The sequence below is a fragment of the Mycobacterium sp. NGS27 genome, assembly GCF_059813005.1.
In genome coordinates, this window is sequence record NZ_JCALDT010000007.1 from 169,139 (window position 1) to 281,786 (window position 112,648).

General features: G+C 68.5%; 105 protein-coding genes, 2 pseudogenes and 1 riboswitch (2 of these 108 cut by a window edge). Of the genes and pseudogenes, 46 read left to right on the forward strand and 61 right to left on the reverse strand.

The annotated features are described in order from the left end of the window. Positions 1-23, forward strand: partial view of an alpha/beta fold hydrolase gene (locus AC5Y30_RS19855; protein ID WP_499920454.1) — the end only. The gene continues 1,801 nt to the left of window position 1, outside the view; only the last 23 of its 1,824 coding nucleotides appear in the window; the start codon falls outside the window, past its left edge; the stop codon is at positions 21-23. A 61-nt stretch (positions 24-84) separates the two neighbouring features. After that, complete coding sequence (locus tag AC5Y30_RS19860; RefSeq protein ID WP_499920456.1) at positions 85-615, forward strand: hypothetical protein; 531 nt, start codon at positions 85-87, stop codon at positions 613-615. 10 nt (positions 616-625) lie between these two features. On the opposite strand, the gene AC5Y30_RS19865 is transcribed toward AC5Y30_RS19860, so the two are convergent. Genes AC5Y30_RS19865 through AC5Y30_RS19880 form a run of 4 tightly spaced genes read right to left on the reverse strand, consistent with a single transcriptional unit; the run spans position 626 to position 4,593 of the window. Beyond that, positions 626-1,714 (reverse strand): adenosine deaminase, encoded by a 1,089-nt coding sequence (locus AC5Y30_RS19865; protein ID WP_499920458.1) that lies wholly within the window; start codon positions 1,712-1,714, stop codon positions 626-628. Beyond that, positions 1,711-3,018, reverse strand: coding sequence for a thymidine phosphorylase (locus AC5Y30_RS19870; RefSeq protein ID WP_499920752.1), 1,308 nt, complete (start codon positions 3,016-3,018; stop codon positions 1,711-1,713). Before AC5Y30_RS19870 ends, AC5Y30_RS19865 begins: the two co-directional genes overlap by 4 nt. After that, positions 3,015-4,142 (reverse strand): alpha/beta hydrolase family protein, encoded by a 1,128-nt coding sequence (locus tag AC5Y30_RS19875; protein WP_499920460.1) that lies wholly within the window; start codon positions 4,140-4,142, stop codon positions 3,015-3,017. Before AC5Y30_RS19875 ends, AC5Y30_RS19870 begins: the two co-directional genes overlap by 4 nt. Positions 4,143-4,191: 49 nt before the next feature. After that, entirely contained in the window at positions 4,192-4,593 is a 402-nt protein-coding gene (locus AC5Y30_RS19880; protein WP_499920462.1) for a cytidine deaminase, read from the reverse strand. A gap of 252 nt (positions 4,594-4,845) precedes the next feature. Between AC5Y30_RS19880 and sdhC the strand changes: the two genes are divergently transcribed. The 7 genes and pseudogenes from sdhC to AC5Y30_RS19915 all read left to right on the forward strand — a co-directional run bounded on the left by sdhC (position 4,846) and on the right by AC5Y30_RS19915 (position 10,939). Beyond that, a complete protein-coding gene (sdhC, locus tag AC5Y30_RS19885; protein WP_499920754.1) occupies positions 4,846-5,184 on the forward strand; it encodes a succinate dehydrogenase, cytochrome b556 subunit in 339 nt (112 codons plus the stop codon). Further along, positions 5,181-5,660 carry a succinate dehydrogenase hydrophobic membrane anchor subunit gene (locus AC5Y30_RS19890; protein ID WP_499920464.1) on the forward strand — a complete coding sequence of 160 codons (480 nt, stop codon included), beginning with the start codon at positions 5,181-5,183 and terminating at the stop codon, positions 5,658-5,660. Before sdhC ends, AC5Y30_RS19890 begins: the two co-directional genes overlap by 4 nt. Before the next feature lie 3 nt (positions 5,661-5,663). Next, a complete protein-coding gene (gene sdhA / locus AC5Y30_RS19895) occupies positions 5,664-7,418 on the forward strand; it encodes a succinate dehydrogenase flavoprotein subunit (protein WP_499920466.1) in 1,755 nt (584 codons plus the stop codon). After that, entirely contained in the window at positions 7,418-8,212 is a 795-nt protein-coding gene (locus tag AC5Y30_RS19900; protein ID WP_499920468.1) for a succinate dehydrogenase iron-sulfur subunit, read from the forward strand. Before sdhA ends, AC5Y30_RS19900 begins: the two co-directional genes overlap by 1 nt. Positions 8,213-8,316: 104 nt before the next feature. Further along, positions 8,317-8,937, forward strand: a pseudogene (locus AC5Y30_RS19905) (carboxymuconolactone decarboxylase family protein); the annotation flags it as partial. An 8-nt stretch (positions 8,938-8,945) separates the two neighbouring features. Then, entirely contained in the window at positions 8,946-9,686 is a 741-nt protein-coding gene (locus tag AC5Y30_RS19910; RefSeq protein WP_499920470.1) for a helix-turn-helix transcriptional regulator, read from the forward strand. A 152-nt stretch (positions 9,687-9,838) separates the two neighbouring features. After that, on the forward strand, positions 9,839-10,939 hold the full coding sequence (locus AC5Y30_RS19915; protein WP_499920472.1) for an alpha/beta hydrolase: 1,101 nt from the start codon (positions 9,839-9,841) through the stop codon (positions 10,937-10,939). Here AC5Y30_RS19915 and AC5Y30_RS19920 read toward each other — a convergent pair. Beyond that, positions 10,886-11,785 (reverse strand): sigma-70 family RNA polymerase sigma factor, encoded by a 900-nt coding sequence (locus AC5Y30_RS19920; RefSeq protein WP_499920474.1) that lies wholly within the window; start codon positions 11,783-11,785, stop codon positions 10,886-10,888. The two genes, AC5Y30_RS19915 and AC5Y30_RS19920, sit on opposite strands and share 54 nt — an antisense overlap. Positions 11,786-11,811: 26 nt before the next feature. Between AC5Y30_RS19920 and AC5Y30_RS19925 the strand changes: the two genes are divergently transcribed. Further along, positions 11,812-13,155, forward strand: coding sequence for an aspartate aminotransferase family protein (locus AC5Y30_RS19925; protein WP_499920476.1), 1,344 nt, complete (start codon positions 11,812-11,814; stop codon positions 13,153-13,155). A 53-nt stretch (positions 13,156-13,208) separates the two neighbouring features. On the opposite strand, the gene AC5Y30_RS19930 is transcribed toward AC5Y30_RS19925, so the two are convergent. After that, a complete protein-coding gene (locus AC5Y30_RS19930) occupies positions 13,209-13,502 on the reverse strand; it encodes a hypothetical protein (RefSeq protein ID WP_499920756.1) in 294 nt (97 codons plus the stop codon). 256 nt (positions 13,503-13,758) lie between these two features. Between AC5Y30_RS19930 and dacB1 the strand changes: the two genes are divergently transcribed. Genes dacB1 through AC5Y30_RS19950 form a run of 4 tightly spaced genes read left to right on the forward strand, consistent with a single transcriptional unit; the run spans position 13,759 to position 17,712 of the window. Then, on the forward strand, positions 13,759-14,928 hold the full coding sequence (gene dacB1, locus AC5Y30_RS19935; protein WP_499920758.1) for a D-alanyl-D-alanine carboxypeptidase DacB1: 1,170 nt from the start codon (positions 13,759-13,761) through the stop codon (positions 14,926-14,928). 2 nt (positions 14,929-14,930) lie between these two features. After that, positions 14,931-16,283: a sugar porter family MFS transporter gene (locus tag AC5Y30_RS19940; RefSeq protein WP_499920477.1), complete on the forward strand. Its 1,353-nt coding sequence runs from the start codon at positions 14,931-14,933 to the stop codon at positions 16,281-16,283. After that, on the forward strand, positions 16,274-17,398 hold the full coding sequence (gene nagA, locus AC5Y30_RS19945) for an N-acetylglucosamine-6-phosphate deacetylase (RefSeq protein WP_499920479.1): 1,125 nt from the start codon (positions 16,274-16,276) through the stop codon (positions 17,396-17,398). The genes AC5Y30_RS19940 and nagA overlap by 10 nt, the downstream gene beginning before the upstream one ends. After that, a complete protein-coding gene (locus AC5Y30_RS19950; protein WP_499920481.1) occupies positions 17,398-17,712 on the forward strand; it encodes a DMT family transporter in 315 nt (104 codons plus the stop codon). Before nagA ends, AC5Y30_RS19950 begins: the two co-directional genes overlap by 1 nt. On the opposite strand, the gene yhjD is transcribed toward AC5Y30_RS19950, so the two are convergent. Further along, the gene (gene yhjD / locus AC5Y30_RS19955; protein WP_499920483.1) at positions 17,709-18,746 is read right to left on the reverse strand and encodes an inner membrane protein YhjD; all 1,038 of its coding nucleotides are present in this window, start codon (positions 18,744-18,746) and stop codon (positions 17,709-17,711) included. The genes AC5Y30_RS19950 and yhjD overlap by 4 nt on opposite strands. Positions 18,747-18,770: 24 nt before the next feature. Then, positions 18,771-19,790 carry a tryptophan--tRNA ligase gene (gene trpS, locus AC5Y30_RS19960; protein WP_499920485.1) on the reverse strand — a complete coding sequence of 340 codons (1,020 nt, stop codon included), beginning with the start codon at positions 19,788-19,790 and terminating at the stop codon, positions 18,771-18,773. 196 nt (positions 19,791-19,986) lie between these two features. Between trpS and ephH the strand changes: the two genes are divergently transcribed. Next, the gene (gene ephH, locus AC5Y30_RS19965) at positions 19,987-20,784 is read left to right on the forward strand and encodes an epoxide hydrolase EphH (RefSeq protein ID WP_499920760.1); all 798 of its coding nucleotides are present in this window, start codon (positions 19,987-19,989) and stop codon (positions 20,782-20,784) included. Here the strand turns inward: ephH and AC5Y30_RS19970 are convergent. Together AC5Y30_RS19970 and AC5Y30_RS19975 are read right to left on the reverse strand one after the other, a co-directional pair. Beyond that, positions 20,777-22,006, reverse strand: coding sequence for an NADP-dependent isocitrate dehydrogenase (locus AC5Y30_RS19970; RefSeq protein WP_499920487.1), 1,230 nt, complete (start codon positions 22,004-22,006; stop codon positions 20,777-20,779). The two genes, ephH and AC5Y30_RS19970, sit on opposite strands and share 8 nt — an antisense overlap. Before the next feature lie 27 nt (positions 22,007-22,033). Beyond that, positions 22,034-24,268, reverse strand: coding sequence for an NADP-dependent isocitrate dehydrogenase (locus AC5Y30_RS19975; RefSeq protein WP_499920488.1), 2,235 nt, complete (start codon positions 24,266-24,268; stop codon positions 22,034-22,036). Between the two features lie 151 nt (positions 24,269-24,419). Next, positions 24,420-24,541: riboswitch (SAM riboswitch) on the forward strand. 163 nt (positions 24,542-24,704) lie between these two features. On the opposite strand from AC5Y30_RS19975, the gene AC5Y30_RS19980 reads away from it, so the two are divergent. The 3 genes from AC5Y30_RS19980 to AC5Y30_RS19990 are packed head-to-tail and all read left to right on the forward strand — an operon-like array spanning position 24,705 to position 27,957. After that, positions 24,705-26,075 carry a bifunctional o-acetylhomoserine/o-acetylserine sulfhydrylase gene (locus AC5Y30_RS19980; RefSeq protein WP_499920490.1) on the forward strand — a complete coding sequence of 457 codons (1,371 nt, stop codon included), beginning with the start codon at positions 24,705-24,707 and terminating at the stop codon, positions 26,073-26,075. An 11-nt stretch (positions 26,076-26,086) separates the two neighbouring features. Continuing rightward, on the forward strand, positions 26,087-27,217 hold the full coding sequence (gene metX, locus AC5Y30_RS19985) for a homoserine O-acetyltransferase MetX (protein ID WP_499920491.1): 1,131 nt from the start codon (positions 26,087-26,089) through the stop codon (positions 27,215-27,217). 5 nt (positions 27,218-27,222) lie between these two features. Then, complete coding sequence (locus tag AC5Y30_RS19990; protein WP_499920762.1) at positions 27,223-27,957, forward strand: class I SAM-dependent methyltransferase; 735 nt, start codon at positions 27,223-27,225, stop codon at positions 27,955-27,957. 6 nt (positions 27,958-27,963) lie between these two features. On the opposite strand, the gene AC5Y30_RS19995 is transcribed toward AC5Y30_RS19990, so the two are convergent. Beyond that, positions 27,964-29,328 (reverse strand): HNH endonuclease signature motif containing protein, encoded by a 1,365-nt coding sequence (locus AC5Y30_RS19995; RefSeq protein ID WP_499920493.1) that lies wholly within the window; start codon positions 29,326-29,328, stop codon positions 27,964-27,966. A 326-nt stretch (positions 29,329-29,654) separates the two neighbouring features. Here AC5Y30_RS19995 and AC5Y30_RS20000 point away from each other — a divergent pair, with 326 nt between their 5' ends. Then, positions 29,655-30,224 carry a DUF732 domain-containing protein gene (locus tag AC5Y30_RS20000; protein WP_499920494.1) on the forward strand — a complete coding sequence of 190 codons (570 nt, stop codon included), beginning with the start codon at positions 29,655-29,657 and terminating at the stop codon, positions 30,222-30,224. On the opposite strand, the gene AC5Y30_RS20005 is transcribed toward AC5Y30_RS20000, so the two are convergent. Next, entirely contained in the window at positions 30,221-30,502 is a 282-nt protein-coding gene (locus AC5Y30_RS20005) for a DUF3017 domain-containing protein (RefSeq protein WP_499920496.1), read from the reverse strand. The two genes, AC5Y30_RS20000 and AC5Y30_RS20005, sit on opposite strands and share 4 nt — an antisense overlap. Continuing rightward, entirely contained in the window at positions 30,499-31,344 is an 846-nt protein-coding gene (locus tag AC5Y30_RS20010; protein WP_499920498.1) for a bifunctional methylenetetrahydrofolate dehydrogenase/methenyltetrahydrofolate cyclohydrolase, read from the reverse strand. Before AC5Y30_RS20010 ends, AC5Y30_RS20005 begins: the two co-directional genes overlap by 4 nt. An 82-nt stretch (positions 31,345-31,426) precedes the next feature. Between AC5Y30_RS20010 and AC5Y30_RS20015 the strand changes: the two genes are divergently transcribed. The 3 genes from AC5Y30_RS20015 to AC5Y30_RS20025 are packed head-to-tail and all read left to right on the forward strand — an operon-like array spanning position 31,427 to position 37,918. Further along, positions 31,427-32,632 carry an NADH:flavin oxidoreductase gene (locus tag AC5Y30_RS20015; protein WP_499920500.1) on the forward strand — a complete coding sequence of 402 codons (1,206 nt, stop codon included), beginning with the start codon at positions 31,427-31,429 and terminating at the stop codon, positions 32,630-32,632. A gap of 30 nt (positions 32,633-32,662) precedes the next feature. Then, entirely contained in the window at positions 32,663-35,308 is a 2,646-nt protein-coding gene (locus AC5Y30_RS20020; RefSeq protein ID WP_499920501.1) for an ATP-binding cassette domain-containing protein, read from the forward strand. 36 nt (positions 35,309-35,344) lie between these two features. After that, the gene (locus AC5Y30_RS20025) at positions 35,345-37,918 is read left to right on the forward strand and encodes an ATP-binding cassette domain-containing protein (RefSeq protein ID WP_499920503.1); all 2,574 of its coding nucleotides are present in this window, start codon (positions 35,345-35,347) and stop codon (positions 37,916-37,918) included. Positions 37,919-37,948: 30 nt separating this feature from the next. Here the strand turns inward: AC5Y30_RS20025 and AC5Y30_RS20030 are convergent, their stop codons facing one another. From AC5Y30_RS20030 to AC5Y30_RS20050, 5 genes are all read right to left on the reverse strand, one after another. Further along, a complete protein-coding gene (locus tag AC5Y30_RS20030; RefSeq protein ID WP_499920505.1) occupies positions 37,949-38,536 on the reverse strand; it encodes a GTP-binding protein in 588 nt (195 codons plus the stop codon). After that, the gene (locus AC5Y30_RS20035) at positions 38,517-38,891 is read right to left on the reverse strand and encodes a DUF742 domain-containing protein (protein ID WP_499920507.1); all 375 of its coding nucleotides are present in this window, start codon (positions 38,889-38,891) and stop codon (positions 38,517-38,519) included. The genes AC5Y30_RS20030 and AC5Y30_RS20035 overlap by 20 nt, the downstream gene beginning before the upstream one ends. 6 nt (positions 38,892-38,897) lie before the next feature. After that, the gene (locus AC5Y30_RS20040) at positions 38,898-39,305 is read right to left on the reverse strand and encodes a serine protease inhibitor (protein WP_065057133.1); all 408 of its coding nucleotides are present in this window, start codon (positions 39,303-39,305) and stop codon (positions 38,898-38,900) included. Continuing rightward, positions 39,302-42,115, reverse strand: a complete 2,814-nt coding sequence (locus tag AC5Y30_RS20045) for a sensor histidine kinase (protein ID WP_499920509.1) — start codon at positions 42,113-42,115, stop codon at positions 39,302-39,304. Before AC5Y30_RS20045 ends, AC5Y30_RS20040 begins: the two co-directional genes overlap by 4 nt. 248 nt (positions 42,116-42,363) lie before the next feature. Continuing rightward, positions 42,364-42,969, reverse strand: a complete 606-nt coding sequence (locus AC5Y30_RS20050) for a class I SAM-dependent methyltransferase (protein WP_499920511.1) — start codon at positions 42,967-42,969, stop codon at positions 42,364-42,366. A 17-nt stretch (positions 42,970-42,986) separates the two neighbouring features. Between AC5Y30_RS20050 and AC5Y30_RS20055 the strand changes: the two genes are divergently transcribed. Then, positions 42,987-43,451, forward strand: a complete 465-nt coding sequence (locus tag AC5Y30_RS20055; RefSeq protein ID WP_499920513.1) for a tRNA (cytidine(34)-2'-O)-methyltransferase — start codon at positions 42,987-42,989, stop codon at positions 43,449-43,451. Here the strand turns inward: AC5Y30_RS20055 and AC5Y30_RS20060 are convergent, their stop codons facing one another. Both AC5Y30_RS20060 and AC5Y30_RS20065 read right to left on the reverse strand, forming a co-directional pair. Continuing rightward, on the reverse strand, positions 43,452-44,096 hold the full coding sequence (locus tag AC5Y30_RS20060) for a nitroreductase family protein (RefSeq protein WP_499920764.1): 645 nt from the start codon (positions 44,094-44,096) through the stop codon (positions 43,452-43,454). Between the two features lie 98 nt (positions 44,097-44,194). Then, complete coding sequence (locus AC5Y30_RS20065) at positions 44,195-47,488, reverse strand: error-prone DNA polymerase (protein WP_499920515.1); 3,294 nt, start codon at positions 47,486-47,488, stop codon at positions 44,195-44,197. A 54-nt stretch (positions 47,489-47,542) separates the two neighbouring features. Between AC5Y30_RS20065 and otsB the strand changes: the two genes are divergently transcribed. Further along, positions 47,543-48,679 carry a trehalose-phosphatase gene (gene otsB, locus AC5Y30_RS20070; RefSeq protein WP_499920516.1) on the forward strand — a complete coding sequence of 379 codons (1,137 nt, stop codon included), beginning with the start codon at positions 47,543-47,545 and terminating at the stop codon, positions 48,677-48,679. Here otsB and AC5Y30_RS20075 read toward each other — a convergent pair. Then, positions 48,676-49,542: a MaoC family dehydratase gene (locus tag AC5Y30_RS20075; RefSeq protein ID WP_499920518.1), complete on the reverse strand. Its 867-nt coding sequence runs from the start codon at positions 49,540-49,542 to the stop codon at positions 48,676-48,678. The two genes, otsB and AC5Y30_RS20075, sit on opposite strands and share 4 nt — an antisense overlap. 138 nt (positions 49,543-49,680) lie before the next feature. On the opposite strand from AC5Y30_RS20075, the gene AC5Y30_RS20080 reads away from it, so the two are divergent. After that, on the forward strand, positions 49,681-50,394 hold the full coding sequence (locus tag AC5Y30_RS20080) for a histidine phosphatase family protein (RefSeq protein ID WP_499920520.1): 714 nt from the start codon (positions 49,681-49,683) through the stop codon (positions 50,392-50,394). Positions 50,395-50,451: 57 nt separating this feature from the next. Continuing rightward, entirely contained in the window at positions 50,452-52,464 is a 2,013-nt protein-coding gene (locus tag AC5Y30_RS20085; RefSeq protein WP_499920522.1) for an SDR family oxidoreductase, read from the forward strand. Here the strand turns inward: AC5Y30_RS20085 and cmaA1 are convergent, their stop codons facing one another. Next, positions 52,465-53,352: a cyclopropane mycolic acid synthase CmaA1 gene (cmaA1, locus tag AC5Y30_RS20090; RefSeq protein ID WP_499920524.1), complete on the reverse strand. Its 888-nt coding sequence runs from the start codon at positions 53,350-53,352 to the stop codon at positions 52,465-52,467. It abuts the gene before it with no gap. 32 nt (positions 53,353-53,384) lie between these two features. On the opposite strand from cmaA1, the gene AC5Y30_RS20095 reads away from it, so the two are divergent. From AC5Y30_RS20095 to AC5Y30_RS20110, 4 genes are all read left to right on the forward strand, one after another. Then, a complete protein-coding gene (locus tag AC5Y30_RS20095; protein WP_499920526.1) occupies positions 53,385-54,416 on the forward strand; it encodes a nucleoside hydrolase in 1,032 nt (343 codons plus the stop codon). After that, the gene (locus AC5Y30_RS20100; protein WP_499920528.1) at positions 54,417-54,869 is read left to right on the forward strand and encodes a hypothetical protein; all 453 of its coding nucleotides are present in this window, start codon (positions 54,417-54,419) and stop codon (positions 54,867-54,869) included. It abuts the gene before it with no gap. 152 nt (positions 54,870-55,021) lie between these two features. Then, positions 55,022-56,275 (forward strand): 3-oxoacyl-ACP synthase KasB, encoded by a 1,254-nt coding sequence (gene kasB / locus AC5Y30_RS20105; RefSeq protein WP_499920530.1) that lies wholly within the window; start codon positions 55,022-55,024, stop codon positions 56,273-56,275. A 72-nt stretch (positions 56,276-56,347) separates the two neighbouring features. Then, positions 56,348-57,505 (forward strand): alpha-hydroxy-acid oxidizing protein, encoded by a 1,158-nt coding sequence (locus AC5Y30_RS20110; RefSeq protein WP_499920532.1) that lies wholly within the window; start codon positions 56,348-56,350, stop codon positions 57,503-57,505. On the opposite strand, the gene AC5Y30_RS20115 is transcribed toward AC5Y30_RS20110, so the two are convergent. The 4 genes from AC5Y30_RS20115 to AC5Y30_RS20130 form a co-directional block, all read right to left on the reverse strand. Next, a complete protein-coding gene (locus AC5Y30_RS20115) occupies positions 57,496-59,079 on the reverse strand; it encodes a DNA polymerase Y family protein (RefSeq protein WP_499920534.1) in 1,584 nt (527 codons plus the stop codon). The genes AC5Y30_RS20110 and AC5Y30_RS20115 overlap by 10 nt on opposite strands. 3 nt (positions 59,080-59,082) lie before the next feature. Next, positions 59,083-59,766, reverse strand: coding sequence for a DnaE2-dependent mutagenesis accessory factor ImuA' (gene imuA', locus AC5Y30_RS20120; RefSeq protein ID WP_499920537.1), 684 nt, complete (start codon positions 59,764-59,766; stop codon positions 59,083-59,085). 159 nt (positions 59,767-59,925) lie between these two features. Next, positions 59,926-60,492, reverse strand: a complete 567-nt coding sequence (locus AC5Y30_RS20125) for a TetR/AcrR family transcriptional regulator (RefSeq protein WP_499920539.1) — start codon at positions 60,490-60,492, stop codon at positions 59,926-59,928. 14 nt (positions 60,493-60,506) lie between these two features. Continuing rightward, complete coding sequence (locus tag AC5Y30_RS20130) at positions 60,507-61,511, reverse strand: NAD-dependent epimerase/dehydratase family protein (RefSeq protein ID WP_499920542.1); 1,005 nt, start codon at positions 61,509-61,511, stop codon at positions 60,507-60,509. Positions 61,512-61,590: 79 nt separating this feature from the next. Here AC5Y30_RS20130 and AC5Y30_RS20135 point away from each other — a divergent pair, with 79 nt between their 5' ends. After that, on the forward strand, positions 61,591-62,397 hold the full coding sequence (locus tag AC5Y30_RS20135) for an SDR family NAD(P)-dependent oxidoreductase (RefSeq protein WP_499920543.1): 807 nt from the start codon (positions 61,591-61,593) through the stop codon (positions 62,395-62,397). Between the two features lie 20 nt (positions 62,398-62,417). After that, complete coding sequence (locus AC5Y30_RS20140) at positions 62,418-62,981, forward strand: carboxymuconolactone decarboxylase family protein (RefSeq protein WP_499920545.1); 564 nt, start codon at positions 62,418-62,420, stop codon at positions 62,979-62,981. A 6-nt stretch (positions 62,982-62,987) separates the two neighbouring features. On the opposite strand, the gene guaA is transcribed toward AC5Y30_RS20140, so the two are convergent. Together guaA and AC5Y30_RS20150 are read right to left on the reverse strand one after the other, a co-directional pair. Then, a complete protein-coding gene (gene guaA, locus AC5Y30_RS20145; protein WP_499920546.1) occupies positions 62,988-64,589 on the reverse strand; it encodes a glutamine-hydrolyzing GMP synthase in 1,602 nt (533 codons plus the stop codon). A 45-nt stretch (positions 64,590-64,634) separates the two neighbouring features. Continuing rightward, complete coding sequence (locus AC5Y30_RS20150) at positions 64,635-65,276, reverse strand: winged helix-turn-helix transcriptional regulator (protein ID WP_499920548.1); 642 nt, start codon at positions 65,274-65,276, stop codon at positions 64,635-64,637. Between the two features lie 80 nt (positions 65,277-65,356). Here AC5Y30_RS20150 and AC5Y30_RS20155 point away from each other — a divergent pair, with 80 nt between their 5' ends. The 5 genes from AC5Y30_RS20155 (at position 65,357) to AC5Y30_RS20175 (ending at position 71,713) form a co-directional block, all read left to right on the forward strand. Beyond that, complete coding sequence (locus AC5Y30_RS20155) at positions 65,357-66,889, forward strand: MFS transporter (RefSeq protein WP_499920550.1); 1,533 nt, start codon at positions 65,357-65,359, stop codon at positions 66,887-66,889. Next, positions 66,886-67,710, forward strand: coding sequence for a methyltransferase domain-containing protein (locus AC5Y30_RS20160; protein ID WP_499920552.1), 825 nt, complete (start codon positions 66,886-66,888; stop codon positions 67,708-67,710). The genes AC5Y30_RS20155 and AC5Y30_RS20160 overlap by 4 nt, the downstream gene beginning before the upstream one ends. Beyond that, positions 67,707-68,450: a class I SAM-dependent methyltransferase gene (locus AC5Y30_RS20165; RefSeq protein ID WP_499920554.1), complete on the forward strand. Its 744-nt coding sequence runs from the start codon at positions 67,707-67,709 to the stop codon at positions 68,448-68,450. Before AC5Y30_RS20160 ends, AC5Y30_RS20165 begins: the two co-directional genes overlap by 4 nt. A 93-nt stretch (positions 68,451-68,543) precedes the next feature. Further along, a complete protein-coding gene (locus AC5Y30_RS20170) occupies positions 68,544-69,350 on the forward strand; it encodes a beta-phosphoglucomutase family hydrolase (protein WP_499920556.1) in 807 nt (268 codons plus the stop codon). Beyond that, positions 69,347-71,713 carry a glycoside hydrolase family 65 protein gene (locus AC5Y30_RS20175; protein ID WP_499920558.1) on the forward strand — a complete coding sequence of 789 codons (2,367 nt, stop codon included), beginning with the start codon at positions 69,347-69,349 and terminating at the stop codon, positions 71,711-71,713. The genes AC5Y30_RS20170 and AC5Y30_RS20175 overlap by 4 nt, the downstream gene beginning before the upstream one ends. Here the strand turns inward: AC5Y30_RS20175 and AC5Y30_RS20180 are convergent. After that, positions 71,707-72,282: a TetR/AcrR family transcriptional regulator gene (locus AC5Y30_RS20180; RefSeq protein ID WP_499920560.1), complete on the reverse strand. Its 576-nt coding sequence runs from the start codon at positions 72,280-72,282 to the stop codon at positions 71,707-71,709. The genes AC5Y30_RS20175 and AC5Y30_RS20180 overlap by 7 nt on opposite strands. A gap of 62 nt (positions 72,283-72,344) precedes the next feature. On the opposite strand from AC5Y30_RS20180, the gene AC5Y30_RS20185 reads away from it, so the two are divergent. Next, the gene (locus AC5Y30_RS20185) at positions 72,345-73,247 is read left to right on the forward strand and encodes a TauD/TfdA dioxygenase family protein (protein WP_499920562.1); all 903 of its coding nucleotides are present in this window, start codon (positions 72,345-72,347) and stop codon (positions 73,245-73,247) included. 51 nt (positions 73,248-73,298) lie between these two features. Here the strand turns inward: AC5Y30_RS20185 and AC5Y30_RS20190 are convergent, their stop codons facing one another. Genes AC5Y30_RS20190 through guaB form a run of 3 tightly spaced genes read right to left on the reverse strand, consistent with a single transcriptional unit; the run spans position 73,299 to position 77,821 of the window. Beyond that, positions 73,299-75,044: a GMC family oxidoreductase N-terminal domain-containing protein gene (locus AC5Y30_RS20190; protein WP_499920564.1), complete on the reverse strand. Its 1,746-nt coding sequence runs from the start codon at positions 75,042-75,044 to the stop codon at positions 73,299-73,301. A 46-nt stretch (positions 75,045-75,090) separates the two neighbouring features. Continuing rightward, positions 75,091-76,218: a GuaB3 family IMP dehydrogenase-related protein gene (locus tag AC5Y30_RS20195; protein ID WP_499920566.1), complete on the reverse strand. Its 1,128-nt coding sequence runs from the start codon at positions 76,216-76,218 to the stop codon at positions 75,091-75,093. A 7-nt stretch (positions 76,219-76,225) separates the two neighbouring features. Further along, positions 76,226-77,821 (reverse strand): IMP dehydrogenase, encoded by a 1,596-nt coding sequence (guaB, locus tag AC5Y30_RS20200; RefSeq protein WP_499920568.1) that lies wholly within the window; start codon positions 77,819-77,821, stop codon positions 76,226-76,228. Between the two features lie 160 nt (positions 77,822-77,981). Here guaB and AC5Y30_RS20205 point away from each other — a divergent pair, with 160 nt between their 5' ends. Continuing rightward, positions 77,982-78,395, forward strand: coding sequence for a DUF5319 domain-containing protein (locus AC5Y30_RS20205; RefSeq protein WP_007773416.1), 414 nt, complete (start codon positions 77,982-77,984; stop codon positions 78,393-78,395). Positions 78,396-78,399: 4 nt separating this feature from the next. Here the strand turns inward: AC5Y30_RS20205 and AC5Y30_RS20210 are convergent, their stop codons facing one another. The 3 genes from AC5Y30_RS20210 to AC5Y30_RS20220 all read right to left on the reverse strand — a co-directional run bounded on the left by AC5Y30_RS20210 (position 78,400) and on the right by AC5Y30_RS20220 (position 80,653). Beyond that, positions 78,400-79,173 (reverse strand): anti-sigma-D factor RsdA, encoded by a 774-nt coding sequence (locus AC5Y30_RS20210; RefSeq protein ID WP_499920570.1) that lies wholly within the window; start codon positions 79,171-79,173, stop codon positions 78,400-78,402. After that, positions 79,160-79,738, reverse strand: coding sequence for a sigma-70 family RNA polymerase sigma factor (locus AC5Y30_RS20215; protein ID WP_499920572.1), 579 nt, complete (start codon positions 79,736-79,738; stop codon positions 79,160-79,162). Before AC5Y30_RS20215 ends, AC5Y30_RS20210 begins: the two co-directional genes overlap by 14 nt. Before the next feature lie 90 nt (positions 79,739-79,828). Further along, entirely contained in the window at positions 79,829-80,653 is an 825-nt protein-coding gene (locus AC5Y30_RS20220) for a hypothetical protein (protein WP_499920574.1), read from the reverse strand. 358 nt (positions 80,654-81,011) lie between these two features. Between AC5Y30_RS20220 and AC5Y30_RS20225 the strand changes: the two genes are divergently transcribed. Together AC5Y30_RS20225 and AC5Y30_RS20230 are read left to right on the forward strand one after the other, a co-directional pair. After that, the gene (locus tag AC5Y30_RS20225; protein WP_499920576.1) at positions 81,012-81,320 is read left to right on the forward strand and encodes a WhiB family transcriptional regulator; all 309 of its coding nucleotides are present in this window, start codon (positions 81,012-81,014) and stop codon (positions 81,318-81,320) included. 77 nt (positions 81,321-81,397) lie between these two features. After that, positions 81,398-82,171 (forward strand): superoxide dismutase family protein, encoded by a 774-nt coding sequence (locus AC5Y30_RS20230; RefSeq protein ID WP_499920578.1) that lies wholly within the window; start codon positions 81,398-81,400, stop codon positions 82,169-82,171. A 93-nt stretch (positions 82,172-82,264) separates the two neighbouring features. Here AC5Y30_RS20230 and AC5Y30_RS20235 read toward each other — a convergent pair whose 3' ends face one another. From AC5Y30_RS20235 to AC5Y30_RS20245, 3 genes and pseudogenes are all read right to left on the reverse strand, one after another. Next, the gene (locus AC5Y30_RS20235) at positions 82,265-82,744 is read right to left on the reverse strand and encodes a Rid family hydrolase (protein WP_499920580.1); all 480 of its coding nucleotides are present in this window, start codon (positions 82,742-82,744) and stop codon (positions 82,265-82,267) included. Between the two features lie 13 nt (positions 82,745-82,757). Further along, entirely contained in the window at positions 82,758-83,966 is a 1,209-nt protein-coding gene (locus AC5Y30_RS20240) for an FAD-dependent oxidoreductase (protein WP_499920581.1), read from the reverse strand. 42 nt (positions 83,967-84,008) lie between these two features. Beyond that, positions 84,009-84,245: pseudogene (locus AC5Y30_RS20245) on the reverse strand (nucleotidyl cyclase domain-containing protein); the annotation flags it as partial. Positions 84,246-84,435: 190 nt separating this feature from the next. Here AC5Y30_RS20245 and AC5Y30_RS20250 point away from each other — a divergent pair. Then, positions 84,436-85,269, forward strand: coding sequence for a mycofactocin-coupled SDR family oxidoreductase (locus tag AC5Y30_RS20250; protein ID WP_499920583.1), 834 nt, complete (start codon positions 84,436-84,438; stop codon positions 85,267-85,269). 1 nt (position 85,270) lies between these two features. Here the strand turns inward: AC5Y30_RS20250 and AC5Y30_RS20255 are convergent, their stop codons facing one another. The 3 genes from AC5Y30_RS20255 to groES all read right to left on the reverse strand — a co-directional run bounded on the left by AC5Y30_RS20255 (position 85,271) and on the right by groES (position 88,943). Next, positions 85,271-86,791 (reverse strand): adenylate/guanylate cyclase domain-containing protein, encoded by a 1,521-nt coding sequence (locus tag AC5Y30_RS20255; RefSeq protein ID WP_499920585.1) that lies wholly within the window; start codon positions 86,789-86,791, stop codon positions 85,271-85,273. Between the two features lie 96 nt (positions 86,792-86,887). Further along, on the reverse strand, positions 86,888-88,504 hold the full coding sequence (gene groL, locus AC5Y30_RS20260; RefSeq protein ID WP_499920586.1) for a chaperonin GroEL: 1,617 nt from the start codon (positions 88,502-88,504) through the stop codon (positions 86,888-86,890). 136 nt (positions 88,505-88,640) lie between these two features. Next, positions 88,641-88,943 carry a co-chaperone GroES gene (gene groES / locus AC5Y30_RS20265; protein WP_067129444.1) on the reverse strand — a complete coding sequence of 101 codons (303 nt, stop codon included), beginning with the start codon at positions 88,941-88,943 and terminating at the stop codon, positions 88,641-88,643. 273 nt (positions 88,944-89,216) lie between these two features. Between groES and AC5Y30_RS20270 the strand changes: the two genes are divergently transcribed. Continuing rightward, positions 89,217-89,855, forward strand: coding sequence for a C39 family peptidase (locus AC5Y30_RS20270; protein WP_499920588.1), 639 nt, complete (start codon positions 89,217-89,219; stop codon positions 89,853-89,855). On the opposite strand, the gene tsaD is transcribed toward AC5Y30_RS20270, so the two are convergent. The 11 genes from tsaD to glmS all read right to left on the reverse strand — a co-directional run bounded on the left by tsaD (position 89,852) and on the right by glmS (position 101,464). Then, the gene (tsaD, locus tag AC5Y30_RS20275) at positions 89,852-90,877 is read right to left on the reverse strand and encodes a tRNA (adenosine(37)-N6)-threonylcarbamoyltransferase complex transferase subunit TsaD (protein ID WP_499920590.1); all 1,026 of its coding nucleotides are present in this window, start codon (positions 90,875-90,877) and stop codon (positions 89,852-89,854) included. The two genes, AC5Y30_RS20270 and tsaD, sit on opposite strands and share 4 nt — an antisense overlap. Further along, positions 90,874-91,341 (reverse strand): ribosomal protein S18-alanine N-acetyltransferase, encoded by a 468-nt coding sequence (gene rimI, locus AC5Y30_RS20280; protein WP_499920592.1) that lies wholly within the window; start codon positions 91,339-91,341, stop codon positions 90,874-90,876. Before rimI ends, tsaD begins: the two co-directional genes overlap by 4 nt. Next, positions 91,338-91,961: a tRNA (adenosine(37)-N6)-threonylcarbamoyltransferase complex dimerization subunit type 1 TsaB gene (tsaB, locus tag AC5Y30_RS20285; protein ID WP_499920594.1), complete on the reverse strand. Its 624-nt coding sequence runs from the start codon at positions 91,959-91,961 to the stop codon at positions 91,338-91,340. Before tsaB ends, rimI begins: the two co-directional genes overlap by 4 nt. Then, positions 91,958-92,404 carry a tRNA (adenosine(37)-N6)-threonylcarbamoyltransferase complex ATPase subunit type 1 TsaE gene (gene tsaE / locus AC5Y30_RS20290; protein ID WP_499920766.1) on the reverse strand — a complete coding sequence of 149 codons (447 nt, stop codon included), beginning with the start codon at positions 92,402-92,404 and terminating at the stop codon, positions 91,958-91,960. Before tsaE ends, tsaB begins: the two co-directional genes overlap by 4 nt. A 46-nt stretch (positions 92,405-92,450) precedes the next feature. After that, entirely contained in the window at positions 92,451-93,500 is a 1,050-nt protein-coding gene (locus AC5Y30_RS20295) for an alpha/beta fold hydrolase (RefSeq protein WP_499920596.1), read from the reverse strand. A gap of 52 nt (positions 93,501-93,552) precedes the next feature. Then, the gene (alr, locus tag AC5Y30_RS20300) at positions 93,553-94,728 is read right to left on the reverse strand and encodes an alanine racemase (RefSeq protein WP_499920597.1); all 1,176 of its coding nucleotides are present in this window, start codon (positions 94,726-94,728) and stop codon (positions 93,553-93,555) included. A 50-nt stretch (positions 94,729-94,778) separates the two neighbouring features. Further along, positions 94,779-96,143 (reverse strand): glutamate decarboxylase, encoded by a 1,365-nt coding sequence (gad, locus tag AC5Y30_RS20305; RefSeq protein WP_499920768.1) that lies wholly within the window; start codon positions 96,141-96,143, stop codon positions 94,779-94,781. 44 nt (positions 96,144-96,187) lie between these two features. After that, positions 96,188-97,627 (reverse strand): NAD(P)H-hydrate dehydratase, encoded by a 1,440-nt coding sequence (locus tag AC5Y30_RS20310; RefSeq protein WP_499920599.1) that lies wholly within the window; start codon positions 97,625-97,627, stop codon positions 96,188-96,190. 127 nt (positions 97,628-97,754) lie between these two features. Next, positions 97,755-98,435 carry a rhomboid-like protein gene (locus AC5Y30_RS20315; RefSeq protein WP_499920770.1) on the reverse strand — a complete coding sequence of 227 codons (681 nt, stop codon included), beginning with the start codon at positions 98,433-98,435 and terminating at the stop codon, positions 97,755-97,757. Between the two features lie 104 nt (positions 98,436-98,539). Beyond that, positions 98,540-99,454 carry a DUF4436 domain-containing protein gene (locus AC5Y30_RS20320; RefSeq protein ID WP_499920600.1) on the reverse strand — a complete coding sequence of 305 codons (915 nt, stop codon included), beginning with the start codon at positions 99,452-99,454 and terminating at the stop codon, positions 98,540-98,542. Positions 99,455-99,577: 123 nt separating this feature from the next. Continuing rightward, the gene (gene glmS, locus AC5Y30_RS20325; protein WP_499920602.1) at positions 99,578-101,464 is read right to left on the reverse strand and encodes a glutamine--fructose-6-phosphate transaminase (isomerizing); all 1,887 of its coding nucleotides are present in this window, start codon (positions 101,462-101,464) and stop codon (positions 99,578-99,580) included. A 511-nt stretch (positions 101,465-101,975) separates the two neighbouring features. Between glmS and AC5Y30_RS20330 the strand changes: the two genes are divergently transcribed. From AC5Y30_RS20330 to AC5Y30_RS20340, 3 genes are all read left to right on the forward strand, one after another. Next, a complete protein-coding gene (locus AC5Y30_RS20330; RefSeq protein WP_499920604.1) occupies positions 101,976-102,173 on the forward strand; it encodes an Rv1535 family protein in 198 nt (65 codons plus the stop codon). Between the two features lie 82 nt (positions 102,174-102,255). Next, entirely contained in the window at positions 102,256-103,095 is an 840-nt protein-coding gene (locus AC5Y30_RS20335) for a dienelactone hydrolase family protein (protein WP_499920605.1), read from the forward strand. 167 nt (positions 103,096-103,262) lie between these two features. Then, on the forward strand, positions 103,263-104,303 hold the full coding sequence (locus AC5Y30_RS20340) for an LLM class F420-dependent oxidoreductase (protein ID WP_499920607.1): 1,041 nt from the start codon (positions 103,263-103,265) through the stop codon (positions 104,301-104,303). Positions 104,304-104,307: 4 nt separating this feature from the next. Here AC5Y30_RS20340 and AC5Y30_RS20345 read toward each other — a convergent pair whose 3' ends face one another. The 9 genes from AC5Y30_RS20345 to eccCb form a co-directional block, all read right to left on the reverse strand. Continuing rightward, entirely contained in the window at positions 104,308-105,669 is a 1,362-nt protein-coding gene (locus tag AC5Y30_RS20345; protein WP_499920608.1) for a hypothetical protein, read from the reverse strand. 3 nt (positions 105,670-105,672) lie between these two features. After that, positions 105,673-106,002 carry a hypothetical protein gene (locus AC5Y30_RS20350; protein WP_499920610.1) on the reverse strand — a complete coding sequence of 110 codons (330 nt, stop codon included), beginning with the start codon at positions 106,000-106,002 and terminating at the stop codon, positions 105,673-105,675. Positions 106,003-106,045: 43 nt separating this feature from the next. After that, positions 106,046-107,383: a phosphoglucosamine mutase gene (glmM, locus tag AC5Y30_RS20355; RefSeq protein ID WP_499920612.1), complete on the reverse strand. Its 1,338-nt coding sequence runs from the start codon at positions 107,381-107,383 to the stop codon at positions 106,046-106,048. 149 nt (positions 107,384-107,532) lie between these two features. Then, a complete protein-coding gene (rpsI, locus tag AC5Y30_RS20360; protein WP_499920772.1) occupies positions 107,533-108,060 on the reverse strand; it encodes a 30S ribosomal protein S9 in 528 nt (175 codons plus the stop codon). A 17-nt stretch (positions 108,061-108,077) separates the two neighbouring features. Further along, complete coding sequence (rplM, locus tag AC5Y30_RS20365) at positions 108,078-108,521, reverse strand: 50S ribosomal protein L13 (RefSeq protein ID WP_499920614.1); 444 nt, start codon at positions 108,519-108,521, stop codon at positions 108,078-108,080. Positions 108,522-108,783: 262 nt separating this feature from the next. After that, a complete protein-coding gene (locus AC5Y30_RS20370) occupies positions 108,784-109,086 on the reverse strand; it encodes a WXG100 family type VII secretion target (protein ID WP_499920774.1) in 303 nt (100 codons plus the stop codon). A 9-nt stretch (positions 109,087-109,095) separates the two neighbouring features. Further along, complete coding sequence (locus AC5Y30_RS20375) at positions 109,096-109,413, reverse strand: WXG100 family type VII secretion target (RefSeq protein ID WP_499920616.1); 318 nt, start codon at positions 109,411-109,413, stop codon at positions 109,096-109,098. 43 nt (positions 109,414-109,456) lie between these two features. After that, positions 109,457-110,686 (reverse strand): type VII secretion-associated protein, encoded by a 1,230-nt coding sequence (locus tag AC5Y30_RS20380; RefSeq protein WP_499920618.1) that lies wholly within the window; start codon positions 110,684-110,686, stop codon positions 109,457-109,459. Then, positions 110,683-112,648 carry the 3' portion of a type VII secretion protein EccCb gene (gene eccCb / locus AC5Y30_RS20385; protein WP_499920620.1) on the reverse strand. The gene runs 1,691 nt beyond the window's last position, so only the last 1,966 of its 3,657 coding nucleotides appear in the window; the start codon falls outside the window, past its right edge; the stop codon is at positions 110,683-110,685. Before eccCb ends, AC5Y30_RS20380 begins: the two co-directional genes overlap by 4 nt.

Below are 112,648 nucleotides of genomic sequence, written 5' to 3' on the forward strand. Positions count from 1 at the left end.
CGGCGCAAAAACCGAACCGGTGATTTCTGCCGGTGCTTAATATGCTTCTACGCGGCCGGGGCCGCCTGACATGAAGGGGAACCGATGGGTTGGGAACTGGCTCCGAAGATCCGCGACGCGATCACGAGAGCGGCCGTGGCCGCGGCGGTGCTCGGGGTCGTTGCGACGGGTGCCCCAAGTGCAGTGAACGCGATGCCCGCGCGTACGCCCGGTGCGCCCGTTCCGCTGGACGACCCCGATCCCAACCTGCCCACCAACCCATCCGATCCCCGTTGCGTGGCGATGCCCGAGGTGGCGCAATGCCAGGGCGGGCCGTATGCCGCCGGCGGCGCGCCCACCGGCCCGGCGGACCTGAGCTGCATCAGCCAGCCCACTAACCCGGTGTGCGCGGGTGGTCCGTACGCGCCGCCCCCGGCGGATCCGCCGATCGCCCCGCCTCCGCCGGTGGACGCGCCACCGCCGGTAGACCCGCCACCAGTGGCGCCGCCACCCGTCGCACCACCACCGATGGAAGCCCCGCCGATGGCGCCGCCACCCATGGAGCCGCCGGCCATGCCGATCGCGCCCGCAGCGCCGGCCGACACCGGGATGGCCGGGATGCCCGGGCACATCTGACGGCGGGCCGCTAGCCGATCAGCACCGCGTAGCGCGGCTTGATCACCTCGTCGATGATCGCCAGCCGCTCGTCGAACGGGATGAACGCGGACTTCATCGCGTTGATGGTGAAGCGCTCGAGGTCACTCCATCCGTAGCCGAAAGCCTCCACCAGTCGGTGCATTTCGCGGCTCATGAAGGTGTCGCTCATCAGCCGGTTGTCGGTGTTGACGGTCACCCGAAAGCGGGCGCGGGCCAGCAGATCGAACGGATGCTCGGCGATGCTCTTGACGGCACCGGTCTGCACGTTGGAGCTGGGACACAGTTCCAGCGGAATTCGCTTGTCGCGCAGGATCGATGCCTGTTGGCCCAGCCGCACTTCACCGTCATCCGACACCTCGATGTCATCGACGATGCGCACCCCATGGCCCAGCCGGTCGGCACCGCAGAAGGCGATGGCCTCATGGATGGACGGCAGCCCGAACGCCTCACCGGCGTGAATGGTGAAGCGGGCGTTGTGGTCTCGCATGTACTCGAAGGCGTCCAGGTGCCGTGTCGGCGGGTTACCGGCCTCGGCGCCGGCAATGTCGAACCCGACGACTCCCTTGTCCCGGAACCGGATCGCGAGCTCGGCGATCTCGCGGGACACCGCCGCGTGCCGCATCGCCGTGACCAGAAGGCGCACCACGATCGGGCGCCCCGCCGCCGCACACGCCTTCTCGCCGTCGGCGAAGCCGGCCAGCACGGCGTCGACGATCGCATCGAAGGACAGCCCGCGGTCGATGTGCAGCTCGGGCGCGAACCGGATCTCGGCGTACACCACCGAGTCCTCGGCCAGATCCTGCACGCACTCGTAGGCGACCCGATGCAGCGCCTCGGGCGTCTGCATCACGGCCACGGTGTGCGAGAACGGCTCCAGGTAGCGCTCCAGCGAGCCGCTGTGCGAGCGGGTGCGAAACCACCTCGCCAGCTCGTCGACGTCGGTGGCGGGCAGCCCGCCGTAGCCGACCTGCTCGGCGATCTCCAGCACCGTGGACGGGCGCAGGCCGCCGTCGAGGTGGTCGTGCAGCAGGGCCTTGGGGGCCCGCCTGATCTGCTCCAGGTCCAGCGGTGCGGTCATGCGACGATCCGATCGATGATCAGCGGTCGGGACTGGATCTCGGCCGCTTCGCCGGCGATGCTCCAGCGGCCGTCCAGCTCGGCGAGCGCGGCATCGAAGCGCTCGGGGGTATCGGTGTAGAGAGTGAACAACGGCTCGCCGGCGGTGACGGGCTCGCCGGGGCGGCGGTGGATCCGGATGCCCGCGCCCGACTGCACCCGTTCGCCCGGACGGGACCTGCCCGCACCGAGGCGCCATGCCCCCAGCCCCACTGCCATCGCGTCGATATCGCCCATTGTGCCGCCCCGCGGGGCGGTCACGTTCTCGGCATGCCGACCGACGGGCAACGGCATCGTCAGGTCGCCGCCCTGTGCCGCGATGAGCCGGCGGAACCGGTCCATCGCGGTGCCGTCGCGCAGGGCGTCGGCGGGGTCGCGGTCGTCGATCCCGGCCAGCTCGAGCATTTCGGAGGCCAGCCGCAGGGTCAGCTCGACGACATCGGGCGGGCCGCCCCCGGCCAGCACCTCCAGCGCCTCGACGACCTCGAGGGCATTGCCGACGGTCGCGCCCAGCGGGCGGTTCATGTCCGTCAGCAGCGCGCGGGTGGGCACCCCGTGCGCCGCGCCCAGCTCGACCATGGCGTGCGCCAGTTCGCGGCACTGCCGTTCGGAGTCCAGCAACGCCCCGGAACCGACCTTCACGTCGAGCACCAGCGCGCCGGCCCCCTCCGCCAGCTTCTTGCTCATCACCGAGCTGGCGATCAGCGGCAGCGACTCGACGGTGGCGGTGATGTCGCGCAGCGCGTAGAGCTTGGCGTCGGCCGGGGCCAGGTCCCCGGCGGCGAAGATGGCCGCGCCCACCTCGCGCAGCTGGTCGCGCACGCGCTGATTGGACAGCCTTGCGGTGAAGCCGGCGATGGATTCCAGCTTGTCCAGGGTGCCGCCGGTATGGCCGAGCCCGCGGCCCGACGCCTGCGGCACCGCGGCCCCGCAGGCGGCGACGACGGCCACCAGGGGCAGGGTGATCTTGTCCCCCACCCCGCCCGTGGAGTGCTTGTCGACCGTGGCCAGGCCCAGGTCGCCGAAGTCGAGCGTGTCGCCCGACGCCAGCATCGCCGCGGTCCACCGGGCCGTCTCGCCGCGGTCCATGCCGCGCAACAGGATCGCCATCAGCAGGGCCGCCATCTGTTCTTCGGCCACCCGGCCGCCGGTGTAGGCGTCGATGACCCAGTCGATCGCGGCGTCGGACAACCGGCCGCCGTCGCGCTTGGTCCTGATCACCGTGGGCGCGTCGAAGGCGGGCTCAGTCGGGTCGCCAGGGCTCAGGGCGTCATCCCGTTCTCGTTGAGGAACGACGCCAGCGCCCCGACCAGCTGGGTGGAGAACGGTAGGGCCTTCGCGTAATTGGCCGGCGTCCTGCTGGCGTCCTCTTTCAGGACATGGTCCACACCGGTCAGGTGGACGTAGTCGGTCTTGGTGCCCGCGCTGGTCAGGCCGGACACCAGCGAATCGACGTCCCGGCAGGTGATTTGCAGATCGGCGTCGCTGCAGGTAACCAACACCGGCATGGCGCGCGGCAGTTTGGCCGCCAACGCCGCCGGGTCGATCGCGTCTTCCTGCAACAGGGCGTGCGCGTTGGCGGCGTTGATCACCGACCTCAACGCCGGCGGTTCGTCCGGCGGAACCTGCCCGGTCGCGCGGAACTCCTGGATGGCGTGATCGATCGCCGCCGTGCTTTGGGCGGCCTGCGCGGCGGTGAGCCGCCCGGACCTGACGGCCGCGTCGGCCTGGGCGCGGGCCTGCGCCGACACGTGGTCGAGGATGCGGCGGCTGGCGGGCTCCACCAGCCCCAGGGCCCGCACCGCGGGGGCGGTCCCGGGCGCGGCGGCGGCCAGCATCATCGCGTAGAGAGCGCCCTCGCTATGGCCGAGCACCATCAGGCGGTTCCGGTCGATGCCGGACTGGCCCGCGAGGAAGTTCAGCGCGCCGGTCGCCTCGTCTTGGAATACGCCGATATCGACCTTTGCCGGGTCGGCCGAGTAGGGTCCGAGGCCGGTCTGGCCGGTGCCGAGCTTGTCGTAGCGCAAGCTGGCGACGCCGTCGTCGGAGAGCGCCTTCGCCAGGCTCCGCAGCGTGTCGAGCCGACCCGGCATGACGGCCGAGTCACCGTTGCGATCCGTCGGCCCGCTGCCGGCGATCAGCAGCGCCCCCGGCACGGCCCCGCCGCGCCCGGCCGGATGACGGAAGGTGCCGTACACCGTCATGTCGGCCACCGCGAATGAGACGGCGTCCTCCACCCAGGACGCCGCCGCCGACGACGCGGTCGGCGACGGCGACTTTGCTTTGGTTGACTGCGACGCGCATCCCGCGGCGCCCACAGCAGCCGCGATCAGCACCGCAACAAAAAGGCGGGGCAGCGGTCCCGTCGGCGCTGCGCTCCCCCGTTGCACACGCATGACGGTAAGCGGGCCGACAACGCTCAGCAAGCGGCGGCGTGCATCAGCCGCGGCCCGCGGCCAGGTCGTCGGGGCCGAACGCGTCCGGCAGCAGGTCGCCGAGCCGGCGCGGCCCGCCCGGGTGGTCGATCAGCAGTTCGGGGCCGCCGTGTTCGGCCAGCACCTGACGGCACCGGCCGCAGGGCATCAGCACCGAGCCCCGCCCGTCCACGCACGCCAGCGCCAGCAGCCGGCCGCCGCCGGTGGCATGCAGGGCGCATACCACCGCACATTCGGCACAGAGACCAAGGCCATATGAGACGTTCTCCACATTGCAGCCGGTGACCACCCGGCCGTCATCGACCAGCGCGGCCGCCCCGACCCGGAACCGCGAGTACGGCGCATACGCACCCGCAGAGACATCGATTGCCTTGTCCCGCAACATCTTCCAGTCGATCTCAGGCATAACGAACCCCGCTCACCCGTCGCCGATTCCGACAGTCACCCTAGTCGCAAAACTGCATTTCGCTTGACGGACATTGGCGCAAGCGGCACCGTGTCCGAGCTAAGCTCAAGTGCCCGGCGTGACTGGCGTTGAAGTCGGAAGAAGGCGGTGAGGACTGGGGTGACTACGCAACCGACAACCGCGGATCCGGCGGCACCGGTATCGGCCCGCAAGCGCAGGCCGCCACGGACGCTGTACCGGGGCGACCCCGGCATGTGGTCGTGGGTGCTGCACCGGATCAGCGGCGCGACGATCTTCTTTTTCCTGTTCGTCCACGTGTTGGACGCCGCGATGCTGCGGGTGAGCCCGCAGACCTACAACGCGGTGATCCACGACTACCAGATGCCCATCGTCGGCCTGATGGAATACGGCCTGATCGCCGCGGTGCTCTTTCACGGCCTGAACGGGATCCGGGTGATCCTGATCGACTTCTGGTCCGAAGGCCCGCGCCACCAACGCCTGATGTTCTGGATCGTCGGCATCGTGTTCCTGCTGCTGATGGTCCCGGCCGGCGTGGTGACGGTCATCCACATGATGGAGCACTTCCGATGAGCGAGCTTCAGCAGCTGGGCTCCCAATCCCACCGGGGCGGCCTCGCCCCGGTCAAACAGCGCCTCTACGACCGCCCCGCCAGCCTGGACAACCCCCGCTCGCCGCGGCGGCGGGCCGGCATCCCCAACTTCGAGAAGTTCGCCTGGCTGTTCATGCGGTTCTCCGGGATCGCGTTGTTCGTGCTGGCGATCGGCCACCTGTTCATCATGCTGATGTGGGACAACGGCGTTTACCGGATCGACTTCAACTACGTGGCGCAGCGGTGGGCGTCGCCGTTCTGGCAGTTCTGGGACCTGGCGCTGCTGTGGCTGGCGCAACTGCACGGCGGCAACGGCCTGCGCACCATCATCGACGACTACAGCCGCAAGGACAGCACCCGCTTCTGGCTCAACAGCCTGCTGCTGTTGTCGATGGGGTTCACGTTGGTGCTGGGCACCTACGTGCTGCTGACATTCGACCCGAATATCGGAGGCTGATCGATGATCCAGCAACACCGGTACGACGTGGTGATCGTCGGCGCGGGGGGTGCCGGCATGCGCGCCGCGGTGGAATCCGGCCCGCGGGTGCGCACCGCGGTGCTGACCAAGCTCTACCCCACCCGCAGCCACACCGGGGCGGCGCAGGGCGGCATGTGCGCGGCGCTGGCCAACGTCGAAGAGGACAACTGGGAATGGCACACCTTCGACACCGTCAAGGGCGGCGACTACCTGGCCGACCAGGACGCGGTGGAGATCATGTGCAAGGAAGCCATCGACGCGGTGCTCGACCTGGAGAAGATGGGGATGCCGTTCAACCGCACCCCCGAGGGCCGCATCGACCAGCGCCGCTTCGGCGGGCACACCCGCGACCACGGCAAGGCCCCGGTGCGCCGGGCCTGTTACGCCGCCGACCGCACCGGTCACATGATCCTGCAGACCCTGTACCAGAACTGCGTGCGGCACGACGTGCAGTTCTTCAACGAGTTCTATGCGCTGGATTTGGTTTTGACGCAGACCCCGAGCGGGCCGGTGGCCACCGGGGTGGTCGCCTACGAGCTGGCCACCGGCGACATCCACGTCTTCCACGCCAAGGCGGTGGTGCTCGCCACCGGCGGTTCGGGCCGGATGTACAAGACCACCTCGAACGCGCACACGCTGACCGGTGACGGCATCGGCATCGTCTTCCGCAAGGGACTTCCCTTGGAGGACATGGAGTTTCACCAATTCCATCCGACCGGCCTGGCGGGCCTGGGCATCCTGATCTCCGAGGCGGTGCGCGGTGAGGGCGGCCGGCTGCTCAACGGCGAGGGCGAGCGCTTCATGGAGCGTTACGCACCGACGATCGTCGACCTGGCGCCGCGCGACATCGTCGCGCGCTCCATGGTTTTGGAGGTTTTGGAGGGACGCGGGGCCGGCCCGCACAAAGACTACGTCTACATCGACGTCCGCCACCTCGGCGAGGACGTGCTGGAGGCCAAGCTGCCCGACATCACCGAGTTCGCGCGCACCTACCTCGGTGTGGACCCGGTGCACGAGTTGGTCCCCGTCTACCCGACCTGCCACTACGTGATGGGCGGCATCCCCACCACCGTCACCGGACAGGTGTTGCGGGACAACACTTCCACGGTGCCGGGGCTGTATGCGGCCGGCGAGTGCGCGTGCGTGTCGGTGCACGGGGCCAACCGGCTGGGCACCAATTCGCTGCTGGACATCAACGTGTTCGGCCGGCGGGCCGGGATCGCCGCGGCCAATTACGCGCGGGGCCATGACTTCGTGGACATGCCGCCGGAGCCGGCGGCGATGGTCGTCGGCTGGGTCGGCGACATCCTCTCCGAACACGGCAACGAGCGCGTCGCCGACATTCGCATCGCGCTGCAGCAGTCGATGGACAACAACGCCGCGGTGTTCCGCACCGAGGAGACACTCAAGCAGGCGCTCACCGACATCCACGCGCTGAAGGAGCGGTACGCCCGAATCAGCGTGCACGACAAGGGGAAACGATTCAACAGCGACCTGCTGGAGGCCATCGAGCTGGGCTTCCTGCTGGAGCTCGCCGAGGTGACCGTGGTCGGCGCCTTGAACCGCAAGGAGTCTCGTGGCGGCCACGCCCGCGAGGACTATCCCAACCGCGACGACGTCAACTTCATGCGCCACACCATGGCCTACAAGCAGGGCAGCGACCTGCTCAGCGACATCGCGCTGGACTTCAAGCCCGTGGTGCAGACGCGCTACGAACCCAAGGAACGGAAGTACTGATGAGTGTCGAAACAGGGGACGAAACCACTCTGGAGCCACCCCTGCCGCCCGTTCCGGAGGGGGCGGTGATGGTCACCGTCAAGATCGCCCGGTTCAACCCCGACCAGCCCGACGCCTTCGCGGAAACCGGTGGCTGGCAAAGCTTTCGGGTGCCATGCCTGCCCAGCGACCGGATGCTCAACCTGCTGATCTACATCAAGAGCTACCTGGACGGGACGCTGACCTTCCGGCGTTCGTGCGCGCACGGGGTGTGCGGCTCGGACGCCATGCGCATCAACGGCGTCAACCGCCTGGCCTGCAAGGTGCTGATGCGCGACCTGCTGCCCAAGAGGCCGGGCAAAACACTGACCATCACGGTCGAGCCGATCCGTGGGCTGCCGGTGGAGAAGGACCTGGTGGTCGACATGGAGCCGTTCTTCGACGCCTATCGGGCGGTGAAGCCGTACCTGGTCACGACCGGCAACCCGCCGACCCGCGAACGCATTCAGAGCCCGACCGACCGGGCCCGCTACGACGACACCACCAAGTGCATCCTGTGCGCGGCGTGCACCACCAGTTGCCCGATCTTCTGGCACGAGGGCAGTTACTACGGCCCGGCCGCGATCGTCAACGCGCACCGGTTCATCTTCGACAGCCGCGACGAGGCCGCCGCCGAGCGCCTGGACATTCTCAACGAGGTCGACGGCGTGTGGCGGTGCCGCACCACCTTCAACTGCACCGAGGCATGTCCGCGTGGCATCGAGATCACCAAGGCGATCCAAGAGGTCAAGCGCGCGATCATGTTCTCCCGCTAGGCGGGTTTTTCGCGCCGAGTGTCACGCCAGCGTGGCATTCGATGCCGAGCGTCACGCCAGTGTGACGCACCGGCGCCGCCAGCCCGTCACACATCGCGGCCCTGTCCCGTCTGACGGGTATGACACAGAAAACCCGCATCGAGCCCCTGCCGCCCAAGCGCACCGGATTGCTGACCCGGGCCATGTACCGGATCGCCAAGCGGCGCTACGGCCAAGTTCCCGAGCCGTTCGCCGTGGCCGCGCATCATCGCAAGCTGATGATCGCCAGCGCCGTGCACGAGACGATGGTCGATCGGGCGTCGAAAACGCTGCCGACCAGCGTGCGCGAGCTCGCGGTGTTGTGGACCGCGCGCCAGATCGGCTGCTCGTGGTGCGTCGACTTCGGATCGATGCTGCAGCGCCTGGACGGCCTGGACATCGCGCGCCTCAAGGAGATCGACAACTACGCCACCTCAACGGCATTCACCGACGACGAGCGCGCGGCCATCGCCTATGCCGCCGCGATGACCACCGATCCGCACACCGTCACCGACGGCCAGGTCGACGATCTGCGCGCCCGCTTCGGCGACGCCGGTGTGTTCGAGCTGACCTACCAGATCGGGTTGGAGAACATGCGGGCGCGGGTGAATTCCGCGCTGGGCATCACCGAGCAGGGCTTCAATTCCGGTGACGCCTGCCGCGTTCCGTGGGCTAGCCAGCCAGGCGAGACCGCGGCGCGGCGCTAAGGTGGCTTATGCGCGTCTGGGAGCTGGAAGCGGGCCGGCTGATGGTCGCCGGTGCGTTCTCCGACCTCGCGCCGCATCACCACCCAGCGGTACAGATCACCGTCGGCGGGCATGGCCCGCTGTCGGTGACCGGCGAGGGCGATGCGCACGACACGTGCCGGCTTCTCGTGATCGCCAGCGGAGCACGTCATACCGTGCGGTCCGATTCCGATTCCGGGGCGCTGACGCTGTACCTCGGGCTGCAGACGCCGCAGGGCAGCGCGCTGAACACGTTGGCGCGCAACCATCCTCGCGGCATCTGGATCGTCAACGGCGGAACGCAACTGGCCGAGGCGACGGCCGCAGAGCTGGCCGAAACGGGGCCCGAGACGGCGGCCGGTTTCCTCCTCGACAGTCTCTGCGGGACGCACGATGGGCGACGATCGGTTCACCCGCAGCTTCGGCAGGCGATCGAAGTCGTCGCGGGCCGCGTGCCCGAGCGCATCGATGTGGCCTCAGTCGCCGGGGCTGTCGCGCTGTCCCCCGACTACCTCGGGCGGCTGTGCAAACAGCAGACCGGCGTCTCGTTCTCGGCCGCCATCCGCTGGGAGCGGCTGGTGGCCGCCATCAGCTACCTGCTCGATGGTCGCTCCATCACCGACGCTGCTCACCTGGCCGGGTTCGCCGACGGGTCGCATGCCAACCGGGTGTGCTGGGAGATGACCGGGGCCACCCCAAGCGAACTCGCCGAAGCGGTCAACAAACCCTGATCTGACGGATCCATACAAGCGCTCGCCCGCGGATTACCGCAGGGTGGATGCATGCCTGCGATGTCACGGTCCGAACGGGCCTTCTGCTGCGGCGCCGTGTGGCGCTCGTCTTGCGCAACCATCGCGGGCGAGCTTCGGGAAGGAGAAATCTGATGTCATCGTTGAGCATTCGCGCCAAAGCGGCGGTGGTTCGCACCCTGTTCGCCGCGCCCGCCCCCGTCCGCCGGATGCTGGCGGGTCCGCCGCTACGCATCGACGGCCAGGAGATGGCGCTCGACGCGCAGCTGGTCATCTGGCTCAAGAACCTCTCCGGCTCCGACGTTTTCGACGGTCCGGTGGAGCAGGCCCGGGCACGATACGACGAGTTGCCCAGCCTGATCGGCTACCGGTCACCGGTGGCCATCGCCACGCGGGAGATCACCATTCCCGTCGCGACAACAGCCATTCCGGCCACCCTGTACAGCCCCGAGCACGTGCCCGCACCGTCGGGCCTGCTGGTGTATTTCCACGGTGGCGGCTTCTCGGTCGGGTCCCGGTTCAGCCACGACCCCGTCGTCCGCTACCTGGCCGGCCACGCCGGCGTGCGGGTGCTGTCGGTCGAATACCGGCGCGCCCCCGAGCACCAATTCCCCACTGCCGCAGACGATGCGCTCGCCGCGTTCGATTACGCCCACGCGCACGCCGCCGAGCTGGGTGCGGATCCTCACTGCATCGGCGTCGGGGGCGACAGCGCCGGCGGCAACCTCGCCGCCGTTACCGCGCAGCGGGCGGCGCGGCGAGGCGGCGGGGTTCCGGTGTTCCAAATGCTGATGTATCCCGTGACCGACCTCAGCACACGCCGGCCGTCACGCGATTTGTTCGCCGAAGGGTCGACGTTCACCGACCGCAACATCGATTGGGTGATGGCCAACTACATTCCCGCGCAAACCGATCCGGCAGATCCGCGGCTGTCACCGCAGCACGGCGATGTCACCGGCGTACCGCCCGCTTATGTCGCCACCGCGGGGTTCGATCCGATCCGCGACGACGGCGAAGCGTACGCGGACAAACTGCGCGCCGCCGGAGTCCCGGTGGCGCTGACCCGCCAGGCCGACCTGCCGCACGGATACCTCAACTTTGTGGGCATCGGAGGGCGGTTCGCCGAGGCCGCGAGCGAGGCGGCCGGCGCGCTGCGGCTCGGGCTCGCCGCGAAGGCCGGGTCAGCCTCGCAGCGGGGAGCCGGTGAATTTGTCGGGGTTGGCGACATCCCATAGGGCGCAGACCTTTCCGTCGCGCACCGTCGCCGCCATGATCCGCGGCATCATCTCGCGATACCCGTCACTGGCGGGGCAGCCCGCCGTGTAACCGCCCAGCTCGCCGTTGACGAGCCCCAGCTGATACGAGGTGAACATGGCCGGGCCGTAGCGCTGGGCCAGGCCGAAGAAGAATCGGGCCACCTTGTCCGCGCCGTGAATGACGTTGATTGCGGTGGGCGCCTTGCCGTTCGCGTCGCCGGTCAGGATGACGTCGGGATGCAGCAGCGCCACCACGGCCTCCAGATCGCCGGATGCCATGGCCGCCAGCAACTTCCCCACCACCTCGGCGTGCGCCGGGTCGGGCTTGGGCGGAGCGTCGGCCGCGACCGCCTTGCGCGCCCGTGACGCCAGCTGCCGGGCGGCGGCCTCGTTGGTTCCCAGCACCTGCGCCACCTCCGCGAAGGGCACGGCGAACCCGTCGTGCAACACGAAGGCGACCCGTTGATCCGGTGACAGCCGCTCCAGCACCACCATCGCCGCGAACCGGGCGTCCTCGCCGGCCACCACCGCGGACAGCGGATCGGCCGCGTCAAACCCGGTGACCACCGGCTCGGGCAGCCAGTTGCCGGTGTAGGTCTCGCGACGATGCGCGGCCGAACGCAACCTGTCCAGGCCCAGCCTGCTCACCACCGTGGTCAGCCAGGCCCGCAGGTCGGTGATCGCGCCATCCTGCCGGTGCCAGCGCAGCCAGGCGTCCTGGACGATGTCCTCGGCGTCGGCCACCGTGCCGGTGAGGCGGTAGGCGACCGACATGAGATGGGGACGTAGCGACTCGAACTCGCTGACCTGCTGCGCAGAGGTCATGCCGCGAGGTTACGCTCAGCGTCGAGATGACCGACAACCTATGGCTGCACTTCGCGAGGCACGGCCCGGACATCACCGCGCCGATCATCACCCGCGGCGACGGTGTCACCCTGTTCGACGACCGCGGCAAGAGGTACCTCGACGGCCTGTCCGGACTGTTCACCGTCCAGGTAGGCCACGGGCGCACCGAACTCGCCGAGGTCGCCGCCCGCCAGGCGGGCACGCTGGCGTTCTTCCCGCTGTGGGGGTACGCGACGCCCCCCGCGATCGAGCTCGCCGAACGCCTCGCCGGCTACGCGCCGGGCGATCTGAACCGGGTCTTCTTCACCACCGGCGGCACCGAGGCCGTCGAGACCGCGTGGAAACTGGCCAAGCAGTATTTCAAGCTCACCGGCAAACCCGGTAAGCACAAGGTCATTTCGCGCGCGATCGCCTACCACGGAACCACCCAGGGCGCTCTGGCGATCACCGGGCTGCCGAAATACAAGGCACCGTTCGAGCCGGTGACGCCCGGCGGCTTCCGGGTGCCCAACACCAATTTCTACCGCGCGCCCGAGCAGTTCGGAACCGACCCGAAGGCCTTCGGGCGGTGGGCCGCCGACCGGATCGCCGAGGCCATCGAGTTCGAGGGCCCCGACACCGTCGCCGCGGTGTTCCTGGAGCCGGTGCAGAACGCCGGTGGCAGCATCCCGCCTCCCCCAGGCTATTTCGAGCGGGTGCGTCAGATCTGCGACGAATACGACGTGCTGCTGGTCTCCGACGAGGTGATCTGCGCGTTCGGCCGGGTCGGGTCGATGTTCGCCTGCTGCAGTGAGATCGGAGACTTCGGCTATGTGCCGGACATGATCACCTGCGCCAAGGGCATGACGTCGGGCTACTCACCCATCGGCGCCATGATCGCCAGCGAGCGGTTGTTCGAACCGTTCAACGACGGCGCCACCATGTTCCCGCACGGGTATACCTTTGGCGGCCATCCGGTTTCGGCGGCCGTGGGGCTGGCGAACCTCGACATCTTCGAGCGTGAGGGCCTCAATGACCACGTTCGAACCCACGCGCCCGCTTTCCGCGCCACCCTGGACAAGCTCTACGACCTGCCCATCGTCGGGGACGTGCGCGGCGAGGGCTTCTTCTACGGCATCGAACTGGTCAAGGACAAGGCGACCAAGCAGACCTTCACCGACGACGAACGCCGCACGCTGCTCGGCCGGGTGTCCTCGGCGCTTTTCGAGGCCGGTTTGTACTGCCGCACCGACGACCGCGGCGATTCCGTCATCCAGCTGGCGCCGCCGCTGATCAGCGGCCAGGCCGAATTCGACACCATCGAAGCCATCCTGCGCGATGTGCTGACGAGAACCCAGGCGCGCATCTAGGGTCCAGGCCATGGCCCCCAAGCCCCGTATCACCCGGTGCGCGGCAGCCGCCGCTAGCCGGCGGGCACCTGCCGGACCGCGTCGGCGGCCAGCACCACCTCCCGCGCGCGCGTGGCGGTCGGGTTGTTCCCGAACCGCGCCACGGCGTTGCACAGCCAGGCCAGCGCCGACCGCAGCTCAGGGTCGGTGGCGGCGTCGCGGTGCAGCTTCAGCTCCGCCAACACCTGGTCGAACCCGGAACGCCTTACCTGCGTCGCCCTCTCGACCTGCTTGAGCAGATCGCTCAACGCTCGGGGGCCGACACCGGCCGAGGCGCCGCCACCCCTGCGCCGCCAGGCGGACCACAACCGATCGCGTGAAATGGCGAAACCCCCGAGGTTCGATGCGGTGGGTGGCTTTCGGGCCGAGCGCAAGCCCAGCGTATCGCGGCTGCGCCGGCACCGCTCAGCAACTTCCGTCTCACCAGTCACAGCGCGGCTCCCCGGATTCGGTCCGCGGATCGCTTACTGTGCACAGACGATGAGCCTGTTACGTTCCGCTTCATGCCTGGCAGCGGCGCTTTTCCTGATGGCCGCCCCGGTCACGCTGGCAGCACCGGCGAACATGCCGCTCGCGAAGGCCGAGCCCGGCGCCGAACCCAATGCCGCGCCCCCGGACTGCCCGTACAAGGTGAACACCCCCAAGGCCGTGGACTCGTCGGAGGCCCCCACGGCCGGTGACCCGCCGATCCCGCTGGCGGTGCCGGCGAAGCCGGTCGGCGGCGACGCACTGGGCAGCTGCGGCATCGTCGCCGCGCCGAATACGCCGGCGCTGCCGAACGACGTCTCCGCCGAGGCCTGGCTGGTGGCCGACCTGGACAGCGGCGCGGTCATTGCGGCCAAGGACCCGCACGGGCGGCACCGCCCGGCCAGCATCATCAAGGTGCTGGTCGCGATGGCCGCCATCAACGCCCTCAACCTGAACAAGTCGGTCCCCGGAACCGCCGACGACGCCGCCGCCGAGGGCACCAAGGTCGGCGTCACCGACGGCGGCGTCTTCACCGTCAACCAACTGCTGCACGGGCTGCTGATGCACTCCGGCAACGACGCCGCCCACGCGCTGTCCATGCAGCTGGGCGGCATGCAGCAGGCGCTGGAGAAGATCAACGTGCTGGCCGCCAAGCTGGGCGGCTCCGACACCCGGGCGGCATCGCCGTCGGGCCTGGACGCGCCCGGCATGAGCACCTCGGCCTATGACATCGGGCTGTTCTACCGCTACGCCTGGCAGAACCCGACGTTTGCCGACATCGTCGCGACGCGCACGTTCGACTTCCCCGGCCACGGCGACCACCCGGGCTACGAGCTGGAGAACGACAACCAGCTGCTCTACAAGTATCCCGGCGCCCTGGGCGGCAAGACCGGTTACACCGACGACGCGGGCCAGACGTTCGTGGGCGCGGCCAATCACGACGGGCGACGCTTGATGGCCGTGCTGCTGCACGGGACGCGGGTGCCGATCGCGCCGTGGGAACAGGCCGCGCACCTGCTGGACTACGGCTTCTCCACCCCGCAGGGCACGCAGGTCGGGTCGTTGATCGCGCCCGACCCGTCGCTGGCCCCGGCCAAGCACGACACCGCCGCAGACCCGCTCGCCAACAACGCCGCGGCCGACGGGATCATCGGATCCGCGGACGCCATGCCGATCCGGGTGGGGGTGGCGGTGATCGGCACCATGGTGGTGTTCGCGCTGATCATGATGGCCCGCTCGATGAACCGCCGACCACTTCATCGCTGAGCGTGCCCACCGGATCGCGACTGCTCGCCGGGCTGACCGCCGCCAGCGTGGGCATCATCTTCGGCTACGACCTGTCCATCATCGCCGGGGCGCAGTTGTTCATCACCGAGGACTTCGGGCTGTCCACCCGCCAGCAGGAGCTGCTGACGACGATGGTGGTGATCGGCCAGATCGCCGGGGCGCTGGGCGCCGGCGTGCTGGCCAACGTGATCGGGCGCAAACGGTCGGTGGTGCTGATCCTGTTCGCCTACGCCGCTTTCGCGCTGCTGGCCGCGTTCTCCGTCTCGCTGCCGATGTTGCTGTCGGCGCGGTTGCTGCTGGGGCTGACCCTCGGCGTGGCGGTGGTCGTGGTCCCGGTCTACGTGGCGGAATCCGCCCCGACGGCGGTGCGCGGTTCACTGCTGACGGCCTATCAGCTGGCGATAGTCAGCGGCCTGATCGTCGGCTATCTGACCGGCTATCTGCTCGCCGGCACCCACAGCTGGCGGTGGATGCTGGGGCTGGCCTGCGTGCCCGCATTGTTGTTGCTGCCGTTGGTGATTCGGATGCCCGACACCGCGCGATGGTACGTGCTGAAAGGCCGGACGGACGACGCCCGGCGGGCGCTGCTGCGGATCGAACCCGCCGAGCGTGTCGAGGCCGAACTCGACGAGATCGGCCGAGCGCTGAGCGAGGCCTCGCGCGGGAGCGGGATCTCCGAGCTGCTGCGGCCCCCGTACCTGCGGGCCACCGCCTTCGTGGTGGTCCTCGGCTTCTTGATCCAGATCACCGGCATCAACGCGATCATCTACTACAGCCCCAGAATCTTTCAGGCCATGGGTTTCACCGGCAATCTCGCGCTGCTGGGCCTGCCCGCGCTGCTTCAGGTCGCCGGGTTGGCGGCCGTCGGCACTGCGCTGGTGCTGGTGGATCGAGTGGGCCGGCGGCCAATCCTGTTGTGCGGCACCGCCATGATGATCGTCGCCGACGTCGTGTTGATGGCGGTGTTCGGGCGGGGTTTCGGCGGCACGATCGTCGGATTCGCCGGAATCCTGCTGTTCATCTTCGGCTACACCATGGGGTTCGGCTCCCTGGGCTGGGTGTACGCCAGCGAAAGCTTCCCGTCCCGGCTACGCTCGATCGGGTCCAGCACCATGTTGACCTCCAACCTGGTGGCCAACGCCATCGTCGCCGCCGTCTTTCTGAGCCTGCTCCATTCACTGGGCGGCGCAGGCACTTTCGCGCTGTTCGGGGCGCTCGCCGCGGTCGCGTTCCTCTTCGTGTACCGGTACGCGCCGGAAACCAAGGGCCGCCAGCTCGAAGACATCCGCCACTTCTGGGAAAACGGCGGCCGCTGGGAGAACCCGTGCCCGTGATCGCCGCGGGCACCATGGTGCTCGACGGACAGGTCTGCCGCCCCGGCTGGCTGCAGACGTCCGGCGGACGGATCGCGGCCTGCTCGCCCGGGCCGCCGCCCCAACCGGCCGACGTCGACCTCCCCGATTGCACGGTGGTGCCGGGCTTTGTCGACATGCACGTGCACGGCGGCGGGGGGGCCTCCTACACCGACGGCGACGGTATCGCCGACGCCGCCGCCTTTCACCTGCGGCATGGCACCACCACCACGCTGGCCAGCCTGGTGACCGCCTCGCCGGCCGAACTGCTGGGCGCGGTGCGCGCGCTCGCCGGGGCCGCCAAACGCGGCATCGTCGCGGGCGTCCACCTGGAGGGGCCGTGGCTGAGCCGCGCACATTGCGGAGCCCACGACCCCACCCAGATGCGTGACCCGGACGCGGGAGAGATCGCTGCGGTGCTGGCCGCGGGCGACGGCACCATCCGGATGGTGACGCTGGCACCCGAGCTGCGCGGCGCCGACGCGGCCATCCGGCGTTTCGTGGACGCGGGAGTCGTTGTGGCGGTGGGCCATACCGCCGCTTCCTACGAGCAGACCACTAATGCGATCGCGCTGGGCGCCTCGGTCGGCACGCATCTGTTCAACGCGATGCCGCCGCTGCACCATCGCGAGCCGGGCCCGGCCCTGGCCCTGCTGCGGGACCCGCGAGTGACCGTCGAGGTGATCGCCGACGGCGTGCACCTGCACCCCGACGTGGTGACGGCGGTGATCGCTTCGGCGGGCGCGGACCGCGTCGCCATGATCACCGACGCGATCGCCGCGGCCGGACGCACCGACGGTGCGTTTCGGCTCGGCGCGGTGCCGATCGATGTCGTCGCCGGGGTCGCACGGGTGCACGGGGCGACGACGATCGCGGGCAGCACCGCCACGATGGATCAGGTCTTCCGCACGGTGCATGCCGGCGCCGGCCTGGCCGCCGCGGTGCAGACGACCGCCGCGACGCCGGCGCGAGCGCTCGGCCTGCACCGGGTGGGCGTCCTCACCCCCGGCTACGACGCCAATCTCGTTGTGCTGGACGATCATTTAGGCATCTCGGACGTCATGGTGCGCGGCGCCTGGCGCCGTGGAGGTGCTTGATGGCCTGGCTCGTGTTGATTGCGTCGGGAGTCCTCGAGGCGGTGTGGGCGACCGCGCTGAACAAATCCGACGGCTTCTCCCGACTCGGGCCGTCGCTGGTATTCCTTGTCGCCGTGGCGCTTTCGATGACCGGATTGGCGCTCGCCATGCGCACCCTGCCGGTCGGAACCAGCTATGCGGTCTGGGTCGGCGTGGGGGCGGTGCTCACCGTCGGCTACGCGACGCTGATCGGCGACGAACCGGCGTCGTTGATCAAGCTGGTGCTGATCGGCGGGATCGTGGCCTGCGTCGCGGGCCTGAAGCTGGTCGGCTAGCGATCGCGGCGGCTCAAGCGGGCGATCCGGGAAAGCGCCAGCGCCCCAACGGCTCCCACCGCCATCGCGGTCAGCGTTTGGCGGGTTCCCCGGCCCTCATCCAGCTGCACGCGCGGCGCGATGATCGCCGGGGCCGGAGGGGCGACGGGTTGGCCGCGCGGATCGTTCGAGGCCGTCGCCGCCCACGCGGTGCAGAACAGGACGAGATACGCGGTGATGTAGGCGAACACCATCAACCCGAGCACCGGGCCGAAGGCCGCGCCCGCCGGGCTGCGCAGCACCGTCCGCAGATAGATGGAGGCGACCTGTTTGAACACCTCGAAGCCGATCGCAGCGATCAGCCCGGCCCGCATCGAATCGACGAAGCTGACCTTTTCGCGGGGCAGGCGGGCGATCATCCAGGTGAACAGCAGCCACGACACCAGCGTCGCGATCAGAATCGAGAACAGCCAGAAAAGCCAGTCGAACACGACGAACTGCGGTATGCCAAGCCATTTCAGGAGCGCGGCCATGGGTGCGGCGTGTCCGACGGTGGTCAGGCCGACGGTGGCCACGATGATCGCGAACGTCCCCATCATCGCCAGCAGATCGGAAAGCTTGTTGCGCACGAAGCCCGGCGACTCGATGTGTTCGTCCCACCACATCTCCGTCACCGCCTGGCGCAGGTGCGATATCCAGCCCAATCCGGCCCACACGGCGGTGGCCAACCCGATCACACCGACCGACGTCCGGGCGTCGATGGCCGAGTTCATCAACTCCTGCAGCTGATTACCGAGCGCCCCGGTGACCTGGGAGCGGATGTGGTCGTCGATGGTGCTCAGCAGCTGCGGCCGTCGGGCCAGCACGAACCCGAAGACCGCGAAACCGACCATGAGCAAAGGAAACAACGCGAAAATTGTGTAATAGGTGAGCCCGGCCGCAAAGAACCCGCCGTTGCGCTCATCGAACCGCTGGTAGGCGCGAATCACGTGATCGAGCCAGCCGTACCGGGCCCGCAACCGGTCGAAAACGCCCGCCTTGGCCGGCTCGCTCATCGCACGACTCCAATGAGAGCGGTACTAGCTCCGTTGTGGAAGAAACCCAAGGCGATCGTAAACCCGCTGAACCGTTTTCCCGGCCACATCGTTGGCCTTTTCCGCTCCGGCCGCGAGCACGGCCTCCAATTCGGCGAGATCGGCGGTCAGTTCGTCGACTCGGGCCTTGATCGGGGCGACGAACTCGACGACCGCCTCGGCGGTGTCCTTCTTCAAATCGCCGTAACCCCTTCCGGCATAGCCTTCCACGAGCGTGTCGATCCCGGCGCCGGTGACCGCGGACTGGATGCTGAGCAGGTTGGAGACTCCCGGCTTGGCCGCGGTGTCGAAGCGAATCTCGCGTTCGCTGTCGGTGACCGCCGAGCGAATCTTCTTGGCCGACACCGCCGGTTCGTCGAGCAGGTTGATCAGCCCGGCGTCGGTGGCCGCCGACTTGCTCATCTTCGATGTCGGGTCTTGCAAGTCGTAGATCTTCGCGGTCGCCTTGGGAATGAACATGTCCGGCACCACGAACGTCTCCGGGAAGCGGCTGTTGAACCGCTCGGCGATGTCGCGCGCCAGCTCGAGATGTTGTCGCTGGTCCTCACCCACCGGTACCAGATCGGTGTCGTAGGCCAGCACGTCGGCCGCCTGTAGCACCGGGTAGGTGAACAACCCCACGGTGGTGGAGTCGGCGCCCTGGCGCAGCGACTTGTCCTTGAACTGCGTCATCCGCGACGCCTGTCCGAAGCCGGTGAAGCAGCCCAGCACCCAGGCCAGCTGGGTGTGGGCGGGCACGTGGCTCTGCACGAACACGGTGCTGCGGGCCGGGTCGATGCCCAGCGCCAGATACTGCGCGGCCGTGATCAAGGTGCGCCGACGCAGCGCCTCGGGATCCTGGGGGACGGTGATGGCATGCAGGTCGACCACGCAGAAGAAAGCGTCATGGTCGTCCTGCAGCGCGACCCACTGTGTGATGGCGCCCAGCGCGTTACCCAGGTGAAGCGAATCGGAGGTGGGCTGCACGCCGGAGAAAATCCGGCTCGATCCGGTAGCGGTGCTCATGATGCACCGATCTTTTCATGACGTGCGGGCGCTGCGAGGGGGCCGCCTTGCGGTACCGGCGGTACCACATTTACTGTCGGGCTATGACCAAGCTCGTCTGCTCGGCTCCTTCCTCGTGAGCCCCGCTCACTCGGCGTCGCCTTCGGCCCGGTCCCCCATCCACCTCGGTCCCAGGGATGGTTCCGGAGAGCCCGTCCTGATGCTGCACGGATTCCTGATGTCGCAGACGGTATGGGATCCGGTCGCGCCGCGGCTGGCCGAGACCGGTCGCTTCGAGGTCTTCGCCCCCACCATGGCCGGGCACAACGGCGGGCCCTATGCGGGCACCTGGCTGCTGAGCTCGTCGGTGCTGGCCGACCACGTCGAGCGCCAGCTCGACCAGCTCGGCTGGGAAACCGCTCACCTCGTGGGCAACTCGCTGGGCGGATGGGTCGCCTTCGAACTGGAGCGGCGGGGCCGCGCCCGCAGCGTCACCGGCATCGGCGCCGCGGGCGGATGGACGCGGTGGAGCCCGGTGAAATTCGAGGTCATCAGCAAGTTCATCGCGGGCATGCCCGTCCTCGCGCTGGCCCGGCTGTTCGGGGAGCGCACCCTGAAGCTGCCGCTGAGCCGGCGGCTGGCGACCCTGCCGCTCACCGCGACGCCGGAGGGCATCAGCGACGACCAGCTGCACGTCGTCATCGACGACGCCGCGCACTGCCCCGCGTACTTCCAGCTGCTCGTCAAGTCGCTGTTGGATCCGGGCCTGCTTCAGTTGGCCGACACCGCGGTGCCGGTCCAACTCGTGCTGTGCGAGAAGGACCGGGTGGTGCCCGCGAGCAGGTTCAATCGGCACTTCACCAACTTCCTGCCCCCGGGAACGAAGGTCACCAAGCTCGACGGCGTCGGTCACGTCCCCATGTTCGAGGCCCCCGACCGGGTCGCCGCGACCATCGCCGACTTCGTCGACGAGTGCGGCGCCGGGGCCGACCGGCGGCAACCACCGGCTAGTTAGCCAGCCGCTTTTCCAGGTCCTCCGCGATCGAGTTCAAGAACTCCTCGCTGTTCTGCCACTCCTGGTCGGGGCCGACGAGGACGGCGAGGTCCTTCGTCATCTTTCCGCTCTCGACGGTGGACACCACCACGTCCTCCAGCGTTCGCGCGAACTCGGTGACCTCGGGGGTGTCGTCCAGCTTGCCGCGGTGCGCCAGTCCACGCGTCCAGGCGAAGATCGAGGCGATCGGGTTGGTCGACGTCGGCTTGCCGGCCTGATACTGGCGGAAGTGCCGGGTTACGGTGCCGTGCGCGGCCTCGGCCTCGACCGTCTTGCCGTCGGCGGTCATCAGCACCGACGTCATCAGCCCCAGTGAGCCGTAGCCCTGCGCGACGAGGTCCGACTGCACGTCGCCGTCGTAGTTCTTGCAGGCCCACACGTAGCCGCCCTCCCACTTCAGGCAGGCCGCAACCATGTCGTCGATCAATCGGTGCTCGTAGGTCAGTCCCTCGGCCTCGAACTGCTCGGCGAACTCCTCGTCGTAGACGCGCTGGAACTCGTCTTTGAACATGCCGTCGTACGCCTTGAGGATGGTGTTCTTGGTCGACAGGTACACCGGCCACTTGGCGTCCAGCCCGTACTTCAACGAGGCGCGGGCGAAGTCCCGGATGGAGTCCTTGAAGTTGTACATCCCCATCACGACGCCCCCGTCCTCGGGGATGGACACCACCTCGTGCACCATCGGCTCGCCGCCGTCGGCGGGCGTGAAAGTGATTGCGACGGTTCCGGGTTTGTCGACCTCGAAGTTGGTCGACCGGTACTGGTCGCCGAAGGCGTGGCGGCCGATGACGATCGGCTTGGTCCAGCCCGGTACCAGCCGCGGCACGTTCGAGATCATGATGGGCTCGCGGAAGATGGTGCCGCCCAGAATGTTTCGAATCGTGCCGTTGGGCGAGGGCCACATCTTCTTGAGATCGAACTCCTCGACGCGGGCCTCGTCGGGGGTGATGGTGGCGCACTTGACACCGACGCCGTGCTTCTTGATGGCGTTGGCCGCATCGATGGTCACCTGGTCATCGGTGCGGTCGCGGTGCTCGATGCCCAGGTCGTAGTAGTCCAGGTCGATGTCGAGGTGCGGCAGGATCAGCATGTCCTTGATCGACTTCCAGATGACGCGGGTCATTTCGTCACCGTCGAGCTCTACGACGCGGCCTTTGACCTTGACCTTGGCTTCCCCTGCCATGTCGAGTCCCGCTTCCTGCCGGGGGCCCTAGCCTGTCGAAGCCGCCAGCGCCTCATTGAAGGTCTTGCTCGGGCGCATGATCGCCGTCGTCTTCTCGCTGTCCGGGTAGTAGTAGCCGCCGATGTCGACCGCCTCGCCCTGCGCCTCGGCGAGCTCGGCCACGATGGTCTCCTCGTTTTCGCGCAACGCGTCGGCGAGCGCGGCGAAATGCTTGCGCAATTCTTCGTCGTCGGATTTCGCGAGTTCGGCCGCCCAGTACAGCGCCAGGTAGAACTGGCTGCCGCGGTTGTCGAGTTCACCGGTCTTGCGCGACGGGCTCTTGTCGTTCTCCAGCAGCTTGCCGATGGCGGCATCCAGCGTCTTGCCCAGGACCTTGGCGCGCTCATTGTCGGTCTTGATGCCGATGTCCTCGAAACACGCTCCGAGAGCAAGGAATTCACCCAGGGAATCCCAGCGCAGATGGTTCTCCTCGACGAGTTGGTGGACGTGCTTGGGCGCCGAACCGCCCGCGCCGGTTTCGTACATCCCACCGCCGGCCATCAGCGGCACGATGGACAACATCTTGGCGCTGGTGCCCAGCTCCAGGATCGGGAACAGGTCGGTGAGGTAATCGCGCAGGATGTTGCCGGTCGCGGCAATGGTGTCCTGCCCGCGCATGGCGCGCTCGATGGTGTACCGCATTGCCCACACCTGCGGCATGATCTGGATCTCCAGGCCCTCGGTGTCGTGCTCCTTCAGGTACGCCTTGACCTTCTTGCGCAGCTCGACCTCGTGCGGCCGCTCGGTGTCGAGCCAGAACAACACCGTCATACCGGAGTTCCTGCCCCGGGTGACCGCGAGCTTGACCCAGTCGCGGATCGCTTCGTCGGTGACGATGGGCATGCGCCAGATGTCACCCTCCTCGACGTTCTGGGTCAGCAGCACTTCCCCGGTGTCGAGGTCGACGATGTTGGCGACACCGTCCTCGGGAATCTCGAAGGTCTTGTCGTGCGAGCCGTACTCTTCGGCCTGCTGCGCCATCAGGCCGACGTTGGGAACGGTGCCCATCGTCCGCGGATCGAACTGCCCGTGGGTTTTGCAGAAGTTGATGATCTCCTGGTAGATCCGCGAAAAAGTCGACTCGGGGTTGACGGCCTTGGTGTCCTTCTGGCGCCCGTCGGCGCCCCACATCTTGCCGCCCGCGCGGATCATCGCCGGCATGGACGCGTCCACAATGACGTCGCTGGGCGAATGAAAGTTGGTGATGCCCTTGGCCGAATCGACCATGGCCAGCTCGGGGCGGTGTTCGTGGCAGGCGTGCAGATCGCGGATGATCTCCTCGTGCAGTGACGCCGGCAGCGACTCGATCTTGTTGTAGAGGTCGACCAATCCGTTGTTGACGTCGACGCCGAGCTCGTCGAACAGCTCCTGGTGCTTGGCGAAAGCGTCCTTGTAGAAGATCTTCACCGCGTGACCGAAGACGATGGGGTGCGACACCTTCATCATCGTCGCCTTGACGTGCAGCGAGAACATCACGCCGGTCTCGTAGGCGTCCTGCATCTGCTCCTCGTAGAACTCGACGAGGGCCTTCTTGCTCATGAACATGGAATCGATGACGTCGCCCTCGCGCAGCTCGACCTTGGCCTTGAGCTCGAGGGTCTGCCCGCTCTTGGTCTCCAGCACCATCTTCACGTTGCGCGCGCGGTCCAGCGTCATCGACTTCTCGCCGTGGTAGAAGTCGCCGTGCCGCATGGTCGCGACGTGAGTGCGCGAGGCCGGCGACCAGTCCGCCATGCTGTGCGGGTGCTTGCGGGCGTACTCCTTCACCGCCTTGGGCGCGCGCCGGTCCGAATTGCCCTGCCGCAGCACCGGATTGACGGCGCTACCAAGGCATTTGGCGTAGCGCGCGCGAATCTCTTTGTCCTCGTCCGTCTTTGGACTCTGCGGGAAGTCCGGGATCTTGTATCCCTTGCCCTGCAACTCCTTGACGGCGGCGATCAGCTGGGGGACCGAGGCGCTGATGTTCGGCAGCTTGATGATGTTGGTGTCGGGGAGTTCTGTCAGCCGGCCCAACTCGCCCAGGTTATCCGGAACGCGCTGCTCTTCGGTCAGATCGTCGGGGAACTCCGCCAGAATCCGGGCGGCCACGGAGATGTCGCTGGTCTTGATCTCGATGCCCGCCGGCTCGGCGAAGGCGCGCACGATCGGCAGGAACGCATAAGTCGCCAGCAGCGGCGCTTCGTCGGTCAGTGTGTAGATGACGGTCGGCTGTTCGGCGCTCACGGTCCCTCTCCCGGCGTCAATGATGGGTTCGAATTCTGGGGGGCTCAGCGGTCTTCCTGCCACGTTAGCAAGGGTGTTTGGACAGGTGTCGACCTGCACGTGCACCGCGATGGTTGGCACCGACTCGGCACAGTAAGATAATCTTCGAATTGGTCATGAGCGCCAGCATCAAGCCCCGGCTTGCTGGCCGGCAACCCTCCAACCGCGGTGGGGTGCCCCGGGTGATGACCAGGTTGAGTAGCCACACAACCGGCTATCCGGCAAGCGCGGGTCCGCCATGACGGGCCCCTGAGCAGACAGGGAAACGTGATGTGCATTCTCCCGGCCTTTTCGCGCCTCATCGTGTGTCGCTGCTAATCCGCGGTGCCGGCTGACGCCCCATTCCGGCGTCCCGGCCGTCGCCGAGCACATTTCCCTACCAGCAGAAAGCAACCCCGTGACCTCCGACAACGCCGAGCACGACACCGACCCGACCGCGAATTGGTCGTTCGACACCAAGCAGGTACACGCCGGCCAGCAGCCGGACAGCGCCACCAGCGCCCGCGCCCTGCCGATTTACCAGACCACGTCGTACACCTTCGACGACACCACGCACGCCGCCGCCCTGTTCGGGCTCGAAGTGCCGGGCAACATCTACACCCGGATCGGCAACCCGACCACCGATGTCGTCGAGCAGCGCGTCGCCGCACTCGAGGGCGGGGTGGCGGCGCTGTTCCTGAGCTCCGGGCAGGCCGCCGAGACCTTCGCCATATTGAACCTGGCCTGTGCCGGCGATCACATCGTCTCGAGCCCGCGGCTCTATGGCGGGACGTACAACCTGTTCCACTATTCGCTGGCCAAGCTCGGCATCGACGTCACCTTCGTGGAGGACCCCGACGACCTGGATTCGTGGCAGGCCGCGGTGCGGCCGAACACCAAGGCCTTCTTCGGCGAGACCATCTCCAACCCGAAGATCGATGTGCTGGACATTCCCGGGGTCGCCGGGGTCGCGCACGCCAACGGCGTCCCGCTGATCGTCGACAACACCATCGCCACGCCGTACCTGATCCAGCCGTTCTCCCACGGCGCCGACATCGTCGTGCACTCCGCCACCAAGTACCTCGGCGGCCACGGCTCGGCGATCGCCGGGGTCATCGTCGACGGCGGCACCTTCGACTGGACGCAGGGACGCTTCCCGGGGTTCACCACGCCCGACCCGAGCTACCACGGCGTGGTGTTCGCCGAACTCGGCCCGCCGGCCTTCGCGCTCAAGGCGCGCGTGCAGCTGCTGCGCGACCTCGGTTCTGCCGCTTCGCCGTTCAACGCGTTCCTGGTCGCCCAGGGCATCGAGACGCTGAGCCTGCGCATGGAGCGCCACGTCTCCAACGCGCAGCGCGTGGCCGAGTACCTGGCCGGCCATGATGGCGTGGTGTCGGTCAACTATGCGGGCCTGCCCAGCTCGCCCTGGCATGAGCGGGCAAAGAAGCTGGCGCCCAAGGGAACCGGCGCGGTGCTGGCCTTCGAGCTGGACGGCGGCGTCGAGGTGGGCAAAGCGTTCGTCAACGCGCTGAAGCTGCACAGCCACGTCGCCAACATCGGCGACGTGCGCTCGCTGGTGATCCACCCGGCGTCCACGACGCACGCCCAGCTCAGCCCGCAGGAGCAGCTGAGCACCGGGGTCAGCCCCGGTCTGGTGCGCCTGGCCGTGGGCATCGAGGGCATCGACGACATCCTGGCCGACCTGGAGCTCGGCTTCGCCGCGGCGGCCAAATTCGGTGCGACCGCGGGGGCGTCGGGCACCGATCCGCAAGCGGTGGCGGCATTTTGAGGAGACCGGCAATGACGATCTCAGACGCTGCAACCCAGCCGCTGCCGGCCGAAGGCGAGATCGGCGTGGTGCGCATCGGGTCGCTGACCACCGAGAACGGCGCGGTGATCGACGATGTCCAGATCGCCGTCCAGCGTTGGGGCGAGCTGTCCCCCAACCGCGACAACGTGGTGGTGGTGCTGCACGCGCTCACCGGCGATTCGCACCTGACCGGGCCCGCCGGGCCGGAACATCCCACGCCGGGTTGGTGGGACGGTGTCGCCGCGCCGGGTGCCCCGATCGACACCAATCGCTGGTGCGCGGTGGTCACCAACGTGCTGGGCGGTTGCCGCGGCTCCACCGGGCCGAGCTCGATTGCCCCGGACGGAAAGCCATGGGGCTCAAGGTTTCCGCAGATTACCGTGCAGGATCAAGTTGCGGCGGACGTCGCCGCGCTGGCGGCGCTGGGCATCGACCGGGTTGCCGCCGTCATCGGCGGATCCATGGGCGGGGCAAGGGCTTTGGAGTGGATCGTCGCCCAGCCCGACCGGGTTCGGGCCGGGCTGGTGATAGCGGTCGGCGCGCGCAGCACCGCCGATCTGATCGGCCACCTGAGGACGCAGATATCGCTCGTCAAGACCGACCCGAACTGGCAGGGCGGCGACTATTACGGAACCGGGCGCAAACCCGACACCGGAATGGCGCTCGCCCGGCAATTCGCCCACCTGACCTACCGCGGCGAGCTGGAGCTCGACACCCGGTTCGGCAACGGCAGCCAGGGTGGCGAGGATGCGGGGAACGGCGGCCGCTACGCAATACAGAGCTACCTGGAATATCAGAGCGAAAAGCTGGTCGATCGCTTTGACGCCGGCAGCTACGTGGCGTTGTCGGACTCGATGAGCAGCAATGACGTGGGCCGCGGCCGCGGTGGAGTGCGAAAAGCGCTGAGCGAGTGTCCCGTACCGGTCGTGGTCGGCGGCATCACCAGTGACCGGCTCTACCCGCTGCGTCTGCAGGAAGAGCTGGCCGAGCTGCTGCCGGGCTGCGCCGAACTGGACATCATCGAATCAATCTACGGGCACGACGGATTCCTGATCGAAGCCGACGCGGTCAACGAATTGATTGCGAAAACCCTCAAATTGGCCGATGAGCAAGGCGCGTGACGACCGTGACCCGCTCGCGCCACGACCGCTCCCTATCGTTCGGTTCGGCGGCCGCAGCCTATGAGCGGGGACGCCCTTCCTACCCCCCGGAGGCGATCGACTGGCTGTTGCCGGTCGGGGCGCGCCGGGTGCTCGACTTGGGTGCCGGTACCGGGAAGCTGACGACGCGGTTGGTGGAGCGCGGCCTGGACGTGGTGGCCGTCGACCCCATCCAGGACATGCTGGAGGTGTTGCGCGCCTCGCTGCCGGAGACCCGGGCGCTGCTGGGCACCGCGGAAGAGATTCCGTTGGAGGACAACAGCGTTGACGTGGTGCTGGTGGCGCAGGCCTGGCATTGGGTGGATCCCGAGCGCGCGATCCCGGAGGTGGCGCGGGTGCTGCGGCCCGGCGGCCGGCTGGGTCTGGTGTGGAACACCCGCGACGAACGGCTCGGCTGGGTGCGCGAACTGGGGCAGATCATCGGCAGCGACGGCGACGGCGGCCGCACCCAGGTAACGCTGCCGGAGCCCTTCACCGACCTGGCGCATCATCGGGTCGAGTGGACGAGTTACCTTACGCCGCAAGCATTGATCGACCTTGTCGCATCCCGCAGCTACTGCATCACCTCGCCGGCCGAGGTCCGCACCCAAACGCTCGACCAGGTGCGCCAATTGCTGGCAACCCATCCGGCGCTGGCGAACTCGACGGGCCTGGCGCTGCCTTACGTCACCATGTGCACCCGCGCGACGCTGGCGGGATAGCGAACGCTACGGCCCGGCGTCGTCTCCGTCGCGCAGCAGTTTCTCGGGGTGGTGGAAGGTGTTGGTGCGCGGCTGGTCTCGGTCGAGATGTGGCGGTGGAATCCATTCGGTGTCTCCGCGCGGGCGTTTTCGGGTGGTCCAACCACCGGGTTTGAGGAGTCGGTGGTGGGGGCCGCAGGCGAAGGTGAGGTCGTTGACGTCGGTCACGTGGCACTTGCTGTAGTCGGTGGCGTGATGGACTTCGCAGTAGTAGCCGGGCACGGTGCAGCCCGGGTTCGAGCAGCCGCGGTCCTTGGCGTACAACACGATTCGCTGTCCCGGTGAGGCCAGGCGCTTGGTGTGATAGAGCGCCAGCGCCTTGCCCTTGTCGAAGATCGCCAGATAGTGGCGGGCGTGGCGGGCCAGGCGGATCACGTCGCTCATCGGCAGCATGGTGCCGCCCCCAGTCAGGCCTCGCCCGGCGGCGGATTCCAGCTCGGCCAGCGTCGTGGTCACGACGATGGAGGCCGGTAACCCGTTGTGCTGCCCCAACTCTCCGGAGGCAAGCAGCGCCCGCAGCGCCGCGTTGAGTCCGTCGTGGTTGCGCTGGGCGGCCGAGCGCGGGTCGCCCTCGATGGCCTCTTGGGTGGGTGCGCCGTCGATGCACGGGGTGTCGTCGAGGGGGTTGCACATGCCCGGGGCGGCGAGTTTGGCCAGGACGGCTTCCAGGGTGGCGCGTGCTTCGGGGGTGAGCCAGCCGCGCAGCGCCGACATGCCGTCGGCTTGCTGGTTGCCCAGCGTCAGCCCCCGTCGGCGGGCGCGGTCGTCGTCGGTGAAGGTGCCGTCGGGGTTGAGCACATCGGCCAGTCCCCGCGCCAGGGCGGCGAGTTGTTCGGGGCGAAACCGCGTTCCGAACTCGGCCAGTTGGGCTTCGGCCTGCTCGCGCGCCGCGAAATCCACCCAGCCGGGCAGCTGGTGGTAGAACTTGCGGATCACTGCCACCTGGCCCGCGCCTAGCTCGCCCTGGCGTTGGGCGGCCGAGGTCGCGGCCAGCACCGAGGCCAGCGGTTCGCCGGTCAGGCCGTGTCGCGGGCCCAGATCGCGCGCCTCTTTGACCCGCCGGGCGGCTTCGGTGCGGCTGATCAGTGTCGCCTCGGCGAGGGCATGGACCACTGTGCCGCCGAGGTCTAGGGAGGGGGCTTGGCGGGCAAGAGAATTGATCAGCGGATGCTCGACGGCCGGGATGCGCCGGCGCTGCTTTTCGCAGCGCTGCAACGCCATTAGCTGTTGCTGCGGGTTGAGCGCGTCGTAGTCCAGCGCGCAGGCTCGATCCCAGGCGGCATCGAGCGCGTCGAACACCGCATCGACATCCTGCAGACCACTTGAACTCACACCGTCAAACTAGCCGCACCCACCGACAGAATCGCCCCACCGGCCGCCATAGATTCACACTCGCGCAAGATCTTTCGTTGTTGGTCAACCCCCAGGCGACAGGTTCGAGCCGCCCGCGTCCAGATCACAGTGTGGTGTCGATTGACCGCCCGGCCTTGCGCAATCGAGCTGGGTAATAACCGATGTGGCGGGCGTCGTGGCCTCACGAAACGCTTATTGTGCGAACCTTTATCCCACCGTGTCGCAAACGTGACAGTCATGGCTCAGAGTTCCATACGTGGTTCGAGTGCCGCTGACGCACTCCATTGGCGGACGGGGAGGCTGGCGTGAAGGCACTTGCACGAACTCATCGGTGGGTCTGGCTTTTTCGTCGCCAGCCCTTCACCATCCGCCTGCTGGCCGCTGCCGCCGGACTGCTCACCGTGGCCTCGGCGTTCGCGGCGCCGGCCGAAGCGGAGGGCAACGGTGACGACTTCATCGACGCGCTCAACCACGCCGGCATCGACTTCGGGGAGCCCGGAAACGCGATGTCCGTCGGCGAATCGATCTGCCCGATGCTCTCGCAACCGGGTGGCAATTTCGCCGCGGCCGCGTCCAGCGTCGCCGGTAGGGGCATGTCGCCCATGATGGCGCGGATGTTCACCCAGATCGCGATCCAGACGTACTGCCCCGAGGAGATGGCAAACATCGCCAGCGGCAACCTGTCCGCCGCCATGCCGCCGGGAATGCCGGGAATGCCGGGCCAGATCCCAGGAATGCCAGGGCAAATCCCGGGAATGGCCGGCCAGGTCCCGGGCCTGCCCGGGCAGGTACCCGCACTGCCAGGCCAATACCCGGGAATGGCGGGCCAACTGCCCGCGATACCCGGGCAGGCTCCGGCGCTGCCGAGGTTCTAGCGGGTGCCCAGCGGGTCGATGGTCCACGCGATGTAGAACATCGCCGCCCCGACCGTCGCGGTGGTGATGAAGTCGATTCCCTTGCCGCGCACCACCAGAAGGCCGGCCCGGTCCTCGGACAACACCAGCCGCAACAGCGCCGCCACCGCCACACCGATACCGATCAGCAGCGAACCACGACGCCAGAAACTGGCCCCGACCAGGGCCAGCGCTACCGCAAAGATCATGCCCACCAACACAATTGGCCATTGGGCCCGCAGCAGGGTGCGCGCGGTCATTGCCGCTCGGCCAGCTCGACGACGTTGGTCAGCAGGAACGCACGGGTCAGCGGACCCACGCCGCCCGGGTTCGGCGACACGTGGCCGGCCACGTCCCACACGTCGGGATGCACGTCGCCGACAAGCTTGCCGTCCACGCGGCTGACGCCGACGTCGAGCACCGCGGCGCCGGGACGCACCATGTCGTCGGTCACCATGTGCGGCACCCCCACGGCCGCGACGATGATGTCGGCCTGCCTGGTCAACGCAGGCAGGTCACGAGTCTTGGTGTGGCACAAGGTCACCGTGGCGTTCTCGGAGCGGCGGGTCAGCAGCAGCCCCAGCGGGCGCCCGACGGTGACACCGCGGCCGATGACGACCACGTGCGCCCCGGCGATCTCCACGTCGTAGCGACGCAACAGGTGCACGATGCCGCGCGGGGTGCACGGCAGCGGGGCCGGGTTGTTGAGCACCAGCCGGCCCAGGTTGGTCGGGTGCAGGCCGTCGGCGTCCTTATCCGGGTCGACCCGCTCCAGCGCCGCGTTCTCGTCGAGATGCTTGGGCAGCGGCAACTGCACGATGTACCCGGTGCAGTCGGGGTTGGCGTTGAGTTCGTCGATGGTCTCGTTGAGCGTCGCGGTGCTGATGTCGGCGGGCAGGTCACGGCGAATCGAGGTGATGCCCACCTTCGCGCAATCGGCGTGCTTGCCCCGGACGTACGCCTGCGAGCCGGGGTCATCGCCCACCAGGATGGTGCCCAGCCCGGGGGTGCGACCCGATGCGGCCAATGCCGTCACGCGCTGCTTGAGGTCGACGAAGATCTCGTCGCGGGTGGCCTTGCCGTCCAGCGTGATTGCTCCCACTGTGACAGTCTGGCAGACCTCGATGATGGCGACCCGCCGCGCCCGGCTCCGCCGCGCTTGCGATCGCCATTAGGCTCCCGGTATGTCTACCCCTCCGGACGTGTTCAGCCCCGCGAAGCTCGGTCCGATTACGCTGCGCAACCGCACCATCAAGTCCGCCACCTTCGAGGCGCGCACGCCCGAGGCGCTGGTGACCGACGACCTCATCGAGTACCACCGGCTGCCTGCCGCGGGTGGGGTCGGCATGACGACCGTCGCGTACTGCGCCGTCTCCCCCGGCGGCCGCACCGAGGGCAACGGCATCTGGATGCGGCCGGAGGCCGTCCCCGGCTTCCGGCGGCTCACCGACGCGATCCACGCCGAGGGGGCCGCGGTCAGCGCGCAGATCGGCCACGCCGGCCCGGTGGCCAACGCCAAGTCCAACAAGGCGAAGGCCCTGGCGCCGGTCCGGTTCTTCAACCCGATCGGGATGCGGTTCGCCAAGAAGGCGACCCGCGAGGACATCGACGAGGTCATCGAAGGGCACGCCAACGCCGCGCGGCTGGCCATCGAGGCCGGCTTCGACGCCGTCGAAATCCACCTGGGCCACAACTACCTGGCGAGTTCGTTTCTGTCCCCGCTGATCAACCGGCGCGACGACGAGTTCGGCGGGTCGCTGCAGAACCGGGCCAAGGTCGCCCGCGGCATGGTGATGGCCGTTCGGCGTGCGGTGGAGAAGGAGGGCACGCCCATCGCGGTCACCGCCAAACTGAACATGGCCGATGGCGTTCGCGGCGGCATCAGCACCGAGGAATCGCTGGCCACGGCCAAGTGGCTGGAGGAGGACGGCGGGCTGGACGCCATCGAACTCACCGCGGGCAGCTCGCTGGTCAACCCGATGTACCTGTTCCGCGGCGACGCGCCGCTCAAGGAGTTCGCCGGCGCGTTCAAACCGCCGCTGCGCTGGGGCATGCGCATGACGGGCAAGAAGTTCCTGCGCGAATACCCCTACCGCGAGGCCTATCTATTGCGCGACGCCAAGCTGTTCCGCAACGAGTTGAAGATGCCGCTGATCCTGCTCGGCGGAATCACCAACCGGGAGACGATGGACCTGGCGATGGCGGAGGGATTCGATTTCGTCGCGATGGCCAGGGCACTGTTGGCCGAGCCGGATCTGATCAATCGAATCGCCGCTGATGGCGCCCGGCACCAGGTGCATTCGGCGTGCACGCACTGCAACCGGTGCATGCCCACGATCTACACCCGAACGCACTGCGTGGTGACCGGCGCGCCCGACGCTCACGGGTAAACCACAGGGCTGCAAGCTACAGTTGTGGCGATGTCAGCACCAGCCCCGCCAGCGCTAACCGTCCATCACGAAGGATCGGAACGCACCTTCGCAGCGGGCCACGATGTAGTAGTCGGGCGCGATCTGCGAGCGGACATGCGTATCACCCACCCGTTGATTTCGCGCGCCCATCTGCTGCTGCGTTTCGATCAGGGCAAGTGGCTGGCCATCGACAACGGTTCGCTCAACGGCACTTTCGTCAACGGCCGACGGGTGCCGGTGGTCGAGATCCACGACGGCCAGAACCTGAACATCGGCAACCCGGACGGACCGCTGCTGACGTTCGACGTCGGGCGCCACCAGGGCATGGCCGGGCGTCCGCCCCGCACCGAATCGATGAACATCCCGGTGGCGGCGGCACCGCCGCAGGCCGCGGCGTGGCCGGGGCAACCGGCGCCGCCCACCGCCGCCCCACCGCCTCCGCCGCCGCCCGGGCGCACGCCCAATTGGGCGGCCCCGCCGCGGCGGCCGCAGCCCGCGCCCGTGCCGCGGCAAGGCCCGCCGGGTCACACCATGTACGGGGGCGGCGGTGGACGCCCGCCCGCTGCGCCGCCCCCGACGCGCAACGCCCCGCCCATCGCGCAGATGCCCGCCGTGGGCTCGGGGAGCCCGCCGACCCACATGGCCCCCGCCTCCGCCAAGCCACCCGAGGTGGCGAACCTGGCGACCAAGATGTTCCAGGCGCTGCTGCCGTCGCGCTCGGACTCGGCTGCGCAGCCCGCCGGGTCGCAAACCATCGGCCGGGCCACCGACAACGACATCGTCATCCAGGACGTTCTGGCGTCGCGCCACCACGCCTTCTTGATCCAGACGCCGCTGGGCACCGAGATCCGCGACGCGCACAGCGTGAACGGGACCTTCGTCAACGGCGTCCGGGTCGGTTCGGCGGTGCTCACCGAGGGCGACGTGGTCACCATCGGCAACGTCGACCTGGTGTTCACCGGCGACAGCCTGGTCCGGCGCACCGAAGCGGCGACCCGCACCGGCGGGCTGGAGGTCAACTCCGTCTGCTACACGGTCGACCACGGCAAGCAGCTGCTGGACCACATCTCGCTGACGGCCCGGCCCGGGACGCTGACCGCCATCATCGGCGGGTCGGGCGCCGGCAAGACCACCCTGTCGCGGCTGATCGTCGGCTACACCAGCCCCACCTCGGGCAATGTGACCTTCGAGGGCCACGACATCCACACCGAGTACGCGTCCATGCGCAGCAGGATCGGCATGGTCCCGCAGGACGACGTCGTGCACCGCCAGCTCACGGTCAACCAGGCCCTCAACTACGCGGCCGAACTCCGCCTGCCGCCCGACACCAGCAAAGAGGAACGGGCCCGCGTCGTCGCGCAGGTGCTCGAGGAACTCGACATGACCCAGCACGCCGACACCCGGGTCGACAAGCTCTCCGGCGGTCAGCGCAAGCGCGCCTCGGTCGCCCTCGAGCTACTCACCCAGCCGTCGCTGCTGCTGCTGGACGAGCCGACGTCGGGCCTGGACCCGGCGCTGGACCGCCAGGTGATGCTGATGCTGCGCCAGCTCGCCGACGCGGGCCGCACCGTCCTGGTGGTGACCCACTCGGTGTCGTATCTGGACGTGTGCGACCAGATCCTGCTAGTCGCGCCGGGTGGCAAGACCGCGTTCTGCGGGCCGCCCGACCAGGTGGAATCCGCCATGGGGACGCGCAACTGGGCCGACATCTTCGCCAAGGTGGGCGCGGACCCGGACGAGGCGAACCGCCGGTTCAAGGAGCGCAACCAGCAGTCGTCGAAACCACCGTCCCCGCAGAGTCCGGCGGACCTGGGCGAACCACCGCAGACCAACCTGTTCCGGCAGCTGTCCACGATCGCCCGGCGCCAGGTTCGCCTCGTCGTCTCCGACCGCGGTTACACGATCTTCCTGGCGGTCCTGCCGTTCCTCATCGGCGCGCTGTCGCTGACGGTGAAGGGCCCGCACCCGGGCCTCGGGCCGGCCGACCCGATGGGGCCGGCGCCGACGCAGCCGCAGTACATCATGGTGCTGTTGAACATCGGCGCCGTGTTCATGGGCACCGCGCTGACCATCCGCGACCTGATCGGCGAGCGGCCGATCTTCCGGCGCGAACAGGCCGTCGGCCTGTCCACGACCGCCTATCTGCTGGCCAAGATCGCGGTGTTCTGCGTCTTCGCGACCGCCCAGGCGGCGATCGCGACCATCATCGTGCGGCTGGGTAAGGGCGCGCCGACGGCGCATCCCCAGTTCTTCGGCAACTCCACCTTCTCGCTGTTCGTCACCGTGGCGGGCACCTGCATTGCGTCGGCCATGCTCGGGCTGCTGCTTTCGGCGCTGGCGCAATCCAACGAGCAGATCATGCCGCTGCTGGTGGTGTCGATCATGTCGCAGCTGGTGTTCTCCAGCGGCATGATTCCGGTGTATCAGCGCGTTGGGCTCGAGCAGATGGCGTGGCTGACGCCCGCCCGGTGGGGCTACGCGGCGGGAGCGTCCTCGATCGACTTCCCGTCGCTGGTGAAGGTCAAGCAGATCCCGACCAACGACCCGATCTGGCAGCACTCGAAACACATCTTCGTGTTCGACATGTTCATGCTCGCGGCCCTGTCGATCGGTTACACCGGCTTCGTCCGCTGGCATATCCGGCTGAAACGCTAAGCCGGCGTCCCAACCGCGACTTGCAACCTGGATGGCATGACTCGACCTGAGCAGCCCGTGCTGACGGCTCGGTCTGACCGCTCCGAGGGAAGTTTCGCCGCCGGCCGCGACGTGGTGGTGGGCAGCGACCTGCGCGCCGACCTGCGCATGGCGCACCCGCTGATCGCCCGCGCGCACGTGCTGCTGCGCTTCGATCAGGGGCGGTGGCTGGCGGTCGACAACAACTCGCTCAACGGGGTCTACCTGGACGGCCAGCGGGTGCCGGTCATCGACATCCACGACGGCCAGACGATCAACATCGGCAAGCCCGACGGTCCGCGGATCACCTTCGAAGTGGGGATGGGCAACGTCGGCCTGCTCCCGCCGACCACGAAGTCGATCCCGATCATCGCCGCCCAGCCCGGCGCCCCGGCGCGCCCGCGGGCACAACCCACCGGCCCGCGACCCGCGGCCGGGCCGGCCCGGCCGCCCACGCCTCCGCCACGACCGCCCGCCTCGCCGCCGTCGCGCCCCTTCCCACGACGAGACACACAGCGCAGGCCGGCCGTCCCGATCGTCCCGCCGGAGGCCGCGACCCGCGCCGTACTGCAGTCCGGGTCACATCCCGCCGCACCGAACCCACCCACCGGCAGGAGCGACGCCGGGGAGTTCCCCACCACCTGGGTCAGCGTCCCGGGGGGTGAATCCGAGCGCCGGCCGGCGGCCGGCCGCTCCGCCTGGATCGGGCGCGCGCTCAACAACGACATCGTCGTGCACGACGTGCTGGCCTCCCGCCATCACGCCTTCTTGAACCCCACCCCGACGGGCGCCGAGATCCGCGACGCGAACAGCAGCAACGGCACCTTCGTCAACGGCGTCAAGGTCGGGTCGGCGGCGCTGTCCGACGGCGACGTGGTGACGATCGGCAACGTCGACCTGGTGTTCCACGACGGCATGTTGGTGCGCCGCCAGGAGGCGGCGACGCGAGCCGGCGGCCTGGAGGTGCGCGAGGTCAACTTCGGCGTCGGCGGCAAGAGCCTGCTCGAGCGGATCTCGCTGGTCGCCCGGCCGGGCACGCTGACCGCGCTGATCGGCGGTTCGGGCGCGGGCAAGACCACGCTGTCGCGGCTGATCGCCGGGTATGCCACGCCGTCGTCGGGCTCGGTGACGTTCGAGGGGCACGATATCCACTCCGAGTACGCCTCGCTGCGCACCAGGATCGGGATGGTTCCCCAGGACGACGTCGTGCACCGCCAGCTCACGGTCAGCCAGGCGCTCGGCTACGCCGCTGAGCTGCGCCTGCCGCCCGACACCAGCAAGGCCGATCGCGCGCAGGTCGTCGCCCAGGTCCTCGACGAGCTGGGCCTGACCGAGCACGCGGACACCCGGGTCGACAAGCTCTCCGGGGGCCAGCGCAAACGCGCCTCGGTGGCGCTCGAACTGCTGACAGGGCCGTCGCTGCTGATACTGGACGAACCGACCTCCGGCCTGGACCCGGCGCTGGACCTGCAGGTCATGACCATGCTGCGACAGCTCGCCGACGCCGGCCGCGTCGTGCTGGTAGTCACCCACTCGCTGACTTACCTCGACGTCTGCGACCAGGTGCTGCTGATGGCGCCGGGCGGCAAGACGGCGTACCTCGGCCCGCCCGGCCAGATCGGCGCGGCCATGGGGACCACCAACTGGGCGCACATCTTCGCCAAGGTGGGCGCCGACCCCGACGAGGCCAACCGCCGCTTCCTGGCCCAGAACAGACCCCCGCCGCCCACCCAGACCGAGGCGCCGGCCGAGCTGGGCGTTCCCCCGCACACCAGTAAGCGCCACCAGTTCTCCACGATCGCCCGCCGCCAGGTCCGGCTGGTGGTCTCGGACCGTGCCTACTTCCTGTTCCTGGCGGTGCTGCCGTTCGTCATGGGCGCGCTCTCGCTGACCGTTCCCGGCAGCGTCGGTTTCGGTTATGCCGATCCGGTGAGCGAGTCGGCAGGCGAAGCCGGGATGATCCTGACGCTGCTCACCATGGCGGCCGTGTTCATGGGCACCGCGCTGACCATCCGCGACCTGATCGGCGAGCGGCCGATCTTCCGGCGCGAACAGGCCGTCGGCCTGTCGAGCACCGCCTACCTGCTGGCCAAGGTCGCGGTGTTCTGCACGTTCGCCGTCCTTCAGGCGGCCATCGCCACGGCCATCGTGGTGCTGGGCAAGGGGCCGCCGACGCGCCCGGCGGTGCTGCTCGGTAATGCCACTCTCGAGCTGTTCACCGGGGTCGCGGCGACCTGTGTGGCCGCGGCGATGCTGGGTCTGCTGCTCTCGGCGCTGGCCCGCTCGGGCGAGCAGATCATGCCCCTGCTGGTGGTGTCGCTGATGATGCAGATGGTGCTCTGCGGCGGCATGGTGCCGGTCACCGACCGGATCTTCCTCGACCAGCTGTCCTGGCTGGCGCCCTCGCGGTGGGGCTACGCCGCGCAGGGGGCGACGGTAGACCTGTGGACGGTATCGCCCGGGCCGCAAAGCCCGCGGGACAGCCACTTCGAGCACACGGCGGCGGCCTGGCTGTTCGACATGGGCATGCTCGCGGTGCTCACCGTCGGTTACGCCGCGCTGGTGCGCTGGCGCATCCGGCTCACCCGCTGAGCGCTGCGCCGCGTGGTCTGCGCCGCGTGGTCAATTGGCCGACAGGCTGGCCAGGGCGTATTCGCTGACCGCGATCAGGGCGTCGGTCGCCGACCGGCGGTCCCTGGCGTCGACGGTGATCACCGGGATGTGCGTCGGCAGGGTCAGCGCCTCGCGCACTTCCGCGACCGGGTAGCGCGGAGCGCCGTCGAACTCGTTGACCGCGACGAGGAACGGCAGGTTGCGGTGCTCGAAGAAATCGACGGCGGCGAAGCTGTCCTGCAGGCGGCGGCAGTCGACCAGCACCACCGCGCCGATCGCGCCGCGCACCAGGTCGTCCCACATGAACCAGAAGCGGCGCTGCCCCGGCGTGCCGAACAGATAGAGCACCAGGTCTTCGGCCAGCGTGATGCGGCCGAAATCCATTGCGACGGTGGTGGTCCGTTTGTCGGGCGTGGCCTCGAGCGCGTCGACGCCGGTCGAGGCGTCGGTGAGCATCGCCTCGGTGCGCAGCGGCATGATCTCCGACACGGCCCCGACGAAGGTGGTCTTGCCGGCGCCGAATCCGCCGGCGATCACGATCTTCGTCGACGCGTGGGCGCCGGCATCGCGCTGCGCCTCAGAGTGCGCGTAAGCCACGCAGTGTCCTCCCTATGAGTTCGTGGCGCTCATCTCTGGTCGAACGCTCCGACAACGTCTTGTGCACTCGAACGTAGCCGGACAGCACCAGATCGCCGACCAAGACGCGCGCGACACCCAGCGGAAGATCCAGCCGGGCCGAGATTTCGGCGACCGACGGGCTGTCGACGCACAGTTGGATGATTCTGCCTCGCGGGTCGTTGGGCGGCCACCGGTGCGCCAGCCCGGGCTGCAGCGATTCGATCGGCGCCTCGAGGGGAAGGTCGACGTTGGTGTCGGTGCGCCCCGACGTCAAGGTGTACGGACGGACCAGGTTCCCCTTGCGGTGCGCCGGCCAGGTCTCCGAACTATCCATCGGGGCTCACGAGTGCTGCTGCACGGCCGACCGGCGGGTCGACTGGACGACGCCGCCCACCCGCTCGACCAGGACCGCCATCTCGTAGCCGATCTGACCGATGTCGCACGACGCCACCGCGAGCGTCGCCAGGTGCGAGCCGTCCCCGACGCGCATCAGCAGCAGGTAGCCGTTCTGCATTTCGACCACCGACTGCAGCACTTGCCCGCCTTCGAACAGCTGCGCGGCGCCGGTGGCCAGGCTGGCCAGCCCGGAGGCCACGGCCGCGAGCTGGTCGGCGCGTTCCCGCGGGAGATGCTCGCTGGCGGCGATGGGCAGCCCGTCGACGGATACCAGCAGCGCGTGCGCGACGCCGGGGACCTCGCGGGCGAACCTGGTCACCAGCCAGTCCAGGGAGTTGTCCGATGACGTCATCGTTGGTCGGATCCTTGGTCGGTCTCACGGGCGTGCGAGCGTCCGGTGCGTACGCCACCGAAATGGCTGCTGAACGAGGCGCGAACCGCCTCGGGGTCCCGGGCGAAGGGACCGGTGGCCGCGTGCTGCGGCTCCCGGTGCGACCGGCCGTTCACGCCCTCGTCGGGCTCGGCCGGCTCGTCTTGTTCGGCGCCGTTGGCGTTCCCGGGCACCAGCCGGGCGCCCGGCGTGCGCACCGGCAGGCCGTGGTCGGTGGTGTGCGCCTCGACGGGTTTCTCGTCGGCCGCGGCCGCCAGCGTCCAGCCGCGGTCCCAGACGGACTGCCAATCCAGGTCGGGGCTGTTGACCAGGTCGTGTGGGTCGCCCAGCATCTCCGACAGCATCCGCCGGTAGATGACGTCGTCGTCGGCGGGACTCGCCTGGGCCTTCGGGGCCGACGGGATGGACGAGACCGGGTCCGGTCGCGCCGGCTGGTATGGCCGGGACTCCGTACGACTGTCGGCCTCGCGGGAGCGGGCGGAGAAGAACGCCGAGGTGTCCGACGCGGCCCGGGCCGGCTGCACCGGCGCCGGCTTGGGTTCCGGCTCGGGAGCCGGCGTGGGCGTCGGTTTCGGCGTCTTCTCCCACCAGGGGGTCGCCAGCTCGCGACGTTGGCGGCCGGGCTGCGGTTCGGCGGGCGGGGCGGGAACTTCGGTGATGCCGCTGGAACCCGGGTTGCGGCGCGGCAGCAAGGTGACCGACGGCCCGGACGCGTCCGGGGCGGTGCGCGCCGCCGGCTCCTGCGGGCCGTCGTCCCGCCCGGTGTCATCCGTCGGGGCGGCGTTCGCTCCGGCCGGCTTTGCGCTCGGCGAGGAGACCGCGCGGATGTGGCGGGGCGGCGCCGCCTCGGCGACCGCCAGGCCGGCGAGCACCGTCGGCGGCAGGTAGATCTCGGCGGTGGTGCCCGACCCCGATTCGTTGGCCGCGGGGCCGCGCAGCCCCACCCGAATGCCGTGCCGGGCCGCGATCCGGCCGACCACGAAGAGACCCATGTGCCGGGCGTTGTCGGGGCTGACATCGCCGCCGGCCTGCAGTCGCATGTTCGCCATGCGCCGGTCGGCGTCGTTCATCCCCAGGCCGGCGTCGGCGATCCGCACCACGACTCCCCCGTCGCCGCCGCGCGACGCCGAGACCCGGGCCGAGGTCGTCGGCGGCGAGTAGCGCAGGGCGTTGTCGATCAGCTCGGCGAACAGATGGATGGCACCACCGGCGGCCGCGCCGACCAGCGCACAGTCGGGCATCCCGGCGAGTTCGACGCGGCGGTAATCCTCGACCTCGGACACCGCGGCGTTGATGACAGTGGCCAGCGGCACGGGGTCGCGCTGGTCGCGGGCGAGCTGCGCGCCGGCCAGCACCAGCAGGTTGGCGCTGTTGCGGCGCAGCCGCGCCGCCAGGTGGTCGAGCCGGAAGAGGCTGTCGAGGCGATCGGGATTCTCCTCGTTGCGCTCCAGCCGGTCGATGAGCGCCAGCTGCTGGTCCACCAGCGTGCGGTTGCGCCGCGACATGGTCTCGAACATGTCGTTGACCAGCAGCCGCAACCGCGCCTCGTCGCCGGCCAGCAGCAGGGCCTGGGTGTGCAACTCGTCGACCGCGTGCGCGACCTGGCCGATCTCCTCGGTGGTGTACACCGGCAGTGGGCTCGGAACCGGTTCGGCCCCACCGGCTTTCACGCTCGCGATCTCCTCTTCGAGGTCGGTGTGGGCGACTTTGAGGGCGCCGTCGCGCAGGATGCGCAGCGGCCGCACCAGCGCGCGCGCCACCAGCAGCACGACCACCAGCGCGATCACGATGGCGGCCAGCACCAGGACGGCGTCGGTGATCGCGGCCGAGCGACGCTCGGCGGCCTGGGCGTGCACCGACCTGGTCACCGACCCCGTGGAATCCTTGATGACCTGATCGGCGATGTCGTCGGTGGTCTGGATCGACCGCAGCAGATCGGCGTTGTCGACCAGCACGCTGGCCGGATCGGACATGATCGCCATCCGGCTCACCATCTGCTGTTGCAGCGTCTTGGCCTCGGGCGACCCGGCGCCGAGCACTTCGCTCATGCCGAACAGCGTCGACGGCTCGGTGCCCGCCAGGGTGATCATCGACGTCCGCAACTGCGGCTCGGGAAGCTCGGCCCCGCGGGTGATCAGGATTTTCTGCATCGTCATCTGCCCGCGGGCGCCGACGGCCCGGCTCAGGCCCTGCGCCTGGGCGCGGATCTTTTCGTCGTCGACGCGGACCGAGGCGTTGATGACGTCTTCGGCCGTCAACAGGATCGGCGCGTAGAGCGTCACCCGCTCCCGCAAACCGAGGCTGGGGTCGGCCGCCTTGTTCACCAGCATCTGACCGCCGTCGAGCAGGTTGCTGATTCCTGAGCTGACGTCGGCGCTGACGTTGGTCTCGTCGAGCCTGGCCTGCAATTCGTACTTGCGCGCCTCGTAGTTCTTCTTGGCGCCCTCGAGGTCGCGTCCGGTGGAACTGGCCACCAGCGCGACGTCGAGCGCCGACATGTACTTGGTGATCACCGGCACCACGTCGGCGCGGCTGGCCGCCAGCCGCAGGCCGGCGGCGTTGGCCATCGCGCCGTGAATGCGCAGCGCCCCGAACACCGTCGCCAACACCAGCGGGACCAGCACGATCGCCAGCACCTTCCAGCGCACCGGCCAGTTGCTCAACGACCAGGTCGGCGGGCGTTTGGCCGGCGCGGCCCCGGCGCCGCGGTTGGGTGCGGGCTCTACGCCTTCCGCCTCGGCCGGGTTTGCCGGGCGGGTGAACATGGTCATGTCATCGCGGCCGCGCGAGCGGCCGCTGCGCTGACACTGAGCGCTGAAGGAAACGAGAGGCTCATGAAACTTCCTGCTTTATTTGGCCCGCCCCGCGCCAAATACGCGTGTGCGTGTAGGTGTGGCAATCCGACGAGTATGACAGCCCGCGGCGCATGCCACCAGAATCGTTACTGAGCAGACAGGCCCCTCCAAGGTGGCGCCGCACCCGCGCGGCCGCCCCTGGCAAACACTCCGAGCGCGACGGCCTAGGCGGGCCGAAGGAGCGCAACGAGGAAATCGGAGTCGTCGGTGAACGGCCGCATGTCCCACGTCGACAGCAGCAGATCGGGTGCGAAGCCGGCGTCGGCCGCGTCGTTGAGAAAGTCGGCGAACTCGTATTCGCGGTAGGCGCCGAAGCCGATCGCCGCGCGGCCGTCGCCGGCGACGTGGGCCCGCAGCCGGCTCAGCACCTGGACCCGGGTGCTCGGGGCGAGGAACGTCATGACGTTGCCGGCGGACACGATGACATCGAAAGGTTCGGCGATGCCGCGCGCAGGCAGGTCCAGCTCGGCGAGGTCGCCGACCAGCCAGCGCGGGCCGGGGTAGTCCTGTTCGGCCGCCTCGATCAGCGCCGGGTCCACGTCCACACCGACCACGTCGTGACCGGCCTTGGCCAGATACCCGCCCAGGCGCCCGGGACCGCAGCCGGCGTCGAGAATCCGCGCTGCGCGCGGCGCCATGGCGTCCACGAAGCGGGCCTCGCCGGCCAGGTCGTCGCCGGCGCGCGCCATGGCACGGAAACGCTCGATGTACCACTGCGAATGCCCCGGATCGGCAGCGACCTTCTGCATCCAGATGCTCGGCTCGACCATGCGACCATTATTCCGTTGTGTTCAAGCTGATGTTTCACTCGCCGCGGATCCCGCCCAATACCGGCAACGCCATCCGGACGGTGGCGGCGACGGGCTGCGAGTTGCATCTGGTCGAGCCGATGGGATTCGACCTGTCCGAACCCAAGCTGCGCCGGGCGGGCCTGGACTACCACGACCTCGCCTCGGTCACCGTGCACGCGTCGCTGGCTGCCGCCTGGGCGGCGCTGTCACCGCAGCGGGTGTTCGCGTTCACCTCGCACGCGCCGACCTCGTTCGCCGACGTGCGCTACCGGGCCGGCGACGTGCTGATGTTCGGCCCCGAACCCACCGGGCTGGACGCCGCGACGCTGGCCGACCCGCACATCACGGCGCAGGTGCGCATCCCGATGCTGGCGGGCCGGCGCTCGCTGAACCTGTCCAACGCCGCGGCGATCGCCGTCTACGAAGCCTGGCGGCAGCACGGCTACGCCGGCGCGGTGTGATCACCAGGCATTCCAGTGCGTGAGCTGTTCGGCGGGCAGCCGCTTGGCCGGGCGGAAGTCGGTGCCCTTGGTGTAGGCGATGGGAAACAGCCCGCCCTGGCTGTACTTGTCGTGCGGGATGCCGAGCACGTCCGCGACCTGCTGTTCACCGCCACCGAGCAGGTGCAGCGTCGTCCAGCAGGAGCCTAATCCCCGAGACCGCAGCGCCAAGCAGAAGCTCCACACCGCCGGAAACAGCGACGCCCAGAACGAGACGCCGCCCAGCGGCTGCTTCTCCTCTCGGCCGAAGATGCAGGGGATCATCAGCACCGGCGCCTGGTGCATGTGCTCGGCGAGGTAGGTCGCGGAGTCGCGGACCTTGTCCATACGCTCCCCCCGGGTGTCCCCCTCGCCGTAGTCGGGAGCGGGCGACGCGAGGTAGGCCCGCGCGTTCTTCAGGTAGACGTCGGCGATCGCCTTCTTCTTGTCCGCGTCCTCGACGAACACCCATTGCCAGCCCTGCGAATTGGAGCCGGTCGGCGCCTGCAGCGCCAGTTCCAGGCATTCCATCAGCACGTCGCGGCCGACCGGCTTGTCGAAGTCGAGGCGTTTGCGGACCGAGCGGGTGGTGGTGAGGACTTCGTCGACGGACAGGTTGAGGGTCATGTGTTTGGAGGCTACATAGGCGGCCTCGTCCGCCGAACGTGCACTCACGGCGACGATTCGGCGAATTTTCCGCCCTGGGTGCACGCTCGGCGGGCCGGTCACCGGAAGTCGCGGGACTTCGAGCCGACCGCCAGGGTGATGCGGCCCAGCCGCTCGGCGACGACGGTGATCGCGCCGCTGGCGTTTTGGACCTGACCGCGCACCAGCAGCGCCGGTGCCGAGTTCGCCAGCTTGCGATGCCGTGCCCAAACCCACGGCGCGCAGAGCACGTTGACCATCCCGGTCTCGTCCTCGAGGTTGATGAACGTGACCCCCTGCGCCGTGCCGGGCCGCTGCCGATGGGTGACCGCGCCGGCGATCAGCACCCGGTCGCCGTCGGGCACCGAGCCCAGCTTCTCGGCCGGCACCACCCCCATCGCGTCCAGATCGGCCCGCAGAAACTGCGTCGGATAACTGTCCGGGGAGACACCGGTGGCCCACACGTCGGCGGCGGCCAGTTCCAGCTCGCTCATCCCGGGCAGCGCCGGGATGTGCGACGACGATCCCACGCCGGGCAGCCGACCCGGCCGCTGGGTGGCCGCGGCCCCGGCCGCCCACAGCGCCTCGCGGCGAGACATGTCGAAGCAGGCAAAAGCCCCCGCCGTCGCCAGCGCCTCGGTCTGTGGCACCGAAAGCTGCAACCGGGTCGTCAGGTCCAGCAGAGAAGCGAACGGGCCGTTGGCCTTTCGCTCCTCGACGAGTTGCCCGGCCAGGTCGTCGCCGATATGGCGGACCGCACCCAGCCCCAGCCGCACCTCCAGCCCGGCATTTTCCAACGTGGCGTGCGCCAGGCTGGCGTTGACGTCCGGGCCGTGCACCGTCACGCCGTGCCGGCGCGCATCGGCCACCAGCGATTGCGGCGAGTAGAACCCCATCGGCTGGGCGCGCAGCAGCGCCGCGCAGAACGCCGCCGGGTGGTGCAGCTTGAACCACGACGAGTAGAAGACCAGCGACGCGAAGCTCAGCGCATGGCTTTCGGGAAAGCCGAAATTGGCGAAGGCCTCCAGCTTTTCGTAGGTGCGGTCGATCACCTCGTCCGCGGCGCCGTGCAACTCGCGCATGCCCTCGTAGAACCGGCCGCGCAGCCGTCGCATGCGTTCGGTCGAGCGCTTGGACCCCATGGCCCGGCGCAGCTGATCGGCCTCGGCGGCCGAGAAGCCGGCGCAGTCGACCGCGAGCTGCATCAGCTGCTCCTGAAAGAGCGGCACCCCCAGCGTCTTTCGCAGGGCCGGCTCCATCGACGGGTGGTCGTAGACCACCGGGGCCTGCCCGTTGCGCCGCCGGATGTAGGGATGCACCGACCCGCCCTGAATAGGGCCGGGGCGGATCAGCGCGACCTCCACCACCAGGTCGTAGAACACCCGCGGCTTCAGCCGCGGCAGCGTGGCCATCTGCGCGCGCGACTCCACCTGGAACACGCCGACCGAATCGGCGCGGGCCAGCATCTCGTACACCGCAGGCTCGGAGAGGTCGAGGCGGGCCAGGTCCACCTCGATCCCCTTGTGCTCGGCCACCAGGTCGATGGCATAGTGCAGCGCCGAGAGCATCCCCAACCCGAGCAGGTCGAACTTCACTAAACCGATTGCCGCACAGTCGTCTTTGTCCCACTGCAGGACGCTGCGGTTCTCCATGCGCGCCCACTCCACCGGGCACACGTCGGCGATCGGGCGGTCACAGATCACCATGCCGCCGGAATGAATGCCCATGTGCCGCGGCAGGTTCCGGATCTGGTTGGCCAGGTCGACCACCGGTTCGGGGATGCCGTCGACATCGGGTGAGTCGGCCAACCCGTTCCAGTGGCTGATCTGCTTGCTCCACGCGTCCTGCTGACCCTGCGAAAAACCAAGGGCGCGAGCCATATCGCGCACCGCGATCTTTCCCCGGTAGGTGATGACGTTGGCGACCTGGGCGGCGTAGTCGCGGCCGTACTTGTCGTAGACGTACTGGATGACCTTTTCGCGCTGATCGGACTCGATGTCCATGTCGATGTCGGGCGGCCCGTCGCGGGCCGGCGACAGAAAGCGCTCGAACAGCAGCTCGTTGGCCACCGGGTCGACGGCGGTGACACCGAGGGCGTAACAGACCGCGGAGTTGGCGGCCGATCCCCGGCCCTGGCACAGGATGTTGTTCTCCCGGCAGAACCGGGCGATGTCGTGCACCACCAGGAAATAGCCCGGAAACGTCAGCTGGGCAATGACTTTGAGTTCGTGTTCGATCTGGGCGTATGCGCGCGGCGCGCGCTCGGCCGACCCGTAGCGGTCGCGCGCCCCCGCCATGGTCAGCTGCCGCAGCCAACTGTCCTCGGTGTGCCCGGCGGGCACGTCGAACGGCGGCAGCTGCGGCGCGATGAGCGCCAGCCCGAACGCGCACTGCTCGCCCAGCTCGGCGGCCGCGGTCACCGGGTCAGGGCCCCCAAAGGGCACATGCGCGAACAGCCGGGCCATCTCCTCACCGGAGCGCAGGTTCGAACCACCCAGCGGGGCCAGCCACCCGGCGGCCGAATCCAGGGATTCCCGCGCCCGGATGGCGCCCATCGCCATGGCCAGCCGGCGTCGCGACGGCCCCGCGAAATGCGCGCCGGTGGTGGCGACGACGCCGACACCGAAGCGCGGGGCCAGTGCGGCCAGCGCCGCGTTGCGTTCGTCGTCGAGCGGTTGACCGTGATGAGTCAGCTCGACGCTGACCCGGTGAGCCCCGAACCGATCCACCAGGTCGGCCAGCGCCCGCTCCGCCGCCGATGGGCCGCCCTCGGAAAGCGCTTGGCGGACATGCCCTTTGCGACAGCCCGTCAGGATGTGCCAGTGGCCGCCTGCGGCCTCGGTCAGCGCGTCGAAATGATAACGGGGCTTGCCCTTCTCGCCGCCGGCCAGATGGGCCGCGGCCAGTTGCCGCGACAACCGCCGGTAACCCTCGGCGCCGCGGGCCAGCACCAGCAGGTGCGGGCCGGGCGGGTCCGGCTGCTCGGTGCGGGCGCCCGGGCCCAGCGACAGTTCGGCGCCGAACACGGTGCGCATGTCGAGCTCGGCCGCCGCTTCGGCGAACCGCACCGCCCCGTACAGGCCGTCGTGGTCGGTGAGCGCCAGGGCGCGCAGGTCAAGCCGGGCCGCCTCCTCGACAAGCTCCTCGGGTGTGCTGGCCCCGTCCAGGAAGCTGTACGCCGAATGCGCATGCAGCTCGGCATAAGCGACGGACGAGCGGGACGCCCGGCCGTCATCCGGCGGCTGATACGTCGCGCGCCTGCGCGACAGCGGGCCGTCGGATTCCGGGCCCGCCGACTCCCCGGCATGGCGCGGCTTGCTGTCGAGCACCCGCTCCATTTCCGCCCAGCTCGGCGGTCCGTTGAACCAGCCCACGCCGCGAGTATATCGAAAGTATGTTCGATTACCGAGTCCTGGAAGGGTTGAGGAATGACCGCCACGATCGACCCGCGCCGCCACGATGCGGTGCTGTTCGACACCGAGTCCGCGCTGGGCTCCGCGCTGGCCGCACAGCTGCGCGAGATCGGGGTGGGCGCCGCCGTCATTTCGGCGGACGGTCCGGTGCAGGCCGCCGACGGTCTGCGGGTACGCCCAGGCCGCTGCGTCGTGGTCGCCGGGGATGCCGCGGGGGTCGAGGCCGCGCGTGCCGCCGGCTTCGCGTTGGTGATCGGCGTCGACCCGGCCGGGAACGGCGGCGCGTTACGCGAGGCCGACGCGGTGGTCGCCGATCTGGGCGATGTGACCGTGCGGACCGGCGGCCGCCGGATGTCGCAGCTGCCCGACGCGTCGCAGGCCCTGGCCGATGGGCTGGCCGACCGGCGACCGGCGGTGTTCTTCGACTTCGACGGAACCCTGTCCGACATCGTCGACGACCCGGACTCGGCGCGGCCCGTCGCCGGGGCCACCGAGGCGCTGGAAAAACTGGCCGCTCGCTGCCCCGTCGCGGTGCTGTCCGGCCGCGATCTCGCCGACGTCACGAAACGCGTTGGCGTGCCTGGCGTCTGGTATGCCGGCAGCCACGGTTTCGAGCTGACCGCCCCCGACGGCACGCACCACCAGAACGACGACGCGGCCGCCGCTATCCCGGTGCTCGAGCAGGCGGCCGCTCAGCTGCGCGACCAGCTCGGCGCGATCGCCGGTGTTGCGGTGGAGCACAAGCGATTCGGGGTGGCCGTGCATTACCGCAACGCCGAGCGCGACCGCGTCGGCGAGGTGCTGGCGGCGGTGCGCGCGGCGGGTCGCCGCGACGAGCTTCGGGTGACCACCGGCCGCGAGGTCATCGAGCTGCGCCCAGACCTGGACTGGGACAAGGGAAAAACGCTGCGCTGGGTGATCGATCACCTGCACGAGGCCGGGTCGGGTTCGCTGACGCCTGTCTACCTCGGCGACGACATCACCGACGAGGACGCGTTCGACGCGGTGCGCGCCGATGGCGTGCCGATCCTGGTGCGCCACGGCGACGACGGCGACCGCGCCACCGCGGCGCTGTTCGCTCTGGACAGCCCCGCCCGGGCGGGCGAGTTCACCGACCGGCTGGCCGATCAGCTCCAAAATCTCCAGCGCTAGGCGTATTCCACGGCGCCGTCGTCGAGCACCACCCGGGTGTCGGCCCCGTCCGGGCCGGAAGCCTCGGTGCGGAACACGGCCTTGCCCGGCTCGGTGCGCCAGATCAGCGTGGTCAGCGTCTCGCCGGGGAACACCGGCGAGGTGAACCGCGACGCGATCGAGGTGACGTTGGCCGCGACACCCCCGCCCAACTCGGACACCAGCGCTCGACCCGATACCCCGTAGGTGCACAGCCCGTGCAGGATCGGCTTGGGGAAGCCGGCCAGCTCCCGGGCGAACCACGGGTCGCTGTGCAGCGGGTTGCGGTCACCGGAGAGCCGGTAGATCAGCGCCTGGTCCTCGCGGGTGGGCAGCGGGATGCGGGCGTCGGGCTCGCGGTCCGGGAATTCCGGCGCGACGGGCCGCTGCCCCGGCATGCCCCCGAAACCGCCCTCACCGCGGATGACCAGGGTGGTGAGCGTCTCGGCGATCAGCTGCCCGGAATCCGGCTCGGTGCCCCGGCCGCGCAACACCAGGATCGCGTTCTTGCCCTCGCCCTTGTCCTGGATGTCGGCGACCTCGGACACGACCGAGAGCTTGCCCGCGGGCGGCAGCGGCGCATGCAGCCGGATGCTTTGGGATCCGTGTAACAGCATGGCCCAGTTGAACTTTCCGACCAAACCGGCCGCGCCGAAGGCCGGGCAGCAGATGACCGCGTACGTGGGCAGCACCTGCTGGTCGATGTCGTGGCTGTTCTCGGTGGTGAAAGGCAGGTCCTCGACCCCGGCGCCGACACCGAGCGCGTAGAGCAGCGTGTCCCGGTCGGTCCATTCGAACTGCATGGGCTCGGTGACCGCGCCGACGGCACTCGGATCAATCGCCATGAATGTCTCCTGATCGTTGGTAGGGATCCTGAAGTCCACTCTGGCATCCGGCGGAATCGCGGCGCTACTGTAGGCCGCGCGGTAACAAACCAGCGCAAACCCTTCCCACCGGAGGCGTCGGCAGGGCAGGCTATCGACATGCCCAAGCGCAGCATGATCCGGAAAGCCGCGGTGACGCTCGCCGCGCTCACCGCCACGATGATCGTCGCCGGCTGCGGTGGTTCGCCGCAGGCGCGGTCCATCACCGTCACGTTCATCCGGCACGCCCAGTCCGAGGCCAACGCCGCCGGCATCATCGACACCGAGGTGCCTGGCCCGGGCCTGACCCCGGAGGGCAAGGCGCAGGCCGAACAGCTCGCGCACCAACTGGGCCATAAGGACTACGACAGCGTCTACGCCTCCACGATGACCCGGGCTCAGCAAACCGCCGCTCCGCTGGCTGCCGAGCTCGGCAAGCAGGTGGAGGTCCTGCCCGGCCTCCAGGAGATCAACGCCGGCTGGTACAACGGCAAGCCCGAGTCGATGTCGAAGTCGACGTACATGCTGGCGCCGGTGGACTGGATCAACGGCGACGTCTCGAACAGCATCCCCGGCTCGGTCAGCGGCAAGGAATTCAACGACCAGTTCACCGGGGCCGTCAACAAGATCTACAACAGCGGCCACCGCAACCCGGTGGTGTTCTCGCACCGGAACTCCATCATGGTGTGGACGCTGCTGAACGTGAAGAACGCCAAGGACAGCCTGATGGACAGCCACCCGATTCCCAATACCGGTCGCGTGGTGATCAGCGGTAATCCGATGAACGGCTGGACGCTGGTCGACTGGGACGGGATCCGCGACTTCCGCAACTAGCGCTGCGCGCTGAACATCACAGTTGACGTGCGCGGCCGTCACCGCCACCATGTCTTCATGCGGTATGTCGTTACCGGCGGTACCGGGTTTATTGGTCGCCGTGTGGTGTCTCGTCTTCTGGAATCACGTCCCGACGCGCAGGTGTTCGTGCTGGTGCGACGGCAGTCGCTGGGCCGCTTCGAGCGGCTCGCCGAACACTGGGGCGAGCGGGTGAAACCGCTGGTCGCCGGGCTACCGGAGCTGGAGCTGAGCGACGAGGTCGTTGCCGAGCTGGGCCGGATCGATCACGTGGTGCACTGCGCGGCGATCTATGACATCACCGCCGGCGAGCCCGAGCAGCGGGCCAGCAACGTCGAGGGCACCCGCGCGGTGATCGGGCTGGCGCAGCGGCTGGACGCGACCTTGCACCATGTGTCGTCGATCGCGGTGGCCGGCGATTTCGCCGGCGAATACACCGAGGACGATTTCGACGTCGGCCAGCAACTGCCGACGCCGTACCACCAGACCAAGTTCGAGGCCGAGCTGCTGGTGCGCTCGGCGCCCGGACTGCGTCATCGCATCTACCGCCCGGCGGTGGTGGTCGGCGATTCGCGCACCGGCGAGATGGACAAGGTGGACGGGCCGTACTACTTCTTCGGCGTGCTGGCCAAGCTGGCCGTGCTCCCGTCGTTGACCCCGATGCTGCTGCCCGACACCGGCCGCACCAACATCGTCCCGGTCGACTACGTCGTCGACGCGCTGGTCGCGTTGATGCATGCCGACGGCCGTGACGGACAGACGTTCCACCTGACCGCCGAGAAAACGATTGGCCTGCGCGGCATCTACCGCGGCGTGGCCAAGGCGGCCGGGCTGCCGCCGCTGCGCGGTTCACTCCCCCGCGCGGTGGCCGCTCCGGTGCTCAAGGTGCGCGGACGCGCCAGAGTCGTGCGCAACATGGCGGCCACCCAGCTCGGCATTCCCGCCGAGGTGCTCGACGTCGTAGACCTGGCCCCCACCTTCGTCAGCGAGAAGACACGAAATGCCTTGCGGGGCAGTGGCATAGACGTTCCGGAGTTCTCCAGCTACGCGCCCAAGCTGTGGCGGTACTGGGCGGAGCACCTGGATCCGGACCGTGCGCGCCGCGACGATCCGCACGAACCGTTGCGGGGCCGCCACGTCATCGTCACCGGCGCGTCCAGCGGCATCGGCCGGGCGGCGGCCCTCGCGATCGCCGAGCGGGGCGCAACCGTTTTCGCGCTCGCCCGCAGCGGTGAGGCGCTGGATTCGCTGGTCGCCGAGATCCGCGCCAATGGTGGTGCCGCCCATGCCTTTACCTGCGATGTCACCGATTCCGCGTCGGTGGAACACACGGTCAAAGACATCCTGGGGCGCTTCGACCACGTCGACTACCTGGTGAACAACGCCGGACGGTCGATCCGCCGCTCGGTGGTCAACTCGACCGACCGGCTGCACGATTACGAGCGGGTGATGGCGGTCAACTACTTCGGCGCGGTGCGGATGGTGCTCGCGCTGTTACCGCATTGGCGCGAGCGGCGATTCGGTCACATCGTCAACGTGTCGAGCGCCGGCGTGCAGGCGCGCAATCCCAAGTACAGCTCCTACCTGCCGTCGAAGGCCGCGCTGGACGCGTTCTCCGACGTGGTGGGTTCGGAGGTGCTGTCCGACCACATCACCTTCACCAACATCCACATGCCGCTGGTGCGCACCCCGATGATCGTGCCGTCACACCGGCTCAACCCGGTGCCGGCGATCAGCCCCGAGCGTGCGGCGGCGATGGTGGTGCGCGGCCTGGTGGAAAAGCCTGCCCGCATCGACACCCCGCTGGGCACGCTCGCCGAGGCCGGCAATTACTTCGCGCCGAGGACCTCGCGACGGGTGCTGCACCAGCTCTACCTCGGCTATCCCGATTCGGCCGCGGCGCGCGGGTTGACCGCCGAACCCGCGCCGACGCCCGCTCCGCGGACCGCGCGGCGCAAGCCCAGCCGGCCCGTGCGCGCCGTCGCCCGGGGCATCCGGACACCCCGCCCAGTCAAGCGGCTGGTCCGCCTGGTGCCCGGCGTGCACTGGTGATCATTTCTCCAGCGTGAACTGGTTGACGTCGATGTATCCGATCCGGAACGCGTCGGCGCAACCGGTCAGGTATTTCATGTACCGCTCGTAGACTTCCTCGGACTGCACCGCGATGGCCTCGTCCTTGTGGGCCTGTAGTCCGGCGGCCCAGATGTCGAGCGTCTTGGCGTAGTGCGGCTGCAGCGACTGCACGCGACTCACGGTGAAGCCGTTCGCAGTGGCGCGTTCTTCCACCATCGGTATCGACGGCAGCCGCCCGCCCGGAAAGATCTCGGTGACAATGAATTTGATGAACCGGGCGAACGTGAACGAGATGGGCATGCCGCGTTCGGCCATCTCCTTCGGATGCAGCCCGGTGATGGTGTGCAGCAGCATCACCCCGTCGTCGGGCAGCAGGTCATGCGCCAGGGTGAAGAACGCGTCGTAGCGCTCGTGCCCGAAGTGCTCGAAGGCGCCGATGCTGACGATCCGGTCAACCGGCTCGTCGAACTGCTCCCAGCCTTTCAGCAGGACCCGCGCCGAACGAGGGCTACCGGACTGGGCGATCAGCCGTTCGACGTGTTCGGCCTGGTTGCGGCTCAGGGTGACGCCGACGACGTTGACGTCGTACTTTTCCACCGCGCGCATCATCGTGGCGCCCCAACCGCAGCCGACGTCGAGCAACGTCATGCCCGGCTGCAGGCCGAGTTTGCCGAGCGCGAGGTCGATCTTGGCGATCTGCGCTTCTTCCAGCGTCATGTCGTCGCGCTCGAAGTAGGCGCAGCTGTAGGTCTGGGTCGGATCTAGAAACAGCCGAAAGAACTCGTCCGACAGGTCGTAGTGGGCCTGCACATCGTCGAAGTGCGGCGTGAGATCAGTCCCCTCGGGGGGCTCCGACGTGGTTGGCATCGTGCCAGCCTAGCCCCGGTATCTTGGAAGCAATGAACTCGCCCGTTTTCGTCGACGTCGATACCGGCGTGGACGATGCGCTGGCGCTGATGTACCTGTTCGCCAGCCCGGACGCCGAAGTGGTCGGTATCGCCTCGACCGGGGGAAACGTTGGGGTAAAGCAGGTTTGCGAAAACAACCTGGGCCTGCTGGAGCTGTGTAAACGCACCGGGATCCCGGTTTCCAAGGGTTACGAGCAGACCCTGACCGGCCCGATGCGGCTGCCGTCAAAAGTCCACGGCCCCAGGGGATTGGGCTACGCCGACCTGCCGCCGGGGTCGGGCCGGCTCACCGGCTACGACTCGGCCGGCGCCTGGGTGCGCGCGGCGCGCGCGGATCCCGGCGAGCTCATCGGCGTGGCGACCGGGCCGCTGACCAACCTCGCGCTGGCACTGCGCGCCGAACCCGAGTTGCCGGCGCTGCTCAAGCGGCTGGTGATCATGGGCGGTTCCTACGATCACCGGGGCAACACCACCGCTGTGGCGGAGTGGAACATCAGCGTCGACCCCGAGGCGGCGGCCGAGGTGCTGGCCGCCTGGTGCCCGGAAGTCGTTGGGCAACAGCGGCTTCCGATTCTGTGCGGCCTTGATCTGACGCGCAAGGTGGCGATGACGCCCGATCACCTGGCGCGCCTGGCGGCGGTCGCGGAGTCGACGACGACGCTGCTGAGCGAACATGACGCGCCGGGAACCCGGTCGAGCGCGTCCAACCCGCTGATTCGGGTGATCGAGGACGCGATGCGGTTCTACCTGGAGGCCTATCACGAACTCGGCCACGGGTATCGGGCACACCTGCACGATCCGTTGGCCGCGGCCGTCGCGCTGGATCCCGAACTGGTCAAGACGCGTCCGGCGACGGTGGACATCGAGCTGACCGGAACGCTGACCCGCGCCATGACGGTGACGGATTGGTCGAACCGTCGAGAACCCAACGCGCTCATCGGGATTGACGTGGACGCGGCGGCATTTTTCGATCGGTTCATCGAACGGGTGGGACTGTTCGCACGTGAAATAGGGGGTTTCTGAATGAAGATTCGTGCGATCGAGCTGATCCGGGCGGGGTGGGGCGCCGTGCTGCTGGCCGCCCCGGGCGAGGTGCTCGAGCACATCCACGGGGTGCGGGTGGACCGCAAGGCGCTCGTCGTCACCCGGATCCTGGGCGCACGCCACCTGACTCAGGCGGCGCTGTCGGGGGTCAATCCCGGCCCGGAGGTGCTGGCGGCGGGGGTTTGGGTCGACACCGTGCACTCGGCGACGGCGCTCGGCCTGGCCGTGGTCGACCGGCGCCGCGCTCGCGGAGGGGTGACCGACGCCGTCGTCGCGGCGTCGTGGGCGGTCCTGGGCTGGCGCCACCTGCGCGCCGGCAAAGCCAGGACCGACGGTGTGCACAGCCGCGACCGGCTGGCCCGCGCCGTGGTGGGCGCGCTGCCCGGCGGTCGAGGGCTGATGGCGCGGGCGCAAGCGGTCCGCGCGCAATAACGCCGGGTGAGCTGCGGTATCCGCAAAGCGAAAGGCGGCCGTCCAACGTTTCCGCCGTTGGGGGCAATGACGCATTGTGTTTTCATGTTTGGTGGGGAGGGGGGTCGACGTGACGCGTCGGCGGCCCTGAAAGTGAAAGGTTTTTGCAAGTCATGACGGAGTTGGTTACCGGAAAAGCGTTGCCCAATGTGGTCGTCACCGGTGTGGCGATGACGACCGCGCTGGCAACTGATGCCGAAACCACCTGGAAGTTGTTGCTGGACAGGCAAAGTGGTATCCGCAAGCTCGAGGACTCGTTCGTCGAGGAATTCGACCTGCCGGTGCGCATCGGCGGGCATCTGCAGGAGGAATTCGACGCCGGACTGACGCGCGCCGAACGCCACCGGATGGGTTACCTGCAGCGGATGTCGACGGTGTTGAGCCGTCGGGTCTGGGAGAACGCCGGTTCGCCGGAGGTCGACAGCGATCGGCTGATGGTGTCCATCGGCACCGGCCTGGGGTCCGCGGAGCAGATCGTGTTCAGCTACGACGATTTGCGGGCTCGCGGCATCAAGGGGGTCTCACCGCTGGCGGTGTCGAAGTACATGCCCGACGGCGCGGCCGTCGCGGTGGGACTGGAGCGGCACGCCAAGGCCGGGGTGATCACGCCGGTGTCGGCGTGCGCGTCGGGTTCTGAGGGCGTGGCGCAGGCGTGGCGCAACATCGTGTTCGGCGAGGCCGACATCGCGATCTGCGGCGGCGTGGAGGTCAGGATCGAGGCGGTCGCGATCGCGGCGTTCGCTCAGATGCGCATCGTGATGTCGACCAAGAACGACGACCCGGTGGGCGCGTGTCGCCCGTTCGACCGCGACCGCACGGGCTTCGTGTTCGGCGAGGCCGGCGCGCTGATGGTCATCGAGACCGAGGAACACGCCAAAGCCCGCGGCGCCAACATCTTGGCCCGCATCATGGGCGCCAGCATCACCTCCGACGGCTACCACATGGTGGCGCCGGACCCCAACGGCGAACGCGCCGGGCACGCCATGAGCCGGGCCATCCAGCTCGCGGGCCTGTCCCCCAGCGATATTCACCACGTCAACGCCCACGCCACCGGCACCTCGGTGGGTGACGTCGCTGAGAGCAAGGCCATCAACAACGCGCTGGGCAGCAACAAGCCGGCCGTCTATGCCCCCAAAGCCGCGCTGGGCCACTCGGTGGGCGCGGTCGGAGCCGTGGAATCCATCCTTACCGTGCTCGCGCTGCGCGACCAGGTGGTCCCGCCCACGCTCAACCTGGAAAACCTCGACCCCGAAATCGACCTCGACGTCGTGGCCGGCAAACCACGGCCGGGCAACTACGAGTACGCGATCAACAACTCGTTCGGGTTCGGCGGACACAACGTGGCCATCGCCTTCGGGCGCTACTGATCCGCGGCATAGACCGCCGCGCTGATCCTCGAGCGCTCGTTTGGTGATCCAGGCACGGGGAAGTCAGCGACTATGGCCTTCGCCGATTATCAAAAAGAGTTGTACGACCAGTCGCTGCACGGAAATCAGCCCCAGTACCCGATCAAGTTCGAGGACCTGGAGGCAAAGGCCGCCGCGGCGATGACGCCGAAAGTGCTGCAATACGTCGCGGGCGGCGCCGGTGACGAGCACACCCAGCGCGCCAACTGTGCGGCGTTCAAGCGCTGGGGCCTGTATCCGCGGATGGGGATCGCCCCGGAGGAACGCGACATGTCGGTCGAGCTGTTCGGCATGAAGTTTCCGTCTCCGATCTTCATGGCACCCATCGGCGTCATCGGGGTGTGCGACCCGAACGGCCACGGGGACATGCTGTGTGCGCGGGCGTCGGTCCGCACCGGCGTCCCGTTCTTCGTCGGCACGCTTACCTCCGACCCGATGGAAGATATCGCCGCCGAGCTCGGGGACACCCCGGCGTTTTTCCAGCTGTACACGCCGCCGGATCGCAAGATGGGCGCCAGCCTGGTGCACCGCGCCGAGGCGGCCGGCTTCACAAGCATCGCCGTCACCCTGGACACCTGGGTCACGGGCTGGCGGCCTCGTGATTTGAGCGGGGGGAACTACCCGCAGGTGCCCAGCGGGTGCCTGGCCAACTACACCAGCGACCCGGTTTTTCGTGCCGACCTGAGCCCGGGCGAAGACGCCACCGAGGCGGCGGTGCGCAAGCTGCCGATCTTCGGCGGCCCGTTCCGGTGGGACGACCTGGAGTGGCTGCGGGCGGAGACAGACCTGCCGCTGATGGTCAAGGGCATCTGCCACCCCGACGATGTTCGCCGCGCCAAAGACATTGGCGTGGACGGCATTTACTGCTCCAACCACGGCGGACGGCAGGCCAACGGTGGGCTGCCCTGCTTGGATTGCCTGCCCGAAGTGCTCGAGGCGGCCGACGGGATGCCGGTGCTGTTCGACTCGGGTGTGCGCAGCGGGGCCGACATCATCAAGGCGCTCGCGCTGGGGGCGACGGCCGTCGGGATCGGCCGTCCCTACGCCTACGGGCTGGCGCTCGGTGGCGTGGACGGCGTTGTGCACGTGCTGCGCTCGGTGCTGGCCGAGGCGGACCTGATCATGGCCGTCGACGGGTATCCCTCGCTGAAGGACCTGACCCCCGAGGCGCTGCGGCCCACCTACTCGTAACTCCCCTCCACATACCAGCGTCGCTGGCGATAGCACAGCAGCAGCGCACGCTCGTTCTCCAGCAACACCTGGGCGCGGGCGGTGCGGCCCTTACTCAATTCGGGGTCCCACCACCGCTCGTCGACCGGCCAGGGCCCGGACCACCAGCACAGCCGCTCGTCGCGGCCGTGGGCGATCATGCGTGCGGGGTCGGCCGAGAACAGCCCCCGGATGGTCACCCGTATCGGGTTTCCTTGGGCGTCAAGCAGTTCCACCGGGTCGTCCAGCAGCACCGCCGGTGACGGCTCGGGCAGCCGGCCGGGCCACGGCGGATCGGGATCGGCCCGCGGCACCGGCTCGTCGCCGAGCGGGATCAGCGTGATGCGTTCGGCCGGGCCGCGCCCGCCGGACAGCACCGGCACTCGCACCGCCTCCGGGCCGAGCAGACCCTGCACCCGCACCAGCGCCCGGCGAGCCCGCAGCCTGTCCTCCTCGCCCAGGCCGCCCCAGAGCGGCAACTGCAGCGCCTCGGCGGAGACCACCTCCACCGCCTTGAGCCGCAACAGCGTCACCGCGGCGGTGGGACGGGGATTGCGTGCGGTGCGGCTGCTCAACCATCCGTCGAGCTGCCAGCGCACCCGGTCGGCGGTGGCGTCTTCGGTCAACGGCTCGGCGCACCGCCAAACCCGGTGCAGTTCTTCGCCGTTGGCGGTGACGGCGTGGATGGCCAGCCGGGTGCATCCCACACCGGCGGCCATCAGCGTCTGATGCAGGCTGCCGGCCAGTGAGCGACCGGCGAACGCCGCGGCATCCACCCGGTCGATCGGCGGGTCGCAGTCCAGCACGGCTTCGAGTTCGGCCGGCGGCTCCCGGCCCGACGGCGGTCGTTCGGGTTCGCCGCGGGCCAACCGGTGTGCGGCCACCCCGTCGGCGCCGAACCGGGAAGCCACGTCGCTGCGCGACAGCGCGGCGAACTGCCCGATGGTGCGAATCCCCATCCGCCACAACAGGTCTGTCAGCTCTTCTCGGCCGGCGCCGGACAGGCTCGGCTCGGTGGCGAGTTGGCGGATGGACAGCACCGACAAGAACTTCGCGTCACCCCCCGGCTCGACGACACGGCCCGCCCGCGCCGCGAAGACCGCGGTGGACAACTGGTCGGCGACCCCGGCCTGACACTCCGCGCCGGCCACTGAACTCACAGCCACCGCATCGATCAGCCGTTCGGCGGCGGTGGCCTCGGACCCGAAATAGCGGGCCGCCCCACGCACCGGCAACACCAGGAGGCCGGGCCGCAGCACCTCGGCGCGGGGCACCAGGTCGTCCACCGCCGCGATCACCGCTTCGAAAAAACGGGCGTCGCGGTCCGCGTCGGCGGCGGTGACGTGCAGTTGCGGGCACCGGGCGGCCGCCTCCCGACGCCGCAGTCCCCGCCGCACCCCCGCCGCGCGGGCGGCCGACGAGCAGGCGATTACCCGGTTGGCCAGCGTGACCGCGATCGGGGTGGTCGCGGACAGACCCGCGGCCGTCGCCGCCGCGACCGCGGGCCAATCCATGCACCAGATCGCCAAAACCCTTGAGTTAGAAGGGGATACCATGGGCTACCCGGCTCGCGCTGGGGTCATCACCCGTCGTCCCGCGCACGTCCCGCTGACCTGCAGCCGCACCCCACCGATCCGGCCGAATCCGGGACGGCCGTCTGCGGTGATCTCGTAACCACAGACCCGGGCGGCAAGGCGCGTCGGCGCCCCCTGCCAATCGCCGCCGGTGACCAACAGGGTGCAGCCCTTGTTCCGGGCGCGGGCCACCACCGCCCGCGCCCGGGTGGGCGGCACCCGGCGCCCACCCAGCCCCAGGACCACCAGATCCATGCCGTCGGCGAGCACCGCGGCCACCTCCACCGGATCGGTGCCGGGATCCGGTATCACCGCGAGCCGGCTCAGATCCGCACCCATCTCCGCGGCGGCCAGCAGCCCGATGTCCGGCTGGCCGACGATTGCGGCGTTGCCGCCGGCCGCCGTGACGGCGGCCACCATGCTCAGCAGCAGCGACCGGGCGCCCGACAGCACCGCGACCGTGCCGCGCGGCACCGGCGCGGGCAGCAGTTCGGCCAGCCACGGCGGGAGGGCCAGCTGGGATTCCGAGTTCGGCAGCAGGTCCTCAGTGGGCGCGGCGGCGGCGGGCGCGGCCTTCTTCCCGGAGATGCTCGCCATCCGCCGGCGAAGCGATTCCAGCTGCTCAGCACGGGTTTCCCGGTGACGACTGGAGGCAAAAGCCGCGGTCATGACCAGCCTCCCCTAATCCCAATTCGAAAGTATGTTCGAAGTAAACACTCGCCCTCCGACAGCCGTCAAGCAACGTGAGGGACAGCGTTATGCGATCGATACTGATGGGGCTGATGGTGCTTTTTTGGTGAGAAATTTTTTCGGCGCTACCGCCGGCCCTCATCCAAAGCCGGCGGCCGCGCGGATCTGCCGACGGGCCGCCAGCGGATCGGAATCGGGAAATATGTAATGGCTCAAGGCGGTTCGCGCGATCGCACCCGCAAGGTCAGGGGCGGCCGCCGCGGCACCGAAGCCACCCTCGCGCGCGCACTGGCGCAGGACGCCCACCAGCCCTTCGGTGATCATCGGCAGCGCCCGGGCCATTTGCTGGTACGCGAAACCCGGCTCCAGGTCGAGCTGCCGCCCGGGCGGCTGATCTTCGACGAAAGTCGCGATGACGTCGACGGCGGCCTCCAGCCGCGCAACCCCGGTCACCCCGGCCATCGCCCTGTCCAGGGCAGCGTTGAAGCGCCGGCGCTCCTGGGTCCCCAGCGCATCGATCAGGGCATCCTTGGAGGCGAAGTAGCGGTAAATGGTCGGCCGGGACACCCCGGCCCGGGTCGCAACGTCGGACAGTGACAGCTTGCGGGCGCCCATGCCGAGCACGAGCTGCCGCGCGGCGTCGAGTATCCGGTCGGCCACATCGGCCTGGGGTGAAGAGGATTGGCGCGGTTCGGCCGTGGGCACTGCGGCCTCCCCTTTCAGGCGGGCACCGAATCGAGCCGGCCCAGTTCACGCAGCCACGGGATCAGCAGGCGCAGCCCGTCGTCGAACGACATCGGGTCGTAGCCGAGGCGCCGGGCCGTCAGGTTGTCCTTGGACCTGGGCTTGCGGACGTCCTTGGCCGCCGCCTCGGCGATGGCCATCAAGGTGGGCCCGAACTCTGCCGTCAACGCTTCCGGGTCGGACCGGTAGTCGAGATCTTCGACCCGATGGTCGATTCCGGCGATCTCACAGGCGCGATTGATACCGGCGGCGGTGCTGATGGTGGCCTGCGACTGGCCGACCAACAGGTATCGCTCGCCGGCGATTCCGCGGTCCAGCGCGGCGATCGAGCCCTTGGCGACATCCCTGCCCGCGACCCATGTCACGGGAAAGGCCAGATAGCGCTTGATCTTTCCGCGCAGACCGGCCAGCAGCACCCTGTTGAAGCTGGTGCGGTGCAGGGCACGCTCGACGACGGGCGCGGGTCCGAAGATCGCGCCGGGGTGGCAGGTCAGCACGTCCTCGCCCGCGGCGGCACGTCGGTGGGCGTCCAGGAACGCGGCGAGCTTGGTGACGGTATAGGGATCGGTGGGCGGGTTTTCCAGCACGGGGGCCTCCTCGAAGTCGAGGTTGGTGCTCAGGTTCAGAAAGGTGGCCGTGCTCAGCGCGACGACTCGGCGCATGCCGTGGCGCTTTGCCGCATCGAGCACGTTGGCGGTGCCCACCACGTTGACCGCCTTGAAGTCGTCGAGGTCTTGACTTGCCCCGCCCAGCAGCGCCGCGCAGTGGATGGCTGCTTCGGCACCCTTGGCCGCCCGAAGCACATCGCCGGCGTCGCTGATGTCGCCCTCGATCAGTTCGACCCCGATACCGGCCAGCGCCGTGGCCTCGTCCGGATTGCGGACCAGCGCGCGGACCCGGTCGCCGCGCTCGATCAGCTGTTCGCAGACATTGCCGCCGGTCTGGCCGGTGGCACCGGTGACGAAGATCGTATCGGCCATGGTCCGACCCCTTCGTTACATATCAAACAATTAGAGTAAAACTTGTAATGCGTGAACTGTAAATACTATGCTGACATCTATGACGCTCGATCCGGCGAGCATCCTGTTGACCGACCGCGTCGCAGTCGTCACCGGTGGCGGGGCAGGCATCGGCCGCGGCATCGCCGCGGGGTTAGTGGGGTTCGGCGCGAAGGTGGCGATTTGGGAGCGCAACCCCGAATCGTGCGCAGCGGCCGCCGAGGAGATCGGCGCGCTGGGCATCCCTACCGACGTGCGCGACAGCGCCGCCGTCGACGCCGCACTCGCACGGACCACCGCGGAGCTCGGCCCCGTCACCATCCTGGTCAACAACGCCGGAGGGGTCTTCTGGTCCGGCATCCTCGACACGAGCGAGAACGGCTGGGACGCACTGTACAAATCCAACCTGCGCCACGTCTACTTATGCACCCAACGGGTGGCGCGCGGACTGGTTGAACGAAAGCTGGCGGGCAGCATCATCAGTGTCACCTCGATCGAAGGCGTCCGCGCCGCACCGGGTTTCGCGACATACGCGGCGGCCAAAGCCGGCGTGATCAACTACACCAAGACCGCGGCTCTCGAACTCGCACCGCATCGCATTCGGGTGAACGCTCTGGCCCCCGACATAACGCTGACCGAAGGCATCATGCAGATGGCCCCTTCGGGCTCGGAGGGACGTTTCGGTTCCGTCGTTCCGATGGGGCGGGCAGGCCATGTCGACGAGATGGCCGGCGCCGCAGTCTTTCTCGCATCCGACATGTCCAGTTACATCACGGGACAGACGATCCATGTCGACGGCGGGACCCACGCCGCCGGCGGCTGGTACCACGATCCAAAGACCGGCGCATACGCCCTGGGACCGACCTGAGGAAGGATTCTGGAACGATCATGCCTCGTATCGAACCCATTCCGATGGATCGGCTCAGCGAGCATTCGCGCCACATCGTCGAGGCAGGAGTCGAAGCGGGACTCTACGCCACGCCGGTGCCGCTGCAGATTTTCGCGTACCGCAGCGCGCAACTTGACCAGGTCAACATGGCCAGGGCCCAGCTTGGGGCCGAAACACTGGTCGGCGCAAGGATATTGGAGCTGTTGCGCATCCGCAGCGCCCAGCTGGGCGAGTGCGAACCCTGCAGCCAGTCCCGCAAGCACGACTCGATCACCGACGAAGACGTTGCGTGTCTGCTGGCCCCGCAGCACGACGCTTTGACGCCGCAGGAGCAGATGGCCGTGGAATTCCTCGACCGGCTTTCGGGCGATCACCGCTCGATCGACGACGAGTTCTACCGGCGGTTGGGAGAACACTTCACCGCAGCGCAGATCGTCGAACTCGGATTCACGTGCGCCTCGACGATGGGACTGCACCGCTTCCTGCACACCCTCGACGTGTATGGCGATTCGCGTCCCGTTATCGGCTACTCGGACGACCAGGTCGATTCTGCCCGTCGGTAAGGACGGCTACTCCCACTCGATGGTGCCGGGTGGCTTGCTGGTGATGTCCAGCACCACGCGGTTGACCTCGGCTACCTCGTTGGTGATTCGGGTCGAGATGCGCTCCAGCACCTCGTAGGGAACCCGGGTCCAGTCGGCGGTCATGGCGTCCTCACTGGTCACCGGCCGCAGCACGATCGGGTGCCCGTAGGTGCGGTTGTCGCCCTGCACGCCCACCGATCGGACGTCGCCCAGCAACACCACCGGGCACTGCCAGATCAGGCTGTCCAGGCCCGCCGCGGTCAGCTCCTCGCGCGCGATCGAATCCGCACGCCGCAGGGTGTCCAACCGCGCCGCGGTGACCTCGCCGACGACCCGGATTCCCAGGCCGGGCCCCGGGAACGGTTGGCGCGCAACGATTTCCTCTGGCAGGCCCAGCTCGCGCCCGACGGCGCGGACCTCGTCCTTGAACAGCAGCCGCAACGGCTCGACGAGTTTGAACTTCAGATCGCCGGGCAGGCCGCCGACGTTGTGGTGGCTCTTGATGTTCGCGGTGCCGCTGCCGCCACCGGACTCCACCACGTCGGGATACAGCGTGCCCTGCACCAGGAACTCGACGTCGGAACCGTTGTCCCCCACGATGTCTCGCACCGCGCCTTCGAAGGCCCGGATGAACTGACGGCCGATGATCTTGCGCTTGCCTTCGGGATTGGTCACTCCAGCGAGCGCATCCAGGAAGGTGTCGGCCGCATCGACGGTGACCAGGTTGGCGCCGGTGGCCGCGACGAAGTCGCGTTGCACCTGTGCGCGCTCACCGGCGCGCAGCAGCCCGTGGTCGACGAAGACACACGTCAACCGGTCCCCGATGGCGCGCTGCACCAGCGCGGCGGCCACCGCGGAATCCACGCCGCCCGACAGCCCGCAAATGGCCCGGCCGTCCCCGATCTGGGCGCGCACCTGCTCGACCAGCGCCTCGGCGATGTTGGCGGCCGTCCAGTGCGCGCCCAGCCCGGCGAAGTCGTGCAGGAATCGGCTGAGCACCTGCTGCCCGTGCGGGCTGTGCATGACCTCCGGGTGGTACTGCACGCCGGCCAGGCGCCGCTGCCGGTTTTCGAAGGCGGCCACCGTTGCGCCGGAGCTGCTGGCCACCACCTCGAACCCGTCCGGCGCCGCCGTGACCGCGTCGCCATGGCTCATCCACACCGGCTGCGAACTCGGTAACCCCGAATGAAGTTCCCCACCAAGGACTTTCAGCTCAGTACGCCCGTATTCGCTGGTGCCGGTGTGCGCGACGGTCCCACCCAGCGCCTGCGCCATGGCCTGAAACCCGTAACAGATGCCGAACACCGGCACCCCGAGATCGAACACAGCCGGATCGAGCTGGGGCGCGCCGTCGGCGTAGACACTGGACGGGCCGCCGGAGAGCACCAGCGCCAGCGGGTCGCGGGCCTTGATCTCCTCGACCGTGGCGGTGTGCGGGATGACCTCGGAAAACACTCGGGCCTCGCGGACGCGGCGGGCGATCAGCTGCGCATACTGCGCGCCGAAGTCCACGACGAGCACCGGTCGAGCCGGCGCACCCGGCGCATCGGATACCTCGAGTTCAGGGGTTTGGGTGGGGTCGGCCACGCACGCGAGTCTAGTGGCTGGCCGCGTCGTCTCCGCCCCGCAGGGCTAGAGCGCAAACGCGGTGCGCAGCGCGCGGACCGCAGCCGCGTCGCCGTCGTACTCGATTCGCCGCAGGGCGGCGTTGCGTTCGCCTGCGTCGGCCCCGAGCCGGGCGGTGACGAGATCCGCCGCCGCGGCCGTCACGGTTACCGCGGGTTCGCCGCGGCCGGCACCGAGGCGACCCTGCGTGACGGCGAATTCGAAACGGCGGCCGTCGATCTCGACGCGGTACGTCGACTCCAGGCCCGCTGCGCCATCGGGGTTGAAGCCGAGCAGTATTCCGGCCAGAAACCCGTTGAGCGGTGATACCGGCGCACCGCCGATCGGATCCAGGTGGTCCACCCCGAACCACGCGAGGCCCTGCAGGATCGGCAGCACCCGCTGCCAGCCCAGGTCGCTGAGCGTGTAGACGGTGCGACCGATCGGCGCCGGCAGGTCGGCCCGCTCGACGAGTCCGGCATCCTGCAGCTCCTTGAGTCGCTCGGCAAGCAGATTGGTTGCGATACCGGGCAGTTCGGCCCGTAGGTCGCCGTAGCGACGGGCTCCGCCGACCAGCTCGCGCAGGATCAGCAGCGTCCACCGCTCGCCCAGCACATCGAGGCCGCGCGCGATCGGGCAGTTCTGGTTGTAGTTCCTGCGGGACGCCACAAGGCCACTTTACCTGGAGGTAGACATCTTTTTCAACTTATTACTTGATTTATTTGTCTACTAGATTTACTGTCTTGTCCATGCGTTCCGACCCCACGTTTCGCGAGCACCCCATTGCCGCGCTCGCCGTCATCTGCCTCGGCGTCTTCGTCATCAGCGTCGACGCCACCATCGTCAACGTCGCGCTGCCCACGTTGTCGCGTGAACTCGGCGCCGACACCGCGCAACTGCAATGGATCGTCGACGCGTACACCCTGGTGATGTCCGGGCTGCTGCTCTCAGTGGGCAGCCTGTCCGACCGCTACGGCAGGCGAGGCTGGCTGAACGCCGGGCTCGCACTGTTCGCTGCCACTTCTGCGGTTGCCGCACAAATGAATTCGGCGGACGCGTTGATCGCTGCGCGCGCGGCCATGGGCGTGGGCGCAGCGGTGATCTTCCCGACCACGCTTGGTCTGATCACCAACATCTTCACCGATCCGATACCACGCGCCAAGGCGATCGGAGTGTGGGCGGCCATGGTCGGCGTCGGAGTCGCCGTCGGGCCGATCAGCGGCGGATGGCTGCTCGAACACTTCTGGTGGGGCTCGATATTCATGGTGAACATCCCGATCGCGGCTCTGGCCATCATCGGCGCCAGGCTGTTCGTTCCCACCTCGCGCGACCCCGCGGCGCCCCGCGTCGACGTCCCCGGCCTCATCCTGTCCGCGACCGGAGTCACGACGCTGGTCTACACGGTCATCGAGGCACCCACCTGGGGATGGACCGACGGGCGCACCGGTGCCGGATTCGCCCTCGCAGCAACACTTCTCGCGGCGTTCGCGCGCTGGGAACGGCGCAGCACCCATCCGATGCTCGACGTCTCGGTCTTCTTCGACCGCAGGTTCTCGGGCGGCAGCCTGGCGGTGACCGCCGGATTTCTCACCCTGTTCGGCTTCATCTTCGTCATCACGCAGTACTTCCAATTCATCAAGGACTACACCGCGTTTCAGGCCGGCGTGCGCCTGCTTCCGGTCGCCGCCTCGATCGCGCTGGCCAGCATCCTGGGGCCCCGGCTGGTCGAACTCGTCGGCACCACCGCCGTCGTCGCCGCCGGTCTCGCCGTGTTCGCCGCCGGCCTGGCCTGGGCGTCGACCGCAGACGCCGCCACACCGTACATCCAGATCGCCACACAGATGTTGCTACTCGGTGGCGGCCTCGGCCTGACCTTCTCGCCGGCCACGGAGGCCATCATGGGATCGCTGCCGGTGGACAAGGCCGGCGTGGGTTCGGCAGTCAACGACACGACACGCGAACTGGGCGGCACCCTCGGCGTCGCCGTCGCGGGCAGCATCTTCGCATCGGTGTACTCGGGACACCTCGGCGCTTCCGCGCTGACGGGATTGCCCGCCGATGCTATGCGCCACTCGATGGCTCTGGCGCACACGGTGATTCAGCGCCTGCCCGCGCAGCAGGCCGCCCAGGTGCGCGTCGCCGTCGATCGCGCGTTTCTGGACGGGATGCGGGTGAGCTCGCTGGTGTGCGCGGGCATCGCACTTGGCGCGGCAATCGTCGTCGGCTGGCTTCTCCCGGCCAGGGAACCGGCGCGTCAACAGGAAAGGACGGGAACGCGATGAGCACCGCACCACAAGGCAGCACCTACGTCTTGGGCCACGCCGACGCGGAGGTGCAGCGGCTCCTCCTGCAAGGACGGCTGTACGACCATTACACGGAGCATGCGCTGCGCCTCGCCGGGCTGCGGCCGGGCATGCGGGTGCTCGATATCGGGTCCGGGCCTGGCGACGTGTCGTTTGTCGCCGCGCGGCTGGTCGGTCCGACGGGGACCGTTCTTGGCGTGGACGCCGCGCCGGCGATGGTCGAGCTCGCGCGCGCCCGTGCAGACGAAAAGTCGTTGCCCACAGTGCGCTTCATCCTGGACGCGGTCGACGAGGTATCGGTGGACGAACCGGTGGACGCGGTGATCGGCCGGTTGATCTTGATGCATCTGCCCGACCCGGCCGCGACGCTGCGGCGTCTCAGTTCCTTCGTGCGCCCCGGTGGGATCGTCGCGTTCTCGGAGAACGACATCACGGCCACGCACACCACCCCGGACATCCCGCTGTTCGGGCAGGTCGTGGCGGCGATCGTTCGCGCCTTCGGGGCCATGGGGCTCAGCGCCGCGTTCGGTACCACACTGCACCGCGTCTTCGCCGACGCGGGCCTGGGCGCCCCGCACCTCATCCAGGGCGCACCGACCGGCACGGCCGCCGACACCGATGTGTTGGCGTACGCCGCCGAAGTCTGGCGCCTGGTGTCCCCCGTCGCCGAGCAGCGCGGTTTCTCCGTCGATACCGACATCGACACTTTCGTCGAGCAATTCCGTCAGCTGGCGCTTGAGGCCGACGCCCTCATCACGATGGCCCCGATGATCACCGCATGGGCGCAGGTGCCGAAATGACGGGCATCATCGAAAACCAGTACTCGACCGGACTTTCGCGGCGCAGCATCGAGCGGGCTTTGATCGACGCCGGCAAGGATCTCGATCGTCTCACGCCCGAGGACCTGGCGCCGCTGGAGGACTTTCACACGATGGGCCGCTTCGCCACCGCCCAGTTGGTGGAGGTGTCGGGAATCGCTGCGCCAAACCGGGTTCTCGACGCGGGCAGCGGGATCGGCGGCACCGCGCGCTACCTCGTCGGCAGCTTCGGCTGCGCTGTCACCGCGGTGGATCTCACCGCCGAATATTGCGAGACCCACCGCTGGCTGAATCGACTTGTCGGGCTGGATGATTCGATCACCGTTGCGCAGGGCGACGTCACCGCATTGCCGTTCCCCGACGGCTCCTTCGACGTCGTCGTCAGCCAGCACGTTCAGATGAACGTGGCCGATAAGGCGCTCCTGTACAGCGAGGCCCGCCGGGTGCTCGCGCCCGGAGGGCCGGCTTGCCCTGTGGGATTTGACGATTGGCGATCGCCGCGCGCTCGACTTCCCGCTGCCCTGGGCCGACGCTACCGCCAACAGCCACCTCGTCACCCCCGACGAGCTGCGCACCGTGATCACCTCGGCCGGATTCGCGGTCGAGCACTGGAACGACCTCACCGCCACCGCGAGCTCGCTCATGCAGGCGTTGCTGGCTCAGCCTCCCCAACCACTGGGCCTGCACGCGTTCGTCACCGACTTCGATCGCAAAGCCCGTAACCTCACCGCGGCGCTGGCCGACGGGAGGCTTCGCGCGATCCAGGGTGTCGCCACGGCAATCGGAACCTAGATCTGGCGACACGCATAGCGGGCATGGTGAAGTGGGTATCGGTTAAACCAGTCACCAAGACCAGGAAGCGAGGACCGCCGGTGAGTTCAGCGCTGGGTCTGCCGGAGAAGGTGCGTGCCTGCCTGTTCGACCTCGACGGCGTGCTCACCGACACGGCCAGTGTGCACACCAAGGCCTGGAAGGCCATGTTCGACGCCTACCTGTCCGACCGGGCCGAGCGCACCGGCGACGAGTTCGTTCCCTTCGACGAGGCCGCCGACTACCGCGAATACGTCGACGGCAAGAAGCGCGAGGACGGCGTCCGCTCATTCCTGGAAAGCCGCGACATCCACCTGCCCGACGGCAGCCCCGACGATCCCGACGACGCCGAGACCATTTATGGCCTGGGCAACCGCAAGAACGACATGTTCCAGAAGGTGCTGAAGGAGGACGGCGTCAAGGTGTTCGACGGGTCCCGCCGCTACCTCGAGGCGGTGTCGGCCGCCGGGCTGGGGATCGCCGTGGTGTCGTCGAGCGCCAACACCCGCGACGTCCTCGAGATCACCGGCCTGGACCGGTTCGTGCACCAGCGGGTGGACGGCGTCACCCTGCGCGACGAACACATCGCCGGCAAGCCGGCCCCCGACTCCTACCTGCGGGGGGCGCAGCTGCTTGACGTCCCCGCCGGCGCCGCGGCGGTGTTCGAGGATGCCTTGTCGGGGGTAGAAGCCGGCCGGGCCGGTAACTTCGGGTTCGTGGTAGGTGTCGACCGGGTGGGCCAGGCCGAGGACTTACGCCGCAACGGCGCCGACGTGGTGGTCACCGACCTCGCCGAGTTGCTGCAATCATGATCACCGACGAATCGTTTCCCGTTGACCCATGGCATGTCCGCGAAACCCAGCTCGACCTCAACCTGCTGGCGAATTCCGAATCCCTGTTCACCCTGTCCAACGGGCACATCGGGCTGCGCGGCAACCTCGACGAGGGTGAGCCGTACGGCCTGCCGGGCACCTACCTGAACTCGTTCTACGAGATCCGGCCGCTGCCCTACGCCGAGGCCGGATACGGCTACCCCGAAGCCGGGCAGACGCTTGTCGACGTCACCAACGGCAAGATCATTCGGCTGCTGGTCGAGGACGAGCCGTTCGACGTCCGCTACGGCGAACTGCTGTCCCACGAGCGGGATCTGGACCTGCGTGCCGGAACGCTGACCCGCACGGCGCACTGGCGCTCACCCGCGGGCAAAGAGGTCAAGGTGGTATCGACCCGGCTGGTGTCCCTGGCCCAGCGGGGCCTCGCCGCCATCGAGTACTGCGTGGAGGCGGTCGACCAGTTCGTGCGGGTGACGGTGCAATCCGAGCTGGTCACCAACGAGGACCAGCCGCAGACATCCGGTGACCCCCGGGTTTCCGCCATCCTGGAGAACCCGCTCGAAGAGGTCGCCCACGAAAACACCGACACCGGAGCGGTTCTCATGCACCGCACGCGCGCCAGCGCGCTGATGATGGCCGCCGGCATGGATCACGAGGTCGACGTCGAAGGCCGCGTGGAGGTCGGCACCGATGCGCGCGCCGACCTGGCGCGAACCACCGTCATCTGTGGTCTGCGCGAGGGACAGAAGCTACGCATCGTCAAATACATCGCGTACGGCTGGTCGAGCATGCGTTCGCGTCCGGCACTGCGTGACCAGGTCGCCGCCGCGCTGCACAGCGGTCGTTATACCGGCTGGCAGGGGCTGCTGGACGCGCAACGCAAGTATCTCGACGATTTCTGGGATTGCGCCGACGTCGAGGTCGAGGGCGACTCCGAATCCCAGCAGGCCGTGCGATTCGGCTTGTTCCACCTGCTGCAGGCCAGCGCCCGGGCCGAACGGCGCGCGATCGCCGCCAAGGGGCTCACCGGAACCGGTTATGACGGCCACGCCTTCTGGGACACCGAGGGTTATGTGCTGCCGGTGCTCACCTACACCGCGCCGCACACGGTGGCCGATGCGCTGCGCTGGCGCGCCTCCACCCTGGACTTGGCCCAGGAGCGGGCAGCCGAGCTGGGGCTGGAGGGCGCCGCCTTCCCGTGGCGGACGATCCGCGGGCAGGAGTGCTCGGCCTACTGGCCGGCCGGCACGGCGGCCTGGCATATCAATGCCGACATCGCCATGGCCTTCGAGCGCTACCGCGTCGTCACCGGGGACCACGATCTGGAGGCCGAGTGCGGCCTGCAGGTGCTGGTCGAGACCGCCCGGCTCTGGATGACCCTCGGCCACCACGACCGGCACGGCGTCTGGCACCTCGACGGTGTCACGGGCCCCGACGAGTACACGGCGGTCGTGCGCGACAACGCCTTCACCAATTTGATGGCCGCGTATAATCTGCGCGTCGCCGCCGAGGCCTGCAACCGCCACCCCGATGTGGCCAAGGCGTTGGGAGTCACCACCGAGGAGACGGCGTCCTGGCGCGATGCCGCCGAGGCCGCCAACATTCCCTACGACTCCGGGCTGGGCGTTCATCAGCAGTGCGAGGGGTTCACCACCTTCGCCGAATGGGACTTCGAACGCAACACCACCTACCCGCTGCTCTTGCACGAGGCATACGTGCGGCTGTATCCCGCGCAGGTGATCAAGCAAGCCGACCTGGTGCTGGCGATGCATTGGCAGAGCCACGCCTTCACCCCCGAGCAGAAGGCCCGCAACGTCGACTATTACGAGCCGCGCATGGTGCGTGACTCGTCGCTGTCGGCGTGCACCCAAGCGGTGATGTGTGCCGAGGTCGGGCATTTGGACCTCGCGCACGACTACGCGTACGAGGCCGCGCTGATCGACCTGCGGGACCTGCACCACAACACCCGCGACGGCCTGCACATGGCCTCGCTGGCCGGTGCCTGGACGGCGCTGGTGGCCGGCTTCGGCGGCCTGCGCGACGACGAGGGCATCCTGTCGCTGGATCCCCAACTGCCCGACGGCATTTCGCGGCTACGGTTCCGGCTGCGGTGGCGCGACTTCCGGGTCACCGTCGACGTCAACCACGACGACGTCACCTACACGCTGCGCGACGGCCCCGGCGGCGAGCTGACCATCCGGCACGCCGGCGAAGAGCTCGAGCTGAGCACCGAATCCGCGACGACAGTCGAGATCTGCCCCCGCAAGCCACTGCTGCCGGCGCCCCAACAGCCGCCCGGCCGCGAGCCCATGCACCGGCGGGCGCTTTCGCGGCGTCACTGAGGGTCGGCGGGCTCGAGAATCCGTTGCACCTCGGCGCCGACCGCGTGGCGTAGTTCGGCATCCGTCAGGTCTTCGATCCCGGTGGCCGAGCGCAGGATTGGGGCGAACAACCGCCAACCGAATTGCAGCGCAAGGGCATTGGCGACCGCGAGCCGGGCCGTGACCTCGTCATCGTACTGCGGCCGCACTCCGTCGAGCAGCGTCGCGATGTTGGGAAAGCGTTTCTGTAGCTGGCCCGCCGGATAGCCGTCCAGGACGGTGCGGGCCATCACCCGCATCTGCCGGTCCAGGGAACTCTCCAGCACGCCCGCGGGCGCATCGGTTTCCAGCAGGGTGCTCAGGTTGGCGCCCAGATGATCGAGCACGGCACCGACCAGTCGCTCCTTGGTGCCGAAGTGGCGAAACACCAATCCGTGGTTGACGTTGGATCGCGCGGCGATTTCGCGGATGGACGTCGCGGCCGGACCGCGCTCGGCGAACAGATCGGTGGCGGCCTCCAGGATCGCCGCGGCAACTTCCGCGCGCCCGGTGGGCGCTTTTCCGCGACCCGTTGCGGAAGTTGTAGTCATCTGACTACACTACCAAATGTAGTCAGCTGACTACACCCCTTTTGATTTCAAGGATGACGAAAATGACAGGTCAGTTAACCGTCACCAAGCTGGGCAGCCGCATCGGCGCCCGGGTGGACGGGGTTCGCCTGGGCGGCGATCTCGACCAGGACGTGGTCGAGGAGATCCGCCGGGCGCTGTTGGCCCACAAGGTGATCTTCTTCCGTCACCAGCACCACCTCGACGACTCCCGGCAGCTCGCGTTCGCCGAGTTGCTGGGCACGCCCGTGGGCCACCCGGCCGCCGGCGCCCTGGCCGCCCGGGACGTCCCGGTGATCACCCCGATCGACTCCGAGTACGGCAAGGCGAACCGCTGGCACACCGACGTGACGTTCGCCGCCAACTATCCCGCGGCGTCGATCCTGCGCGCGGTCAAGCTGCCGAGCTATGGCGGTGCGACGCTGTGGGCGTCGACCGCGGCGGCTTATCAGCACCTGCCCGAGCCGCTGAAAACTCTGGCGGAAAATCTCTGGGCGCTGCACACCAACCGCTACCACTACGTGACCGCGGAAGCGGCCGTGTCGATGAGCGACGCACAGCGGGCGCTTCGGCAGGCGTTCGAAAAGCCGGACTTTCGCACCGAGCATCCCGTGGTGCGGGTGCATCCGGAGACCGGTGAACGCACCCTGCTGGCCGGTGATTTCGTGCGCGGCTTCGTCGGCCTGGACAGTCACGAATCCAGTGTCCTGCTGGAACTGCTGCAGCGACGGATCACCTTGCCGGAGAACACGATTCGCTGGAACTGGGCGCACGGCGACGTCGCCATGTGGGACAACCGCGCGACCCAGCACCGGGCGATCGACGACTACGACGACCAGCCCCGGCTGATGCACCGCGTCACCCTGATGGGCGACGTTCCGGTCAACGTGCGCGGTGAGCGCAGCCGGGTTGTCAGCGGCGCCCCGCTGGACGTGCTCGCAAGCTGATGGTGACGACCCGCAGCGCCCGGCTACGCCGCGCTCGCGATCGTCACGAAGCTAGCTGGCGTCGGCGGTGGAGCTTATGTGATTGCTCGGCAACCAGCGCAGCGCGCCGGGCGCCTCGGCAGGGACGACGGGCGCCTGGGGAGGGATGGGCTCCAGCCGTCGATACGGCTCGCCCTGCGCGGGGCGCTCGTCGTTCTCGCCAACGTTCGGCCACAACGACGCGGCCCGCTCGGCCTGGGCGGTAATTGACAACGAGGGGTTGACGCCCAGGTTCGCCGAGATCGCCGCGCCGTCCACCACGAACAGCGTCGGGTAGCCGTAAACCCGGTGATACGGGTCGATGACCCCATGCTCGGCGTTGTCGCCGATCACGGCGCCGCCCAGGAAATGCGCGGTCAGCGGGATGTTGAACAGCTCTCCCCAGGTGCCGCCGGCCACGGCGTCGATTTTGTCGGCGATGCGGCGGGTGACCTGGTTGCCGACCGGAATCCAGGTCGGGTTCGGCTCGCCGTGTCCCTGCTTGCTGGTGTACCAGCGGATGCCCAGCTTGCCGCGCTTGGTGTAGGTGGTGATCGAGTTGTCCAGGTGCTGCATGACCAGGGCGATCAGCGTGCGTTCGCTCCATTGACTGACGTTGAGCAACCGCATCATGCGGCGCGGATCGTCGCGGGCCTGATCCCACAGCTGCTTCCAGCGCGGCACGTCGCTACCCTCGGGGCCGGTCCCGTCGGTCATCAGCGTCTGCAGCAGCCCCATCGCGTTGGAGCCCTTGCCGTAGCGGACCGGTTCGATGTGGGTGTCCGACGTCGGGTGGATCGACGACGTGATCGCCACCCCGTGCGTCAGGTCGAGGTCCGGGTCGACCTCGAGCTTCCCGGCGCCGACGATGGATTCGGAATTGGTGCGGGTGAGCATGCCCAGCCGATTCGAGAGCCGGGGCAGCAGACCCTGATCGCGCATGTTGAACAGCAGATGCTGGGTGCCCCAAGTTCCGGCGGCCAGGACCACATGCTTGGCCGTGTAGGTGCGCCGGTCGCGGCGCAGCCAACTTCCGGTGCGGACGGTGCGGACCTCCCACAGCCCGTCGGGACGCTGCTGGAAGCGCTTCACCGTGGTCATCGGAATCACTTGCGCCCCAGCCAATTCCGCGAGAGCGAGGTAGTTCTTCAGCAGGGTGTTCTTGGCGCCGTAGCGGCAGCCGGTCATGCAGCAACCACATTCCAGGCACCCGGTGCGCTCCGGCCCCGCGCCACCGAAATACGGGTCCGGCACCGTCTTGCCCGGGGCCTTGGTGCCGTCGGGGCCGAAGAACACGCCGACCGGCGTCGGCACGAACGTGTCGCCACAGCCCATCTCGTCCGCGACCTGTTTGACGATCCGGTCGGCGTCGGTGAAGGTCGGGTTCTCCACCACGCCGAGCATCCGCTTGGCCTGCTCGTAGTGCGGCATCAGCTCGTCGCGCCAGTCGGTGATGTGCTTCCACTGCGGGTCGTTGAAGAACGGTTCCGGCGGCACATACAGGGTGTTGGCGTAGTTCAGCGAGCCGCCACCTACCCCGGCCCCGGCCAGGATCAACACGTTCTTCAGCGGATGGATGCGCTGAATTCCGTAGCACCCCAGCTTCGGGGCCCACAAGAACTTGCGCAGATCCCAGGACGTCTCGGCGAAGTCCTTGTCCTCGAATCGGCGGCCGGCCTCGAGTACGCCAACGCGGTAGCCCTTCTCCGTCAGCCGCAATGCGCTGACGCTGCCCCCGAAACCCGAACCGATGATCAATACGTCGTAATCCGGCTTCATCGCACCAGTATGGCCTTACCCGCAGGTAACAAGCCAGCGCCCGCAGTCAGCTACCGACGGTCAGGCCGACCTTCTGGAACTCCTTGAGGTCGCAATAGCCGGCCTTGGCCATCGACCGGCGCAGCCCACCGACCAGGTTGAGGCTGCCGAACGGGTCGTCGGAGGGGCCGTTGAGCACCTGCCGCAGCGACGGGCGCTCGCCGACCGCGATCTGCAGCAGCGCCCCGCGCGGCAGCGACGGGTGCGCCGCGGCGGCCGGCCAGAACCATCCCTCGCCCAGCGCCTCGGCCGACTCGGCGAGTGGCGTGCCGAGCACCACCGCGTCGGCCCCGCAGGCGATCGCCTTCGCCAGCTCGCCCGAGGTGTGGATGTCGCCGTCGGCCAGCACGTGCACGTAGCGGCCGCCGGTCTCGTCGAGGTACTCGCGCCGCGCGGCGGCGGCGTCGGCGATCGCGGTGGCCATCGGCACGCTGATGCCCAGCACCTCGTCGCTGGTGGTCACTCCCCTGGTGGCGCCGTAGCCGACGATGACGCCCGCGGCGCCGGTGCGCATCAGGTGCAGCGCGGTGCGGTGGTCTTGCACCCCGCCGGCGACCACCGGGACGTCGAGCTCGGAGATGAAGGTCTTGAGGTTCAGCGGTTCGCCGTCGCTGGCCACCCTTTCGGCCGAGACGATGGTGCCCTGGATGACCAGCAGGTCGATGCCGGCCTGCACCAGCACCGGCGTGAGCGCCTGCGCATTCTGCGGGCTGACCCGCACCGCGGTGGTGACCCCCGCCTCCCGGATCCGGGCGACCGCGGCGCCCAGCAGGTCCGGGTTGATTGGCGCGGAGTGGAATTCCTGCAGCAGCCGGATCGCCGCCGAGGGTTCGGGCTCCTTGCTGGCGGCCTCGACCAGCTGCGCGATCTTGGCCTCGACGTCGGCGTGCCGCCCGATCAGTCCCTCGCCGTTGAGCACGCCCAGGCCGCCGAGTTTGCCGAGCTCGATCGCGAACTCCGGCGACACCAGCGCGTCGGTCGGATGGGCCAACACCGGGATCTCGAACCGGTAGGCGTCCAGCTGCCAGGCCGTCGACACGTCCTGCGACGAGCGGGTGCGCCGGGACGCCACGATGCTGATTTCGCTCAGTTCATAACTGCGACGGGCGACGCGGCCCATCCCGATCTCGACCATGTGGGCCTCAGCGTGCGTAGTAGTTGGGGGCTTCGACGGTCATGGCGACGTCGTGCGGGTGGCTTTCCCGCAAGCCCGCCGCCGTGATCCGGACGAACTGCGCCTGTTGCAGCGCCTCGATGCTCGCCGAGCCGGTGTAGCCCATCGCCGCGCGCAGCCCGCCGGTCAGCTGGTGGATCACCGAGGACAGCGGGCCGCGGAAGGGCACCCGGCCCTCGATTCCCTCCGGCACCAGCTTGTCTTCGGAGAGCGCATCGTCGGCGAAGTAGCGGTCCTTGGAGTACGACTTTCCGGTGCCCGAGCCGCGGCCGGCCATGGCGCCCAGCGACCCCATCCCCCGATAGCTCTTGAACTGCTTGCCGTTGACGAAGATCAGCTCGCCGGGGGCCTCGGCGGTGCCCGCCAACAGCGAGCCAAGCATGGCCGTCGACGCCCCGGCGGCCAGTGCCTTGGCGATGTCGCCTGAGTACTGCAGGCCGCCGTCGGCGATCACCGGCACGCCCGCCGGGCCGCAGGCCGCGACCGCCTCCAGAATCGCCGTGATTTGTGGTGCGCCGACGCCGGCCACCACCCGGGTGGTGCAGATCGAGCCCGGCCCGACGCCCACCTTCACCGCGTCGGCCCCGGCGGCGACCAGGGCCGCGGCCGCCGAGCGGGTCGCGACGTTGCCGCCGATCACCTCGACCTTCTCGCCCACCTCGGCCTTGAGCTTGCCGACCATGTCGAGCACCAGCCGGTTGTGCGCGTGCGCGGTGTCCACGATCAGTACGTCGACACCCGCGTCGACCAGCATCATCGCGCGCACCCAGGCGTCGCCGCCGACGCCGACGGCGGCGCCCACCAGCAGCCTGCCGTCACTGTCCTTGGTGGCCAGCGGGTGTTGCTCGGTCTTGACGAAATCCTTGACGGTGATCAGACCGGTCAACCGGCCGTGGCCGTCGACGATCGGCAGCTTCTCGATCTTGTGGCGTCGCAACAGGCCCAGGGCCGCGTCGGCGGACACGCCCTCCTGCGCGGTGATCAGCGGGGCCTTCGTCATCACCTCGGCGACCTTCTTGGTCTGGTCGACCTCGAACCGCATGTCGCGGTTGGTGATGATGCCGACGAGCGCTCCAGACTCGTCGACCACCGGCAACCCGGAGATCCGGAACCGCGCGCACATCGCGTCGACCTGGGCCAGGGTGTTGTCGGGGCGGCAGGTGACGGGATCGGTGACCATGCCGGCCTCCGACCGTTTGACCATCTCGACCTGGCCGGCCTGTTCGGCGACCGGCAGGTTGCGATGCAGCACACCCATGCCGCCGGCCCGGGCCATCGCGATCGCCATCCGCGACTCGGTGACGGTGTCCATCGCCGAACTCACCAGCGGCACCTTGAGCCTGATCTTCTTGGTGAGCTGGCTGGAAGTGTCCGCGGTCGCGGGGACCACGTCAGAAGCCGCGGGCAGCAACAGCACGTCGTCGAACGTCAGCCCGAGCATGGCGATCTTGTGCGGATTGTCGCCTCCGGTGGGCACCGGGTCATCGACCAGGCCACCTACCCGCACATAAGCACTGCCGACGAGGTCGGAACTGTCTTCCAGGTGGGACGTGCCACGGGTCATCTCCTGCGCCCTCCAAACGATGCGGAGTGAGAGGCCCATCCTATCGGCTCGCCTCCCGCGGTAGTCGGCTTGCTCGGGCGCGCCGCCCGCACCAAACGACGGGAATGGCGCGTGGGCTCCCTGCTGGCGTTATCCCCGGCGGGCTGCGTAGGCTAGGGGCGTGCGCGACCACCTCCCACCGGGTTTGCCGCCCGACCCCTTCGCCGACGACCCTTGTGATCCGTCGGCTGCGCTGGAAGCCGTCGAGCCGGGCCAGCCCCTGGATCAACAGGAGCGGATGGCCGTCGAGGCCGACCTCGCCGATCTGGCCGTGTACGAGGCACTGCTGGCGCACAAGGGCATTCGCGGACTCGTGGTCTGCTGCGACGAATGTCAGCAAGATCACTACCACGACTGGGACATGCTGCGCGCGAACCTGCTGCAGCTGCTGATCGACGGGACCGTGCGTCCGCACGAGCCCGCCTACGATCCCGAGCCGGATGCCTACGTCACGTGGGATTACTGCCGGGGCTACGCGGACGCGTCGCTCAACGAGGCGACGTCCGACGCCGACGGTTTCCACCGCCGGCACTGATCACTCACTGATTCGGGCTTAGCGGCGCCACCGGGGGTGGCGTCTGCCCGTGATGGTGATGCTTGCTTGGACTCGGCGGCACGCTCGGCGGGCTGAGCGGCGCGGGCGTAGCCACTTTCGTCGGTGCGACCGAGGCGGCGGGCGGCGCCGCCGGAATCGCGGTGGCCGGCCCGGGTGGCGCCGCGGGAGGCGAGGCGACCGGCAGCGTGGCGTTCGGGTCGCGCGCATCGACCTTGGCGTTCAACAGCTTCAGCTGGTTCGTCAGGTCTTGTTTGCTGGCCGGGTCGTCGATCGACTGCACCAGGCTGCTCACCTCGGTCAGCTGATTCTTGGCCTGCTCCCACTGCCCCCGGTCGATCGATTCCTGGACCTTCGCCAGGTCGGCCTTGGCGGCGAGCATCTCTTGACTTCCGTGTACCTGGGGTTCGTCGAAGAACATCGCGTGCAACCCGTACAGGGTGCCGCCGGGGCGGGCCTCGACCACCATGGCGCCGAACCCACTGAGCACTATCAGCGCCGCGGCGACCGACCCGATGACGGCCAGGCCACGATGGCCCCGCGGGCGCTCGGCCAGTCCGGTCCGCAACGCGTTCACCGCCTCTTCGGGCGTCACCAGCGCACTGGCCGGCGGCCACCTCAGGTTGTCGCGCCAGTCCTCCAGCAACGAGGTCAGCACCTCGACGTCGGGGTCCTCGACATCCACCGGCCGGCGCTGCGCGAGCGCATCGAGCAGCAGGTCGGTGCGGGCGAATTCATCCAGGGATTCAGGCACAGTCACCTGCCGCGATCATCTCGGACTTCAACCGCGACAGAGCGCGGTGCTGGGCAACTCGGACCGCCCCGGTTGTACTGCCGACCGCGGCGGCGGTCTCCTCTGCGGACAACCCGACGACGACACGCAGGATCAGGATTTCGCGCTGCTTGGCGGGCAGGATCTCGAGCATTTCGCTCATCCGGCTCGCCGAATCGTTTTCGATCGCAAGCTGTTCGGGTCCCGCGTCGTTCGACCACCGCTCGGGAATCGTGTCGGTGGGATAGGCCAGATCGCGTCCGGCGGCCCGGTGCGCATCGGCGACCTTGTGGGCCGCGATGCCATAGAGGAAGGCCAGGAAGGGGCGTCCGCGATCGCGATAACGCGGCAGTGCCGTGATAGTCGCCAAGCACACCTCCTGTGCCACGTCATCCGCTGACAGCCCACCCCGATCGACCGTGCCGACACGCGCTCGGCAATATCGGACGACGATCGGACGGATGGTCTCCAGCACCTCCCTCAATGCGTTGTGGTCTCCGGTGACGGCCTGGGCGACCACGGCGTCGAGACGTTCCCCTGCTGGAATTGTCATCGACGGTGATCTCTCCAACGTTACGAAGCGGACACATCGCGGCCCAACCGGGCTAACTTACGAAATGACGATAACGGGCGGAGAGCCGTTTCAAGCGGAACGCCACGTCCCTCCGGCGCGCCGCACCTGGCCTGCGCAGACATCGCGGATTTCGTGCAGCTGATGTGTTGGAAACGTGACACTTTCGATATCGATCAGCAAGCAAGCCAGCGCCCAACGAAGCGGCAGCAGCCCCAACCGCTCGGTGGTCTGCAGCGCGGCGTCGGCGACCGTGCGGGCGCGCTCGAGATCGCCCGCGCAGCACAGCGCGGCGGCGAGCACCACATCGCTTTTCACCCGGTGCCGCGGCGACGCGACGGCCATGCCCGCCGCGAGCTTCACCCCCTCGCCGGCAAGGCGGACGGCGGCGTCGCCGTCGCCGCGTGCCATCGCGAGCTCGGCGGCCACCCATCGTCGACGCACCGGCAGCCGGTCGGGCACCGCAGAGTCGGTCGATGCCAGCAGCGGCTCGGCGCGCGCCAGCAGCGTCTCGGCGGCCGCGAAGCGCCCGACGCCCAATGCGTCTGCGGCCAGCCCGATGAGGGCGTCGGCGCACGCCTCGGGATCTCCGGCGGCCAGCGCGAGGGCGCGGCCGTCCCAGCCGCGGGCCAGGGCGTGCCAACCGAGTTGGCGCAAAAACGACCCCTGCGTGCTCATGCCCAACGACACCAGCCGCCCGGCCGGTCCGCTGCGCCGCAGCGTCGCGAGGTCGCGGAATGCGGCGCCGTACCGTCCCTGCCCCCCGGCCGCGACGGCGCGCAGCCACAGCTGAGCCGGGGTCGTCGCCGAGGGCAGCGGCCAGCTATCGGGCCGGTCGCCGAAGGCGGCGTCGGCCAACTGCCGCCCAATCAAGTAAGTGTGACGAGTTTCAATCACAATGATGTAGTAAACAGTTTGTGGTCTTCATGTTACCGATCCGTTAATCACTATAGCCCATGGATAAATTTGTCTTATCCCTCGTCCGCGGGCTGAGCTGGGAAATCGCGTTTCCGCCAACTGCCTGGTAGCACGGCCCCCGTTTCGCATTTTCAATGGAGATGAACGCAAAGTAAATTTTGCTCCAACGGGCACATACTTTGTCCGGCTAACTGGCTATTGACGGAAATTCACCGCGGCCCCTAACGTCTACGGATGACGGGAAGTCATCGGTGACCCCACTCCACTTAATTTAAGTTGCATCAATCGCTTTCACGAGCCTGACCTCGAGCGGACGGTGCAGAGAGGGAACGAACCAATGCCACAGCCGGAACAGCTACCTGGACCCAACGCCGACATCTGGAATTGGCAACTGCAGGGCGTGTGCCGCGGCGTTGACTCATCGATGTTCTTCCACCCCGACGGAGAGCGTGGCCGGGCCCGCATGCAACGCGAGCAGCGCGCCAAGGAAATGTGTCGGCAGTGCCCGGTGATCCAGGAGTGCCGCTCGCACGCCCTCGAAGTCGGTGAGCCCTACGGGGTTTGGGGTGGCCTGTCGGAGTCCGAACGCGACATGTTGCTCAAGGGCGACATCGGGCGCGGGCGCGCCATCCCCCGCAGCGCCTGAGCAACGCTCGCATCCCGCAGGGCATCGCCAGCCGGTTGCGCCGTTTCGGGGCAGGCCAATGCGGGTAGGCACCGCAAATGAACAAGGCCGCATGTTTTGCGGTCGCGGCGCTCACCGCGACCGTCGCACCGTTAGCCGCATGCGCGAATCAGCAAGGCAGTCAGCCCAACACCTCACCGCTGACCAGTCCGACTTCCGGCGCGGAGAGGCTGACCACCCAACTGAAGACCGCCGGCGGAAGTCCGGTCGCAAACGCCACCTTCGAATTTGCCAACGGCTACGCGACGGTGACGGTAGAAGCCGGCCCCAACCAGGTGCTCAGCCCCGGCTTCCACGGCCTGCAAATCCACGCGGTGGGCAAGTGCGAGGCCAATTCGGCTGCGCCCAACGGGAGCTCGACGGGCGACTTCGACTCCGCCGGAAGCGTGTACCAGGCGGCCGATCACACGGGTTATCCCGCCAGCGGCGACCTGACCGCGTTGCAGGTGCGATCCGACGGCTCGGCGAAACTGGTCACCACCAGTAACGCGTTCACCTCCGCCGACCTGAGGAACGGCTCGGGCACCGCGCTGATCATCCACCAGACCGCGGACAATCTGGGCACTACCGCCCCCACGGGTGAATCGGGCAAGCGCCTGGCCTGCGGTGTGATTGCGGCGCCGTCCGCGACGACAACGACGTCGACGTCGACGTCGACCACCAGCGTGACGACGAGCACCACCACCACCGTCGTGCCACCGGCGTCGACCAGCACCAGCACCAGCACCGTCACTGTCACCAGCACCCCGACCACGACGTCCACGCCGACGACGACGGTGACGACCCCGCAGTACTATCCGCCCGGGCGCTGACACTCAAGCCACCATGAAAGAGGCACCCCCGATCCGCAAGGGAACGGGGGTGTTTCGCAACCGCCTAGTCGGCGTCGGTCTCGACGGCCGCGGTCACTTGGGCGATGCCTCGACGGCGGTGACTTGAATCTCGACGCGCATCTGCGGACCCGCCAAAGCGGCGACACCGATGCATGTCCACAGGGGGGGCGCACGGTCGCCCATGCGTCGACGGAACTGTTCGACCATGGTATCCAAGTGCTCGCGCCCAATCTGGCCGTCTGCGTCCGGCACGTGATACGAGTGCACGTGCACCACGTCGCGCCAGGAGGCTCCGGCCGTCGCCAAAGTCCGTTCGACATTGTCGAAGGCCGCAATGACTTCCTCGCGAACTGACTCGGGGTAGTGCCAGCCCTCGTCCCAACCTCCTTGACCGGCGGTCTCTATCCGGTCGCCGTATCGAACGGCCTGTGAATAGTGGAAGTTCCGCAGCTGATGATCGCCATAGCCAGCAGTGACAGAGAATATCGGCCTATCCATGTGGCCCATCTTCGTCGCGGGCGGCGGCGCAGGCGGCGCTTCACCGGAATCCAAGGGGCGCGACGCGTTACCGCGCGTGCACGTCCGGGGTGCGGACATGCTCGGGACGGAAACCGCGCCCGACCAAGATCGGCGGAATAGCTTGCAGCGGGCCGAAACCCACGATCTTGGGTATGCGGATCGGGGAAAGGTCACCGCTCAAATTCGGCGCGATCGCGTTGTCTTGCATCAGCACCTGGAAGCCCTGAACGATACGGGTGGGCAGTTCGCGCCGCCGTTGTACCTTGGCGAGATCGTTGTCGGTCAGCCGACCACCGCGAAGCGGGGCGCACAAAATGTTGGCCGCGGCGACCGCATCGGCGACGGCGAGGTTGATGCCGACGCCGCCGGCCGGCGACATGGCGTGCGCGGCATCGCCGATGCACAGCAACCCGGTGCGCCACCACGTCTCGAGCCGGTCCACCCGCACGTCGAGCTCGCTGGTGTCGTCCCACGAGCTCAGGTCGTTGACGTGCTCACGCAGCCGCGGCTGCGCGATGACGATCCGCTCCTTGAACTCCTCCAGGGATCCATCGCGCGGGCTCGATCCCTTCGGCATCAGATAGGCGATCTGCCAGTAATCGCCCCGGTAGATCATGGCCATCATCAGGCCTTTACGCAGCACCGCGAACAGTTCCTCCGGGTCGTCGGGGCGCCATTTCAGCCGGAACCACAGGACGTCCATCGGGGAGTGCGCCGCCGCGGTCTGCAGCCCCGCCACCGCGCGCACCGCGGACTTGCGCCCGTCCGCGGCGATGACGAGATCCGCCCGCACCTCCAGGTCGGGCGTGCGCACCCCGGCCACCCGGCCGCCGTCGAATACCAGGTCGGTGACCTCTGCGTTGCGGACCAAGGTGAATTCCGGGTAGGCAGCGGCCTTTTCGGCGATGAAGTCGAGAAAGTCCCACTGCGGCATCATGGCGATATAGGGCTGCCTGAATCCCAGCCGCTTGAGCACTTTGAAGTTGCCGAAGGTGCGAATCGAGCCATCGGTGTCGAAGGCGACGCGGTCGATCTTGGTGTGTGGTAGCCGAAGGAACTCGTCGATGAACCCCAGCTCGTCCATGATCCGCAGGGTTGTCGGGTGCACGGTGTCGCCGCGGAAGTCGCGCAGGAAGTCGTTGTGCTTCTCCAGAACGACGACCCGGATTCCGGCCCGCGCCAGCAGCAGGGCGTGAACCATGCCGGCGGGACCGCCGCCGGCAACGCACACCTGGGTCTGCATCACTTGCGTCATGGTTCTCAAATTCCTCGTGGGAGTGTGGAATACAAAAGCAGACTACTCACCCCCATCGGCCGGAGTAACAGCTGAATCGAGTCCGAAGATCGTGACAGCGGCGGACTTGCCTTTCAGTTCATGCAATCCCTTGTCAACGAGCCCGGGCGGTCGAGAAAGCAAAGCATCGACGGTCTGCTGCGTGAGCAGGATCGTGTCACCGGTGGTCTTGGTGAGCTGCTCCACGCGGGCCGCGACGTTGACCGTGTCACCGATCACGGTGAACGCCAATCCGTCGCCCCGGCGATGAAACCGACGACGACCTACAACCTGGCGGTCCAGGCAGCGGTGCCCACCACCGCTCGGGGAATGGTGCGACGAGCCCACCTATAGGTGGAGTCCAACGCCCGGGCCGCGTTGAGTAGTCGACTACCCAGCCGAACAGCAGGCTTCCGGCGGATACTCAGTTCACACCCGGAGGGAAATCGTCATGGCGAACCAATTCGATGGCAAGGTCGCGCTCATCACCGGAGCCGCGCGTGGACAAGGACGGTCGCATGCGATTCGGTTCGCAGAGGAGGGCGCGGACATCATCGCGTTCGACCTCTGCGGTCAGATCGACAGCGTCGCCTACCCGATGACGACCCGCGAGGATCTCGACGAGACGATCAACCTGGTCGAAAAGACCGGTCGCCGAATCGTCGCGGAGCAAGGCGACGTCCGGGACTTCCGGAGCCTGAGGTCCGCTGTCGCCAACGGCGTGGCCGAGTTGGGCAGAGTCGACTTCATACTCGCCAACGCCGGGATCCTCCCGGCGGTCGGCGAACAGCGCTACGACATTGCCGCCTACGTCGATTCGGTGAACGTGTTGCTCAACGGCGTGTACTACACGATCGAGGCCGCCCTGCCCGCGATGCTCGACCACGGCGAGGGCGGGGCCATTGTGATCACGAGCTCGACTGCCGGGTTGAACAGCCTGTGCCCGACGTTCAGCGGCCGGAGCCACGGCTTGGCCGGCTACCAGGCCGCCAAACATGGCGTGGTCGGCCTGATGAGATATTATGCAACCTCATTGGCGGAGAAGAACATTCGGGTCAACACGGTACATCCGACCGGAGTCGCAACACCGATGATCGTCAACGAACCCTTTGCCCAATTGATGGCAGAGCACCCCGAAGGTGCTTCCGCGTTGCAGGCGCCGTTGCCCGTCGAGCTCATCGAAGCCGCGGATGTGAGCGAGGCGATGGTTTACCTCTGTGGACGCTCGGGCCGCTACATCACCGGAGTCACGCTGCCGGTCGACGGCGGAATCTCGGTCAAGTAATTCAGTCCGGGTAACGGAGCGCCGACTCGAGTCCGAAGATCTGGACAGCGGCGGACTTGCCTTTCAGTTCATGCAATCCCTTGTCAACGAGCCCGGGCGGTCGAGAAAGCAAAGCATCGACGGTCTGCTGCGTGAGCAGGATCGTGTCACCGGTGGTCTTGGTGAGCTGCTCCACGCGGGCCGCGACGTTGACGGTGTCACCGATCAAGGTGAACTCCAGCTTGCTTCCGCCGCCGATGGTTCCGGCAATCACCTTGCCGGTGTTGATGCCGATGCCGATCCGAAGCGCACCGTCGAAACGCTGGGCCACCAAGCCCTGAATACCGACGGCAGCGCCCACCGCCGCATCGGCATGACCGGCGAGATCGTTCGGGGCGCCGAAGACGGCCAGCGCACCGTCGCCGAGAAACTTGTTCACGTGCCCACCGGCGTCGACGACAGCGGGCACCACAATCTCGAACAACGCATTAAGCCGCGCGACCGTGTCCTCGGCGGTATTCGCCTCAGCGAACGGGGTGAAGTCGCGGATGTCGACGAACATCACCGTCACCTCCCGCCGCTCCCCGGTGAACACGTCGTCGCCCTGCTGCAGCAGCCGCGCTGCCAACGCCGGATCGACATACGTCCCGAACGCGCTCTGAAGCCGTTGCCGCTCAGCCAAACCCGCCTGCATCCGATTGAACGACGCGGCAAGGGCGCCCAAATCGTCATCCTGAACCACCGGCAAACGCCGACCGTAATCGCCGGCCGCCACCCGTTCCGTCCCTTCGGCGAGGTCGCGAATCGGCCGCAGCGATGGCGCGAGCGCGGCACCGACGGTCATCGGCATCCCGAAGCCGATCACCAACGCGCACCCGATGATCGCAAAGAGCACCGGTTGCTCACGCGCCCAACCGATTGCAGCCAGCAGCATGGTGCCGTCGACGGCGAACAGGAACGAACTCGCCAGTAGGGCCACGCTTGACCAGAAGGCGAAAGTCGGACGAGAGCGCGGCAGGTTGTCACCAACCGCCGTGTCACCGGCGATCGCCATTCTGACCGGCCGAGCCGCTGCTTCGGCCGTGCCGTGCACTCCACTCATCACAACGGCCGTCCCCATCAAAGCGCCCAGGACCCCGTATTGGACGCATTGCGACCTCGTCGCCCCGGCAATGGTGGCGACAACGACGGATAACAGCCCGGTCCACATAGCGTTGAACCCCACAGCCCGAACGACCGTCCCCCGGGCCCAGGCGTAGGTGGCGTCCAATGCGGTCGCCCGATCGACATCGCGTCCCGTCGCCCACCGCTCCACGAGGCGCCCGCTCCCCACGCCGGGAAGCACGGCCACATACCACGACACGGGTGCGGCGATGAGGGCGAGAACAGCCGCTTCGACGTACCGATCGGATCCCTGCACGGCAACAATCAACAACAGCCAGAACAGGTAGGTCCATAGCATCAAAGGGACCCCGACGGCGTAGACCGCCCACGAGTATCCCGCCTTGCAACGATCCCACGCCCACTGCCAGATGCGGTCCATGCGGCGACCGTAGACGCTGAACCGCGGCCCGTGGGCGGAGTCAGCGAACAAACAAGCGCCCCCGGCCTTTTGAGCCGGGAGCGCTTGTCTTTTCACTCAGTGGTGGTGATGGTGACCGTGGCCGTGGTCGGCCTCCTCGGCCGGCTTGTCGACGACCACCGTTTCGGTGGTGAGGACCATCCGGGCCACCGACGCCGCGTTGAGCACCGCCGAGCGGGTGACCTTCACCGGGTCGATGACGCCATCGGCGATCAGGTCGCCGTAGGTCAGCTTGTCCGCGTTCAGCCCGTGCCCGTTGGGCAGCTCGGTCACCTTGTGCACCGCGACCGCGCCGTCGAGCCCGGCGTTGGTGGCAATCCAGTACAGGGGTGCCGCCAACGCCTCGGTGAAGACGTCGACGCCCAGCGCCTGATCGCCGCTCAGCGACTTGCGGAGCTCTTCCAGCGCCTTGCGGGTCTGCAGCAGCGCCGAGCCACCGCCGGCGACAATGCCTTCCTCGACAGCCGCTTTCGCGGCCGCGACGGCATCCTCGACGCTTTCCTTGCGCTCCTTGAGCGCGGTTTCGGTCGCGGCCCCCACCTGGATGACGGCCACGCCGCCGGCCAGCTTGGCCAGCCGCTCCTGCAGCTTCTCGCGGTCCCAGTCGGAGTCGCTCGCCTCGATCTCGGCGCGCAGCTGCTTGATGCGGTTGGCCACCGCATCCTTGGGGCCACCGCCGTCGACGATGACGGTGTCGTCCTTGCTGACCACCACGCGGCGGGCCGAGCCCAGCACATCGGTGCCGACCTCACGCAGCAGCAGGCCCGCGTCGGGGTTGATCACCTGGCCGCCGGTCACCACCGCCAGATCCTCCAGGAACGCCTTGCGGCGGTCGCCGAAGAACGGCGCTTTGACCGCGACGGCCTTGAGAGTCTTGCGGATCGAGTTGACGACCAGCGTCGCCAGCGCCTCGCCCTCGATGTCCTCGGCGATGATCAGCAGCGGCTTGCCCGATTCGGCGACCTTCTCCAGCATCGGCAGCAGGTCGGGCAGCGAGCTGATCTTGTCCTGGTGCAACAGGATCAACGGGTCGTCCAGGACGGCCTGCTGGGCGTCGAAATCGGTGACGAAATACGCCGACAGGAAGCCCTTGTCGAAGCCGACACCCTCGGTGAACTCGAGCTCGGTGCTCAGCGTCGAGGATTCTTCGACGCTGACCACGCCGTCCGCGCCGACCTTGGTCATCGCCTCGCCGACCAGCTCACCCAGCAGCTGGTCGCGCGACGACACGGTCGCCACCTGCGCGATGGCGTCCTTGCCGGAGACCGGGGTGGCCGACGCCAGCAGCGCCTCGGACACCGCGTCCGCGGCCTTGCTGATTCCCACGCCCAGTTCGATGGGGTTGGCGCCGGCCGCAACCAGCCGCAAGCCGCCCTTGACCAGCGCCTGGGCCAGCACGGTCGCGGTCGTGGTGCCGTCGCCGGCGACGTCGTTCGTCTTGGTGGCCACCGACTTCACCAGCTGGGCGCCCAGGTTCTCGAACGGGTCCTCCAGGTCGATCTCACGCGCGACGGTCACACCGTCGTTGGTGACGGCCGGGCCGCCGAATGCCTTGGCCAGCACCACATGCCGGCCCCGCGGCCCGAGGGTCACCCGCACCGCGTCGGCGAGCGTGTTCACGCCCGCCTCGATCGCGCGACGCGCTGTCTCGTCGTACTCAATGATCTTGCTCATCAGGCTCCTTGTTTGAATGGTGGCGACCCGCTTCGCCCGGCTTCGCCGCGCTTGCGATCGCCACTAGCCCCAAACGCATGCCGCCCCGGAAATCACCCGCGCAGGACGCGGGGATCGCCGGGGCGGAACACGGTTCTTACTTGGAGACGACAGCCAGCACGTCGCGTGCCGACAGGATCAGGTACTCCTCGCCGCCGTACTTGATCTCGGTGCCGCCGTACTTGCTGTAGATGACGGTGTCGCCTTCCGAGACGTCCAGCGGGATGCGCTTTGCGCCGTCGTCGTCCCACCGGCCGGGGCCGACTGCGACGACGGTGCCTTCCTGCGGCTTCTCCTTGGCGGTGTCAGGAATGACCAGACCAGACGCGGTCGTGGTCTCGGCCTCGTTGGCCTGCACGAGAATCTTGTCCTCGAGTGGCTTGATATTCACCTTCGCCACGATTGGAGCCCTCCACTGTTTGGGTCGGGTCCGGGAGTCCCCGGACCGGAGTTGACGGCCGGTACGGGTTGAACCCGCCCCTGCCGAATTATCAGGTGTTCGGCATTCGTCCGTGCCCGAGCGCCGTCGTCGCGGGTGCCGACACAGGGTTTGGCCGATTGCCACCTAGCACTCTATACACGAGAGTGCTAGCACTCAAGGGCGCCCTGCTGCTTCCCGTGAGAGTCGCGGCGAGTCACCTTGCGCACGTGGACCAAAGTGAATAATCAATTCGTGGACTCGCGCATCCGGCGTGCCAACGGCGCCGCCATCGCAATAGCGAACATCATGGCGTTCTCGTCTATCTGTACCGGGCTGACCGGGGCGGCGCACGCCGACCCAAACGGCCAGATGTACGGCAATCCGCAAGCCGCCGCGCCCTACTGGCGCTATCAGATCGGCGAGGACTGCGGCCTGATGGCCGTTGCCGACGTGGTCGGGCAGGTCACCGGTAAAGAACCCAGCCAGGTCGGCATCGAGCTACGCGGGGTGTTCACCAGAAGCGAAGCCCACCACGGCGGCGTCTACTTCTTCGACGGCACCTCTCCGCAAGACATGGTGCTGCTGCTGAGCAAGTACGGTGTCCAATCCCAGCTGACGACGGGCAACACCTTGCAAGGAATGGAGCAGGACCTGGCCGCCGGCCGCAAGGTGATCGCGGCGATCAACGCCGAAACCATCTGGAACTATCCGCAGGGAAAGGGACAGCGGACCAACGCCGACCACGCCGTCGTCGTCACCGGCGTCGACACCCGCAACAACGTCGTTCACCTCAACGACAGCGGCACACCCAACGGCCGCGACGAGCTGATTCCCCTGGCCACCTTCACCCGGGCCTGGGCGACGAGCAACAACCTGCTCATCGTCGCCTAGGCCACCTGCGCTTTTACCACCGGCAGACCGGGATCACTGGGCACGTCCAGCGGTGACTGCGGCGCCCCGGCGGCGACCAGGTGCGCGGCGAAGGACGCGATCATCGCGCCGTTGTCGGTGCACAACCTGGGCCTGGGGATCCGCAAGGTCAGCCCGGCCGCCGCGCTGCGCTGCTCAGCCAGCTCGCGCAATCGCGAATTCGCGGCCACCCCACCGGCGATCAGCAGGGTCTTGACGCCGAGATCCGTGGCCGCGCGCACCGCCTTTTTGGTCAGCACGTCCGCGACGGCCTCCTGGAACCCGGCGGCGATGTCGGCGTTCACCGCGTCCGGGTGGCTTTCCAGGTAGCGCGCCACGGCCGTCTTGAGCCCGGAGAAGCTGAACGCGTACGGGTCGTCGCGGGGCCCGGTCATGCCGCGCGGGAAGGCGATGGCGTCGCGATCACCGGCGCGCGCCAACTCGTCGAGGACCCTGCCGCCCGGATAGCCCAGCCCGAGCAGCCGCGCCACCTTGTCGTAGGCCTCGCCGGCGGCGTCATCGACGGTGCTGCCCAGCTCGATGATCGGGTCGCCGAGCGAACGCACATGCAACAGATGGGTGTGGCCGCCGGAGACCAGCAGCGCCACACACTCGGGCAGCGGCCCGTGCTCGTACACGTCGGCCGCCAGATGGCCACCCAGGTGATTCACCGCGTAGAACGGCACGCCCCACGCAGCCGAATACGCTTTGGCCGCAGCGACTCCCACCAGTAGGGCGCCGGCCAGTCCGGGCCCGATGGTGGCCGCAACGACGTCCGGCTTGTCCAGGCCGGCGGTCGACAGCGCGCGGCGCATCGCGGGCCCCAGCGCCTCCAGGTGCGCGCGTGAGGCGATCTCGGGGACCACGCCGCCGAAGCGGACGTGTTCGTCGACGCTGGAAGCCACCTCGTCGGCCAGTAGCGTCACCGTGCCGTCGGCGTCCAACCGCGCGATGCCGACTCCCGTTTCGTCGCACGAGGTTTCGATTGCGAGGATAGTTGTCATGTGGCCTCCCTGCGCATCGTGTACGCGTCGGCGCCGCTGACCCGGTAGTAGCGGCGGCGCAGGCCGATCTGCTCGAACCCGACGCTGGTGTAGAGCCCGATGGCCGCCTCGTTGTCGGTGCGCACTTCCAGGTAAACGGCGCCGCCGTCGGCGAAGGTCAGCAGCTCCTCGAGCAGCCGGCGACCAATCCCCCGGCCTTGGTATGCGGGATCCACACCGATGGTGTGCACCTCGTACTCATACGGAGGGGTACGGCCCAGCCGCGAGATGCCGGCATAACCGATCAGCGTCTCACCGATCCGTGCGGCCACGTAATGGTTGTGGGCACTGGCCAATTCGCGGTGGAAAGCCGCCGCGGGCCAGGGGTCGTCGCCGTCGAAGAGCTGGGCCTCCAGCTCCGCGCAGCGCCGCGCGTCGGCTCGGGTCAGGCCGCCGAAGGTCACGGCTTCGCTGTGGGCGGTCATCGGCCCGTCGCCAGCGGTCTGGCGTCGGGCCGACGCAGATACAGGGCCACCAGCGGCTCCGGGTCGACGGACCAATCGGCCACCGCCGCAACCAGTCCGGCCGGTGTCGGGCAGCTCGGCTCGCACACCGGCAAAGCGAACAGGCCGGCGTGTTCGGGTGAGCCGGCGACGGCCGCAGCGGTACCCGGGTCGACGTCGGCCGCCGCATCGACCGCGGGTCCGTGGGTTCGTACACCGTCGCGATAGCGGGCCCAGTACACCTCGCGCCGCCGGGCGTCGGTGACCACCAGCGTGTCCCCGGCGGTACGCACGCCGATGGCGTCCAGGCTGCACACACCGTGCACCGGAATGTTCAGCGCGTGCCCGTAGGCGGCGGCGGTGGCCATCCCGGCCCGCAGACCGGTGAAAGGCCCCGGCCCACAACCCACCACGACGGCATCCAGGTCCGCCATCGTCAGTCCCGCATCGTCCAGGGCCGCAACGACATTCGGGGTGAGCCGTTCCGCGTGGGCCCGGGGGTCGACGGTGACGCGCTCGGCGAGCACGCACAGGTCCTCACGGCGCACGAGGCCGGCCGTCACGGCCGGCGTGGCGGTGTCGAGGGCGAGGACGATGCTCATGATCCACCGTCATCGTCGGCGTTGTCGGCCCACCGCCAGGTCGCGATCCGCACATCGGATCGGGTGACGCGCTCGAGCCGGATGTCGAGGTGGCGTTCGGCCAGCCGCTCGACCAGGCCCTCACCCCATTCCACGACGACGACGGCGTCGTCGAGATCGCTGTCCAGGTCCAGTGAATCGAGTTCGCCGAGCAGGCCGGCGCCCTCAGGGCCGGTGTGGTCGAGCAACCGGTACATGTCGACGTGGATCATGGTCGGGGTGCCGCGGCGCCGCGGCGGATGCACCCGCGCCAGCACGTAGGACGGCGAGGTGACCGGCCCGTCGACATCCAGTGCCGCGGCAATCCCCTTGGCCAGCACGGTCTTTCCCGCACCGAGCGGACCGGAGAGCACCACCACGTCGCCCGCCCGCAGCTGTTGCCCGAGTCGTGAGCCCAGCGCCATGGTGTCCTCGACGCGCTCCAGGGTTGCGGCGCCCTCGCGGTCGATTTCAGCCACGGCGCCGCAACCTTTCCCGCATCCGTCGCATCCGCAGCACCGCCTTGCCCGGGGTGGCCCGCCTGACCAATCGGACCAGCCCGCCATTGATGGCTTCGGGCTTGTCCAGCAGCGCCAGATGGCTGGCCCCGGCGACGATGACCAGCTCGGACTGCGGCAGGCTGGCGGCCATTTTTCGTGAATACTCGTCCGGGGTGAGCAGGTCGTGGTCGCCGCATGCGATGAGGGTCGGGATGCGCAGCAGCGTCCACAGCCCGGCGGTCTCGTCATGCTTTTCCAAGGCGTCCAGGAAGCCCACCATGGTGGGGATCGGGGTGCTGTTCATCATGCGCTGGGAGAACGCGTCCAGGCTCCGGCTGACCTGCAGGTCGCTGTAGGAGGCGGCCCGCAGCACCGGGCCGATCAACGACCGGGACACGTTGCGGCCCCGGTGCATCAGCTTCGGTGCGGACCGCGCGGCAACGCGGACCGCTTCCAGCGCAGGGTTTTTGAGTATCTCACCGAGTGGTGACCTCGAAACGCCTTCTGCCGCCGAGGAAATTATCGCGGCGCCCACGATTCGGCGCCCGTACTGCTCGGGGAACTGGCGGGCATGCGACAACACCGTCATGCCGCCCATCGAGTGGCCCACCAGCACGATCATTCCACGCGGCGCCACCACGTTCAGCACGGTTTGCAGGTCCCTGCCGAGTTGGGTCAGCGTGTAGGTCTCGGGATCGGCCTCGCCGGATCTGCCGTGCCCGCGCTGATCGTAGAAGACCATCCGCACGTCGGGACCCAACTGATCGGGCAGCCGCGTGCGCTGAAAGTGAAAGGCGCCCATCTGCAAACAGAATCCGTGGACGAACACCAGGGTCAGCGGTGCGTCGGCCGGACCGGCTTCGCGGACCGCCAGCGGTACCCCGTCGGGAGTGGTCACCACCAGGCTGGTGTCGTCTTCGAGCCGGTTGAAATCCTCATGGGCGTACGGGTCTTCGACGGTGGCACGCTGGGTCATCGACCGGCGGGCCGAGGCTCCGATGATGGTGGCGACGGCCGTCACCCCCGCACCTCCCGCAAGCCAGGCCCTGCCCTTGCGGCGCCTGCGGGGTTTTTCAGGACTCAACGGTTCGCGCCTCGCGGTAGGTTCTGGTGATCCGGCCGCGGGGGCTGGTCACCACTTCGTAGTGGATGGTGCCGAGCAGGTCGGCCCAGTCCTGCGCGGTGGGTTCACCTTTGACGCCCGGCCCGAACAGGATCGCCTCGTCGCCTTCGGCCACGTCGGCGCGTCCCGGCCCGAGGTCGACGACGAACTGGTCCATGCAGATCCGCCCGACGCCCGGCCGCCGCTTGCCGTTGATCAACACCTCCAGCCGACCGCCCAGGGACCGGAAGACGCCGTCGGCATAGCCGACCGGAATCAGCGCGAGGTTGGTGTCGCGCTGCGCGGTCCAGGTGTGGCCATACGACACGCTCTCCCCCGCAGTGATCGACTTCACCAGGGCCACAGTGCATTTCACCGTCATCGCCGGCACCAGACCCAGGTCACCGCGCTCGGGCACCGGACTCAGCCCGTATATCGCGATGCCGGGGCGCACCATGTCGAACGCCAGGTCCGGGCGCGACATCGTGGCCGACGAGTTCGACAGGTGCGCCACCTCGAACCGCACCCCCTGCTCGCGCGCCTGGGCCAGCATGTCGCTGAATCGTTGGGCCTGAAGGTTGTTCACCGGATTGGCGGGCTGGTCGGCATACACCATGTGAGACATCAGCCCCCGCAGCACGATGGCCTCCTCGGCGACGGCCCTCCGCAGCGCGGTCAGCATCGAGGGGTACTGCCCCGGGGGGACCCCGTTGCGGTTCAGCCCGGTGTCGACCTTGACGGTCACGGTCGCGGTCCGGCCGGTGCGGCGCGCCGCGTCCAGCAGCTCGTCGAGTTGGCGCTCCGACGACACGGCGACCTGTATGTCGGCCAGCAGTGCGGGGCCGAAGTCGATGCCGGGCGGGTGCAGCCAGGCCAGCACCGGCGCGGTGATTCCGGCCGCACGCAGCGCCAGGCCCTCGGCGACGGTGGCGACACCCAACTCGGTGGCCCCCGCGGCCAGCGCTGCGCGCGCCGTCTGGGGGGCTCCGTGGCCGTAGCCGTCGGCCTTGACCACGGCCATCACCTGCGCGTCGCCCGCGTGCTCGCACAGCAGCCGCACGTTGTGCTCAATCGCGCCCAGGTCGACCAGGGCCTCAGCGAGGACGCCCGGTGTCAGGGATGTCGTCGTAGCGGACACGGCCGCCATTCTCCCAGACCCCGCAATCGGGCCCGACAACTCGACGTTCGGCGCAGAACCTAGTGCGCGAAGTGCTCGGCGCTGTAGTGCCCACCCGGCTTGAGCTTGTCCAGCGACGCCAGCGCGGTGCGGGCGTCGTCGTGCAGGGCCCGGGCCAGGTCGGCGGAGAGCCCCTCGCGCACCACGATGCGCAACACCGAAATGTCGGTGGCGTTGTCCGGCATGGTGTAGGCCGGCACCTGCCAGCCATAGCCGCGCAGCTCGTGGGAGACGTCGAACTCGGTGTAGCCGAGGCCGCGGGCCAGCCGGAAGGCGACCACCGGGATCGCCGAGCCGTCGGAGATCAGCTCGCAGTGTTCGCCGACGCGCAGCTGCTCACCCAGCCAGCGCGCGGTCGACGACAGCGTCTGCATGACCTGCGTGTAGCCCTCGCGGCCCAGCCGCAGGAAGTTGTAGTACTGGCCGACCACCTGATTGCCGGGCCGGGAGAAGTTCAGCGTGAACGTCGGCATGTCGCCGCCCAGATAGTTCACGTGGAACACCAGGTCCTCGGGCAGGTACTCCTTGCTGCGCCACACCACGAACCCGACGCCCGGATAGGTCAGCCCGTACTTGTGGCCGCTGACGTTGATCGACACCACCCGGGGCAGCCGGAAGTCCCACTTCAGGTCGGGGTGCAGGAAGGGCAACACGAACCCGCCGCTGGCGGCGTCGACGTGAACCGGGACGTCCACCCCGCCACCGGCGGCCAGCTTGTCCAGGGCCGCGCAGATCTCGGCGATGGGCTCCAGCTCGCCGGTGTAGGTGGTGCCCAGGATCGCCACCACCCCGATGGTGTCCTCGTCGACAGCGTCGGTGACCTGCTCGGGCGTGATGACATAGCGCCCCTCCTCCATCGGCAGGTAGCGCGGTTCGACGTCGAAGTAGCGACAGAACTTCTCCCAGACCACCTGCACGTTGGAGCCCATCACCAGGTTCGGGGTGCGCGTCTTCCAGTCCTTACCGACCTTCTCGCGCCAGCGCCACTTCATCGCCAGCCCGCCCAGCATCACCGCCTCGCTCGAGCCGATCGTGGACACCCCGCAGGCGCTGGACGGGTCGTCGTCGCGCAGGCCGTCGGCGTGGAACAGGTCGGCCACCATGCACACGCAGCGCTGCTCGATGGCCGCGGTGGCCGGGTACTCGTCCTTGTCGATCATGTTCTTGTCGAACGTCTCTGCCATCAGCCGCCCGGCCTGCGGATCCATCCAGGTGGTGACGAACGTGGCCAGGTTCAGCCGCGAGCTGCCGTCGAGCATCAGCTCGTCGTGGATGAAGCGGTACGCGGCCTCCGGGTCCATCGACTCGTCCGGCATCCGCAGCGCCGGTACCGGCGCGGTGAACAGGCGGCCCGTATACGCCGGGGCGATGGAATGCGCGGGCATGGAAGGGTGTTGGGGCACAACGAATTCCTTTCTGAAGGTCTCTCCTACAGGGCGGCCAGGGCGGCTCGGATGTGCGGAACCATGCGCGATGCCGAGGTGGGCGCCTCGCCGGGCCCCGGGTCGGCGGCCGACAGCGCCGCGGCCCGCGCGTGCACGAAGGCGGCGGCCGCGGCCGCCTCGGCCGGCGGCAACCCTGACGCCAGCAGCGCGCCGATCATGCCGGACAACACGTCACCGGAGCCGGCGGTGGACGCCCACGACTGCCCGGCCGGATTGAGGTAGACCGGGCCGCCCGGATCGGCGATGACCGTGACGTTGCCCTTGAGCAATACCGTGGCGCCGAACGCGTCGGCCAGCTTGCGGCACGCACCCACCCGGTCATCACCGGGTGGGTTACCCGCCAGCCGGGCGAATTCACCCGCGTGCGGGGTCAGCACCGTCGGCGCGGTGCGGTTGGCCACCAGCTCGGGATGGGCCGCCAGGATGGTCAGCCCGTCGGCGTCCACGATCACCGGCAGGTCGGTTTCGAGGGCGAACCACAGCGCCGCGGCGCCGACGTCGTCGGTGCCCAATCCCGGCCCGACGACCCAGGACTGCACCCGTCCGGCCGACGCGGGGGTGGGCGACGCGATGACCTCGGGCCAGTGCGCGAGCACCTCGCGGTGCGCGCTGCCGGCGTAGCGGACCATGCCGGAGGTCGCCGCGACGGCGGCGCCGGTGCACAGCACGGCGGCGCCCGGATAGGTCGACGAGCCGGCCATCACGCCGGTGACGCCCTGGGTGTATTTGTCGTCGTGGGGTCCGGGCACCGGCCAGCGGGCGGCCACGTCGGCGGCCTCGAACCCCAGCGCTGCGACGTTCGGTGGACCGGGCAGCCTCAGCCCGATGTCGATCAGTGCCACGCGGCCGCAGTCGGCGAGTGCGTGCACGGGTTTGAGCCCACCGAAGGTGACGGTCAGGCAGGCGTGCACCGCGGGACCGCTGATCGCCCCGGTCGTGGCGTCGATGCCGCTGGGGATGTCGACGGCGATCACCGGGATTTTCGCGTCGCCCGGCCTGTCCAAGGCGGCGAACACCTCGGCCGCGGCGGGTCGCAGCGCTCCGGAGCCGGAGATGCCCACCACGCCGTCGATGACGAGATCGGTTGTCGGCGAGACGCTTTCGACGATGCGCCCGCCGGCCCGCAGGAACGCCGCCAGGCCTTTGCGGTGGGTGCGCTCGGGGTTGAGCAGAATCGCGTCGGCGGCCGCGCCGCGACGGCGCAGAAAGGTGGCCGCCCACAACGCGTCACCGCCGTTGTCTCCGGAGCCGACGACCGCACACACCCGTCGGCCGGTGACGCCGCCGGTGCGGGCGGCCAACTCGCCGATGATCTCGGTGGCCAGCCCATACGCCGCGCGCCGCATCAGCACACCGTCGGGCAGGCTGGCCAGCAATGGCGCCTCGGCCTGCCGGATCGCGTCTACGGAGTAGTAATGGCGCATCAGAGTCAGATTACGTGTCGCGGTCGCGGTGGACGGCCGCGCTCGGTTCGCGGGCGCCGACGGCGGCCGGCGCTATCTCGAAATAATCTGGCGCCCACAGTCTTTCGGGTTCCGGCAGGTGCCGGCATTAGGCCGAAGTCTCCGGCGGCACATTGCGGCGCGCCATGGCCCGCAGGCGCGCGGGACTCAACGGGCCGCTGCGTTTCGAGCGTGTGCGAGTCATCGGGTAGAAGCACAAGCCGATGAAGATCGAGGTGAAGTGCCCGATCGCGGTGAAATTCAATTCGCTGCCCATGGTGATCAGCGGGAAACCGAAGATGACGAACAACACCCCGAGATATCCCCAGCGCCAAGGCCGGACGATGTGGTAACTCAGCACGGCCATCACGCCGACAAGGAAATAGCTGACCCCGATGTCGCGGGCGTGCACCAGGCGTTGCGGGGCGTCGTGGTCCTCGATCGCAAAGTAGAGGATGCCTTCGCTGATGTAGGTGGCAAGGATGTGCGAGCTCAATCCCACAGTGAGCCAGCGGAGCTGGCCGAGCCAGTGTTCGGCCGGCGCGAGAAACAGCGTGAACAGCAGCAGGTACGGCTCGAAGTGTTTGCCGTCGATCCACAGCAGGCTGGCGAACAGGACGCCGAGCGGGTCGCTGCCCAACTCGTGAATGTTGGTGGAGCGGTGCAGCAGTACGGAGTGCAGCTCGCGGCCGGTGAGATGGGTCTGGATGAACGTCGTGATCATCAGCACCAGCAGCCAGCAGTAGGTCAGCGGCGCGGTGATGACGAAATGCCAGACCACCAGCGTCATGCTGCGCACTCGACTGCGAACCGATGGAGCCGCCACGACATCAACCTTCGCACGAGGGGCGGGGCGCCGGACGACTTCGGCGGCAACACGCCGCCCGCGATCGGCTACTTCGCAGGCGCGGGAGCCGGATCCGCCGGGTCCGGCGCCGGGGCCGGACTCGCCGGCGCCGGGGTGGGCACCGGCTTCAAATGCCGCCACCAGCACCCGATGTAGAGAATCATCGAGACCGCCAACGCGACCAGCACCCAGATGACGACGGTGATGTCGACCCAGCTGCCGAATGGCGGCGAGCCGGGTAGCGCGTTGCGCAGGGGCACCACGGCGAACAGCATGGCCGCGTACCACGTCGTCATCGGTGGCTGAAACGGCCGCCGGTCGCGGGCCGTCTGAACCGCTACCACCAGAGCAAGACTGGCGATCGTGATGAGCACGCCGAGGATGACGATGGCGAACGCCGCGGTACTGAGCGACCGCCGCACGTTCAGTCGGTAGGGGCCGTCCGCCTGCGCCCTGGTGGCGGATAGCCGCCACCCCGAAAGGTGATCGACGAAGGTGACCGGCACATGGTCGGGTTGCCGGTCGGTGTCAGGGCCGTAGAAGATCTCGACTTCGATCGGCCCCGAGCGGTATTGATCGAAGGGCCACCGCTCGATCTGGCCGGCGATGGTCAGCGGGACGGCCATCAGGCCCGGCAGCATGCCCTTGGTCCAGGTGTGCCGAGAAGGCATCGCGGCGGACCTGACGCGCAGGCTCAGATCGTCCTTGAGGTGGTGGGTTTTCGGGTCCAGCAACGCCGATCCGGGATTGAACGCCAGATTGACGGCGAGCACGCTGTTGTTGGACTGAATGTCTTCGACATTGATGGTCGCCGACGGCTTGTCGCCGTCGCCAGTCGGCGTGGCAACATCCAGGCGCCGGCCGGTACCGCTTTGCGCATACATCCCGACCGCTACCGCGTATGCCGCGAGGATCAGAACGACAAGGCCCACGACGCCGTATTTCGTGCCGGCCGATCGCATACTTCCTCCCGTACGGACTTCACCCCAACCCGCCTGCCGCAAATGCTGCCCCAGGGCAATGTAATGGATCGGCTGGGTGTCCGCCGGTGATACGGGCGAAGTATCGACGCGAGCTGGGCGCGCCTATTCGACGGTGACGGACTTGGCCAGGTTTCGCGGCTTGTCGACGTCGTAGCCACGGGCCTGGGCCACCGACGCGGCGAACACCTGCAGCGGGATCGTCGACAGCAGCGGCTGCAAAAGCGTTGACACCGAAGGGATTTCGATCAGGTGGTCGGCGTAGGGGCGCACGGTGTCATCGCCTTCCTCGGCGATGACAATGGTGATCGCGCCGCGGGCCTGGATCTCGCGGATGTTGGACAACAACTTGGCGTGCAGCACGGCCGAGCCCTTGGGGGACGGCATGATGACGATGACCGGCAGATCGTCTTCAATCAGCGCGATGGGGCCGTGCTTGAGCTCGCCGGCGGCAAATCCCTCGGCGTGCATGTACGCCAATTCCTTGAGTTTCAGCGCGCCCTCCAGCGCCACCGGGTATCCGACGTGGCGGCCCAGGAACAGCACCGTCGGGGCCTGGGCGAACTGATACGCCAGGGCGGCCACCGGCTTGATCGTCGCGATGACCCGCGCGACGAGGTCCGGCATCGCTTCCAGCTCGTGGTATTCGCGCTGCACCTCGTCGGGGTACTTGGTGCCGCGGGCCTGCGCCAGCGCCAGACCGACCAGATAGTTCGCGGTGATCTGGGCCAGGAACGTCTTGGTCGAGGCCACCCCGATCTCCGGGCCGGCGCGGGTGTAGAGCACGGCGTCGCACTCGCGGGGTATCTGCGAGCCGTTGGTGTTGCAGATCGCCAAGACCTTGGCCTTCTGCTCCTTGGCGTGCCGGACCGCTTCGAGGGTGTCCGCGGTCTCGCCGGACTGCGAGATGGCGACCACCAGGGTGCTGCGGTCCAGAACCGGGTCGCGGTACCGGAATTCGCTGGCGAGCTCGACCTCGACCGGCAGTCGTGTCCAGTGCTCGATCGCGTACTTCGCCAGCAAGCCGGAGTGATATGCGGTGCCGCAGGCCACCACGAACACCTTGTCGATCTCGCGGAGCTCCTGGTCGGACAGCCGCTGCTCGTCGAGCACGATCCGGCCGTCGACGAAGTGCCCCAGCAGGGTGTCGGCCACGGCGGTCGGCTGCTCGGCGATCTCCTTGAGCATGAAGTACTCGTAGCCACCCTTTTCGGCGGCGGCCAGGTCCCAGTCGATGTGGAACTCGCGGTATGCCCCGAGTCCCAGGTCGTCGTTGCCGTCGAAGTCGGTGATCCGGTAACCGTCGGCGGTGATCACCACGGCCTGGTCCTGCCCGAGTTCGATGGCGTTGCGGGTGTGCGGGATGAAGGCCGCCACGTCGGAGCCGACGAACATCTCGCCGTCGCCGATGCCGATCACCAGCGGGGTGGAGCGGCGGGCGGCGACGATGGTGCCGGGGTCGTCAGCGTTGGCGAACACCAACGTGAAGTGGCCGTCCAGGCGGCGCAGCACCGCGAGCACCGAGGCGGCGAAATCGCCCGCGGTGGGGCCGTGCCGGTAGGCCTGCGACACCAGATGCACCGCCACCTCGGTATCGGTGTCGCTGGCGAACTCCACGCCCTCGGCCTCCAGCTCGTGGCGCAGGTTGGCGTAGTTCTCGATGATGCCGTTGTGGACCACCGCGATCTTGCCGGCGGCGTCGCGGTGCGGGTGGGCGTTGCGGTCGGTGGGTCGTCCGTGGGTGGCCCACCGGGTGTGGCCCAGGCCGGTGGTTCCGGTCAGCGACGACGCCGGCATTTCGGCGATCGCCTCCTCCAGGTTGGCCAGCCGGCCGGCACGACGGCTGACCGTCAGCGTGCCCGCCGACGGGCCGCCGCCGTTGACCAAGGCGACGCCCGACGAGTCGTAGCCGCGGTACTCCATCCGGCGCAGCGCGGACATGACGACCTCACAGGCGGGCTGCTGCCCGACATAGCCGACAATTCCGCACATTCTGAACAGGGTAGTGCAGGCGGACCACCAACCCCGCACTCCGCGGTTAGGGTTAGGCCGCCCACCTGCGCGAAAGGCCCGCTGTGACCTATCCCTACCGCCAATGAACTGGGCCGCGCTGATCTCCAATTGGACCGCGATCCGATACTGGGACAGCGCCAACTGGACGCCGTGGACCCATCCGCCGAGCCCATTCACTCACTCGTCATAAACGCGGATTCGTATTCACTTGATGTATTTGCGACGTTTTCGTTCCGACCAACACCCAATGGGATATCCCGCGGTAATATCTGAAACGCCAGCAAAGACCGGAAAAACCTCAAGGCTCCGAAAGACGAGCTGCCTTTCAAGCCCGTCCGATCACGATTACGCAGCGTGACTGCGGCAGAACCGGGGCCATCGATTTGCAGTCAGGCTTTTGTCAGGCACGAGTCGGATATTCTGGCTACCTGGGACCACGCATTGTGCCGCGCCGTGAATTCAGCCCGACGGGCGCCATGAGGAGGCAATCATGACCGCGGTTCGCGACGACGATCTGGCGCCGGCCGTCATGGTGCCGACGCTACGGCAGGCACCCAAACCGTGCGCGCAGGCGTCGACCAGTTCCGGCCACCCGTTGATGGACTTGACCACCAAAGTGTTCTCCGTCCCGCTGCGCCAGCTCTACGCGGCGCTGTGGCGGGCGGGTGTCATCGAGGTCACGGGCTAACAGAGCCTCGCGCACCGGCCGGGCCAGCGAGGCGGCGTTCCTTCTCCCCCGGCGCCCGATTGCGATGCGCTAACGTCAACGCGTGGCCCGCATCCGCAAGCTCGTCGCAGCTCTCAGCCGCCGTGGCCCTCATCGGGTTTTGCGTGGTGACCTGGCCTTTGCCGGCCTGCCGGGAGTGGTGTACACCCCCGAGGCGGGGCTGAATCTGCCCGGCGTGGCGTTCGGCCACGACTGGCTCACCGGCGCGGACCGGTATTCGAACTTGCTCGAGCATTTGGCGTCCTGGGGCATCGTGGCCGGCGCTCCCGACACCCAGCGCGGCCTGGCTCCGTCGGTGCTGAACTTCGCCTTCGATCTCGGCACCGCCCTGGACATCGTGTCCGGGGTGCGCCTGGGTCCCGGCAAGATCAGCGTCCATCCGGCCAAGCTCGGCGTCGTCGGTCACGGTTTCGGCGGCTCGGCGGCGGTGTTCGCCGCGGCCGGGATGCCGGCCAAGCCCGCCGCAGTTGCCGCGATTTTCCCCAGCGTCACCAGCCCGCCGGCTCAGCAGCCGGCCGCGACGCTGAAGGTTCCCGGGGTGATCTTCACCGCGTCCGGTGATCCCAAGACGCTGAACTCCAACGCATTGGCGCTGGCCGACGCGTGGGACGCGGCGACGCTGCGCATCGTCAGCAAGGCCCAGCCCGGTGGGCTGGTCGAGGGCCGTCGGCTGACCAAGGTGCTGGGGCTGGCCGGCGCGCACCGCCGCACCCAGCGGTCCGTTCGCGCGCTGTTGACCGGTTACCTGCTCTACGCCCTGGGCGGCGACAAGAAGTATCGCGATTTCGCCGATCCGCAGGCGCACCTGCCGGGTACGGATGCGATCGACCCCGAGGCCGAAGCGATTCCGCTGGAAGAGAAGATCGTCGCGCTGCTCAAGTGAGGCAGGGGCACTTGACCCTTTATGCCGACTGTGCAAGCGCTCTATGACCGCTGGATCGTCGAATTGTGGAAGGGCGGCCCATCGCTGCGGAGATCGTCACCGACGACTTCGGGCACCTCGGCCGGCTGAGGGTCCCGGCCCGCGCGACAGCGTGGTAAGTGTCATTGATGCGAATCGGGGTCGCCCTCAATTACTCGGGTGGGTTTCACGAGGCCGTGGACCGCGTGGTCGAACTCGAAAAGTCCGGCATCAAAGTGGTAGTGGTGGCCGAGGCGTATGCCTTCGACGCCATCAGCCAACTGGGCTATCTGGCCGCCAAGACGAACACCGTCGAGCTGGCGTCCGGGGTGCTGCCCATCTACATCCGCACGCCGTCGCTGCTGGCGATGACCGCCGCGGGGCTGGACTACGTGTCCGACGGGCGATTCCGCCTCGGCATCGGCACCTCCGGGCCGCAGGTGATCGAGGGATTCCACGGCGTCCCGTTCGACGCCCCGATCGGCCGCACCCGCGAGATCGTGGAGATCTGCCGCAAGGTGTGGCGCCGCGAACGCGTGCAATACGACGGCAAGCATTACCAGCTGCCGTTGCCCGCCGATCGCGGGACGGGTCTGGGCAAGTCGCTGCAGCTCATCAATCACCCGGTGCGCGAACGCATTCCGGTCAGCATCGCAGCGTTGGGCCCCAAGAATGTCGAGCTCACCGCCGAGATCGCCGAGGGCTGGCAGCCCGTCTTCTACCTGCCTGACAAGGCCGCGTCGATCTGGGGCGAGTCGCTGGCGGCCGGCGCCGCCAAGCGCGATCCCGCACTGGGCCCGCTCGATGTGATGGTGCACGCGTCGCTGGCCATCGGGGACAACGTCGACGATCGGCTCGCGTGGGTCAAGCCGCAGCTGGGCCTCTACATCGGCGGGATGGGCGCCAAAGGCCGCAATTTCTACCACAATCTGGCGACGCGGTATGGGTTCGGAGATGTCGCCGACCGGATCCAGGAGCTGTATCTGTCCGGTCGCAAACAGGAGGCCACCGACGCGGTGCCCGACGAGCTGGTGCGCGGCATGTCGCTGATCGGCCCACCCGGATACGTCGCCGAGCGCATGGTCGCCTTCGCCGAGGCGGGTGTGACGACGCTGTTGGTGAACCCGCTGGCCGCCGATCGCGCCGAATCCATGCGGTTTGTCGAGGAAGCTCTGAAGCTGCGGCCCTGAGCCGTCACTGCCCCGCCTGCGGAAGCTGGTCGGCGGCAATCTCGCACGGCGTCGAGCCCTGGCCGGCCGCGGGCGACGGTTCGGCGACAGGTGCGGCGGGTGGTGCGGGCGGCGGGTCCGGTGGCGGTGTACCGGCCGGTGGCGGGGCCTCGACCGCTGCGTCGTCGGGCCCGGGCTCAGGTTCGTCGACGGGTTGGTTGGTTTCGGCGGGATCGTCTGGACGATCGGGGGTCTTGTCGGCAACGGCCTGATCGTCGGTGACGTCGTCGGCGGCGTCCCCTGTGCGCTCGGGATCGTCTGCGTCGAAAGGCCTTTCGTCGAACGGATCCTCGCCGTCGCTCATTACGTCCGAGCCGCCCAACCCGTCACCGGCCGATCCGATCAGCCCGCCCACCGCATCGACGATCCGGCCGGCCAGCCCGAGAAGGCCGCCACCACTGCCAAGCCCGCCGCCGAGTCCGCCACCGCCAAATCCGCCACCGAGGTCGCCATCGCCCAGCCCACCCGGATCGCCCATCGGCATGCCCGCGGCAGCGACCGGCGGCGGTGCCGGGGCCGCCGAAGCCGGTGCGGCACTGACGGGATCGGGCACGGCGGACGTCAACGTCGGCGCGGGACCCACCGCCGGGACGGGGCCGGTGTCCACGGGCGGAGCGAACTGCGCCGGCGCAATTCCCGCCCCGAGATCGCCGGGGAATTCGAAGCGCGCCGTCGGGACGGCGGTCATCTTGTCGATGACCATGGCGTAGGACGTCTCGACGCCATCCGAGGCGGACCGCATCGCCCTCACCCAGTCGTTGCGAATGTCGTTGTCCACGTAGGGCATCACCTGCTGGCGCACGACGTCGGCGGCACCGTCCCGGTCGCCCGCCAGGACCGCGGCGGCGGCGGCCAGCCAGGCCGGCCGCTGAGCGCGCACCCGGTCGTCGACGGCGATGACGTTCGACACCTCCGAATCGACCAGATACCACAGGTTGTCGCGCAGCGACTCACATCGCTGGGCCGCCGCGCGCAGTTCGGTGACGACGGCGTCGCCGGTGTCGCAATGCCGTTGCAACAGCTGCACGGCGGCGTCCCCGCCCGGACCGATCCACGCCGCGGCCAGCTCGGCCACCTGGGCGCGCTGCATCCGCAGCGCTTCGGCCGCCACCACGCTCGCCGCCCGCAACTCCGCGCAGTCGCGGTCCAGCGCGTGCAGGTCCAGGCCGTCCTCGCCCGCATACCGCTCGCGAACCTGCGCGGGATGCGTTGTCAGGTCGGGGTTTTGGTAGCCCAGCGCATGGCAGGCCTGCACGTAGGTCTGGGTGTGCTCGACGGCGGCCCGGCCCTCGGCGAGGCGCGCGGCCACATCCAATCGGTCGGCCACGAGTCAGGCGATCCGCGCCGCGGCATACAGTTCGGCATCGGCGTAGCATTCGGCGCTCGACCGCAGCGCCGCGGCGATCTCGGCCGACGCGCGCGACCACTGCGATACCTGTGCCACCAGCCGCTCCAATTCGGCGCGCAGTGCCTCGCCACGCGTCGTGTGCGTGCGGCCGGCGCCGGCGCCGCCGAAAGCGAGCCTGGACAAATGGTCGGATACCGCGCGGTCGATGAATTCGGCCGCGGTCGCGAATCGGTTAGCGACCCGCCGCGCCGACGACACGTCGAGCTGCGTTCGGGCGATGGGTACGGGACGTGTTCCCCCAACGGATTTCATGCCTTATCCGACGCCTGCGGGCGCGGCGGGGTTCCGGGGAGATCTACCGTGCGTCGCTGACCGCTTCGGCGACCCGGGTGGCGACACGCTGAGCTAGGTCCTTCTCCGGCGCTTCCACCATGACCCGGATCATCGGTTCGGTTCCTGAGGGGCGCAACAGGATTCGGCCGGTGTCGCCCAGTTCGGCCTCGGCCTCTCCGACGGCGCTTCGCACCGCGGGCGCGCTGGCGGCGCTGTCTTTGTCGGCGACCGTCACGTTGATCAGCACCTGCGGCAACGTCTTCATCGCCGAGGCCAGCTCGGCCAGCGACGAGCCGGTCTGCACCATGCGGGTCATCAGCCGTAGGCCGGTGACGATGCCGTCGCCGGTCGAGCCCAGCGCGGGCATCACGATGTGCCCGGACTGCTCGCCACCCAGGCTGTAGTCGCCCGCCCGCAACTCCTCCACGACGTAGCGGTCGCCAACGCCGGTGGTGCGCACCGTGATTCCCGCCGAGCGCATAGCCAGGTGCAACCCCAGATTGCTCATCACGGTGGTCACCAGTGTCTTGGACGCCAGTTCGTCGGCCTCGTGCATCGCGAGCGCGAGCACCACCATGATGTGGTCGCCGTCGACTAGGTTTCCGTCGGCGTCGATGGCCAGGCAACGGTCGGCGTCCCCGTCGTGGGCCAGGCCCAGGTCGGCGCGGTGCGCGACGACGGCCGCCCGCAGCGAATCCAGGTGCGTGGAGCCGCAGTCGTCGTTGATGTTGAGCCCGTTGGGGTCGGCGTTGATCGCGATCACGCGGGCGCCGGCGGCGCGGTAGGCGCGCGGGGCCACCGCAGAGGCCGCGCCGTGGGCGCAGTCCACCACCACGGTCAAGCCGTCGAGGCGCAGCGTGCTCGCCTTGCTCAGGTGGCGCAGGTAGCGGTCGTCCGCGTCCTCGGCATCGATGACCCGGCCGATCCCGGCGCCGACCGGGCGCAACCCAGGATCGACCTCGAGCAGGGCCTCGATGCGGTCCTCGGTGCCGTCGTCGAGCTTGTGGCCGCCGGGGCCGAAGATCTTGATGCCGTTGTCGGGCATCGGGTTGTGCGACGCGGAGATCATCACCCCGAAGTCGGCGTCGTAGGCGCCGGTCAGGTAGGCCACCGCGGGCGTGGGCAGGACCCCGACCCGCAGCGCGTCGACGCCCTGACTGGTCAGCCCGGCGATCACCGCGGCCTCCAGCATTTCGCCGCTGGCCCGCGGATCGCGGCCGATCACCGCAACCCGCCGGCCCGGTGCCCGCGCGCTCGCCAGGTGCCGCGCCGCCGCGGCACCCAGCGCGAGCGCCAGCTCGGCGGTCAACTCGCGATTGGCGACCCCACGGACACCGTCGGTGCCGAATAGTCGACCCATGCGACCAAACCTCTCACAGTTGTCGGGCTAGCACCTAACGTGCCCGTTCCTTTGTGGACGAAACCGGCCGCGCAGGGGCGCAGACACGCCGCAACCGGCCACAACTTGTGCACCACGATGCCAAGTTGTGGCCGGATAGCGACTGCTGATCAGCGCTTGCTGTACTGAGGCGCCTTGCGGGCCTTCTTCAGGCCGTACTTCTTGCGCTCGGTGGCACGCGGGTCACGGGTGAGGAAGCCGGCCTTCTTCAGCGGCGGCCGGTCCTCGGGCTGGGCCAGGATCAGCGCCCGCGCGATGCCCAATCGCAGCGCGCCGGCCTGCCCCGAGGGGCCGCCGCCGTGCAGCAGCGCGTAGATGTCGAAGCTCTCCACCCGATCGACGGTGACCAGCGGGGCCTTGATCAGCTGCTGGTGCACCTTGTTGGGGAAGTAGCCTTCCAGGGTGCGGCCGTTCAGGTTGAACTTGCCGGTGCCGGGCACCAGGCGCACCCGCACCACGGCCTCCTTGCGGCGGCCGACCGTCTGGATGGGCCGGTCGAACACGAAGGACGCGGCGGGCGCGGCGGCTTCGGCGGCCGCGGGGCCTTCGGCGGCCTCTGCCGGCGCCTCGGTCACCTCGGCGACGGCCTCGACGGCTTCTGGGGTTTCCGGGCTCTCAGGGTTCTCGGGGTTTTCCACGGCCTCGGGCGTTTCGGTCACTGGGCCACCTGCTTGATCTCGTACGGAACGGGCTGTTGTGCGGCGTGGGGATGCGTCGGACCGGCGTAGACGTGCAGCTTGCGCGCGACCTGACGGGCGAGCTTGTTCTTGGGCAGCATGCCGACGATCGCGTCCTCTACCACGCGGTCGGGGTGCTTCTCCATCAGCTCGCGGATGGTGCGGCTGCTCAGGCCGCCGGGATACCCCGAGTGGCGGTAAGCCAGCTTCTTGTCCAGCTTCTGGCCGCTGAAGGACACCTTCTCGGCGTTGATGACGATGACGAAGTCACCGCCGTCGACATTGGGGGTGAACGTCGGCTTGTGCTTGCCGCGCAGCAGGGTGGCCGCCGCGACGGCAAGGCGGCCAAGCACCACGTCCGTGGCGTCGATGACGTGCCACGACCTCGTGGTGTCACCCGCCTTTGGCGTGTACGTAGGCACAGCGCTTACCACTTTCTTTTTGCGAGCCTCTTGGCTCGAGGTGGATCCCGGTGTGACCCGGGCGCCGGTCAGGCGTTCGCGGCAGGGCTTCGTCTCGGCGACCGACATTGACCCGAGGCCCGGCGTACCGCACGCCAACGGAGCAGCTTACCGACCGCCATCCCCGCAGGTCAAAATGACTGTGTGGTCCCAGCGGCTCTCCCCCGCCAGGACCACACAGTCTCACGGCGCGGCTACCTCCGCGCAGTGGTCTATTCGGTCGCTACCGCGCCCAGACGCCGGCGGCCCGGCGGTCGGCGTTGGCCACCTCTTGCGCACCGTCGCGCACGGCGTGTCCCAGGGCAGTCAGAATTTCGTTGAGGGCCGTCGCCGACTGGTGCCATTTGAGCTGCTCAGCCTGGTATGCGGCGGCCGCTTCGCTGGTCCAGAGCTGCTGCAGCGGTGCGATCTGCGATCGCAGCTCCTCCAGCGCCGCATTGAAGCGTTCGGACGTGGAGTGAATTTCCTGACGCACCGTGTGTTCGATTTCGCCGAAGTTATAGGACAGGACCGAGTCCACCGGAATCCTCTCTCGTCACACATCCCCGCCGGCGGCGGCGATGTGGTGTGCGTGGTTTTGGCCGGCCTCCTGTAGGGCCGCCGCGTTGTGCCGAATGGTGTCGGCGATGGAGTGCAGGGCGTGATAGAGCCGCACCGACTCCGCGTTCCAGCGATCCATCACGTCTTTGAAGCGAGCGGCCGCGGGCCCGCCCCATGCCGACGGCGGCACACCGTTCATGCGGCCGACGAACGCCTGCAGCAGCGCCCGGATCTCCTCATTGCGGGCGTCGGTGGTGCCCGCCACCGACCGCATCAGGTCGAGATCGGTGCTCACTGTGTTCGATGCAGCCATACCAAATACGACCCCCGGCGCGGCCCTTCGGTTCCACAAATTTTCAGCCGATCGCGTGAGCGGATCGCACCGCCTGGTCGCAGGCATCGCGGACGGCGTCTTCGTCGCCGGTCCGGCTCTGGCAACCGATGCTGATCCGAACCGGGCCGTCCAGGAGCACGGCCCAGCGCACGTGATGACCGGGGCGCACTTCGCGGTACGTCACCGCCGGGCGGCCGGCGCTGGTTCCGGCAGGGTTGAAGTCGACGAACACCCCCGGGGTCTCGGCATCGATCGCGTGCTTCAACCGCTCGGCGGTACCACTGAGCGTCTCGCCGGCGACCGGGGATTGGGTGATGTGCAAGGCCACGTCGGGATTTGTCTGCGAGGTGACCTGTACCCGGGCCGAGCCGGGTCCGCTCACCACGCGCTGGACCGACCACGTCGCCGGCACCGACAGCGCCACCCGGCCTTCCACCAGAAACGTTGTCGGCGCGGTCGCTACCGGCCTCGGCGCCACCACATCGGGCCGGCCCATCGTCATTGCGGTCGGCGCCGCCGTGGCGACCACGATCGCGGCCGCCACGAGCCCGCTGCGCGTGCGGGCGCGAGCGGCGCCCGCGGTGGCGGCCGGCCCCGGCGGCTCGGGTGTTGCCGGGTACGTCGACCGCGCGAGCCGGGCCAACCGAAAGTCGTTGATCTCCAGAATGTCTGGAATGTTTTGTCCGCCATCGCGTACCGCGTCGGCGATCAGCGCCGCCAGCACCGGCGCACCGGCGACGGTGCTCGGGGTGTCGATCAGCACGGCTTCGGGCGCCAGCGCCGCGACGATGCCCGCAACGCTGTGGGCGACGGCCTGCGGTTCGGCCGTGCGCGGTACGGCTGCGACCTGGCTCGCGGTGATCGCCACCAGCCGCTCGGCGATTTCGATCACTACGGTCGCGTCCGGTGCGGCGCTCGACGCCTGCCTCAGCAGCGACGCTCGCGTCCGCGTCCGACCTGAAACGGCCGCGGCGGCCTCGCTCACCACACCGACGCGCGACGCCCACCACCACGACGGATGCACGACGACCATTCCGTCGCGGTGACCGCGGTTTGCCGATCGCAACGCGGCTTCCCACAGTGCGTCGACGGCCGCCGGCCGCTCCCCTGCCAGCGCCACCCCGTCGTCAATCGCATCCAGTGCCGCTTGGACAATGCCGGCCATCTCCTCGTCGCCGACTTCGCCTGTGGCGCAGCATAACCGCCGGATCGTGCCGGGCCCGGCCTCGACCACCGCGGGGTGCTCGCTCACGGTGGGCTCCACGCGACCTGGACAAGTTCCTCGTCACCGGCCCGACCGGCGAGTACACCGCGGCCCGGCGGCAATCGCATCGGCGCGGTGGAAGTCAACGATGCACCCCGCGCTGGACATCCGCTCATCATCAGCGACGCGCAACCGAGGTCACGCAGACTCGCCAACAGCGGCTCGAACATCGCGCGCTCGAGTCCGCCGCTGCGCCGAGCGAGGACCAGATGCAATCCCAGATCTGCTGCATAAGGCAGGAATTCGGCGATCGGTGCCAGGCCATTGCCCGCCGGGCCGGCCACCAGATCGTAGTCATCGACGACGACGTAGAGGTCCGGTCCAGACCACCAACGGCCACCGCGCAACTGAGCCTGGGTGGCGGCAGCCGGCGGCATCCGCGCCTGCAGCGACTCCAGCAGGCCGGGCAACAACACCGCCAGGGCGGCGGGCGACATGGCGTAACCGCCGAGATGTTCCGACTCGACGACACCGAGCAGCGTGCGCCGGAAGTCGACGATCAACAGCTGGGCCTCGGCCGGCGTCGTCGTCCGGACGATCTCGCGGCACAAGGTCCGCAGTGCCGCGGTCTTCCCGCACTCGTTGTCACCGAGAACGAGGAGATGCGAGCAGCGTTCGAAATCGACTGCGGCCGGTTGCAGTTCGCGCTCCCCCAGACCGAGCAGTATTCGCGTCCGCAACTCGGCACCCCACCGGCGCACCACCGCCTCGCGATCCACGCGCTGCGGCAGTAGCGGTATCGCCGGAGCAACCGATTCACCGCCAGGCACCTCGGCGACGGGCAAGGCGATCACCATGTGCAGACCCTCACGAGAAAGACCACGCCCCGGGCTGGCATACGGAACATGTTGGGCCGCCTTGCGGTCGATTTCGGAGTCGGCGGGATCACCCAGCCGCAACTCGATGCGCGTGCCGATCTGATCCCTCAGTGACGGCCGCAGCTCCGACCACCGCGATGCGGACAACACCACGTGCACGCCGTACGAAAGCCCCTGAGCCGCCAGCGCGGTGACCGACTCCTCCAGCGTGTCGAAGTCCTGGCGCACGCTCGCCCAGCCGTCGATGACGAGGAACACGTCACCGAAGGGATCACGCGACGCGTCGATGTCCGAACGCCGCTGCCGGTATTCGGCGATCGACGCGATGCCATGCTCGCGGAACAAGGCTTCACGGCGACGAACGACCGACTCGCACTCGGCGACTATCCGGGCGACCAGACGCGGCTCCGCCCGGCCCGCGACCGCCCCCACATGCGGCAGCGTGCGCACCGCGGACAGCGCCCCACCGCCGAAATCCAGGCAGTGAAACTGCACCTGGCGCGGGCTATGCGTGGCCGCCAAGGCCGTGATGAGCGTGCGTAGCGCCGTCGATTTTCCGGATTGGGGTGCACCGATGACCGCGAGATTTCCTGCGGCTCCGGACATGTCGACCACCAGCGGCGTTCGGCATTGGTCGAAGGGCCGGTCGACAATGCCGATGGGGACGGCCAGGCCGCCCGGCGCGAACGTGGTATCGGCCAGGACGGCGTGCAACGCCGGCGCCGGCCCGAGCGGAGGCAGCCAAACCCGATGCGCGGGCGGTCCTTTGCCAGTCAGGCGGTCCAGGACCGCACTCGAGATGGTTCGTTCGGGCGCCTCGCTCACCTCGGCGGCGCGGCTGACCGCTCCGGTCACCCAGGTGCCGAACACCCGCGCCGTTCGCGCCGCCGCGGCGTGCCCACCGGTCGTCTTGTTCGTCGGCAGCGGCGCCGAAACCAGCGCGGCCTGGAAGCGGATCGGTTCGCCGCCGCCGACGCGCAAGAAGCCGGCGCCGGGGGCGCTCGGCAGACGGTATGCGTCGAGACTATCCAATATGGTCTGGGATTCGTTGGCCGACAGTGTCTTCAGGCACATCCGATACGACAGGTGGGCTTCCAATCCGCGCAGCCGGCCCTCGTCGAGGCGCTGGCTC

Bases quoted from the DNA above. Each gene is read 5' to 3' on its own strand.
- AC5Y30_RS19860 (WP_499920456.1), top strand. From the start codon at position 85: ATGGGTTGGGAACTGGCTCCGAAGATCCGCGACGCGATCACGAGAGCG.
- AC5Y30_RS19865 (WP_499920458.1), bottom strand. From the start codon at position 1,714: ATGACCGCACCGCTGGACCTGGAGCAGATCAGGCGGGCCCCCAAGGCC.
- AC5Y30_RS19880 (WP_499920462.1), bottom strand. From the start codon at position 4,593: ATGCCTGAGATCGACTGGAAGATGTTGCGGGACAAGGCAATCGATGTC.
- sdhC (WP_499920754.1), top strand. From the start codon at position 4,846: ATGTGGTCGTGGGTGCTGCACCGGATCAGCGGCGCGACGATCTTCTTT.
- AC5Y30_RS19890 (WP_499920464.1), top strand. From the start codon at position 5,181: ATGAGCGAGCTTCAGCAGCTGGGCTCCCAATCCCACCGGGGCGGCCTC.
- sdhA (WP_499920466.1), top strand. From the start codon at position 5,664: ATGATCCAGCAACACCGGTACGACGTGGTGATCGTCGGCGCGGGGGGT.
- AC5Y30_RS19900 (WP_499920468.1), top strand. From the start codon at position 7,418: ATGAGTGTCGAAACAGGGGACGAAACCACTCTGGAGCCACCCCTGCCG.
- AC5Y30_RS19910 (WP_499920470.1), top strand. From the start codon at position 8,946: ATGCGCGTCTGGGAGCTGGAAGCGGGCCGGCTGATGGTCGCCGGTGCG.
- AC5Y30_RS19915 (WP_499920472.1), top strand. From the start codon at position 9,839: ATGTCATCGTTGAGCATTCGCGCCAAAGCGGCGGTGGTTCGCACCCTG.
- AC5Y30_RS19920 (WP_499920474.1), bottom strand. From the start codon at position 11,785: ATGACCTCTGCGCAGCAGGTCAGCGAGTTCGAGTCGCTACGTCCCCAT.
- AC5Y30_RS19925 (WP_499920476.1), top strand. From the start codon at position 11,812: ATGACCGACAACCTATGGCTGCACTTCGCGAGGCACGGCCCGGACATC.
- dacB1 (WP_499920758.1), top strand. From the start codon at position 13,759: ATGCCGCTCGCGAAGGCCGAGCCCGGCGCCGAACCCAATGCCGCGCCC.
- AC5Y30_RS19950 (WP_499920481.1), top strand. From the start codon at position 17,398: ATGGCCTGGCTCGTGTTGATTGCGTCGGGAGTCCTCGAGGCGGTGTGG.
- yhjD (WP_499920483.1), bottom strand. From the start codon at position 18,746: ATGAGCGAGCCGGCCAAGGCGGGCGTTTTCGACCGGTTGCGGGCCCGG.
- trpS (WP_499920485.1), bottom strand. From the start codon at position 19,790: ATGAGCACCGCTACCGGATCGAGCCGGATTTTCTCCGGCGTGCAGCCC.
- AC5Y30_RS19970 (WP_499920487.1), bottom strand. From the start codon at position 22,006: ATGGCAGGGGAAGCCAAGGTCAAGGTCAAAGGCCGCGTCGTAGAGCTC.
- metX (WP_499920491.1), top strand. From the start codon at position 26,087: ATGACGATCTCAGACGCTGCAACCCAGCCGCTGCCGGCCGAAGGCGAG.
- AC5Y30_RS20005 (WP_499920496.1), bottom strand. From the start codon at position 30,502: ATGACCGCGCGCACCCTGCTGCGGGCCCAATGGCCAATTGTGTTGGTG.
- AC5Y30_RS20015 (WP_499920500.1), top strand. From the start codon at position 31,427: ATGTCTACCCCTCCGGACGTGTTCAGCCCCGCGAAGCTCGGTCCGATT.
- AC5Y30_RS20020 (WP_499920501.1), top strand. From the start codon at position 32,663: ATGTCAGCACCAGCCCCGCCAGCGCTAACCGTCCATCACGAAGGATCG.
- AC5Y30_RS20025 (WP_499920503.1), top strand. From the start codon at position 35,345: ATGACTCGACCTGAGCAGCCCGTGCTGACGGCTCGGTCTGACCGCTCC.
- AC5Y30_RS20035 (WP_499920507.1), bottom strand. From the start codon at position 38,891: ATGGATAGTTCGGAGACCTGGCCGGCGCACCGCAAGGGGAACCTGGTC.
- AC5Y30_RS20040 (WP_065057133.1), bottom strand. From the start codon at position 39,305: ATGACGTCATCGGACAACTCCCTGGACTGGCTGGTGACCAGGTTCGCC.
- AC5Y30_RS20045 (WP_499920509.1), bottom strand. From the start codon at position 42,115: ATGACCATGTTCACCCGCCCGGCAAACCCGGCCGAGGCGGAAGGCGTA.
- AC5Y30_RS20050 (WP_499920511.1), bottom strand. From the start codon at position 42,969: ATGGTCGAGCCGAGCATCTGGATGCAGAAGGTCGCTGCCGATCCGGGG.
- AC5Y30_RS20060 (WP_499920764.1), bottom strand. From the start codon at position 44,096: ATGACCCTCAACCTGTCCGTCGACGAAGTCCTCACCACCACCCGCTCG.
- otsB (WP_499920516.1), top strand. From the start codon at position 47,543: ATGACCGCCACGATCGACCCGCGCCGCCACGATGCGGTGCTGTTCGAC.
- AC5Y30_RS20075 (WP_499920518.1), bottom strand. From the start codon at position 49,542: ATGGCGATTGATCCGAGTGCCGTCGGCGCGGTCACCGAGCCCATGCAG.
- AC5Y30_RS20080 (WP_499920520.1), top strand. From the start codon at position 49,681: ATGCCCAAGCGCAGCATGATCCGGAAAGCCGCGGTGACGCTCGCCGCG.
- AC5Y30_RS20085 (WP_499920522.1), top strand. From the start codon at position 50,452: ATGCGGTATGTCGTTACCGGCGGTACCGGGTTTATTGGTCGCCGTGTG.
- cmaA1 (WP_499920524.1), bottom strand. From the start codon at position 53,352: ATGCCAACCACGTCGGAGCCCCCCGAGGGGACTGATCTCACGCCGCAC.
- AC5Y30_RS20095 (WP_499920526.1), top strand. From the start codon at position 53,385: ATGAACTCGCCCGTTTTCGTCGACGTCGATACCGGCGTGGACGATGCG.
- AC5Y30_RS20100 (WP_499920528.1), top strand. From the start codon at position 54,417: ATGAAGATTCGTGCGATCGAGCTGATCCGGGCGGGGTGGGGCGCCGTG.
- kasB (WP_499920530.1), top strand. From the start codon at position 55,022: ATGACGGAGTTGGTTACCGGAAAAGCGTTGCCCAATGTGGTCGTCACC.
- AC5Y30_RS20110 (WP_499920532.1), top strand. From the start codon at position 56,348: ATGGCCTTCGCCGATTATCAAAAAGAGTTGTACGACCAGTCGCTGCAC.
- AC5Y30_RS20115 (WP_499920534.1), bottom strand. From the start codon at position 59,079: ATGGTATCCCCTTCTAACTCAAGGGTTTTGGCGATCTGGTGCATGGAT.
- imuA' (WP_499920537.1), bottom strand. From the start codon at position 59,766: ATGACCGCGGCTTTTGCCTCCAGTCGTCACCGGGAAACCCGTGCTGAG.
- AC5Y30_RS20130 (WP_499920542.1), bottom strand. From the start codon at position 61,511: ATGGCCGATACGATCTTCGTCACCGGTGCCACCGGCCAGACCGGCGGC.
- AC5Y30_RS20135 (WP_499920543.1), top strand. From the start codon at position 61,591: ATGACGCTCGATCCGGCGAGCATCCTGTTGACCGACCGCGTCGCAGTC.
- AC5Y30_RS20140 (WP_499920545.1), top strand. From the start codon at position 62,418: ATGCCTCGTATCGAACCCATTCCGATGGATCGGCTCAGCGAGCATTCG.
- AC5Y30_RS20155 (WP_499920550.1), top strand. From the start codon at position 65,357: ATGCGTTCCGACCCCACGTTTCGCGAGCACCCCATTGCCGCGCTCGCC.
- AC5Y30_RS20160 (WP_499920552.1), top strand. From the start codon at position 66,886: ATGAGCACCGCACCACAAGGCAGCACCTACGTCTTGGGCCACGCCGAC.
- AC5Y30_RS20165 (WP_499920554.1), top strand. From the start codon at position 67,707: ATGACGGGCATCATCGAAAACCAGTACTCGACCGGACTTTCGCGGCGC.
- AC5Y30_RS20170 (WP_499920556.1), top strand. From the start codon at position 68,544: ATGGTGAAGTGGGTATCGGTTAAACCAGTCACCAAGACCAGGAAGCGA.
- AC5Y30_RS20175 (WP_499920558.1), top strand. From the start codon at position 69,347: ATGATCACCGACGAATCGTTTCCCGTTGACCCATGGCATGTCCGCGAA.
- AC5Y30_RS20180 (WP_499920560.1), bottom strand. From the start codon at position 72,282: ATGACTACAACTTCCGCAACGGGTCGCGGAAAAGCGCCCACCGGGCGC.
- AC5Y30_RS20185 (WP_499920562.1), top strand. From the start codon at position 72,345: ATGACAGGTCAGTTAACCGTCACCAAGCTGGGCAGCCGCATCGGCGCC.
- AC5Y30_RS20190 (WP_499920564.1), bottom strand. From the start codon at position 75,044: ATGAAGCCGGATTACGACGTATTGATCATCGGTTCGGGTTTCGGGGGC.
- AC5Y30_RS20195 (WP_499920566.1), bottom strand. From the start codon at position 76,218: ATGGTCGAGATCGGGATGGGCCGCGTCGCCCGTCGCAGTTATGAACTG.
- guaB (WP_499920568.1), bottom strand. From the start codon at position 77,821: ATGACCCGTGGCACGTCCCACCTGGAAGACAGTTCCGACCTCGTCGGC.
- AC5Y30_RS20215 (WP_499920572.1), bottom strand. From the start codon at position 79,738: ATGACAATTCCAGCAGGGGAACGTCTCGACGCCGTGGTCGCCCAGGCC.
- AC5Y30_RS20225 (WP_499920576.1), top strand. From the start codon at position 81,012: ATGCCACAGCCGGAACAGCTACCTGGACCCAACGCCGACATCTGGAAT.
- AC5Y30_RS20230 (WP_499920578.1), top strand. From the start codon at position 81,398: ATGAACAAGGCCGCATGTTTTGCGGTCGCGGCGCTCACCGCGACCGTC.
- AC5Y30_RS20240 (WP_499920581.1), bottom strand. From the start codon at position 83,966: ATGACGCAAGTGATGCAGACCCAGGTGTGCGTTGCCGGCGGCGGTCCC.
- AC5Y30_RS20250 (WP_499920583.1), top strand. From the start codon at position 84,436: ATGGCGAACCAATTCGATGGCAAGGTCGCGCTCATCACCGGAGCCGCG.
- AC5Y30_RS20255 (WP_499920585.1), bottom strand. From the start codon at position 86,791: ATGGACCGCATCTGGCAGTGGGCGTGGGATCGTTGCAAGGCGGGATAC.
- groL (WP_499920586.1), bottom strand. From the start codon at position 88,504: ATGAGCAAGATCATTGAGTACGACGAGACAGCGCGTCGCGCGATCGAG.
- tsaD (WP_499920590.1), bottom strand. From the start codon at position 90,877: ATGACAACTATCCTCGCAATCGAAACCTCGTGCGACGAAACGGGAGTC.
- rimI (WP_499920592.1), bottom strand. From the start codon at position 91,341: ATGACCGCCCACAGCGAAGCCGTGACCTTCGGCGGCCTGACCCGAGCC.
- tsaB (WP_499920594.1), bottom strand. From the start codon at position 91,961: ATGAGCATCGTCCTCGCCCTCGACACCGCCACGCCGGCCGTGACGGCC.
- tsaE (WP_499920766.1), bottom strand. From the start codon at position 92,404: ATGGCGCTGGGCTCACGACTCGGGCAACAGCTGCGGGCGGGCGACGTG.
- alr (WP_499920597.1), bottom strand. From the start codon at position 94,728: ATGGCGGCCGTGTCCGCTACGACGACATCCCTGACACCGGGCGTCCTC.
- gad (WP_499920768.1), bottom strand. From the start codon at position 96,143: ATGCCCGCGCATTCCATCGCCCCGGCGTATACGGGCCGCCTGTTCACC.
- AC5Y30_RS20310 (WP_499920599.1), bottom strand. From the start codon at position 97,627: ATGCGCCATTACTACTCCGTAGACGCGATCCGGCAGGCCGAGGCGCCA.
- AC5Y30_RS20315 (WP_499920770.1), bottom strand. From the start codon at position 98,435: ATGACGCTGGTGGTCTGGCATTTCGTCATCACCGCGCCGCTGACCTAC.
- AC5Y30_RS20320 (WP_499920600.1), bottom strand. From the start codon at position 99,454: ATGCGATCGGCCGGCACGAAATACGGCGTCGTGGGCCTTGTCGTTCTG.
- glmS (WP_499920602.1), bottom strand. From the start codon at position 101,464: ATGTGCGGAATTGTCGGCTATGTCGGGCAGCAGCCCGCCTGTGAGGTC.
- AC5Y30_RS20330 (WP_499920604.1), top strand. From the start codon at position 101,976: ATGACCGCGGTTCGCGACGACGATCTGGCGCCGGCCGTCATGGTGCCG.
- AC5Y30_RS20340 (WP_499920607.1), top strand. From the start codon at position 103,263: ATGCGAATCGGGGTCGCCCTCAATTACTCGGGTGGGTTTCACGAGGCC.
- AC5Y30_RS20350 (WP_499920610.1), bottom strand. From the start codon at position 106,002: ATGAAATCCGTTGGGGGAACACGTCCCGTACCCATCGCCCGAACGCAG.
- glmM (WP_499920612.1), bottom strand. From the start codon at position 107,383: ATGGGTCGACTATTCGGCACCGACGGTGTCCGTGGGGTCGCCAATCGC.
- AC5Y30_RS20375 (WP_499920616.1), bottom strand. From the start codon at position 109,413: ATGGCTGCATCGAACACAGTGAGCACCGATCTCGACCTGATGCGGTCG.